General features: G+C 54.9%; 100 protein-coding genes (2 of these 100 only partly in view). 52 read left to right on the top strand and 48 right to left on the bottom strand.

Annotated elements, in window-relative coordinates:
• Nucleotides 1-438 carry the end of a tyrosine--tRNA ligase gene (gene tyrS, locus AAAH10_RS00710; RefSeq protein WP_343559503.1) on the top strand. It extends 831 nt beyond the left edge of the window, so only the last 438 of its 1269 coding nucleotides appear in the window; the start codon falls outside the window, past its left edge; its stop codon occupies nucleotides 436-438.
• A gap of 89 nt (nucleotides 439-527) precedes the next feature.
• Here tyrS and AAAH10_RS00715 read toward each other — a convergent pair whose 3' ends face one another.
• Nucleotides 528-4325 carry a YhdP family protein gene (locus AAAH10_RS00715; RefSeq protein ID WP_343559505.1) on the bottom strand — a complete coding sequence of 1266 codons (3798 nt, stop codon included), beginning with the start codon at nucleotides 4323-4325 and terminating at the stop codon, nucleotides 528-530.
• A gap of 196 nt (nucleotides 4326-4521) precedes the next feature.
• Between AAAH10_RS00715 and AAAH10_RS00720 the strand changes: the two genes are divergently transcribed.
• The 7 genes from AAAH10_RS00720 to AAAH10_RS00750 all read left to right on the top strand — a co-directional run bounded on the left by AAAH10_RS00720 (nucleotide 4522) and on the right by AAAH10_RS00750 (nucleotide 12934).
• A complete protein-coding gene (locus AAAH10_RS00720; protein ID WP_343559508.1) occupies nucleotides 4522-7503 on the top strand; it encodes a bifunctional [glutamine synthetase] adenylyltransferase/[glutamine synthetase]-adenylyl-L-tyrosine phosphorylase in 2982 nt (993 codons plus the stop codon).
• Nucleotides 7504-7591: 88 nt separating this feature from the next.
• Nucleotides 7592-8242: a PAS domain-containing protein gene (locus AAAH10_RS00725; RefSeq protein WP_343559511.1), complete on the top strand. Its 651-nt coding sequence runs from the start codon at nucleotides 7592-7594 to the stop codon at nucleotides 8240-8242.
• 108 nt (nucleotides 8243-8350) lie between these two features.
• The gene (gene bcp, locus AAAH10_RS00730) at nucleotides 8351-8824 is read left to right on the top strand and encodes a thioredoxin-dependent thiol peroxidase (protein WP_343559513.1); all 474 of its coding nucleotides are present in this window, start codon (nucleotides 8351-8353) and stop codon (nucleotides 8822-8824) included.
• A gap of 34 nt (nucleotides 8825-8858) precedes the next feature.
• Complete coding sequence (locus AAAH10_RS00735) at nucleotides 8859-9791, top strand: DMT family transporter (protein WP_343559514.1); 933 nt, start codon at nucleotides 8859-8861, stop codon at nucleotides 9789-9791.
• Nucleotides 9792-9831: 40 nt separating this feature from the next.
• Entirely contained in the window at nucleotides 9832-10758 is a 927-nt protein-coding gene (locus AAAH10_RS00740; RefSeq protein WP_343559517.1) for a ferritin-like domain-containing protein, read from the top strand.
• Nucleotides 10759-11007: 249 nt separating this feature from the next.
• Nucleotides 11008-11901 carry an MBL fold metallo-hydrolase gene (locus AAAH10_RS00745; RefSeq protein ID WP_343559519.1) on the top strand — a complete coding sequence of 298 codons (894 nt, stop codon included), beginning with the start codon at nucleotides 11008-11010 and terminating at the stop codon, nucleotides 11899-11901.
• Nucleotides 11902-12043: 142 nt separating this feature from the next.
• Nucleotides 12044-12934: an AEC family transporter gene (locus AAAH10_RS00750; RefSeq protein ID WP_343559521.1), complete on the top strand. Its 891-nt coding sequence runs from the start codon at nucleotides 12044-12046 to the stop codon at nucleotides 12932-12934.
• Between the two features lie 61 nt (nucleotides 12935-12995).
• Here AAAH10_RS00750 and AAAH10_RS00755 read toward each other — a convergent pair whose 3' ends face one another.
• The 5 genes from AAAH10_RS00755 to AAAH10_RS00775 all read right to left on the bottom strand — a co-directional run bounded on the left by AAAH10_RS00755 (nucleotide 12996) and on the right by AAAH10_RS00775 (nucleotide 20074).
• Nucleotides 12996-14219, bottom strand: coding sequence for a hypothetical protein (locus AAAH10_RS00755; RefSeq protein ID WP_343559524.1), 1224 nt, complete (start codon nucleotides 14217-14219; stop codon nucleotides 12996-12998).
• Nucleotides 14203-14610 (bottom strand): glycine-rich domain-containing protein, encoded by a 408-nt coding sequence (locus tag AAAH10_RS00760; RefSeq protein ID WP_343559527.1) that lies wholly within the window; start codon nucleotides 14608-14610, stop codon nucleotides 14203-14205. Before AAAH10_RS00760 ends, AAAH10_RS00755 begins: the two co-directional genes overlap by 17 nt.
• A 365-nt stretch (nucleotides 14611-14975) precedes the next feature.
• Nucleotides 14976-16110 (bottom strand): peptide chain release factor 2 gene (gene prfB, locus AAAH10_RS00765; RefSeq protein WP_343559530.1). Its coding sequence is split into 2 segments (ribosomal slippage): nucleotides 14976-16040 and nucleotides 16042-16110, totalling 1134 coding nucleotides; the frame shifts between segments, so codons are not numbered across the junction.
• 105 nt (nucleotides 16111-16215) lie between these two features.
• The gene (locus AAAH10_RS00770) at nucleotides 16216-18666 is read right to left on the bottom strand and encodes a penicillin-binding protein 1A (RefSeq protein ID WP_343559532.1); all 2451 of its coding nucleotides are present in this window, start codon (nucleotides 18664-18666) and stop codon (nucleotides 16216-16218) included.
• A 127-nt stretch (nucleotides 18667-18793) separates the two neighbouring features.
• Entirely contained in the window at nucleotides 18794-20074 is a 1281-nt protein-coding gene (locus AAAH10_RS00775) for an N-acetylmuramoyl-L-alanine amidase (RefSeq protein WP_343559536.1), read from the bottom strand.
• 869 nt (nucleotides 20075-20943) lie between these two features.
• Between AAAH10_RS00775 and AAAH10_RS00780 the strand changes: the two genes are divergently transcribed.
• The gene (locus AAAH10_RS00780; protein WP_343559539.1) at nucleotides 20944-23796 is read left to right on the top strand and encodes an Rne/Rng family ribonuclease; all 2853 of its coding nucleotides are present in this window, start codon (nucleotides 20944-20946) and stop codon (nucleotides 23794-23796) included.
• A 62-nt stretch (nucleotides 23797-23858) separates the two neighbouring features.
• Here the strand turns inward: AAAH10_RS00780 and AAAH10_RS00785 are convergent, their stop codons facing one another.
• Both AAAH10_RS00785 and AAAH10_RS00790 read right to left on the bottom strand, forming a co-directional pair.
• Nucleotides 23859-25028, bottom strand: coding sequence for a pyridoxal phosphate-dependent aminotransferase (locus AAAH10_RS00785; protein WP_343559541.1), 1170 nt, complete (start codon nucleotides 25026-25028; stop codon nucleotides 23859-23861).
• Between the two features lie 39 nt (nucleotides 25029-25067).
• Nucleotides 25068-25520: a MarR family winged helix-turn-helix transcriptional regulator gene (locus AAAH10_RS00790; RefSeq protein ID WP_343559544.1), complete on the bottom strand. Its 453-nt coding sequence runs from the start codon at nucleotides 25518-25520 to the stop codon at nucleotides 25068-25070.
• Nucleotides 25521-25640: 120 nt separating this feature from the next.
• Here AAAH10_RS00790 and AAAH10_RS00795 point away from each other — a divergent pair, with 120 nt between their 5' ends.
• Nucleotides 25641-26069 carry an organic hydroperoxide resistance protein gene (locus AAAH10_RS00795; RefSeq protein WP_343559546.1) on the top strand — a complete coding sequence of 143 codons (429 nt, stop codon included), beginning with the start codon at nucleotides 25641-25643 and terminating at the stop codon, nucleotides 26067-26069.
• Between the two features lie 95 nt (nucleotides 26070-26164).
• On the opposite strand, the gene AAAH10_RS00800 is transcribed toward AAAH10_RS00795, so the two are convergent.
• On the bottom strand, nucleotides 26165-27754 hold the full coding sequence (locus AAAH10_RS00800; RefSeq protein ID WP_343559549.1) for a gamma-glutamyltransferase: 1590 nt from the start codon (nucleotides 27752-27754) through the stop codon (nucleotides 26165-26167).
• Nucleotides 27738-27959: a hypothetical protein gene (locus AAAH10_RS00805; protein ID WP_343559551.1), complete on the bottom strand. Its 222-nt coding sequence runs from the start codon at nucleotides 27957-27959 to the stop codon at nucleotides 27738-27740. Before AAAH10_RS00805 ends, AAAH10_RS00800 begins: the two co-directional genes overlap by 17 nt.
• A gap of 69 nt (nucleotides 27960-28028) precedes the next feature.
• Between AAAH10_RS00805 and AAAH10_RS00810 the strand changes: the two genes are divergently transcribed.
• The 6 genes from AAAH10_RS00810 (at nucleotide 28029) to aat (ending at nucleotide 33685) form a co-directional block, all read left to right on the top strand.
• Nucleotides 28029-29348, top strand: a complete 1320-nt coding sequence (locus tag AAAH10_RS00810; protein WP_343559554.1) for a M48 family metalloprotease — start codon at nucleotides 28029-28031, stop codon at nucleotides 29346-29348.
• 120 nt (nucleotides 29349-29468) lie between these two features.
• Nucleotides 29469-30254: a DsbA family protein gene (locus tag AAAH10_RS00815; protein WP_343559556.1), complete on the top strand. Its 786-nt coding sequence runs from the start codon at nucleotides 29469-29471 to the stop codon at nucleotides 30252-30254.
• A 253-nt stretch (nucleotides 30255-30507) separates the two neighbouring features.
• Nucleotides 30508-30969 (top strand): type II 3-dehydroquinate dehydratase, encoded by a 462-nt coding sequence (gene aroQ / locus AAAH10_RS00820; protein WP_343561305.1) that lies wholly within the window; start codon nucleotides 30508-30510, stop codon nucleotides 30967-30969.
• Nucleotides 30969-31430, top strand: coding sequence for an acetyl-CoA carboxylase biotin carboxyl carrier protein (gene accB / locus AAAH10_RS00825; protein WP_343559559.1), 462 nt, complete (start codon nucleotides 30969-30971; stop codon nucleotides 31428-31430). The genes aroQ and accB overlap by 1 nt, the downstream gene beginning before the upstream one ends.
• Before the next feature lie 16 nt (nucleotides 31431-31446).
• On the top strand, nucleotides 31447-32802 hold the full coding sequence (gene accC, locus AAAH10_RS00830) for an acetyl-CoA carboxylase biotin carboxylase subunit (protein WP_343559561.1): 1356 nt from the start codon (nucleotides 31447-31449) through the stop codon (nucleotides 32800-32802).
• A 190-nt stretch (nucleotides 32803-32992) separates the two neighbouring features.
• Entirely contained in the window at nucleotides 32993-33685 is a 693-nt protein-coding gene (aat, locus tag AAAH10_RS00835; RefSeq protein WP_343559564.1) for a leucyl/phenylalanyl-tRNA--protein transferase, read from the top strand.
• A 6-nt stretch (nucleotides 33686-33691) separates the two neighbouring features.
• On the opposite strand, the gene AAAH10_RS00840 is transcribed toward aat, so the two are convergent.
• From AAAH10_RS00840 to AAAH10_RS00860, 5 genes are all read right to left on the bottom strand, one after another.
• The gene (locus AAAH10_RS00840) at nucleotides 33692-34123 is read right to left on the bottom strand and encodes a DUF2155 domain-containing protein (RefSeq protein WP_343559566.1); all 432 of its coding nucleotides are present in this window, start codon (nucleotides 34121-34123) and stop codon (nucleotides 33692-33694) included.
• 28 nt (nucleotides 34124-34151) lie between these two features.
• On the bottom strand, nucleotides 34152-34382 hold the full coding sequence (locus AAAH10_RS00845; RefSeq protein ID WP_343559569.1) for a hypothetical protein: 231 nt from the start codon (nucleotides 34380-34382) through the stop codon (nucleotides 34152-34154).
• An 11-nt stretch (nucleotides 34383-34393) separates the two neighbouring features.
• Nucleotides 34394-34843, bottom strand: coding sequence for an outer membrane lipid asymmetry maintenance protein MlaD (gene mlaD, locus AAAH10_RS00850; protein ID WP_343559572.1), 450 nt, complete (start codon nucleotides 34841-34843; stop codon nucleotides 34394-34396).
• A gap of 180 nt (nucleotides 34844-35023) precedes the next feature.
• A complete protein-coding gene (locus AAAH10_RS00855; protein WP_343559574.1) occupies nucleotides 35024-35404 on the bottom strand; it encodes an NADH:ubiquinone oxidoreductase subunit NDUFA12 in 381 nt (126 codons plus the stop codon).
• Nucleotides 35405-35519: 115 nt separating this feature from the next.
• Complete coding sequence (locus tag AAAH10_RS00860) at nucleotides 35520-36434, bottom strand: hypothetical protein (RefSeq protein WP_343559577.1); 915 nt, start codon at nucleotides 36432-36434, stop codon at nucleotides 35520-35522.
• Between the two features lie 197 nt (nucleotides 36435-36631).
• Between AAAH10_RS00860 and AAAH10_RS00865 the strand changes: the two genes are divergently transcribed.
• The 4 genes from AAAH10_RS00865 to AAAH10_RS00880 all read left to right on the top strand — a co-directional run bounded on the left by AAAH10_RS00865 (nucleotide 36632) and on the right by AAAH10_RS00880 (nucleotide 43917).
• Nucleotides 36632-37549 (top strand): DMT family transporter, encoded by a 918-nt coding sequence (locus AAAH10_RS00865; RefSeq protein ID WP_343559580.1) that lies wholly within the window; start codon nucleotides 36632-36634, stop codon nucleotides 37547-37549.
• A 531-nt stretch (nucleotides 37550-38080) separates the two neighbouring features.
• Complete coding sequence (locus AAAH10_RS00870) at nucleotides 38081-41776, top strand: vitamin B12-dependent ribonucleotide reductase (protein WP_343559583.1); 3696 nt, start codon at nucleotides 38081-38083, stop codon at nucleotides 41774-41776.
• A 291-nt stretch (nucleotides 41777-42067) separates the two neighbouring features.
• Nucleotides 42068-42541, top strand: a complete 474-nt coding sequence (locus AAAH10_RS00875) for a RidA family protein (protein WP_343559586.1) — start codon at nucleotides 42068-42070, stop codon at nucleotides 42539-42541.
• A 161-nt stretch (nucleotides 42542-42702) separates the two neighbouring features.
• Complete coding sequence (locus AAAH10_RS00880) at nucleotides 42703-43917, top strand: tetratricopeptide repeat protein (protein WP_343559588.1); 1215 nt, start codon at nucleotides 42703-42705, stop codon at nucleotides 43915-43917.
• 69 nt (nucleotides 43918-43986) lie between these two features.
• On the opposite strand, the gene pyc is transcribed toward AAAH10_RS00880, so the two are convergent.
• Nucleotides 43987-47442 (bottom strand): pyruvate carboxylase, encoded by a 3456-nt coding sequence (gene pyc / locus AAAH10_RS00885; RefSeq protein WP_343559591.1) that lies wholly within the window; start codon nucleotides 47440-47442, stop codon nucleotides 43987-43989.
• Nucleotides 47443-47942: 500 nt separating this feature from the next.
• Between pyc and betA the strand changes: the two genes are divergently transcribed.
• Entirely contained in the window at nucleotides 47943-49610 is a 1668-nt protein-coding gene (betA, locus tag AAAH10_RS00890) for a choline dehydrogenase (RefSeq protein WP_343559594.1), read from the top strand.
• Between the two features lie 81 nt (nucleotides 49611-49691).
• Here betA and AAAH10_RS00895 read toward each other — a convergent pair whose 3' ends face one another.
• Both AAAH10_RS00895 and AAAH10_RS00900 read right to left on the bottom strand, forming a co-directional pair.
• Nucleotides 49692-50669 carry an MBL fold metallo-hydrolase gene (locus AAAH10_RS00895; RefSeq protein ID WP_343559596.1) on the bottom strand — a complete coding sequence of 326 codons (978 nt, stop codon included), beginning with the start codon at nucleotides 50667-50669 and terminating at the stop codon, nucleotides 49692-49694.
• A gap of 203 nt (nucleotides 50670-50872) precedes the next feature.
• Nucleotides 50873-51541 carry a ceramidase domain-containing protein gene (locus AAAH10_RS00900; protein ID WP_343559598.1) on the bottom strand — a complete coding sequence of 223 codons (669 nt, stop codon included), beginning with the start codon at nucleotides 51539-51541 and terminating at the stop codon, nucleotides 50873-50875.
• 187 nt (nucleotides 51542-51728) lie between these two features.
• Between AAAH10_RS00900 and sodC (AAAH10_RS00905) the strand changes: the two genes are divergently transcribed.
• Both sodC (AAAH10_RS00905) and sodC (AAAH10_RS00910) read left to right on the top strand, forming a co-directional pair.
• Nucleotides 51729-52304 (top strand): superoxide dismutase [Cu-Zn] SodC, encoded by a 576-nt coding sequence (sodC, locus tag AAAH10_RS00905; protein ID WP_343559600.1) that lies wholly within the window; start codon nucleotides 51729-51731, stop codon nucleotides 52302-52304.
• A gap of 130 nt (nucleotides 52305-52434) precedes the next feature.
• On the top strand, nucleotides 52435-52986 hold the full coding sequence (gene sodC, locus AAAH10_RS00910) for a superoxide dismutase [Cu-Zn] SodC (RefSeq protein ID WP_343559602.1): 552 nt from the start codon (nucleotides 52435-52437) through the stop codon (nucleotides 52984-52986).
• A 128-nt stretch (nucleotides 52987-53114) separates the two neighbouring features.
• Here the strand turns inward: sodC (AAAH10_RS00910) and bioB are convergent, their stop codons facing one another.
• The 5 genes from bioB to AAAH10_RS00935 form a co-directional block, all read right to left on the bottom strand.
• Entirely contained in the window at nucleotides 53115-54248 is a 1134-nt protein-coding gene (gene bioB, locus AAAH10_RS00915; RefSeq protein WP_442490254.1) for a biotin synthase BioB, read from the bottom strand.
• Between the two features lie 53 nt (nucleotides 54249-54301).
• A complete protein-coding gene (gene bioA, locus AAAH10_RS00920) occupies nucleotides 54302-55633 on the bottom strand; it encodes an adenosylmethionine--8-amino-7-oxononanoate transaminase (RefSeq protein WP_343559604.1) in 1332 nt (443 codons plus the stop codon).
• Nucleotides 55626-56339, bottom strand: coding sequence for a dethiobiotin synthase (bioD, locus tag AAAH10_RS00925; protein WP_343559606.1), 714 nt, complete (start codon nucleotides 56337-56339; stop codon nucleotides 55626-55628). Before bioD ends, bioA begins: the two co-directional genes overlap by 8 nt.
• Nucleotides 56340-56500: 161 nt before the next feature.
• Nucleotides 56501-56854 carry a Rieske (2Fe-2S) protein gene (locus AAAH10_RS00930; protein ID WP_343559608.1) on the bottom strand — a complete coding sequence of 118 codons (354 nt, stop codon included), beginning with the start codon at nucleotides 56852-56854 and terminating at the stop codon, nucleotides 56501-56503.
• Nucleotides 56855-56871: 17 nt separating this feature from the next.
• Nucleotides 56872-57954 carry an amidohydrolase family protein gene (locus AAAH10_RS00935; RefSeq protein ID WP_343559610.1) on the bottom strand — a complete coding sequence of 361 codons (1083 nt, stop codon included), beginning with the start codon at nucleotides 57952-57954 and terminating at the stop codon, nucleotides 56872-56874.
• 126 nt (nucleotides 57955-58080) lie between these two features.
• Here AAAH10_RS00935 and AAAH10_RS00940 point away from each other — a divergent pair, with 126 nt between their 5' ends.
• The 3 genes from AAAH10_RS00940 (at nucleotide 58081) to AAAH10_RS00950 (ending at nucleotide 62460) form a co-directional block, all read left to right on the top strand.
• Complete coding sequence (locus tag AAAH10_RS00940) at nucleotides 58081-58941, top strand: LysR family transcriptional regulator (RefSeq protein ID WP_343559613.1); 861 nt, start codon at nucleotides 58081-58083, stop codon at nucleotides 58939-58941.
• 648 nt (nucleotides 58942-59589) lie between these two features.
• A complete protein-coding gene (locus AAAH10_RS00945) occupies nucleotides 59590-60636 on the top strand; it encodes an FAD-binding oxidoreductase (RefSeq protein ID WP_343559615.1) in 1047 nt (348 codons plus the stop codon).
• 90 nt (nucleotides 60637-60726) lie between these two features.
• A complete protein-coding gene (locus AAAH10_RS00950; protein WP_343559618.1) occupies nucleotides 60727-62460 on the top strand; it encodes a BCCT family transporter in 1734 nt (577 codons plus the stop codon).
• Between the two features lie 72 nt (nucleotides 62461-62532).
• On the opposite strand, the gene AAAH10_RS00955 is transcribed toward AAAH10_RS00950, so the two are convergent.
• The 3 genes from AAAH10_RS00955 to AAAH10_RS00965 are packed head-to-tail and all read right to left on the bottom strand — an operon-like array spanning nucleotide 62533 to nucleotide 65257.
• On the bottom strand, nucleotides 62533-63354 hold the full coding sequence (locus AAAH10_RS00955; RefSeq protein ID WP_343559621.1) for a methyltransferase: 822 nt from the start codon (nucleotides 63352-63354) through the stop codon (nucleotides 62533-62535).
• 23 nt (nucleotides 63355-63377) lie between these two features.
• Nucleotides 63378-64046 carry an alpha/beta fold hydrolase gene (locus AAAH10_RS00960; RefSeq protein WP_343559624.1) on the bottom strand — a complete coding sequence of 223 codons (669 nt, stop codon included), beginning with the start codon at nucleotides 64044-64046 and terminating at the stop codon, nucleotides 63378-63380.
• The gene (locus AAAH10_RS00965) at nucleotides 64043-65257 is read right to left on the bottom strand and encodes an aminotransferase class I/II-fold pyridoxal phosphate-dependent enzyme (RefSeq protein ID WP_343559627.1); all 1215 of its coding nucleotides are present in this window, start codon (nucleotides 65255-65257) and stop codon (nucleotides 64043-64045) included. The genes AAAH10_RS00960 and AAAH10_RS00965 overlap by 4 nt, the downstream gene beginning before the upstream one ends.
• Nucleotides 65258-65442: 185 nt before the next feature.
• Here AAAH10_RS00965 and AAAH10_RS00970 point away from each other — a divergent pair, with 185 nt between their 5' ends.
• From AAAH10_RS00970 to AAAH10_RS00990, 5 genes are all read left to right on the top strand, one after another.
• Nucleotides 65443-66369 carry an SPFH domain-containing protein gene (locus AAAH10_RS00970; protein ID WP_343559629.1) on the top strand — a complete coding sequence of 309 codons (927 nt, stop codon included), beginning with the start codon at nucleotides 65443-65445 and terminating at the stop codon, nucleotides 66367-66369.
• Nucleotides 66362-66637, top strand: a complete 276-nt coding sequence (locus AAAH10_RS00975; protein ID WP_343559631.1) for an NfeD family protein — start codon at nucleotides 66362-66364, stop codon at nucleotides 66635-66637. Before AAAH10_RS00970 ends, AAAH10_RS00975 begins: the two co-directional genes overlap by 8 nt.
• 148 nt (nucleotides 66638-66785) lie before the next feature.
• Nucleotides 66786-67655: a phosphotransferase gene (locus tag AAAH10_RS00980; RefSeq protein ID WP_343559633.1), complete on the top strand. Its 870-nt coding sequence runs from the start codon at nucleotides 66786-66788 to the stop codon at nucleotides 67653-67655.
• Nucleotides 67652-68569 carry a transcriptional regulator GcvA gene (gene gcvA, locus AAAH10_RS00985; protein ID WP_343559636.1) on the top strand — a complete coding sequence of 306 codons (918 nt, stop codon included), beginning with the start codon at nucleotides 67652-67654 and terminating at the stop codon, nucleotides 68567-68569. Before AAAH10_RS00980 ends, gcvA begins: the two co-directional genes overlap by 4 nt.
• Before the next feature lie 99 nt (nucleotides 68570-68668).
• Nucleotides 68669-69415 carry a pyridoxine 5'-phosphate synthase gene (locus AAAH10_RS00990; RefSeq protein WP_343559639.1) on the top strand — a complete coding sequence of 249 codons (747 nt, stop codon included), beginning with the start codon at nucleotides 68669-68671 and terminating at the stop codon, nucleotides 69413-69415.
• Nucleotides 69416-69467: 52 nt separating this feature from the next.
• Here the strand turns inward: AAAH10_RS00990 and AAAH10_RS00995 are convergent, their stop codons facing one another.
• Together AAAH10_RS00995 and AAAH10_RS01000 are read right to left on the bottom strand one after the other, a co-directional pair.
• Complete coding sequence (locus AAAH10_RS00995) at nucleotides 69468-69947, bottom strand: DNA polymerase III subunit chi (protein WP_343559642.1); 480 nt, start codon at nucleotides 69945-69947, stop codon at nucleotides 69468-69470.
• A gap of 64 nt (nucleotides 69948-70011) precedes the next feature.
• Nucleotides 70012-71508, bottom strand: coding sequence for a leucyl aminopeptidase (locus AAAH10_RS01000; protein WP_343559645.1), 1497 nt, complete (start codon nucleotides 71506-71508; stop codon nucleotides 70012-70014).
• Between the two features lie 376 nt (nucleotides 71509-71884).
• Here AAAH10_RS01000 and AAAH10_RS01005 point away from each other — a divergent pair, with 376 nt between their 5' ends.
• From AAAH10_RS01005 to rsmA, 6 genes are all read left to right on the top strand, one after another.
• The gene (locus AAAH10_RS01005; protein ID WP_343559648.1) at nucleotides 71885-73015 is read left to right on the top strand and encodes an LptF/LptG family permease; all 1131 of its coding nucleotides are present in this window, start codon (nucleotides 71885-71887) and stop codon (nucleotides 73013-73015) included.
• Entirely contained in the window at nucleotides 73012-74175 is a 1164-nt protein-coding gene (gene lptG, locus AAAH10_RS01010; protein ID WP_343559651.1) for an LPS export ABC transporter permease LptG, read from the top strand. Before AAAH10_RS01005 ends, lptG begins: the two co-directional genes overlap by 4 nt.
• A 94-nt stretch (nucleotides 74176-74269) precedes the next feature.
• A complete protein-coding gene (locus AAAH10_RS01015) occupies nucleotides 74270-76393 on the top strand; it encodes an LPS-assembly protein LptD (RefSeq protein WP_343559654.1) in 2124 nt (707 codons plus the stop codon).
• Nucleotides 76394-76497: 104 nt separating this feature from the next.
• Nucleotides 76498-77838 carry a peptidylprolyl isomerase gene (locus AAAH10_RS01020; protein WP_343559657.1) on the top strand — a complete coding sequence of 447 codons (1341 nt, stop codon included), beginning with the start codon at nucleotides 76498-76500 and terminating at the stop codon, nucleotides 77836-77838.
• A gap of 15 nt (nucleotides 77839-77853) precedes the next feature.
• The gene (pdxA, locus tag AAAH10_RS01025) at nucleotides 77854-78873 is read left to right on the top strand and encodes a 4-hydroxythreonine-4-phosphate dehydrogenase PdxA (protein WP_343559658.1); all 1020 of its coding nucleotides are present in this window, start codon (nucleotides 77854-77856) and stop codon (nucleotides 78871-78873) included.
• Nucleotides 78874-78879: 6 nt separating this feature from the next.
• The gene (rsmA, locus tag AAAH10_RS01030; protein WP_343559659.1) at nucleotides 78880-79761 is read left to right on the top strand and encodes a 16S rRNA (adenine(1518)-N(6)/adenine(1519)-N(6))-dimethyltransferase RsmA; all 882 of its coding nucleotides are present in this window, start codon (nucleotides 78880-78882) and stop codon (nucleotides 79759-79761) included.
• Between the two features lie 38 nt (nucleotides 79762-79799).
• Here rsmA and gmk read toward each other — a convergent pair whose 3' ends face one another.
• Together gmk and AAAH10_RS01040 are read right to left on the bottom strand one after the other, a co-directional pair.
• A complete protein-coding gene (gene gmk, locus AAAH10_RS01035) occupies nucleotides 79800-80429 on the bottom strand; it encodes a guanylate kinase (protein ID WP_343559660.1) in 630 nt (209 codons plus the stop codon).
• Between the two features lie 39 nt (nucleotides 80430-80468).
• The gene (locus tag AAAH10_RS01040; RefSeq protein WP_343559662.1) at nucleotides 80469-81359 is read right to left on the bottom strand and encodes a YicC/YloC family endoribonuclease; all 891 of its coding nucleotides are present in this window, start codon (nucleotides 81357-81359) and stop codon (nucleotides 80469-80471) included.
• Between the two features lie 104 nt (nucleotides 81360-81463).
• On the opposite strand from AAAH10_RS01040, the gene AAAH10_RS01045 reads away from it, so the two are divergent.
• Nucleotides 81464-82246 carry an SDR family NAD(P)-dependent oxidoreductase gene (locus AAAH10_RS01045; RefSeq protein WP_343559665.1) on the top strand — a complete coding sequence of 261 codons (783 nt, stop codon included), beginning with the start codon at nucleotides 81464-81466 and terminating at the stop codon, nucleotides 82244-82246.
• On the opposite strand, the gene AAAH10_RS01050 is transcribed toward AAAH10_RS01045, so the two are convergent.
• The 7 genes from AAAH10_RS01050 to fabD all read right to left on the bottom strand — a co-directional run bounded on the left by AAAH10_RS01050 (nucleotide 82247) and on the right by fabD (nucleotide 88563).
• Entirely contained in the window at nucleotides 82247-82963 is a 717-nt protein-coding gene (locus AAAH10_RS01050) for a cyclic nucleotide-binding domain-containing protein (RefSeq protein ID WP_343559668.1), read from the bottom strand.
• A gap of 248 nt (nucleotides 82964-83211) precedes the next feature.
• Nucleotides 83212-83430 (bottom strand): translation initiation factor IF-1, encoded by a 219-nt coding sequence (infA, locus tag AAAH10_RS01055; protein WP_343559669.1) that lies wholly within the window; start codon nucleotides 83428-83430, stop codon nucleotides 83212-83214.
• 333 nt (nucleotides 83431-83763) lie between these two features.
• Complete coding sequence (gene mltG, locus AAAH10_RS01060; protein ID WP_343559670.1) at nucleotides 83764-84810, bottom strand: endolytic transglycosylase MltG; 1047 nt, start codon at nucleotides 84808-84810, stop codon at nucleotides 83764-83766.
• Between the two features lie 87 nt (nucleotides 84811-84897).
• Nucleotides 84898-86154 carry a beta-ketoacyl-ACP synthase II gene (gene fabF / locus AAAH10_RS01065; protein WP_343559671.1) on the bottom strand — a complete coding sequence of 419 codons (1257 nt, stop codon included), beginning with the start codon at nucleotides 86152-86154 and terminating at the stop codon, nucleotides 84898-84900.
• Nucleotides 86155-86233: 79 nt separating this feature from the next.
• The gene (locus AAAH10_RS01070) at nucleotides 86234-86467 is read right to left on the bottom strand and encodes an acyl carrier protein (RefSeq protein ID WP_343559672.1); all 234 of its coding nucleotides are present in this window, start codon (nucleotides 86465-86467) and stop codon (nucleotides 86234-86236) included.
• A 300-nt stretch (nucleotides 86468-86767) separates the two neighbouring features.
• A complete protein-coding gene (gene fabG / locus AAAH10_RS01075; protein WP_343559673.1) occupies nucleotides 86768-87508 on the bottom strand; it encodes a 3-oxoacyl-[acyl-carrier-protein] reductase in 741 nt (246 codons plus the stop codon).
• Nucleotides 87509-87621: 113 nt separating this feature from the next.
• Nucleotides 87622-88563 (bottom strand): ACP S-malonyltransferase, encoded by a 942-nt coding sequence (fabD, locus tag AAAH10_RS01080; RefSeq protein ID WP_343559674.1) that lies wholly within the window; start codon nucleotides 88561-88563, stop codon nucleotides 87622-87624.
• Nucleotides 88564-88900: 337 nt separating this feature from the next.
• On the opposite strand from fabD, the gene rpsF reads away from it, so the two are divergent.
• The 11 genes from rpsF to AAAH10_RS01135 all read left to right on the top strand — a co-directional run bounded on the left by rpsF (nucleotide 88901) and on the right by AAAH10_RS01135 (nucleotide 99395).
• Complete coding sequence (gene rpsF, locus AAAH10_RS01085) at nucleotides 88901-89302, top strand: 30S ribosomal protein S6 (protein WP_343559676.1); 402 nt, start codon at nucleotides 88901-88903, stop codon at nucleotides 89300-89302.
• A gap of 13 nt (nucleotides 89303-89315) precedes the next feature.
• A complete protein-coding gene (rpsR, locus tag AAAH10_RS01090) occupies nucleotides 89316-89573 on the top strand; it encodes a 30S ribosomal protein S18 (RefSeq protein WP_343559678.1) in 258 nt (85 codons plus the stop codon).
• Nucleotides 89574-89587: 14 nt separating this feature from the next.
• Nucleotides 89588-90184 (top strand): 50S ribosomal protein L9, encoded by a 597-nt coding sequence (gene rplI, locus AAAH10_RS01095; RefSeq protein ID WP_442490255.1) that lies wholly within the window; start codon nucleotides 89588-89590, stop codon nucleotides 90182-90184.
• A 241-nt stretch (nucleotides 90185-90425) separates the two neighbouring features.
• Entirely contained in the window at nucleotides 90426-92033 is a 1608-nt protein-coding gene (locus AAAH10_RS01100; protein ID WP_343559680.1) for a replicative DNA helicase, read from the top strand.
• A 38-nt stretch (nucleotides 92034-92071) separates the two neighbouring features.
• Entirely contained in the window at nucleotides 92072-93220 is a 1149-nt protein-coding gene (alr, locus tag AAAH10_RS01105; protein ID WP_343559682.1) for an alanine racemase, read from the top strand.
• Between the two features lie 3 nt (nucleotides 93221-93223).
• Nucleotides 93224-93997, top strand: a complete 774-nt coding sequence (locus AAAH10_RS01110) for an MlaE family ABC transporter permease (protein WP_343559685.1) — start codon at nucleotides 93224-93226, stop codon at nucleotides 93995-93997.
• Nucleotides 93994-94812 carry an ABC transporter ATP-binding protein gene (locus tag AAAH10_RS01115; protein WP_343559690.1) on the top strand — a complete coding sequence of 273 codons (819 nt, stop codon included), beginning with the start codon at nucleotides 93994-93996 and terminating at the stop codon, nucleotides 94810-94812. Before AAAH10_RS01110 ends, AAAH10_RS01115 begins: the two co-directional genes overlap by 4 nt.
• A gap of 98 nt (nucleotides 94813-94910) precedes the next feature.
• Nucleotides 94911-96320 (top strand): DNA repair protein RadA, encoded by a 1410-nt coding sequence (radA, locus tag AAAH10_RS01120; RefSeq protein ID WP_343559693.1) that lies wholly within the window; start codon nucleotides 94911-94913, stop codon nucleotides 96318-96320.
• Between the two features lie 59 nt (nucleotides 96321-96379).
• Nucleotides 96380-97084, top strand: coding sequence for a CvpA family protein (locus AAAH10_RS01125; RefSeq protein WP_343559694.1), 705 nt, complete (start codon nucleotides 96380-96382; stop codon nucleotides 97082-97084).
• Nucleotides 97085-97221: 137 nt separating this feature from the next.
• Complete coding sequence (gene purF / locus AAAH10_RS01130) at nucleotides 97222-98691, top strand: amidophosphoribosyltransferase (RefSeq protein WP_343559695.1); 1470 nt, start codon at nucleotides 97222-97224, stop codon at nucleotides 98689-98691.
• The gene (locus AAAH10_RS01135; RefSeq protein WP_343559696.1) at nucleotides 98688-99395 is read left to right on the top strand and encodes an SDR family NAD(P)-dependent oxidoreductase; all 708 of its coding nucleotides are present in this window, start codon (nucleotides 98688-98690) and stop codon (nucleotides 99393-99395) included. The genes purF and AAAH10_RS01135 overlap by 4 nt, the downstream gene beginning before the upstream one ends.
• Before the next feature lie 85 nt (nucleotides 99396-99480).
• Here AAAH10_RS01135 and der read toward each other — a convergent pair whose 3' ends face one another.
• From der to AAAH10_RS01150, 3 genes are all read right to left on the bottom strand, one after another.
• Entirely contained in the window at nucleotides 99481-101025 is a 1545-nt protein-coding gene (der, locus tag AAAH10_RS01140; RefSeq protein ID WP_343561309.1) for a ribosome biogenesis GTPase Der, read from the bottom strand.
• Between the two features lie 192 nt (nucleotides 101026-101217).
• The gene (locus tag AAAH10_RS01145) at nucleotides 101218-102558 is read right to left on the bottom strand and encodes a PQQ-like beta-propeller repeat protein (protein WP_343559698.1); all 1341 of its coding nucleotides are present in this window, start codon (nucleotides 102556-102558) and stop codon (nucleotides 101218-101220) included.
• Nucleotides 102559-102563: 5 nt separating this feature from the next.
• Entirely contained in the window at nucleotides 102564-103205 is a 642-nt protein-coding gene (locus tag AAAH10_RS01150; RefSeq protein WP_343559700.1) for a tetratricopeptide repeat protein, read from the bottom strand.
• 384 nt (nucleotides 103206-103589) lie between these two features.
• Here AAAH10_RS01150 and AAAH10_RS01155 point away from each other — a divergent pair, with 384 nt between their 5' ends.
• The 3 genes from AAAH10_RS01155 to AAAH10_RS01165 are packed head-to-tail and all read left to right on the top strand — an operon-like array spanning nucleotide 103590 to nucleotide 105356.
• Nucleotides 103590-103919, top strand: a complete 330-nt coding sequence (locus tag AAAH10_RS01155) for a hypothetical protein (protein ID WP_343559702.1) — start codon at nucleotides 103590-103592, stop codon at nucleotides 103917-103919.
• Between the two features lie 21 nt (nucleotides 103920-103940).
• A complete protein-coding gene (locus AAAH10_RS01160; RefSeq protein ID WP_343559704.1) occupies nucleotides 103941-104279 on the top strand; it encodes a DUF2794 domain-containing protein in 339 nt (112 codons plus the stop codon).
• Nucleotides 104280-104327: 48 nt separating this feature from the next.
• Nucleotides 104328-105356: a GGDEF domain-containing protein gene (locus tag AAAH10_RS01165; RefSeq protein ID WP_343559707.1), complete on the top strand. Its 1029-nt coding sequence runs from the start codon at nucleotides 104328-104330 to the stop codon at nucleotides 105354-105356.
• Nucleotides 105357-105360: 4 nt separating this feature from the next.
• Here the strand turns inward: AAAH10_RS01165 and AAAH10_RS01170 are convergent, their stop codons facing one another.
• From AAAH10_RS01170 to AAAH10_RS01205, 8 genes are all read right to left on the bottom strand, one after another.
• Nucleotides 105361-106512 carry a Gfo/Idh/MocA family protein gene (locus AAAH10_RS01170; RefSeq protein ID WP_343559710.1) on the bottom strand — a complete coding sequence of 384 codons (1152 nt, stop codon included), beginning with the start codon at nucleotides 106510-106512 and terminating at the stop codon, nucleotides 105361-105363.
• Nucleotides 106509-107681 carry an ATP-grasp domain-containing protein gene (locus AAAH10_RS01175; RefSeq protein ID WP_343559713.1) on the bottom strand — a complete coding sequence of 391 codons (1173 nt, stop codon included), beginning with the start codon at nucleotides 107679-107681 and terminating at the stop codon, nucleotides 106509-106511. Before AAAH10_RS01175 ends, AAAH10_RS01170 begins: the two co-directional genes overlap by 4 nt.
• A gap of 163 nt (nucleotides 107682-107844) precedes the next feature.
• On the bottom strand, nucleotides 107845-108915 hold the full coding sequence (locus AAAH10_RS01180; RefSeq protein ID WP_343559715.1) for an FkbM family methyltransferase: 1071 nt from the start codon (nucleotides 108913-108915) through the stop codon (nucleotides 107845-107847).
• Nucleotides 108902-110137 carry an aminotransferase class III-fold pyridoxal phosphate-dependent enzyme gene (locus AAAH10_RS01185; RefSeq protein WP_343559718.1) on the bottom strand — a complete coding sequence of 412 codons (1236 nt, stop codon included), beginning with the start codon at nucleotides 110135-110137 and terminating at the stop codon, nucleotides 108902-108904. The genes AAAH10_RS01180 and AAAH10_RS01185 overlap by 14 nt, the downstream gene beginning before the upstream one ends.
• Nucleotides 110134-111771, bottom strand: coding sequence for a flavin-containing monooxygenase (locus AAAH10_RS01190; RefSeq protein WP_343559722.1), 1638 nt, complete (start codon nucleotides 111769-111771; stop codon nucleotides 110134-110136). Before AAAH10_RS01190 ends, AAAH10_RS01185 begins: the two co-directional genes overlap by 4 nt.
• Nucleotides 111772-112054: 283 nt before the next feature.
• Entirely contained in the window at nucleotides 112055-113602 is a 1548-nt protein-coding gene (guaA, locus tag AAAH10_RS01195) for a glutamine-hydrolyzing GMP synthase (RefSeq protein ID WP_343559724.1), read from the bottom strand.
• A gap of 95 nt (nucleotides 113603-113697) precedes the next feature.
• Complete coding sequence (locus AAAH10_RS01200) at nucleotides 113698-114963, bottom strand: RsmB/NOP family class I SAM-dependent RNA methyltransferase (protein WP_343559726.1); 1266 nt, start codon at nucleotides 114961-114963, stop codon at nucleotides 113698-113700.
• Nucleotides 114960-115343, bottom strand: the 3' end of a protein-coding gene (locus AAAH10_RS01205) for an RlmE family RNA methyltransferase (protein ID WP_343559729.1). The gene runs 414 nt beyond the window's last position; only the last 384 of its 798 coding nucleotides appear in the window; its start codon lies off the right edge, out of view; the stop codon is at nucleotides 114960-114962. The genes AAAH10_RS01200 and AAAH10_RS01205 overlap by 4 nt, the downstream gene beginning before the upstream one ends.

Consider the following 115343-nt stretch of genomic DNA (forward strand, 5'->3'; position numbering starts at 1 on the left):
CTGCGCCTCTTCACAGAGCTTCCACTGGACGAGATTGCCCGTCTGGAAAAGCTTGAGGGTGCAGAAATCAACGAAGCAAAGAAGATTCTTGCAACAGAAGTGACCAAGCTTGCCCACGGCGAGGCCAAGGCACTGGAAGCACAGGAGACAGCCCGCAAGGCTTTTGAAGAGCGCAGTCTCGGTGCCGACCTGCCCTCCATGGACTTCGACAGATCAAAGCTTGAAGAGGGACAGCCCTTCTTTGTCATGCTCAAGGAAACCGGCCTTTGCCCGAGCAGCAGCGAAGCACGCAAGCTGATCAAGGGCGGCGGTGCCCGCATCAATGACGAACAGGTCAGGGAAGACAACCGTGTTGTCACCCTTGCCGATCTGAACGCGGAAGGATCAATCAAGCTTTCTGCCGGGAAGAAGCGCCACATGCTGGTACGCCCTGCATAACAGCAGGCACAGATACCGATACAACAGAAAAGAGCGGTTCCTTTCCCGGAACCGCTCTTTTTTACATTCTTCAAGGAGAAAATTTCCTGCTATTGGAGGGCTTCCGACTGCTCTTCCTCGTCCTCGGTCACAACGCCCTGCTCGGGGACATCCTCGGCTCCCTTCGGAAGGATCCGTCTCAAAAAGCCCGGTGTCAGTCCTGACAGGGGATTGATTGACACATCAGGATCACTGGTGCTGCCGCGAACCGAATAGTTGAAAGCAACAATGCCTCCCCCGTCGCCACCGGTCAGGATCTGTCCCAGGATCGGAATTCCTCCCAGGAAACGGTTCAGGGTGTAGGCAGGCACAATTGTGCCAACCATATCAAGGTGAGAGGAATTGCTGTCAATCCATCCCTTCCCTGTCAATCCGAGACCGGAGCTGTACAGGCGCAGGTCCTCGCTGACGAACACACCGTTCTTGAGGGTAAAGTCGCCTTCAAGGTTTTCGAAGAGAACGCCTTCCCCGGAGAGGGCATTCAAAGGTCCCGTCAGGGACGCGAAGCTCAGAAGCTTTGCCAGAATGGGAGCATCCACAAAACGGAGACTTTCTCCCTCAAGGCGTCCTGTCAGCGGAATATCCCGGTGCCATGACTGGGCCTGACCATGCACGCGAAGCGTCCCGCCCTGCACGGAATCAAGGACATCAACCGACCTCAAAAAACCGCCGAGGTCCCTTGTTTCAAGAGAAAGCCTCTGAACGCCCTGCTCATCAGGCTGATACCTCAGAACAATTCCCGGAGGAGGCGCGTTTTCAAGCTCTTCAGCCTTTCGCGCAGCTTCCTCCTCTTTTTGTTTCTGTCTTTGCTCGGCAACAACATCATCCTTGTCCGGGTTCTTCACCACCGTCGTATTCTGTACGGCCCCGGTACTTCTGGAACGGAAGGTTTCAGGAATCAGGGCCTTCACCCCGAGCCTCTTCCAGCCTTCGGCAGTGTTGTCGAAATCCAGCGAGACATTTTCCAGCCAGCGTTCCTCACCCAGAATGACCCTGTCCAGCGCAGCCGCCTGCAAAACAAAGGGAGGTGTCGGTTCATCATCGACAGCTTCAGGCGGAGCGCTGTTTTCAGTCAGGGGAACCGTGGCTTCATCCCTTTCAGCAACAACCGGCGACTGAGTCGTCTGGCTGGCCCCGTCAAGTTCCTGTTCAAGTTCCTTCAACTGATCCTTTTCATCACCGATAAAAGGCCTGGCATCCAGCACACCGCCGCCAATGGTGATCACGGGACGCAGTTCCTGCCCGTTTTCAAAGGGTTCAAAAACAACCCCGACAGCCTCCAGCTCGGTTGTCCCGAGGGCAAGCCTGTCAAAGAAGGCAGAGCGTATTGCGTCATTTTCGAGTACCAGTTGCCCTTCGGCATTCAGGTCATCAGCAGAGACAACGGCCTTGTCGATACTTTTCAGCTCTCCGTCATCAAAGCGCAGAGAAGCCTGAACCGTTGCCGGCACGCCCTGTTCCTTTTGCCAGGCCAAAGGAGCAATACCGAGGTGGGCTTCCTTCAGGTTTGCTGCGACAGAGGCCTGCCCAATTCCTCCCGGAAACTGCTCATAAAGCAGGTTCGCAGACAGGGGACCTTCAACCCAGGGCGCGGTCTCCAGCTCAACCAGCGTCTTCAGATCGGCACTGTCAATCTTCGGGATACCGACCTTGAGCGTTGTCGTGGGCTGATCCGTCGGGAGATCAACAAAGCTCTCGTTCCACTGGATATCCATGGGATGGCCTTCAAGCAGGACAGGGCCTGTCACCACCATACCATCCTGTGTCACATCCAGCTTCAGCGTCCCGTCCGTTGCATTGTGCTCCCGGAAGATATTCTCGAAGGCAGCATTGGTCAGATCCGCAGAAGCCATAACCTTGATATCCTCCAGCAGCAGATCCTGCAAAAGAGGGAAGGAGAAATCGACAGCAACAAGGGCCTTACCCCCTGTCTGATCCGGTTTCAGGCCGAGCTTGGAAATCAGTCCCAGCGGTTTCTGGTCAAGAACCTTCAGGGCCGTTGGAACCGGTCCTTCCAGAGACGTCTGGATATCGATGCTTTCCTGACCGATATCCAGCCCCTTGATATCAATCGTGCTGGGATGGACCTTCATATCCAGAAGCGTTCCACCGTCGGCAAAAAGTGTCAGGCCCTTTTCATGAACAACGGCACTTCCCGCAACATTTCTGACAGGAGGCAGCGGGCGGAAATAATGAACATCCAGTCCCTCGTATTCAATGGCTCCCTCCAGAGAGGAAATCTCGAGCACCTGTGTTTCCAGCGCGTGAACAAGTCTGGCCAGTCCACCTTCCGGAACGGGCTGTTCCTTCGGTTCAGACTCGGTCTTCCCGGCATTGTCCGGGCTTTCCGGGTTTGCCTCTGTTTCCGTCTCAGATGGTGCATCAGCGTTCTGCCCGGTCCCTGTCTCCCCGGCCTTGAGAACCAGTTTGATCGAGGCTTCCTTCGCCATTCCGCTCCGGATGTTCCGGGTCACCCACTCGCGGGCATTGTCACCCAGTGCAGCAGGCCAGTAGAGTTCCAGATCATTGACCGGCATCTCCAGAACGCGAGCCCCCAGCAAGACATTCGTTTGTCCGGACCAGTCAGAGATATTTCCTGCCACAGCAAGCTTTGGTCCGGGTTTACTAAACGTACCGAAATTGATCGCAAAATTGTCCAGAACCAGACGCTCGCTTTCCGGAGCATAGCTTCCCTTCAGCAAAAGAGCGGATACCGGAAGGGGAGCGACATCAAGCTCCTGAATTCCCAGACTGCCCTCTCCGCCGGAAATCTCGAAACGCGTCCGGCCGATTTCCCCATCCAGATTAAGCGAACTGACAAGGCTCAGTGAAAGCGGAAGGTCAAACTGCTCCAGATTGACACTCGCCGGCATCAGTCGGGCCAGACGGGCCGGCCTCAATCCGCGGCTCTCCAAAGCCAAGTCAATAACATCAAGAGACCGGTCGAAGACAAAGGCTCCTTCAACCAGAACAGGCTCAAAGGCTGTCTCTTTCTTCCCGGTTTCGGCAGCAGCCCCGCCTGATGTAACCTCATCATCGGAAAGATCGACCGCGAACCTCAAATCACCAGCCAGACCAAGGGTATCCCGGCGGACAGAAATGTCTGCACGCGGCGCAAAGAACGTAATCCCCTGCTCCCGGTCATCAAACTTGATCGTCGCAGAGCGAATGGAAATCTCGTTGAGGTAGGAAAGCGGGTTGTCGGGACTGCGCTCTTCAAGCAGAGCCATCATTGCACCCAGAACCGCGCTTTCACGTTTGGCTCCACCGTCATCGGTCGACGCCTGTTCCCCATTGCCGGTTTCAGTGGTTTCCGCTTCATTCGGGGACGGATCTCCACTGGCGATCTCAAGTTCTTCCTCCGCCTCCGGCAGCTCGGCACCAACAGCCTCTGCCAGATCGGCGGCACTCACCTGTCCCTCTCCATTACCTGCACCGGACGGCAAGAGCTCCTCAATCACAAAGTTCCCGTTTTCCAGACGGACGATGCTCAACTGTGGTCCGATGATCTGAATGACAGTCGGAACGATTTGTCCGCGAAGGGCCAGGGGTACATCCAGCTCAATTCCCATGAGAGGAACAGCAGCAACGACATCACCCTGTTTGTTGAGAATACGCGCATCCTCAACCCGCAGGGCAATGGAGCGGTCTTCGGCAACCCAGGCCAGCAGGGTGTTCCCGACATCAAGGTGCAGGCCGCGCTCACGATTCACCAGCGCCTTTTCCAGATAGGGCGTTACAAAATCCAGATAGACAGGCCCGGCACTCAGGCGCCAGACGAGCACACCGATTGTAACCGCTGCCACCATCAGCAATCCGGCCAAAATTTCCAGCGAAATTCGCGTCACTTTCCGCATCACCTTGCCAGTGACCTTTCCAACATTATCACCCAATCAAAGCAGATATCCTTGACATCCACCCACTGTTATAATCCTGAATAGGAACAGAGTTCCATTCATATAACCCGACTTGCAGGGGCTTGACCATTGCAATCAGCACCGGAAGCCGGGATGCTTCCCCATCAACGAAAGGCAAACCTTTTCCATGACTTGTGGTTTTTCCGTCTCAGAACAGGATCTGCCAAAGATACCAGAAGAATGGCAAAAACTGCCTTCTGCCACTCACTGGCTTGAACATCTGGACAGGCTCCAGGAGCCGGAACTGCAATCCGCACTGAAAAGCCGGTCGGAAACCAGCCCGTCCCGGGAACTCATTGCCAGCGCCCTGTGCCACAGTCCCTACCTGAGCCAGTGCATGCTGCGCCACACAGCCTTTGTGCACGAACTCCTTCGGGACGGGCCAGACAAAAGTCTCACAAGTCTTTGTGAAAGGCTCCTTGAACAAACCGCATTCGAAACCTCCACCCCGTCTGTTCAGGAGCAACTCAGGCACGCCAAGCAACAGGCCGCGCTGACCATCGCCCTCGCAGACCTGTCAAGAGATTGGGACGATTGTAAAATCGTCAAGGCCCTTTCGGATTTTGCCAACACATCAATCCGGGCCGCCCTCAGACATCTGCTGCTGGTCCAGCACAATCGCGGCAACCTTGTTTTGCACAATCCCGGGGATCCGGAGGATGATTGCGGCTATGTGATTCTTGCCATGGGAAAACTGGGCGCTGATGAACTGAATTATTCCTCTGATATTGATCTGATTGTTCTTTTTGATCCTGCAAAATGTGATTACCGCCACGACAGGGGGCCGCAGGAAGGCTATGTCAGAATCACGCGGGATCTCGTCCGGCTTCTGAATGATCGCACCAAGGACGGGTATGTTTTCAGAACAGACCTCAGGCTCCGTCCGGATCCCGGCGCAACCCCCATTGCCCTCTCCTACAATGCCGCTCTCAGCTACTATGAATCCCTGGGATTGAACTGGGAGCGTGCGGCCATGATCAAGGCACGCCCTGTTGCCGGGGACATTGAACTCGGCAAGAGCTTTCTCTCGGAAATTCGTCCCTTCGTCTGGCGCAAGCATCTGGACTTTGCTGCCATTGATGACATTCACGCCATCAAACGCCAGATCAATGCGCACAAGGGCGGGCATTCCATCAAACTGCCGGGGCACAACATCAAGCTGGGCAGAGGCGGCATCCGGGAAGTCGAGTTTTTTGCCCAAACCCAGCAGCTGATCTGGGGAGGCCGCGATCAGGACCTGAGATCATCCCGAACTGTCGAGTCTCTCAGGGCACTGACTGACAAGGGCAAGATCACAGCCGAAGTCTGTCAGGACATGGAACGCTCCTACTGGTTCCTGCGCCGCCTTGAAAACAGGCTGCAGATGATTGATGACCAGCAAACCCAGATCATGCCAGAGACAGAGGAAAAACTGGAAGCCATTGCCGCCTTTATGGGATATGCGAGCCTGCCCCTTTTTGAAGAGGAGCTTCTGGGACATCTCCAGCGTGTCGAATACCATTATGACCGCCTCTTTGAAGAGGAACAGACAGCAGAACCGGAACAGAGAGAAGAATCCCTGCCCAAGCTCGTGTTCGCAGGCTCCGATCCCACACCGCAAATTCTCGAAGATCTCACAGGGCTTGGCTTTGAGGACCCTGAACGCGCCTTCGGGATTGTCACGAACTGGAAGGCAGGCCGACACAGGGCTGTCCGTTCCAACCGCAGCAGAAACCTGATCAACCAGCTTCTGCCAACCCTGATGATCGCCTTCAGAAACAGCGGCCACCCCGATCAGGCGCTGCTTCAGTTTGACACCTTCCTGTCCACTCTTCCGACCGGGGTTCAGCTCTTTGCCATGCTTCAGGCCAATCCGAACCTCCTCGACCTGCTTGCGGAGATCATGGGCACAGCCCCCGAACTGGCCAGAACGCTCGGGCAGAACCCGAACCTTCTGGAAGCCGTACTGACCGGAAGCTTCTTTGCCCCCCTGCCCAACAAGGATTTCCTGAGACAAAGCCTGCAAAAAGCCCTGAACGAAGCGCGGGACTATCAGGACATTCTGGACATCACCCGCAGGTGGACAAAGGATTTCAAGTTCCAGGTCGGAGTCCAGATCCTGCGGGACACCTGCGATGTTCCGGAAGGCAACCGCGCCCTGAGCGACCTTGCCGAGGTTATTCTCGAAACACTCCTTCCCCATGTGGAACAGGACTTTGCAAGACGACACGGCATCGTTCCGGGGACGTCCTTTGCCATCGTTGCAATGGGGAAACTCGGCAGCCGGGAGATGACACCGACTTCCGACCTTGACCTCATCTGCCTCTATGATCGCGGACAGACCGAAGGCTTCCAGCAATCGGACGGAGACAAGCCTCTGGATATCAATCAGTATTTCATCCGGCTGACGCAGAGGGTCATCAACGCCATCACAGCCATGACACCGGAAGGAACACTTTACGAAATCGATATGCGGCTGCGCCCGTCCGGAACGGCAGGCCCCCTGGCCATCTCCCTTGAGGCCTTTGAGGAATACCAGAGTTCACAGGCCTGGACCTGGGAGCACATGGCCCTGACGCGCGCCAGGCCCATCGCAGGGCCTGAAGCCTTTCTGGAGCAGATCAGAACTGCCGTACAGAACCGCCTCTGCTCGCCGAGGGACAACCAAAAGCTTCAGCAGGATGTTCTGGACATGCGCAAAAGGCTGCATCAGGAAAAAGCGCCCAGAGGTCCACTGGACTGCAAGGCCATTCCCGGCGGGTTGACCGATCTGGAATTTCTGGCCCAGTTCCTCCAGTTGCTTGAAGCCCCCGGGAACGGTGCAATACTGCGCAAGAACACCTTTGCCGTCTTTGAAACGGCGGCAGAACTCGGACTGCTTTCAGGCGAGCAGGGGCAACAGGTCGCGCTGCAGCTGGACCAGCTCCAGCGTTTGCAGCGTCTGCTTCGATTGACCTCAGGAGGCTTTTCCCAACCGGAAGAGCTTTCAGAGGCAACCAGGGAACGTGCCCTGAAAATCTTCGGGGCCTCGACAACGGACGAGATGCTGCAGGTCATTGCCCGGAACAGCACGCGCATCCACACCCTGTTTGCGGAAAGGATCGGGGACTACAGCACAAAAGACGCCTGAAGATTCGCTATTAACTATATGGGAACCTTGCAATAGGATACTATCAGGGAACAAAGGGTATCAAAAAACAGCAAAGATCCGGGCATCCATGTACAGTCTCTCTTCGGTAAAGGCACTTTCCATTGAGGAACACATTCATCCTCTCTGGCAAAAGCTGGTGAATGACGAACGGATTCTGGAAGAGGAGCGAGAACCGGACTGGGCCAGTCTGGTTCGGGAAATCGTTACCCTGCAAGGCGGACACACCGCCAGCACATCCGATCCGGACAACGGACTGATCAGCACACTGGATGTCCGGCTGCGCGCCATTTACTGCTACTGGAATTTCCTTCGCGGCAACGCTCTGTGTCCCGCACGGGAACGCTTCAGCCCTGCTGCCGTCACCTTTGCTCTGGGTCGGGTCAACATGCTGGATGTCCACCGGAACCAGGATGGCAAGGAGTACCGTTTTCTCTATCGTCTCTTTGGTTCGAACATGGCGGTTATCGAAGGCCGGGATCTGACGGGACACTGGGTGGACGAGACCACCAACCCGGAATACATGTCGATGCTGGAAGATCACTACAGCCATGCCGTGGAACACTGTGAGGCAACCCTCTACGAGATCAAGGGTGTCTTTGACAGAAAACGCTATGATTACCAGCGCGTGATCCTGCCCTTCTGTAGTGGACAACCTGTTGTCACACACCTCCTTGTCTGCTCTTTCCCCAATCACAATATCAATCCGGATGACACCTGATCCAAACCGGATCGGGAGCATTTGACGTAACAGGGAAACCTGTGCCAAAGCTCAGGGGATCGTTTTCAACAGGACCCTTTTTGTTCTCTCTACACGCAAGGACTTGCCATGAGCGCTGAACTGCCACACGTCGGCTCTGCCGCGCCCGATTTCACTGCCCCCGTTTCGGCGGAGGAAAACCTCACCCTGTCCGACCTTAAAGGTCAGACCGTTGTGCTCTATTTCTATCCGAAGGACAGCACGCCGGGCTGCACGACAGAAGCCTGCGATTTTCGCGACAACATCGCCCGCCTGACCAGTCTGAATGTCAAGGTCATCGGTGTTTCCAAGGACAGCCTGAAACGCCACAGCAACTTTGCCACCAAACACGAGCTGCCCTTCCCTCTGGTCTCCGACGAGAACACCACAATCTGCGAGGACTACGGTGTCTGGAAGGAAAAATCCATGTACGGCAAGACATTCATGGGGATCGAGCGCACCACCCTGCTGATCGACGATCAGGGGATTGTGCGCCAGGTCTGGCCCAAGGTGAAGGTCAAGGGGCACGTCGACGACGTCATTGCAGCTGTCGAAGCCCTTTAAAGCGGCCCGGTAACCAGACAGGATCAGCAGAACAATGTCGGCAGACCAGCAGGAAGAAAGCAACAGCGCGCACAACTCTGCAACCATGCAGGGGCTGGCCTTCCTGTTGATTTGCCCTCTGCTGATGAGCAGCAATGCCATTTCCGCCAAGGTCCTCGCGCACGAGGTTCCGCCCTCGACCCTGGCTCTCGGACGGTGGCTGCTTTCGGCCCTGATCCTTCTGCCTTTCGTCTGGCGCCCGCTCAGGGACAAGGCTTCAACAGTCCTCAGGCAGGAGTGGAAGGCCCTGCTTGTTCTGGGCGCGACCGGCATGGGCGTTTGCGGCGCCTTTGTCTACAAGGGGGCAGAGACCACAACCGCCACCAATATCGGCCTGATCTATGCCTTTTCGCCGATTGCCATCATCGGCTTTGGTGCCCTGCTCTTCGGAGAGAGACTTGGCAAGCTGCAGGTTCTGGGCATTTTCTCGTCCTTTGCCGGGGTGCTTGCCATCCTCTCCAACGGCGCACTTGCCAACCTGACAGCGCTTGACTTCACATCGGGCGATCTCTGGATCGCGGCGGCCGCCGTGGGCTGGGCCGTCTATTCCCTGACCCTGCGTCACAGCCCTTCTGTTCTTGGACTGCTGCCCCGTTTTGCGGTGATCATGTTCTCCGGCGTTCTGGTGCTCCTGCCCTTCAGCCTGTGGGAACTGGCGCAAAGCCCGCAGTTGCCTTCCGTTGATGTTGCAATTCCGGCCTTTCTCTTTCTGGCACTCATTCCCTCCCTTGCCGCCTTCCTCACCTATGGGCGCGCGCAGGAACTACTGGGTTCCGGCCCGGCCTCACTGGTGATGTATCTGCTGCCGCTCTACAATGTTCTGGTGGCCTGGCTGCTGCTGGACGAACAGCTGGAACCTCATCACGTCCTCGGGGCGGGCCTGATTTTGCCGGGTCTCTATCTTGCCAGTCGCAGGAAAAAGGCCTAGCTTGCGCCGAACTGTTTCACGCAAGAGGACGACACGAGCCATGTCAGACGCACAGCCCGCCAACAGCTTTGACAGCCAGACCGACAAGGCCAGACGCTGGGCGCGTGACAACTTCACGGCTGACGAACTCTCTGCCCTTTTCACTGAAGAAACCCCGAGACCGGAGCTTCCGGACACACTGGCAGAGGCCGCGGTTCAGGCGCTCAACACCGCCAATTCAAAAGAAAAGGCACGTCTGTCCCTGCTGATTGCCAAACACTGGCAGGAGAACGGCTTTGCGGAGGTCGGAACAGCCATGCCTGCGGATGAGCCTGCCCGCGAGGCAGAGCCTGAACTGGTACCCCCTGCAAAGGTTCCCCGCCGCAAGATCAACCGTTCCGTTGCCGGACGCACAGCCCTGCTCCACGCGCTCTGTCATATCGAGCTTCATGCCATCAACCTCTGCTGGGATATCATTGCGCGCTTCACGGCGATCCCCATGCCCAAAGGCTTCTATGACGACTGGGTCGGCATTGCCGAAGACGAAGCCCGCCACCACCTGATGCTTTGCGAGCGGCTGGAGGAACTCGGCTCCCGCTACGGAGCCATGGCGGCACACGACGGACTATGGCAGGCAGCAGATGTCACCAAGGCCGACCTCAAGGCGCGCCTTGCCATTGTGCCAATGGTGCTGGAAGCCCGGGGACTGGATGTGACGCCGGGCATGATCGAAAAGCTCCAGGCAGCCGAGGATTTCAATTCCTCTGCCCGACTGGACATCATCTATGACGAGGAAATCACCCACGTGGCCCGCGGCAAACGCTGGTTTGAACTGCTGTGCGAGCGCGAGGGCACCGAGCCGATCGAGACCTGGCAGAAGCTGGTGATGAAGTATTTCCGTGGCAGCGTGAAGTCTCCCTTCAATATCGAGGGCCGCGACCTCGCCAACTTCCCGATTGATTTCTACGGACCGATTGCCGATCTCTGAAACCGGATCGCTCCCCGCCCTGTTTGCTCTGCCCTCCTCATCCGAAGACCGGACAAGAGCAAACTGTTCTTCCTCCCGGCAAAACAGACCTCTTTTCAGGAACCTCCGGCGCAAAAGGCGGAAAAAGTGAGAGCTTCCGCACGGTTCACAAAGCCCCTGACAACAATGTGAGCCACAAACAGGCTTTCTGGAACGGCCCGAATGCCTATATGATAGGAAGAAATGAACAGCAAAAGGGTCAAGATGCTCATGAGCGAAGCGCAGCGCTATCCCGTTGATCTGTCTGTCCGGCCGGAGGTTCAGGGCTTCTTTGACGAGGCCACCAACACCATCAGCTATATCGTCAGGGACCCCCGTTCAACCTCCTGTGCGATCATCGACAGCGTCATGGACATCGACTACGCCGCCGGACGCATCACCCACGAACACGCCGATGCCATGATCGACTGGATTACAGAGCGCGATCTGACCCTGGAATGGATTATCGAAACTCACGTTCATGCAGACCACCTCAGCGCAGCCCCCTATCTGCAGGACAGACTGGGTGGCAAGATCGGCATCGGCTCCGGCATCATGGTGGTCCAGAACACCTTTGGTAAAATCTTCAACGAGGGCACGGATTTCCAGCGCGACGGCTCCCAGTTTGACGCCCTGTTCGAGGACGGGGACCGCTACACCATCGGCAGCCTGCAGGCCCTGACGCTCTACACACCGGGACACACACCGGCCTGTATGGTCCATGTGATCGGTAATGCGGCCTTTGTCGGGGATACGCTTTTCATGCCGGATGGCGGCTCGGCCCGTGCCGACTTCCCCGGTGGCGATGCCGGTCAGCTCTATGACTCCATCCAGAAAATCCTGAACCTGCCCGATGAAACCCGCCTCTTCATGTGCCACGATTACGGCCCCAACGGGCGCGGGATCGCATGGGAAACCACCGTGGGCGACGAGCGCGAACACAACATCCACGTCGGCGGCGGCAAAACCCGCGAGGAGTTCATCGCCTTTCGCACCGAACGCGACGCACAGCTCGCCATGCCCAAGCTGATCATCCCCTCCCTGCAGGTCAACATGCGCGCCGGCGAAGTCCCCACCGACGAGAAAGGCAACCCGGTGCTGAAGGTGCCGATTAACGGGTTGTGAGAGATACAGAGTATCCGTGAGAAGGAAGCGAGCAAATTCAGGACAAAGTCAATAACGCCATAGACGACACAAAGATGTTCGCATAGCTTTAGGCTGATAACACCTGCACAAGACTGACTGCTCCTCTTCTCTCGAACCTGCCATGATCTTCATCCTCATCTATCTCGCCATTGGCCTCCTGCTGGGCAACAGTCCCAGGAATCAGGACGGACAGATGGCGAAGGCTCTGGCGACCTTTGCGATCAATGTCGCTCTGCCTGCGCTGATCCTCAAACACCTCCACGCCATTCCGCTGGACAGCTCTGCGGTTCTGCCGATGGTGGCCCCCTTTCTGGTCTTTTTCTCAGCCTTCGTGCTGGTGCTGGGGCTGTGGAAAACGGGTCGGCTGGACAGGGGAACAGCGGGCTGTCTGGTGCTGGTCTGCGGGACAGGCAACACCTCGATTGTGGGCATTCCGCTGATCGAAGCCTTTTACGGTGCAGAGGCGACGGGCTACACCGTTATCTTTGATCAGGCGAACTTTATCGTCATGACTGTTCTCGGGCTGCTCGCTGCAAACTACTTTTCGGCTGACCCCAAAGACGAACAGAGCATTTTCAGGAAGATCGTCACCTACCCGCCCATGGTGGCAACCCTTGCGGCTCTGGCGCTGCGTCCCGTCGACTTTCCACTCTGGCTGGATGAAGGACTGACCACGCTGGGCTCCACGCTGACGCCCCTTGCCATTGTCTCGGTCGGAGCAAGCCTGCGGATCAGGGAAGTCGCCGGAGAGCGAAAGATGATTGCCCTCGGCCTGACAGGCAAGCTCCTGCTGGTACCGCTGCTGGTCATGGTCCTGCTGCTGCCCCTTGTGAACGACAGCAACAGCCTCGCCTATCAGGTGTCTGTTTTGCAGGCCGGTATGCCGCCCATGATTGTTGCCGGAATTATCGCCATGGAAAAGAACCTCAACCCCGTGCTGTCCTCCGCCCTGATCAGCCTCGGCATCCCCGTTTCCTTTGTCACTGTCTATCTCTTCACCCTGTTGCTGTGACCCTGAACTTGTCTGTGCTGTAAGGCACAGGGGAAAAGAAATTACAGCCCTGCCACAAGCCTCATTGCTCTTCTGCTCTTTTGAAAACAAAGGCCAGCCCAAAAACAAAGGAAAGGCATGATGCAACGGCAAAAACCAGACAGCTGCTCTGAATGGAAAGGGTGTCTACAGCGACAGAATAGACCGCGACGACAGAAGAAACCCAGATCAGCTGAATGCGCCAGTTGTCGCCCATGCCTCTGGAAAACAGGGCCGCGATGACGAAGAGCATCTCCGAAACCGCCATTACAAGCACCAGGGTTTTGACCGCAAAAAGTTCAGCCTGAAGCACCTCACTGACAATCACCATCTTCCAGAAAACCCCGTCTCCGGTTTCAAAGGACAGCCACAGGACACCAAAAGCACAGAGGCACAGAACCATGCTGTAACCCAAGAAGCGTAAGACTGTTTGTCTGCTCCTGTCCCTCGATATCCTGATAAAGCCGTTGGTGGAAACGGCATTGCCCAACAAATTGAACAGCAATGCAATTGTCAGAATCATCTGAAAAAGACTGGCAGAGCCACCGGCATCAGAAACCCGGATCAGTGCCTCGGTCTGGATATATTTCTGAACGAAAAAAAGCAGTGTGATCGGTAAACCATGCAAAAGGATTTGCCCGACAAGTTCAAAGCGAACCCTTTCACAACCGGACAGATTTGAGCCCGAATTCGCCACAATCACCAAAAGCATAACAGCCCTGGTTACGACAAAGCCGTAGCACACCGAGTAAAGAACATTCTGCAAGAGAGCTTCAAAGATCAAAAAACAGACCGGAAAAACAATTACAGACATAGCATTGGATCTGTTGTTTCCCGCAACCCTTAACCGCCCTTCGTTCAGGGAGGATACAAAGTAAAAACAGGCGACAAGAAGAATGGCGGCAACAAACAGCCACTTCAATTGCACATCCCGAACAGGAACAGGCACCCGTTCATCTGCATAAAGCAGGAACAAAGCAGATGCGACGCCCCCCAAAAGCAGGCAGAGGAACACCAGTTCGGGCAGGAGACTGTCCCGCCTGCTCCGCGCCGAAAAATACTTTACTGAAGTGGTGAAACCCAACGCCAGAGCAACAAAGGAATTGAACGCAGAATAATAAATTGAAAAAGCATCCGCAGCATCAGGCACGGCATGGTTCACAACGAGGAAAAACGACAGGAAATAAAGCAGGGAAGGTGTCACACGATCCAGCAGAAATGACAGCGACAGCAGCAGCTCTTTAAGCACACTAGAAGTCAACTTCATACATATATTCTTCAAAATGCTGGAAGTACAATTTTTGTGTACTTTCAAAACTTCGCTGCAAATTTGCGAAGTCCTCCTCTCCCCTCATACCAAAATAAGGAAAGTGATGCATATACCTCCCATAGACCTTTTCACAGTCTTCAAAGTATTTCCGCGTATCAAGAATATGATGATGCCAAATTTCATCTACTTCTATTGAAGGCACGAGCCTGTGCGTTTCGCTGTATTTATAAAGCAGGAACATAAAATTACGATACTGGCTAATGGCATCCCGCACTCCTTCAGATGTCCATTCTCTAGCAATATTCGGATCAGTTTTCGTAAGCTTCCTTTCTATCCACTCAAAATCAAGACCAGCGATGCTTTCAATTACATCAGCTTGACAGATCATCGCAAAACCTCCCTTTCAAGAGGTGCTGTCAAACAAGCCAGCACCTCTTGCTCACATTCAACTAATCAAGGTTGACAATGCGCTGGTTTCGCAGGCTTCCGAACAGCTTTTCCTGCTTCAGTTTTTTGATTTTTCTTCATTTTTTGCTCCTTATTGTAGTTTCAACCAACTCAACAAGGCTTGCCATCAGCGCTACATATTTCATTTTTCTCAATATTTAGTTGCGCTTTTATAAAGATACACAACCATAAAAAATAAGCAAATCCTATACTGTTACAACTCAGTAACCAGTTTAGATACAGCAATAAAAAAGCGGAACCCGAAGGCTCCGCTTTTTCTGACTGTTTCCGAATGGTGAAAAGAAATCAGAGCAGTTCGTCGCTCTCATCCTCATCCTTTGCGCCCTTGACCTTGGAAGCCAAAGAGGCTTCGAGGAAGGCGTCGATATCCCCATTGAGGATAGCTGTCGGGTTGCCTGACTCCACGCCTGTGCGCAGGTCCTTGACCATCTGGTAGGGCTGCAGGACATAGGAGCGGATCTGGTGACCCCAGCCGATGTCGGTCTTGGCATCCGCCTCGGCCTGCGCCGCTTCCTCGCGCTTTTGCATCTCGTGCTCGTAGAGACGGGATTTCAGCATGCCCATCGCGGTCGCACGGTTCTTGTGCTGGCTTCGGTCGTTCTGACACTGCACGACAATGTTGGTCGGGATGTGGACAATACGGACCGCAGAGTCCGTGGTGTTCACGTGCTGACCACCCGCACCGGACGCCCGGTAGGTGTCGATGCGCAGGTCTGCCGGATTGATCTCCAGATCAAAGTCCTCGTCCAGAACAGGCGTGACATAGCAGGAGGTAAAGGAGGTGTGACGGCGCGCCTGGGAGTCATAGGGTGAAATCCGCACCAGACGGTGAACACCGGACTCGGTCTTCAGCCAGCCAAAGGCATTGTGACCGGAGATTTGCAGCGTCGTGGACTTGATCCCCGCCTCTTCACCGGGGCTTTCCTCAAGATAGGAGACCTTGTAGCCGCGCTTTTCGGCCCAGCGCACATACATGCGCAACAGCATCTGGGCCCAGTCCTGTGCCTCGGTTCCGCCTGCACCCGCATTGACCTGCAGGTAACAGTCGTTCTTGTCCGCTTCACCGGACAGCAGGCTTTCCAGCTGCTTGGTGGCTGCCAGTTCCTTGAAAGAAAGGATCTGGTTTTCGCCTTCGTCAATGGAATCCTGATCGCCTTCGTCTGTGCCCATTTCAATCAGAAGGGCCGCTTCCTCGATGCCCTCCTCGATTTCGCGCACGCCATTGATGGATTGCTCCAGCTGCGTGCGTTCGCGCATCAGTTTCTGAGCCAGATCGGCATCATTCCACAGGTCGGGATCTTCCGCCCGTGCGTTCAGTTCATCCAGTCTTCTGAGGGCTGCATCCCAGTCAAAGATGCCTCCTCAGCAGGGTCAGCGATTGTTTGATCTCGCCTACCGCTGCTTCGATCTCGGCGCGCATGTACGGCCTCCTCGTCAGCTTGAGTTACTCAAAATATCGACGATCTTCTAGCTTGAGAGCTGCCCGAGGACAAGCCCTTCCTCTGCCAAAGCGGTGTGAAGCGGCCTAATAAAGGCCGCCACCCAGCCCCAGATCATCACTGTCGTTGAAAAGCGTGCCGCCCCCCCGGTTGCCGTTGGCAGAGCGTGTGCCGCCCTGCCCCGACGGCACCGTGCCCGGCTTGAAGGCCTCCAGAATGACATTTCTGTCACCCGGGCGGGCCAGCAGGCCGTTCTCGGTGTTGATCCGCACCAGACGCACATCGGAGGGCACACGGAACGGTGTCGGCGGAGCATCGGCCAGAGCATCCTTCATGAAGGCCTTGAAAACCGGAGCCGCCACGCTGGACCCCGTCTCCCGGTTGCCCAGCGGGATCGGGTTGTCAAAACCGATGTAAACGCCCACCGCCAGATCGGGCGAGAAGCCGACAAACCAGGTGTCCTTGCTGTCGTTCGTTGTTCCGGTCTTGCCGCCCAGTGGCTTGCCCAGCTCCGCGATCCGGCGCCCCGTTCCGCGCTGGACAACTCCTTCGAGAATGGAGGTCAACTGATAGGCACTGACCGGATCAACCAGCTGCTCGCGCGTATCCGGTAGTTCCGGTGGGGGCAGGCCATCCCACTGCGCCAGTTGACAGTCCGCACAGGGGCGCTGATCATGCAGGTAAATGGTCTTGCCATAACGGTCCTGAATGCGGTCGATAAAACTCGGTGTGATATCCTTGCCGCCGTTGACCACCTGCGCATAGGCCGTGGTCATGTTCAGCAGCGTTGTCTCCCCCGCACCCAGCGCCATCGACAACACCGGTTCCATGTTCGGATCGATACCAAAGCGCTGAACGTAATCGACAATCTTGTCCATGCCGACATCCTGCGCCAGACGCACGGTCATCAGGTTTCGGGATTTTTCCACACCGACACGCATACGGGTCGGCCCGAAGAATTCGTTGCTGTAGTTCTTGGGCTTCCACTTGCCGAGACCAACACCCTGATCCAGAGCGAAGGGGGCATCCAGAATGATGGAAGCCGGCGTGTAGCCGTTGTCCAGACCGGCCAGATAGATAAAGGGCTTGATCACCGAGCCCGGCTGGCGTCTGGCCTGGGTTGCGCGGTTGAACTGGCTCTGACCAAAGGCAAAGCCACCGCTCATTGCAAGAACGCGTCCCGTGTGCGGGTCCAGCGCCACAAGACCACCGTTCACGCCCGGAATCTGCCGCAGGGCAAAAAGACGCTCGTCCTGCTTTTCAGGCTCCTGCTCCATGGGCAAGGCTTCAACCAGCACCACATCCCCGGGCGTCAGCACATCGGAAGGACGCTTTGGCCCGGCTCCGACCTTCTGGCCCTTGATCCAGGGACGCGCCCATTTCAGTTCATCCATCGGGATCCTTGCCAGACCTCCGGCTTTCAGACCAATCAGGGCATAGCCCCTGTTGTCGGTATCGATCACAGCCGCCAGCTCCCAGGGCGCAACGCCTCCCGGAGTTGCAACCTTCTGCAATTCGGCTTTCCAGCCGTCCGTGCTTTGCAGATCAATCACACCCAGCGCACCGCGCCAGCCGTGACGACGGTCATAGGCTTCCAGCCCCTCCCGCAAGGTCCGCTGGGCAATCTCCTGCAGCTGGGGATCAACTGTGGTGTGAACAGACAGGCCACCTTCATAAAGGCCCTGCTCGCCATAGAGGTTTTCAAGCTCGCGGCGGACTTCCTCTGCAAAGAAGGGAGCATCGACAACTTCTGTCTCTGTGCGCTCGGCCACGACCAGTGGTTCCTGCCAGGCCTCCTCAGCTTCCTCTTGCGTGATGCGACCGTCCTCGAGCATTCGGCCAATCACCCAGTTGCGGCGTTCCAGAGCAGCTGCGTGACGGCGAACGGGGTGATAGTTGTTCGGCGCCTTTGGCAGTGCTCCGAGATAGGCGGCCTCGGCAACACTCAGTTCATCCAGCGACTTGTTGAAATAGTTCTGTGCGGCTGCTGCAACCCCGTAGGAGCGATAGCCCAGAAAGATCTCGTTCAGATAGAGATCAAGAATGTGATCCTTGGTAAAGGCCTGCTCGATCCGGAAGGACAGAATGGCTTCCTTGATCTTGCGTTCGATAGAGGTCTCGTTGGTCAGCAGGAAGTTCTTGGCCACCTGCTGCGTGATGGTCGAGGCCCCGATCAGACGACGCCCGGTTCCGATGTTCTGGATGTTGGTGACAACGGCCCGCGCCAGTGCCAGCGGGTTGATACCGAAGTGCTCGTAGAAGTTCTTGTCCTCGGCTGCCATAAAGGCATCCTTGATCCGCCTGGGGATCACATTGACAGGAACATAGACACGCTTTTCCGTGGCATATTCCTCCAGCAGGCGCCCGTCTCCAGCATGAACACGCGTCACAGTCGGCGGCATGTATTCAGCCAGCTCGCGATAGTCCGGCAGGCCGCGCCCATAGTGATAGAGGCCCCAGGCTGCTACACCTGCACCAATAACACAGAGCACGAAGCCAATAGCAAAAAGTACCCCAAAGACCTTTAAAATCTTCACGCGCTCTTCCCCGTAGCGATAATATGACGCCTCACATTCTTCCGAGGCTCTTGTCCCACATTTCAGGATTTAATGCAAAACTGTGGCTGCCTCATGACAGAACTTTGATGGGCAAGGATTTTGCCTGTCAGTTCTGAAGAGCAGCCAGCCGTCCGAAATACTGATCCACAGACCGCTTGATTGCACCCACCAGCTTTTGCTTGTGTGCTTTCTGGTTCAGCAGTTTTTCTTCCTTCGGATTGGTCAGATAGCCCAGTTCGACCAGAACGGAAGGCACAACCGGTGACTTCAGCACAGCAAAGCCTGCCGAACGGTGCGGCCGGGTCAGCAATCGGGTCTCCGCCTTGAATTCATCCACAAGAATGCCTGCAAAGTATTTGCCCTGGTTGTTGGTTTCACGCTGGGCCAGATCAATCAGAATCTTGCTGACCACATCGGACTGCGCACTGAGATCCACACCGATCAGGACATCCGCCTTGTTCTCTTTCGCCGCCAGTGCCTCGGCTTCCTTGTCCGAACCGGACTCGGAAAGCGTATAGACAGAGGCCCCGGAAATCCGGCGATTGCTGTGTGTGTTCGCATGAAGGGAAATGAAAAGGTCTGCATTGGCCTTCTGTGCCCTTGCAACACGGTCACGAAGCGCGAGGGACTTGTCCTGCGTTCTGGTCATCACAACGCGATAGTTCCCGCTCTTTTCAAGGACATCCTTCAGGGCAAAGGCGTAGCGCAGAGCCAGTTCCTTCTCCTGCGTGCCGGCAACACCGATGGCGCCCGGATCGATTCCGCCGTGCCCTGCATCCACAACAACCACTTTCTTCGCTGCCTGAACCTGCTGGGCGACACGGGCCGCCTCACTGGTTGGTCTGCGCTTTGGCACAACCGGAGCTTCAACGAGATCAGGAACCTCCAGAGGTGCTGCAGAGGACACGCGCTTGTTGAGCAGGTCCCGTTCAGCGTAGTCCTGTCGCGAAACCGGATGAATGTCGATCACCAGTCGATTCTGGTAACCTTCCTTCGGCGCCAGCACAAAGGCCGAAACAACCTCGCCCGGACCAGCCAGATCGAGGACAATGCGACTGATACCGGGCTTGTAATTGCCGTAACGCAGGGACTTGACCAGTCCCTTGCTGTCCAGGCTCTTGTGTCGTGCCCTGCTCCAGTCCAGATCCGGCAGATCGATCACAACCCGGAAAGGGTCCGCCAGTGTAAAGATGTCAAATCGGGGATTGTCAGACAGTTCCAGTACGAACCGCGTTTTGTCGGGATGCTGCCCGACACGAACATCCAGCACATCCGAGGCCTGCGCCCATGAAGACAAAAGAAGCACTGTCAGAGCAAACAGTCCCTGGAAAAGCAGTGCCCTGCCCTTCATCCCTGCTGTTGCCGAAGCCTTGCTCTGTGCCTTCATACTGCTGAAAACCTCTGTTCCCTGAAAATGGAGTTCTTCCACGCCCTAACTTAGTGAATAAATGCACCCAGTGAAAGAGCAGAATTCACAGGCACAATTTTGTAAAAAACGACACAAATTCAGAATGTTTCATGGGAGCAGACCCTGTTGCCTCTGCATGTATTCCGACTGCAAAAACGAACAAATCGCAAAAAAGCGCATTTCCCTTCTGGTCTTGCAGAAAAACTGCTGCTAGTCTTGCCGAGCAAAATTCCAGACGGTCTGCGTTTTGAGTTCACGCGAGCAGGCCGTTCGCTCACGCCCCGGAAGGCGCAGAGCGTTTTCATCCCCATTCCCCGCTCGGCAGCTGAGGCGCCAGCGGTTTCGTTCCCGGACAGGGAACATCAGTCGTGTCACAGGATGACAACAATCTGCTCGGCTTCACCTGAAGCCCAGGCTCAAGCGGTCAAAACGGAAACGTCAAAGCAGCTGCTGTTAAAAACGGGCTGCCGTTTCCCCGCCCATAGCGCACCGGATGCAAGCGAAAACTCCGTGAGGATCAGACATCTGTCTGTCCGGGCATCCCGATGTTCCCTGAAGTTTCTTCAAAACACCCGGGCCGGATGAAAGACGAGAGGAACTGATCCTTGAAAATACAGGGGACCGGGTTGGCTGTTTTTTCAAGATGCCATCCAGTCCTTCAAACCAGTTTGGCCGAGCGTTCCCTTCTGTGCGGTGGAATGCAAGCAGAGAAGGTTAAAGAACGCTCGAAATGAAACAGCTTATTCATCTCATACAACGTGCCCCCTCGCCGAATCCGGACTCACTGATCCTCAATCAGTTGGACTTGTCCGTGTGCGAGCCTTGCGGCGCGACAGGAATACACATCAATGGCAAAACGAATGCTTATCGATGCCACGCACAGCGAGGAAACTCGCGTCGTGGTTCACAGCGAGAACCGTCTCGAAGACTTTGATTTTGAAACCCTTTCAAAAAAGCAGCTGAAAGGGAACATCTATCTGGCCCGTGTTACACGGGTTGAACCCTCACTACAGGCAGCCTTCGTGGAATACGGCGGCAACCGTCACGGCTTCCTGCCTTTCAGCGAAATTCACCCGGATTACTATCGCATCCCGACAGCGGATCGCGAAGCGCTGGACGCTCTTGAGAACGGCCCTCTGGAAGAAGAGGAAAGTCAGGACAACGGAGCCCAGGCTGAAACTCCGGCCGAATCTGCGACTTCCGAACAGGACGAAAACAGCCCGGACAATCCGGAAGCAGAAGGCAGCGAAGCCTCTGCCGATGCAGAAGCAGCACCGGATGGTGAAGCCTCCGACAACAGCGTCGAAGACAACGAGGCCAGCCCGGTCAAGGATTCCGTTGCGCTGACCGCCTCACAGGATGACACCATCGAGGAACTCGCGGGTGAAAGCTCTGTCGACAGCATCAATGATGACGACGAGGAAAGCGAGGAAGACGACAGCGACAGCGATGAAGACGAGAATCGCGAGACCAAGATCCGCAAGGCCAAGCGCATGCGCTTCCTGCGCCAGTACAAAATCCAGGAAGTCATTCGTCGCAAGCAGGTTCTTCTGGTTCAGGTCACCAAGGAAGAACGGGGCAACAAGGGCGCTGCGCTGACAACCTATCTTTCCCTGGCGGGTCGCTATTCCGTCCTGATGCCAAACACCAACAAGGGCGGCGGCATCAGCCGCAAGATCAGCAGCGCCAATGACCGCAAGCGCCTCAAGGACATTCTGGGCGAGCTGAAAATCCCGGAAGGCATTGCCGTGATCGTCCGCACAGCCGGAAGCCAGCGCAGCAAGCTGGAAATCCGCCGCGATTACGAATACCTGATGCGTCTGTGGAACGAAATCCGCGAGACAACCTTCTCCTCGGAAGCGCCTGCCCTCATTTACGGAGAGGCCGATCTGATCAAACGCGCCATCCGCGACCTCTACACCAGCGACATGGAAGAAATCCTTGTCGAGGGCGAGCAGGGTTACAAGTCAGCCAAAAGCTTCATGCGCACGCTGATGCCAAGCCATGCCAAAAAGGTGAAAAACTACAAGGGCATGCAAATCCCGCTCTTCCATCGTTTCCAGGTGGAAAGCCAGATTGACGCCATGCACAACCCGACCGTCAAACTGAAGTCAGGCGGTTACATTGTCATCAACCCGACAGAGGCACTGGTTGCCATTGATGTGAACTCCGGCCGTGCAACGAAGGAGCGCCATATCGAGGAAACAGCCTTCAAGACGAACCTTGAAGCCGCTGAAGAGGTCGCGCGTCAGGTTCGCCTGCGGGATCTGGCCGGACTTGTTGTCATCGACTTTATCGACATGGACGACAACAAGCACAACCGGGAGGTCGAGCGTCGCCTGAAAGAAGCGATGTCCGTTGACCGGGCCCGCATTCAGATGGGACGCATCAGCCCCTTCGGTCTGCTGGAAATGTCACGTCAGCGTCTGCGCCCCAGCATTGTCGAAAACTCGACAGTCGTCTGCCCTCACTGTGAGGGTATCGGCAGCATCCGTACAATTGAGTCAGCGGCCCTGCACGTTCTGCGGGTTCTGGAAGAAGACGGCATCCGTCGCGGAGGCGGCTCCATTGATCTGGATGTCCCCACCTCCATCGCCCTTTTCATCCTGAACCAGAAACGCAGCCGCCTGATCGAGATCGAACAGCGCTACAGCTTTGAGGTCAGCGTCAATGCTGATGACACCCTCAAGGTTGACCAGTTCCGTCTGGAACGCGTCGTGTCCCGCAACGACGGGCCGGTCAGTGAACTGATGGTCTTTGAGGAAACGGACAGACAGGACCAGAGCCGCAACAGCGATGATGGCGAGGACGGTTCTGACCGCAAGCGTCGCAAACGCCGCCGTCGCCGCAAGGATCGCGATGAGGACGGCTACGAGGATCGCAACACGCCGTCGTCAGAAGAATCCGCGGACGATGAAGACGGTCAGGATACCCGGGATGAAGCATCGGACAGCGATGACGATGAACGCCCACGCAAGCGCCGTCGCAGGGGCAAACGCGGAGGCCGCAGACGCGGACGCAGGCGTGAGGAACTGAACGACGAAACTGCAGGCGAAGAGGACTCTCCGGAATCCGAACCATCGGATGAGACATCCGCAGATACGGAAACATCTTCTGACACCGATGAGGAAGATAAGCCTGCACGCAACCGGCGCGTCCGGTCGCGCTCTCGCCGGAGCCGCAAGGACGAAACCAGCGAAGAGGCTCCGACACAGGACGCAGAGGAAAGCTCTTCCTCCGCTCAGGAAGCGGAAGCAAATGCAGATGCAGAAGCGGAGAAACCCAAAAAGGAACCGCGCAAACGCACACGCAGCCGCAAGAAGGAAAGCCCTGAAGCAGCACCGTCTTCAGAGGAGCAGGAAACACAGCAAAGCGGGGACGAGGCTGAAACCACCCCCCGTGTGCGACGCGGACGGCCTTCTTCGCGAAGCAAGAAGGCCCAGCAGCAAGAATCCGCAGGAACAGAAGTCTCCGGGTCGACTGGGGAAACTGTTCAACAGACTGAAGACCTGGTTGTAGACATCCCCATTCAGACTGCACCGGCTGCTGTTGCAGAAACACCGGCGCCAGCCTCTGAATCTGCACCGGCAGAGCCTGTCTCCCAAACTGTTGCTGCTTCTGATCAGAGCACAGCTTCAGCACCTGCCGAACAACCGGAAAAACCGGATCGCCCGAAACGATCCGGCTGGTGGAGTCGCTAAACTAAACAAAAAAGCGCCGACTTCTGTCGGCGCTTTTTTTGTTCCGGATTCAGCAATCCGCTCTAGAGAAAGTTCTCTTGCATCCAGACCGTCAGACGCCCCAGTGCATCCCGGACTGTCTGGGGACTTCCGGCAAAGGAAAAGCGCATGAAACGGTGACCGTTGAGAGGATCGAAATCAACACCGGGCGTTGCAGCAATCCCGGTTTCCCCCAGCAAACGCTTGCAGAAGGCCTGGCTGTCATTGCTGAACGCACTGATGTCTGCATAGATATAAAATCCGCCATCTGCAGGAGCCAGACGGTCAAAACCGATTTCCGGCAGCCGCTCCAGCAGGAGCTTCCGGTTTTCCGCATAGACTTCAACATAGCCATCCAGCTCTTCCTTGCAGTCAAAGACAGCGACACCGGCAAGCTGGGACTGGGTTGGCGCAGAGATAAAGAGATTCTGTGCAAGACACTCAACAGGACGGATCATCTTTTCCGGCACCACCATCCAGCCCAGCCTCCACCCCGTCATGGAAAAGTACTTGGAAAAGGAGTTGATCACGATTGCATCCGCGTTGAAGCTCAGGGCTGTCGCCGCTTCAACTCCGAAGGTAATCCCGTGATAGATCTCATCGGAGATCAGGCGAATTCCCTGCTCCGCGCAATAGTTGTTCAAGGTCTTCAGCTCATCCGCAGAAACCATGGTACCTGCCGGATTGGACGGGCTGGCCAGTATCAGGCCATCCAGCTTTCCACCTTCAGCAACAGCCTTTTGCAGGCTTTTCACTGTCGGCTGGAAACGCTCCTTTGCACCAACAGGCAAAAGGACGGCCTCAACGCCCAGCGCTTCGAGAATGTTTCTGTAAGCCGGATAGCCCGGAGCAGCGAGAGCCACACGGTCCCCTGCATCAAAGGCTGAGAGAAAGGACAGGATAAAACCGCTCGATGAGCCTGTGGTCACCACAACACGCGCCGGGTCCAGATCGTAGGCGTAGGCCTCTTTGTAATGCTTTGCAATCGCCTCTCGCAATGCGGGGAGACCAAGGGCATTTGTATAGCCCACCGGATCCCTGTCCAGAGCCTCTTTCACAGCGTCTCTCACAGCCTGCGGCGCCGCTGTTCCCGGTTGCCCCAGCTCCATGTGGGCAATCTTCACGCCCTCTGCTTCCATCGCATTGGCTGTTCTGAGAACATCCATCACAAGGAACGGAGGGACCTGACCACGTGCTGCTGTCTTGATTGTCATTTTATTTTCCAGTCTTTTCATATGACATGTTCCGGGAACCTAGCCTTCCTGTCTGGACCGGTCCAGTGCCTGACGCAAGGTCTGAAGTTTGCTGTTCAACTCCATTATGTCCCTTTCTTCAAGACCGGTCGCCTTCATGACCTCTTCCGGCACACATCTGGCCTGCTCCTGCAGTTCCCGCCCGGCCTCTGTAAGCCAGATCAGAACCTTTCTCTCGTCTTCCTCAGAGCGTCTGCGCTCAATCAGTCCCGCGGCTTCCAGACGCTTCAGCAGGGGTGTGAGTGTATTGGATTCCAGATGCAGGCGCTGTCCGATCTCCTTAACCAGCAGGGCATCTCCCTGCCAGAGCACCGTCATGACAAGATACTGGGCATAGGTCAGATTGAGCCCTTTTAACAACGGAATGTAGATCTTGTTCATTGCATTGCTGGTTGAATAAAGCCCGAAGCAGAGGAAATCCTCGACCTGCAGTTCATATTTGTGGGAGTTCATTCGGCCTCACATTAAATCGTGCACGATTAAATCGCTATTGACTTTTTTATTGTCTCTCTCCATAAATATATCGCGCGCGATTAAAAAACAACGTTTCACTTCCATTCGGAGTTACAAACCATGGACACCCCAAACCCTATTGCCTACAGCACCAAAGCAACAGCGACAGGCGGCCGCGACGGAACGGCCCGTTCTGAAGACGGCAAACTGAATGTTGCCCTTTCAACGCCACAGGAGCTGGGTGGCGCAGGCGGTGACGGCACCAACCCCGAGCAGCTCTTCGCAGCGGGATATTCAGCCTGTTTTCTCGGAGCCATGAAATTCGTCGCAGCACAGGAAAAAATAAACCTGACAGATGATCTGTCCATCACAGGCACAGTGGGTATTGGCCCGATTGATGGCGGCTTTGCCATCGCAGTTTCCCTGGACATTTCAGTGCCGGGCATGGACCGGACCGAAGCTCTGTCCCTTATAGGAAAAGCCCACCAGGTCTGCCCCTATTCCAACGCGACCCGCGGCAATGTCGAGGTCCGTCTGAATCTCGTCTGATCCGGTTCCGGCAACCGGATAACGAAGAAGGCCCTTTCCCACTCTCCCCGGGAAAGGGCCTTCTTCACATTCACACAACCCCTGAAACAGGAGCCCTACTGGGCCCGCTGCGCCAGACCATAGCCTCTTTCATCCGAATAGGCGGTGCAGCTGTTGGGATTGCGATCCACACTCCGGACACAAAGGGCAGCGTTGACACGCCCGAACTCCGGCGCCTGTCTGGCTGTAAAACCTGCCGAGGTCAGAACCGACAGCTCCTCCTTGCCCTTTTGCTCAACAAAGGCGACATCAGGCTGACCACTGTGGTGAATTCTCGGATTGCTTCCCGCGTCCTTGAGCGGAACAGCTCCTCCTTTGGACAAGGCTGCAACCTGCGCCAGAGCAGAAGCTCCGACAGCTCCTCCGGATGCAGAACCGGCGAATCGGACTTCCCCGCGTGCTTCATGGACAATCAGCATTGCCGTCAAATTGTCTGAAACCGGAACCTTGTTCCCCGCATCAGCTTTCCCCATGATCACACCGGTTTCACCGGCAACGCGTTGCGCCCCGAACAGCCCGTTCAGACTGAAACTGCAGGCAACAGCCCCATTGAAACGATCAATGACCGAAAAGCCTGCAGAAAAGGGATTGCCAGCCACCGCACGGGCGTTGGAAGCCAGAGCGAAGTTCGAAGCCTTTTCAGCATTGAAACCGGCCGCCAGACCTTCAAGACCTTCCTCGGTCAGGGAGTTTTTCCCTGTTGCCAGTGCCTCACCGCGTGCAGACCAGGCACGCTTCAAGGCTTCGGCAATGGCAACCGCCTTTTCCTCCTGATCTGCATCTTCAAGATCAAAGTGATCCACCATCAGGGCGTAACCTGTACCGGCAACAACGCCGCTTTGACCAGCCTGGCCGGAAACGATGACACTCTCGTCATCAACCTCGACCTTGATGGGATCGACAAAAGCAGGAATGTAGGAGCGCAGATCTGCAGGCTGGATCGGCATTCCCGCTGCAGTGGCAGCACGTGCATAGCGGTTTGTCAGCTGTCCGTCATAAAGATATCCCGCCCCCTGGGCACGAATGCCGCTCAGAACGGATGCCAGCTCAAACTGGTTGATCGAGTTCCCTTCACGGGGCAGGCGCCCATCCTTGCGGGCATAGCGTGACAGCAACCTTCTGTCCACACGCAGCCTTTTCTCGGCAAGCGCCAGATCATAGGCAAAGGAGCGACTGACAGGATTACCGAAACGGGCCAGTCGTTCACCATAACTGACGAGTTCTCCCCAGCGAATGATGCCATAGCGCGCCTGCATGGCGGCAATGGCACGCAGGGATGTCGGGACCGTACCACCCTCTTTGCTCTGAATGATCGGGAAGCTCAGCATTTTCGATTCGTCACGCTCCTGGTCACGAATCAGGCAAACACCGCCTGCACCCAGTCCGACACGGGATGGCAGACTGACTGTCATGGCAAAATACATCGCTGTTGCAGCATCCGCTGCAGTTCCACCACGCCCCAGAACCTCGCGGCCGATCTGCACAGCCCTTGGCTCATCAGCGGCGATCACCCCCGCAAAACCCTCAACGGTATTGATCAGGGTTCCCTTGATCTCGGGGCCGCTCGCTTCCTCGCTACAGGCTCCCAGGAAAAGAGCCAGAGCGGTCAAACTTGCGACGGAACGGAAACTAGCCTTCAGCTTCATAATGATTTTCCCGTATGGAAATGCTTTGTCTTGGAGGCAATGAAAATATCGTTGCCATATTGATGTGAAAAGCCCTTGAGCCTATTTTCTTTGCAGCAGCCCAAGTCATAAGATGGTCAAAGTTATCGCTGAAACTCGCTCCAAGACCAAGATTTTTCTGGTTTTGCCCACACCTGCCACCCAAAAGGATAACCTGCTCGTGCATTTTTCTTTTTCCCAGGCCAGATTTCTCAGGACGTCCAAACAGATTTGCACGCAGTTTTGTGTCTTTTTCATGATCCTGGCCCTTCTCACACCGGCACTGCATATCCCGAAGGCAAGGGCACAGGGGCTTTCGCTGATCACAGATGCCGAAACGGAAAACCTGATCAGGGAATATTCAACACCACTGTTTCAGGCCGCAGGACTGTCACCCCAGTCCATTCGCATCTTTCTGGTCAATGATCCCGCCCTGAACGCCTTTGTCACGGCAGGCAATCGCATGTTCATCAATACAGGGCTGATCATGCAGGCCAAATCCCCGAGCGAGGTTATCGGGGTCATCGCCCACGAGACAGGGCATATTGCCGGCGGTCACGTTTCCCTGCGGGGAGAGAACCTCGAAAACTCCAACATCATTGCCCTGGCCAGCACTCTCCTTGGCGTCGGGGTCGCGATTGCAACCGGTGAAGGAGCTGCCGCCGGGGTTTTCTCGGCAGCAGGTCAGAGTGCCGGTCTGGCAAATATTCTCAGTTACTCCCGCAGACAGGAAGCCGCAGCAGACCAGGCGGCCATCAACTACCTGAAAGCGACCGAGCAATCACCTGCCGGTCTGAGAGACTTCATGTCAGTCCTGCTGGGCAAGGAGGTTCTGCTCACACAGAATCAGGACCCCTATCTTCGGACCCACCCGCTGACCAGGGATCGCGTCAATTTTCTGGACGACCAGACACAGCGCTCTCCCTACAAGGATCGCCCTGTCCGTGCCGACCTCGTACAAAAGCACGAACGTGTCAAAGCCAAACTCGCTGCCTTTCTGAATTCCGTCAATTCGACCTTCAGGGACTATCCCGAAAGCGATACCTCCCTGCCAGCCAGATATGCGCGCAGTATTGCCTATTACAAGGACAGCGAACTGGACAAGGCCCTGGCCGAACTGGACAAGCTGATCGCTGAAAATCCGCAGGACCCTTACTTTCTGGAATTCAAGGGCCAGATGCTGTTCGAATTCGGCAAGGGACAGGAAGCCATTGCACCGCTGGAACAGGCTGTTGCCATCCTGCCAAAGGCAAACTCCATTCGCTACCTCCTCATCCGTGCGCTGGCAGAAAGCGACACACCCGAAAACAACAAAAAGGCAATGGAGCATCTCAATGTCGCGCTTCAGATCCAGCAGAACCATCCCGGTCTCTGGAGACAGGCCGCCATCCTCTTTGGCCGTCAGGACAACAAGGGCATGACCTCCCTTGCCCTGGCCGAACGCGCCTTTGCTCTGGGAAATTTCGGAGAGGCCATCGGCTACGGTGAACGCGCCATCAAGCTCCTCGATGCAGGAACCCCCGCAAAGCTTCGTGCAAACGATTTGGTTGCGACTGCACGCCTGAGAAAACAGTAACCCGCGCTCTCCATTCCCCGCCACCAGCGATCACGCTTTTGAGAGATGCCTGTCTTTGGCCTTGCACAAGGACAGGCATCTCTTCATCTTTCCTTCAAATCACATGATGGAATTTCAACAATGCCTTTCCCGTCTTTCTCATCTTCAAAAGCTCTGAAAAAAACGCTCATCAGCTCGGTTTTCCTCTCAGGCCTCCTGCTTTCGCAAACAGCAACACAGGCAGAGGATTCCTCCAGCCCGGCACCAGGCAGTGATGCCTTCAATGAAGCAGTTCACAAATACATTCTGGAAAATCCCCGGATTATCATTGAAGCGATCGAGATCTACCAGCTGCAGCAGCGCGCCGCAGAGCGCCGCCAGCAGGAAGCGGCTTTCGAGCAATTCAGAAACGATCTGGAAAACAGTGAAGGCAGCCCGGTTCTCGGCAATCCGGACGGCGACATCGTTCTTGTCGAGTTCTTTGACTACAGATGCCCCTATTGCCGTCGCGCTGCAACCGTCGTTCAGGAACTTCTCGACGAAGACCAGAACCTGAAGGTGGTCATGAAGGAATTCCCGATCCTCAGCCCTGAATCCGTTGTTGGCGCCCGCGCGGCACTGGCAGCAGGTCAGCAGGGTGCCTATGAGGAATATCATTTTGAATTGATGCGTAATGCAAGTGACCTGTCTGTCGACAGGCTGCTGTCCCTCGCTGACAAGCTGGATCTGGACGTCGCAAAGTTCGAGGCTGACATGGAAGGTCCCGAAGTCACACAGCAGATCCTGGAAACACGCCAGCTTGCAACAGCTCTGGGAGTCAACGGAACCCCTGCCTTTGTTTTGAACGGCAAATCTATTCCTCCGGGGACACCTGCGGCTGAATTCAGAAAAATGATCGCCGAGATTCGCGCGCAAAATAAAGGCTGAGCGGAAAAACACACGGCTTGAGTCGGAAAAGGCGGACCTTTTTCCACCTCAGGGAGTTTTTTCTGACACAGAGCCAGCAAAGCTGTGTCATTTCGCTTTGCGCCTGCCGCCAAATTCGCGTAATAAGGTCGCTTGTGGTTGCTGATGCAGTTGAACAAGGTGTCGTTCGGCTTTCCGTCCCGGCGCTCTGCAAATCCGATTGCAGACTGTTCAATTGCTCCTCGGCATCGCAAGCCTGAACCAACTGGATGGAATGGATTATTCCGTGTCTTCTGTCTTGCTCCTGAATGGTCCCAACCTGAATCTTCTGGGAACCCGTCAGCCAGAAATCTACGGCTACGATACGCTTGCGGATTTGGAATCCCAATGCCAAAAGCGCGCCCGCAGTCTTGGTCTGGAGCTCGAATGTCGTCAGTCAAACTGGGAAGGCCAGCTGATTGGCTGGGTTCACGAAGCACGTGGCAAACACGAAGGCATCATCATAAATCCTGCAGCCCTCACGCACACCTCCGTCGCTCTGATGGATGCTTTGCTGGGTGTTGACCGACCCGTTGTAGAGGTTCACCTTTCGAACATTCACAGCCGTGAAGAATTCCGTCACCATTCCTATGTTTCCAGGGTCGCACAGGCTGTGATCTGTGGACTGGGCCCGCAAGGGTACCTGCTGGCGATGGACGCCATGGCTCACCTGCTGAACAGCGATAAAGAAGACTGATGTCAAAACACGAAGTAAACGAAGACTTTATCCGCGCGCTGGCTGAACTCCTGAAGGACACCGGCCTGACCGAAATCGAATACGAGACAGAAGACCAGCGTCTTCGTCTGGCTCGCAACGTGACTGTGGCTGCCCCTGCCGCCGCTCCTGTAGCTGTTGCAGCCCCCGCTGCGGCTCCGGCCCCTGCAGCAGCTCCAGCCGCCGAGGCAGCCGCGCCTGCTGCTCCTGTTGATGCCATTACCTCTCCGATGGTTGGCACAGCCTATCTGGCTTCCGAACCCGGTGCTCCGAACTTCATCAAGGTCGGCGACAAGATCAGCGAAGGCCAGACCCTGATGATCCTGGAAGCCATGAAGGTCATGAACCCTCTGCCAAGCCCGAAAGCCGGTGTGGTCAAGGAAATCCTCGTTCAGGATGGTCAGCCTGTAGAATTTGGCGAGCCTCTGGTCGTTCTCGCATAACCAATCGGGAAGCCCCATGTTTAAGAAAATTCTGATTGCCAACCGTGGTGAAATCGCGCTCCGTATCCTGCGAGCCTGCCGCGACATGGGCATCCAAACGGTGGCAGTTCACTCCACTGCAGATGCGGATGCCATGCATGTCCGCCTTGCTGACGAGTCTGTCTGCATCGGCCCCGCACCCAGCAAGGACAGCTATCTGAATGTTCAGGCTATTCTCACAGCAGCTGCCGTAACAGGTGCTGATGCGATCCACCCCGGTGTCGGTTTCCTCTCTGAAAACGCTGATTTCGCCGAAATGGTTGAAGACCATGGCATGGCTTTCATCGGCCCCTCTCCCGAGCACATTCGCGTTATGGGTGACAAGGTTGCTGCGAAGAAAACAGCGATTGAGCTGGGTATTCCGGTCGTTCCGGGATCAGACGGTGCCATTGCTTCTGCCGAGGAAGCCATCGAAGTTGCCAAGACAACCGGCTATCCCGTCCTCGTAAAGGCCGCTTCCGGCGGCGGTGGGCGCGGCATGAAGGTTGCCAACAGCGAAGATGAGCTGCGTGACGCCGTGCGTCTGGCCGGAACAGAAGCCAAGGCTGCATTCGGCGACGATACCCTCTACATGGAGAAGTACCTCGGTCAGCCCCGTCACATCGAAATCCAGCTGCTCGGCGACGGTCAGGGCACCTGCATTCATATCGGTGAACGTGACTGCTCCCTGCAGCGCCGCCACCAGAAGCTGCTTGAAGAAGCACCTTCTCCTGTCCTGACAGAAGAAGAGCGTGAGCGCATCGGCCGCATCTCTGCTGAAGCAATGCTCAAGTTCGGCTACAAGTCTGCCGGTACAATCGAGTATCTCTATGAAAACGGCGAGTTCTTCTTTATCGAGATGAACACCCGTATTCAGGTCGAGCACCCGATTTCGGAAGCCATTTCCGGCATTGATATTCTGGAAGAGCAGATTCGTGTCGCTGCCGGCGAGAAGCTGAAATACAAGCAGGAAGACGTCGTCCTGAAAGGACACGCCATTGAATGCCGTATCAACGCCGAGAACCCCTATACCTTCATGCCATCCCCCGGTCAGGTGACAAGCTATCACACACCGGGTGGTGTTGGTGTTCGGATTGATTCCCAGCTCTATCAGGGCTATCGCATTCCATCCAACTACGACAGCCTGATTGCCAAGCTGATCGTTTACGGACGCGACCGTGAAGACTGCATCATGAAAACGCGTCGTGCCCTGCAGGAATATGTGATTGACGGTGTTCAAACCTCTATTCCGCTTCATCTTGATCTCGTTCACAACGAGGACATCATGAAGGGCGACTACAACATCCACTGGCTGGAAAAGTTTGTTGACGAGTTGAATGCCCAGAAGAAGTAGGCACAAGACCGACGCAGACAGAAAGCCCCGAACCTCTCCGGTTCGGGGCTTTTTTTAAAGGAGCTTTTTGCTTCTCTGTACTTTTCACCAGCTTTTGTCCTTCCAAGACAGGCTCTTGCTGGTTTTCCTTTCACAACCCATCTATATTGGACAGACACATCACAACCGGATCCGGGATCTGTTCAACACCATGGAAATTACAGCGGACATACTGCTGAAAGCTTACGCCATCGGCGTGTTCCCCATGGCAGAGAGCCACGATGCTGCCGAGTTGCACTGGATCGACCCACGCCAGCGCGGAGTGCTCCCGCTCAATTCACTTCACATACCAAGATCCCTCAGGAAAACACTCCGGAAGGAGCCGTTCCGGATCCGTTGTGATACCGCTTTCATGCAGGTTATGGAAGCCTGTGCCGAGCCACGGCCGGACCGCTCCGAAACCTGGATCAACCCCCAGATCAAGCGCCTTTACCAGCAGCTTTTCCAAACCGGTTTTGCCCATTCCGTCGAATGCTGGAAAGACGGACGCCTTGTCGGAGGTCTCTACGGCGTTTCACTCGGCTCGGCCTTTTTCGGGGAAAGCATGTTTTCCCGCGAAACCAATGCCAGCAAGGTGGCTCTGGTTCATCTGGTCGCACGCTTGAAAAAATCGGGTTATTCGCTTCTGGACACCCAGTTCCTGACCCGCCATCTGGCACGGTTTGGCGTTATCGAAATTCCAAGGGATACCTACCATCAGCGACTGGACATGGCACTCCAGATTGGCGCAACCCTTGATCCCGAGCTATCCCGCGAAGAACTGGAGGAGTTTATCCGCTCGTGTCAGGGCAACCCTCCTGCCCCGTCCCCGGACAATCTGGAAACAGATCCGGACAACGACTGAAAAAGTCTACTGTTCCGCCGGGGTTTCCAGAAGATTGATACCTGCTTCATCCTGCTGGCTGAGGGTGTCCTTGCAGTCCAGCGTCCAGACAGCATAAACCGGATGTTCCATTGTCGACAGCCCGGGTGAGGAAGCATACATCCACCCGCTGAACTGGCGCTGTTCGTCAGGCTCAAGCTTTGTGTCACGAATAATGGTAAAGGCCGCCGCTTCGGGCTTGTCTTCCGGAGACGCCTTGTAGCAGGCCTGAACCTCGATCGAAAGGGACCCGAATTCAACAGCCTGCCCGACGGGAACTTCCATCTCTGTCACACGGGCTGTCACCTTGTCCAGCGCCTGCAGGACAGCAACGCCATGCGGGTTCATCGCAGCAAACGCTCCAGTACCAGCACAAAGAACCGGCAGACTGACCACAGTCATCAGGAAAGTCTTCTTCATGGCGTTCATCTGCTTCGGGTCCGCTTTCTCAGTTCCGGTTGTCATAGGGGTTTTCAAGACGGTCAATCATGGCATGAAGCACAGCCCTGACCTGCTTTTCGTCCCCGCCCATCAGGATGGCATCCTCCAGCGCATCCTGGGCCATCTCCATGATTTCCTCGAGATTCTCATTCAGAACCTTGATCTTTTCATGGCAGGACAAAGGCTCACCATCGGGTTGTGTCCATACCGGGAAGAGATCCTTGACCGCAGAAGCCATTTTCAAAAACCCTAGAGTGAGTCCGCAGAAGAAAAAACAAAGCGTCCGAGCAGATCCATCAGATTGACAGCGCCCTGGGTGTCAAAGATTTCATCCCCATCCTGGAGATTGTCATCCTCGCCCCCCGGTGTCAGACCGATAAAGGAGCCACCCAGCAGGCTTTCGCTCAGAATCCGGGCCGAGGTTCCCTTGGGCAGGATAACGGCCCTGTCAATTTCCATGGTCACAACAGCATAGAAGGACTCACCATCCAGATGCTGATCCACAACACGTCCGATTTTAACCCCTGCCATGCGCACGTCAGTTCCAACAACAAGACCGCTGGCATCGTCAAACTCGGCAGTCAGACGATAACCACCGGAAGAACCGGACGAAGAAGAGTTGAAAGCGTAGACGACAAAGACAATTGCCACTGCCAACACCAGTGCGCCGACGACAGTTTCGACCAGATTGCGATTCATTCAGGAACTCCCGACACCAAGTCATCTCTTTATTCAGAGAACTAGATAGCATTAAGTGCTGGAACAGAAAACCTGAAACCCGTTCACCACAATACAACACACTGTGTTCAGATCTGTTCAGAAGACAAAAGCCGACCCCGCAGGAGATCGGCTTTGTGTTTATTTCAAATCACAGGGGCCTTATTCAGGCTGCCATGCATCATAATCGGAAGAGACCCGCTCACGCTGTCCGCCCGCATAAGGGCTTCCGCCTGGACGATAGGCCTGATCCGTCCCTGTCATGTTCTGCTGATGATCCTTCATCCAGTCATAACGGGGCAGGCCTTCCTTCGGCGGCAGTTCGTTGACCGTATGGTGCAACCACGCATGCCAGTCCGCAGGAACGCGGCTTGCCTCGACATCACCATTGTAGATGACCCAGCGGCGTTCCTTGCGCAGGCTGTCCTTGTGCATTTCGCTACCACCTTTGGTGCGGTAGTACTTGTTGCCCTGCTTGTCTTCACCAACCAGTTCACCCTTGGCCCAGGTGTAAAGACGTGTGCCGATTGTCGCTTTTGACATATCTGACCGCAGCTCCTGTACTTCAGAATCTTGATAATTCAGTTTGTCCGGATAATACACTGCTGAAGCAATCCGTCCAGACCTCACGTGCAAAAAGCCGTTTTTCCTGCCGGATTCAGAGCTTTTCCTCTTCCGTCTCGGGAATATCCACATTCCCTGCCGGGATCTCCAGCCGCGAAGAGGCCACCAGCATCCAGGACAGTTCTTCCAGCTCGAACCCCTTTTCCGCCACGTCCGCATTCCGCTTGCTCTTTTCCCAGTCATGGAACAGCCGGGCCGGTGCCTCGCGCGCAGCAACCTCCATCGCTTTGGCCATGTTTTCAAAGGCATCCGGCAAATCGGCACAAAGAATGGCCACCCCCGGAACACTTACATCCGTCGGCAGGAGCGACTGCGCAATCAGATCGCCAAGCTTCTGGGGCACCACACCTCTCATCTGCCGCATGTGTGCCTGAACAAGCCCCATACATTCCATATGGAGGATCGTGTCATCCTCGCGCGGAATAAAGGCAAGGGAGCGCGCAGAGCTCGACACCCCGTCCAGCACAACAGCTTCCCTCGTTGCCGGTTCCACAGTCCAGCTGCCAAAGGCCGCCATCCCGCTTTGGGCGACCCTTTCCAGTATGGGGGCAAGGGCGATCACATCCCTGACATCCTTGATGATGCAAAGTCCCAGACCGTGTTCCCGGGCCTTCTTCACAGCGCCTGCCACAGCCTGGCTGGCAGCACAAACCAGCGGCAGACCGGCCGCCTCCAGAAAGAGAACCTGATCGCGTTCCATCGAAACCGTCACCTCGGGTTCGATTTCCTCTCCGGTTTCACTTTTGCGGGCAGGAACCTGAAAGGCCTGGTCGTTCCGCAGGACGTAGTCCAGTGCATTGCGATGATGGCTTTCCAGCCAGACCAGGGAATCCATCGCAAGTCCATGTGCTTCATCATCAAGTCGGGGCCCCACATGGCGATCCTTCAGCCAGGCCCCCAGCCTTGTCCGGAATTCATCCAGCGGAACAGTTACAGTTGAAGCAGACATCACATATTTCTCCAGTCAGGCGGGACAGTCCGTCCCCTCACCTCTTATCAAATGCATCATGCGCAAAAAAGCCTGATCACCTCAAGACAGGTTATCCATTTCCATTCAGAAAAAGCTTTATATGTTGCTCCGTCCTGTCATGCGGTATAGCTTCCCGGCTTTGTGACATCCGGATCAATTCAGGAACCCGACTTTCCATGAGCGTAACCTCTTCCCGTCTCTCCCTTGGTATTGCTCTTGCCCTGTTAAGTGCGCTGTTCTTCGCACTTGTCGGGCCGAGCTCATCCTATGCACTCGGAGATGGCGCCTCCCCGCTTTCCATGACAGTTGGCCGCTTTCTGATCGGAGCTGCCCTCACAGGCGGATACATGATCCTGACCGGGCAGGATTTCCGTATTCAAAAGACACAGTTTCCCAGACTTCTGTTCGCAACAGCCATGCTGTTTCTGCTGACCCTGGCCTTTCTGAGCGCCTTTGAGTTCATCCCTGTTTCCCTCGGGGTTGTGATCTTCTACCTCTATCCCCTGCTGGTTGCTGTGATGGAAAGCCTGTTTGCCAGAAAGCTTCCTCCCCTTTCCCAGGCCCTGCTTCTGCTGCTGGCCTTTGCCGGTGTCGGTATCGCAGTGGGAAGCAATCTCGATTTGGGGAACCTTTCCGTGGACGGCACCGTCGTCAAGGGTGCGCTCTGGTCCGCGGCCGCCGCAGTGGGGCTGGCATCCTACTTTCTTGTGGTCAAACCCCTTGGTGATGTCATTCCGCTTGCAAAGCTGATTTTCTATGTCAATGCGCTTTGCCTTGTTCTCGTCATCCCCTACCAGCTGCTGACCGGTTCCCCTGTGGAACTGCCCTCAACAGGCTTTGGCATCAGTGCCCTGAGCGCAATCGGTATCTTTTACCTCTTTGCCGGCCTGATCCAGGTGCACGTCCTCAAGTTCATGCCGGCTTCAAACGCAGCCATGATCTACAATGCCGAGCCTGTCTTTGCCGTTGGACTGTCCATTGTGGTTCTCGGCGAAACACCCGGAGAAATCCAGCTGCTCGGCTCTGCCCTGGTTTTGATTGCACTCGTCGCCTTCTGCCTGCTCAATCTCAGACAGAACTCCGCAACATCATGAAAGTGCCCGCTCATCCCGGACACAAGATGTAGTAGTATCGAAACAGAGCTAAATCCTTAAAAAATAGTTAAAATTCCATTCAAGCTTTAACGATCCGATTCTTGAATCGGAGACAAAAATGCCTGTTTTCAGACTTTTGAACACAATCCACAGGCCCGGTTGAAAAGCACAAGGCCAGCATTTGTGCGGATTCAGGAAAACAGCTTTCAGATACAAACATAAAATGCACACAGTTATCCACAGGCAACCTGTTCACAACACAACACCCTATTTTGGTGTCAAGCCCCTAAAAGACCATGACGAACACTAAATCTTGTGGTTAAATACAAAACATAACCACCAGATATGCAGTTTCTCTTGCTTTCCCCGGATCACAGACCCGTGAGAAAGTGAGAGTTTTCCTGTGAAAGAGGATAGAAGACGTCGGTTATCAACAGACCTCAAATCCCTGTCTGGAATCTGTTTGAACCTGCTTCTTGATACACGGGGTTCGCCCCTGCATTTGAAACTACAGCTTTTAGGGACAAAAGCATGAAAATCGCGCGCCATTTTACCACCGCATCCAAAGGCAACTACGATGCCGGTGCCGTATATAGTTCCATTGCTTTTCGCACTACATCTAGTGAAATCCGCAATCCGGACGGATCTGTTGTCTTTCAGGCCAACAACATCGAGGTTCCTGAAAGCTGGAGCCAGGTCGCCAGTGATATTCTGGCGCAGAAGTATTTCCGCAAGCGCGGTGTACCGGCGAAGCTCAAGCGCGTTGAAGAAAATGATGTTCCATCATGGCTGTGGCGTTCTGTCCCTGATACCAAAGCCATGGCCAATATGGACGAGAACGATAAAATCCTCGGCGAAACCTCTGCCAAACAGGTTTTTGACCGCCTGGCGGGCGCGTGGACCTATTGGGGCTGGAAGGGCGGCTACTTCAACACCGAGGAAGACGCACAGACCTATTATGACGAAATGCGCTACATGCTGACAAAACAGATGTCTGCGCCCAACTCTCCGCAGTGGTTCAACACAGGCCTGCACTGGGCTTACGGCATCGACGGTCCCGGCCAGGGCCACTATTACGTCGATTACAAAACCGGAAAGCTCACACGTTCCAAATCCGCTTACGAACACCCGCAACCACATGCCTGCTTCATCCAGTCCGTTGACGATGATCTCGTTTCCGAGAACGGCATCATGGATCTCTGGGTGCGCGAAGCCCGTCTGTTCAAATACGGCTCCGGTACCGGTTCCAACTTCTCTGCTGTGCGCGGTGCAAACGAACCTCTTTCCGGTGGTGGCCGCTCTTCCGGCCTGATGAGCTTTCTGAAAATCGGCGACCGTGCAGCAGGTGCGATCAAATCCGGTGGCACGACCCGTCGCGCCGCAAAGATGGTCACAGTCAATCTGGACCACCCGGACATTGAAGAGTACATCAACTGGAAGGTTGTCGAGGAACAAAAGGTTGCCGCTATCGTTGCCGGCTCCAAGGCCTGCAAGAAACATCTGAAACTCATCATGGAAGCCATCCAGTCCGCGACAGAACTGGAAGCCGTTGCAGACAAGGCCAATCCGAAAAAGAATGCAGCCCTGAAAGCCGCCATCCGCGATGCGCGCAAAGTCGACATTCCCATGTCCTACGTGCAGCGTGTTCTCCAGTTTGCAGAGCAGGGCTTCACAGAAATCGAGTTCCCGACCTACGACACAGACTGGGACAGCGAAGCCTATCTGACCGTTTCCGGCCAGAACTCCAACAACTCCGTGCGCGTGCCCAACAGCTTCTTCAATGCCCTTGAAAAAGATGATGACTGGCACATGACCAACCGCATCGACGGCAAGGTTGCCAAGTCCATCAAGGCGCGCGATCTCTGGGACCAGATTTCCTATGCAGCCTGGGCCTGTGCTGATCCGGGCATGCAATACGACACCACGATCAACGAGTGGCACACCTGCCCGCAGTCCGGTCGTATCAATGGCTCCAACCCCTGTTCCGAGTACATGTTCCTGGATGACACGGCCTGTAACCTTGCATCCCTGAACCTGATGACCTTCATGCGTCCGGACGGAAGCTTTGATGTTGAAGCCTACATCCACGCCAACCGCCTGTGGCTGCTGACACTGGAAATCTCCGTCACCATGGCGCAGTTCCCGTCCAAAGCCATTGCAGAGCTGTCCTACCGCTATCGGACAACGGGTCTGGGCTATGCCAACATCGGCGGTCTGCTGATGGCCATGGGGATCGCCTATGACTCTGACGAAGGCCGTGCGCTCTGTGCAGCCCTCTCCGGGGTGATGACCGGTGTCTCCTATGCCACATCTGCCGAAATTGCCGGGGAGCTGGGTGCCTTTGAAGGCTATGAGCCAAACAAGGCCGACATGCTCCGCGTCATGCGCAACCACCGCCGTGCAGCCTATGGCGAAACGGAAGGCTACGAGCAGCTTGAAGTCACACCGGTTCCTTTCAATGCCGATGACTGTCCTTTGAAAGATCTGGCCGAAGCCGTTCGTACATCATGGGACAAGGCTCTGGAACTGGGTGAGAAGCACGGCTATCGCAACGCCCAGACCACAGTTGTTGCACCAACCGGCACCATTGGGCTGGTCATGGACTGTGACACAACCGGTATCGAGCCGGACTTTGCGACTGTGAAGTTCAAGAAGCTTGCCGGTGGTGGCTACTTCAAGATCATCAACCGCACCATTCCTGTTGCCCTGGAAAAGCTGGGCTACAACAAGGAGCAAATCGACGAGATCGTTGGCTACGCTGTTGGTCACGGCAGCATCCGCCAGTCTCCGGCCATCAATCACCAGACCCTGAAAGCCAAGGGCTTCACAGACGAGGTTCTGGAAAAGATCGAGGCTGCTGTCGGTTCCGCATTCGACATCAAGTTTGTCTTCAACAAGTTCACACTGGGCGAAGAGTTCTGCAAGGACGTCCTCGGCTTCAGCGGCGAACAGCTGGACGACTTCGAGTTCGACATGCTGGCGGCTCTGGGCTTCAGCAAGGAAGAGCGTGAAGAAGCCAACCTCTTCGTCACAGGCACCATGACTGTCGAAGGCGCACCACACCTGAAAGACGAGCACCTGCCTGTCTTTGACTGTGCAAACGCCTGCGGCAAGATCGGCAAACGCTATCTGTCCTATGAAAGCCACATCCGCATGATGGCTGCGGCTCAGCCGTTCATCTCCGGTGCGATTTCCAAGACCATCAACATGCCGGCTTCTGCAGTGATCGACGACTGCAAGGACGCTTACATGCTGTCCTGGAAACTGGGTCTGAAAGCCAATGCACTCTATCGCGATGGCTCCAAGCTGTCCCAGCCACTCTCCTCCTCCGTTCTGCAGGATCTGGACGAGGAAGAGGTCGAGGCTCTCGCAGAGGCACCTGCCGCTGTGAAGGCAGAGGTTGTTGCCGAGCGCATCATCGAGCGCGTTGTCGAGAAGGTCATGCCGACAGAGCGTCGCAAACTGCCGACACGCCGCAAGGGCTACACCCAGAAAGCTGTTGTCGGTGGTCACAAGGTTTACCTGCGGACAGGTGAGTATGAAGACGGCGATCTCGGCGAGCTTTTTGTCGACATGCACAAGGAAGGCGCTGCCTTCCGAAGCCTGATGAACAACTTCGCCATCGCCGTGTCCATTGGCCTGCAATACGGTGTTCCGCTGGAAGAGTTTGTTGAAGCTTACACCTTCACGCGTTTCGAGCCTTCCGGCATGGTTGAGGGCAACGATGCGATCAAGATGGCAACCTCCATTCTGGATTACATCTTCCGTGAACTGGCGGTTTCCTATCTCGGCCGTAACGATCTGGCACACGTTGAACCGTCCGATGTCCTGCCTGACTCCATTGGTACAGGCACCAACCAGAGTGATCTGGAGGAAGACGACGCAAGCTCTGCCCGTGAAGCCGCTGTTGCCGCAACAGTTCGCCGTGTGACCTCCACAGGCTTTGTTCGCAACAAACTGCGTGTCTTCGACGGAGGCAGTGAAGTTGTACAGGAACCAACAGCCGAACTGCCGCTCCAGCAGGTTGTCAACGAGACACCTGTCCAGACCGGAAGCATCAGTACCTCCAGCAGCAAGCCTGCTGATCGCAGAACCGAACAGGTCCGCGAGGCCCGCATGAAAGGGTACGAAGGCGACAGCTGTCCGGAATGCGGTAACTTCACACTGGTTCGCAACGGCACCTGCCTGAAATGTGACACCTGCGGTGGCACAACAGGCTGCAGCTAACACTCTCCAGAGAGGTCGGCTGTTTCTGTGAACAGACCGGCATCAAATGACAGGAGGCGAAGCTCTGACGGGCTTCGCCTCCTGTTGGTTTCCAGTGCCGTTCTCCCTCTTGCAGAACCGCGCTTGACCACCCCAGAAAGAGCAGGTCGCGAAATGCTGTGCGCATGACGCAAGAATGCTTTGCTTTTCAGGTTACTCAGGCTAAACTCCGCGCGAAATCGGGGCGATGATCGAAAGATTCTTGCCAAACCGTTTTGACCACCCCTCTATCTGTCAAAAAGGATGATCGCCATGACTGGTGTTATTGAAGCGCGCCTGAAAGAACTGGGCCTGGAAGTTAAGGAACCTGCAAAAGCTGTTGCCAACTACGTTGGTTACGTGACCTCCGGCAACATGGTTTTTGTTTCCGGTCAAATCACAGCCAAAGACGGCGAGATCCTCTTCAAGGGCAAGCTCGGTGAAAACATGTCTGTCGAAGAAGGTCAGGATGCTGCCCGTCTTTGTGGCATGAACATCCTCGCCCAGCTGAAAGCGGCAACCGGTGGCAACCTCGACAAGGTCAAGCGTATCGTCAAGCTCGGCGGTTTTGTGAACTCCACTCCTGACTTTGTTGATCAGCCAAAGGTTATCAACGGTGTCTCCGACCTGATGGTTGAAGTCTTTGGTGACAAGGGTGTTCACGCACGCGCCGCTGTTTCTGCACCAAGCCTGCCACTGGGCATTGCTGTCGAAGTCGACTGCGTTGCGGAAATCGAAATCGACTGATTTCAGCTCGAGCGAACAGAACAACGGGTTGAGGGCCATGCCTTCAGCCCGTTTTTTGTGACCTGCCGGGCAATTAACCCCGGAAATTAACCTTTGAACTTTTGACAGGACTGTCATCGGAGGACACAATTGGCTGTCATCTATCCTGTTTTTAGAGTTCCATGGCTACTGATCCCTCCATCTCCAGCAACACACAATCACTCCTCGTGCAGTGCCTCGCCCTCTGGGATCAGGGAAAGAAAAAAAGCGCCGTGGATACGCTTATTGATGCCCTCAACAATGCGCCCGAACCTCAGGAGGAGGTCCGTCTGCTGGAGCTTCTGGGCTACCTTGTCAGCGAACTTGGGGACTACCCTTCCGCCCTGCGGCTCTATCAACGCGCTCTGACCCTGAAAGCCGGCAAGGAGCACAGCCTTCGCGAAGGCTGCCTGCTTTTGCTCGTGCGCATGGAACGCTTTGAAGAAGCCGAAAAGATGCTTCGGGAACTGGAAAACACCAGCACCCTGAACAGCAACATGTTCGATATAGCAACACGTCTTTTCTTCAAACAAAAACGCTTTGAGGAGGCAAAGACATACGGCATCAAATCCCTGACCCTGAAAGATCGGGAAGCCTGTGAACCTCCGGCTTTTGTATCCTGCAGCCCGGAAAAGGCCAGCACCCTGCTGGGCAGGAGCGACAGGGATCTCAGGAACTACGTTGCCTTTTCCCTTTTCGGGGACAATCCACGCTATCTGCGCGGCATTCTGGACAACCTGCTGTCCATTGAAGAGTTCTATCCCGACTGGCAGATGCTGGTCTACGCCGACAGTTCGGTTCCTGACGATCTGCTCGGGGAGCTTGAGCGCAACAATGCAAAAATAGAGATGCGTCCCTCAAACTGCCCGGGTCACGAGAAACTGTTGTGGCGCTTTGAGGTTTCAACGCGTGAGGACTGCGGACGCTTTCTGGTCAGGGATGCAGATTCTGTCATCACCAAAAGAGAAATGAAACTGGTCAGAAGATGGATTGCCAGTGATAAACTCTTTCATGTTATCCGCGACTGGTGGAGCCATTCGGAACTCATTCTCGCCGGTCTGTGGGGCGGCGTTGCAGGCAATCTGCCGGAACTGGAAAAGCTGGTTTCGACCTACAAGTCCAACGATCACCCCAACATGCATTTTGACCAGCACCTGCTAAGAGCCACAGTCTGGCCCATCATCAGGGAAAACTGCATGACCCACGATCTCTGTTTTGAATACAGGTCTCTGGGCTCCCTGCGCCCCAAACAGTGGGATTCACACCACCATATCGGCAGCAACCTCTTTGCTGCGCGACAGAGCGAGCAGAACGAACGCCTGCAAAAATTCAGACATGTGAAATCCCTGAAGCTCTGAAGACAGCGCCTCGACAAAAAAGGGGAGCCCGTGCTCCCCTCTCTGTTAACAGTCTGCGGTTGCAGTCTCTTATGCGATCACAGCCAGAAGATCCTTGGTTTCGACCTTGGAGCCCGGCTCGACCAGAAGCGTTTTCACAACACCATCCTTCTCTGCCAGAACCGCGGTCTGCATTTTCATCGCTTCAATGGTCATCAGGGTATCCCCACGCCTGACCTCATCCCCCTGCTTGACAGCAACAGTTGCAATCAGTCCCGGCATCGGTGCGCCAAGGTGATCGGCGTTGCCGTCTTCAACCTTCGGATGGGCCGCCACAGAGGCCTGACGGCTGTTGTCGCGAATCTTGACCGTCCGGGGCTGACCGTTGAGTTCGAAGAAGACAGTTGCAATGCCCTCTTCATCAGCCTCCGAAACAGCACGGAACCGGATGATCAGGGTCTTGCCCCTGTCAATGTCGATTGCCAGCTCGTCACCCGCTTCCATACCATAGAAGAAAACAGGCGTCGGCAGCACGGAAACGTCACCGTATTCCTTCCTGTGCTTCATGAAGTCAACAAAGACCTGCGGATACATCAGATAGGACGCAAACTCGAAATCGGTGATCTCACGTCCCGCCTTTTCCCCGGCCAGCTTACGCTCGGCCTCCAGATCTGCAGGCGGCAAAAGGGCACCGGGGCGCTCTGTCATGGCTTTTTCACCCTTGAGCACCTTCTTCTGCAAGGCCTGAGGGAAGCCGCCGACCGGCTGTCCCAGATCTCCCTTGAAGAAGGAGACAACCGACTCAGGGAAGGCCACATCAACATCCGGGTTTTCAACATCTTCCCTGCTGATGTCCGATGTCACCATCATCAATGCCATGTCACCGACGACCTTGGAGGACGGTGTGACCTTCACGATGTCACCAAACATCTGGTTCACATCGGCATAGGCGTTGGAGACATCCGGCCAGTTTTCCTCAATGCCGAGGGAACGGGCCTGCTGACGCAGGTTGGTGTATTGACCACCAGGCATTTCATGGTGATAGACATCCGATGTTCCACAGCGGATGTCGGATTCAAAGCCGACATAGTTGCTGCGCACCTGTTCCCAGTAATCCTCATACTCAAGCAGGGCTTCACGATCGAGACCTGTGTCCCGTGCCGTGTTGCGCAGGGCAGCGGCAATGGATCCCATATTCGGCTGTGATGTCAGACCCGACATGGAATCGATACAGGCATCGACAGCATCCACCCCGGCATCTGCAGCAGCCAGAACCGTTGCAGCAGAAATACCGCTGGTGTCATGCGTGTGGAAATGGATGGGCAGCCCCACCTCTTCCTTCAGGGCCTTGATCAGAATACGCGCGGCTTCCGGTTTCAGAAGCCCGGCCATGTCCTTGATTCCCAGAACATGCGCTCCGGCTGCTTCCAGTTCCCGGGCCATGTTCACGTAGTATTTCAGGTCATACTTCGGGCGGTTCGGATCGAGAATGTCCCCTGTGTAGCACACAACAGCCTCACAGATCTTTCCGCTTTCACAAACCGCATCCATGGCAACACGCATGTTTTCAACCCAGTTCAGGGAATCAAACACGCGGAAAACATCAACACCGCCACGTGCAGCGTGGTCAACAAAGTGCCGGACAACATTGTCCGGATAGTTGGTATAGCCCACACCGTTCGAAGCCCGCAGAAGCATCTGCAACAGGTGGTTCGGCATGGCTTCGCGCATTTTGAACAGTCGATCCCAGGGGCATTCTTTCAAAAAGCGCATGGCCACATCAAAGGTTGCACCACCCCAGCACTCGACAGAGAACAGCTCCGGCAGGCGTTTGGAAACAAAGGGCGCAACGCGGACAAGATCGTCAGTCCGCACACGGGTTGCCAGCAGGGACTGGTGGGCGTCACGGAATGTCGTGTCCGTCATCAAGAGGCGCTGCTGCTCCTTCATCCAGCGTGCAACACCTTCGGCCCCGTCACGTTCCAGAATTTGTTTTGGCCCTTCTGGCGCAGCTTCCTTTGGAATGTTCGGCAAGCGCGCAACATGGGGATGAGCCGGATGAACACGACCGTTCACCTCCTCGTTGCCATTGACCAGCACCTCTCCCATGAAACACAACAGACGTGTCGCACGATCACGGCGCTTTGGCAGCTGGAAGAGTTCGGGTGTCTCGTCAATGAAACGGGTTGTGTACTGATTGCTGCGGAACTTCGGATGGCGCAGCAGACCCTCGACAAACTGGAGGTTTGTTGCAACGCCGCGGATACGGAATTCCTTCAGGGCGCGATCCATGCGGGACAGGGCTTCATCCGGTGTGTTGCCCCAGGCTGTCACCTTCTCCAGCAGGGAGTCGTAATAACGTGTGATCAGGGCACCGGAATAGGCCGTGCCGCCATCCAGACGGATACCGAATCCCGTCGCTCCGCGGTAGGCCGTGATTTTGCCGTAGTCAGGAATGAAGTTGTTCTCCGGGTCCTCGGTCGTCACGCGACACTGCAGGGCGTGGGAGTTGAGTCTGATCTCGTCCTGGACAGGAACACCACAGATGCCATCGCCAATCGTTGCCCCTTCGGCAATGCGGATCTGTGCCTTGACGATATCAATGCCGGTCACAATCTCCGTGACGGTATGCTCCACCTGAATACGCGGATTGACCTCGATGAAGTAAATCTCGTCACTGTCCATATCCATCAGGAACTCGACCGTGCCTGCATTGGAATAGCCGGCTTCACGTGTCAGAGCGAGCGCTGCATCGCAGAATTCCTGTCGCTTTGCTTCACTCAGATAGGGCGCCGGAGCACGCTCGACAACCTTCTGGTTGCGGCGCTGAACAGAACAGTCGCGTTCAAAAAGGTGAACGATGTTGCCGTGCGTATCACCAAGGATCTGAACCTCTACGTGACGGGCACGACGCACCAGTTTCTCCAGATAGACCTCGTCATTGCCAAAGGCATTGAGGGCTTCACGACGCGCTGTTGCAACGTTGTCCAGCAGGCTGCTTTCATCCTCGATGACCCGCATCCCGCGACCTCCGCCGCCCCAGGACGCCTTCAGCATGACCGGGAAGCCGACTTCATTTGCCAGCTTTCGGATCTCTTCATCTTCATAGGGAAGCGGACCGGTCGCAGGCATGACAGGCGCTTTGGCCTTTACAGCCAGATTGCGCGCGGCAACCTTGTTCCCGAGGGAGCGCATCACATCCGGATCAGGACCGATAAAGATAATACCGGCTTCCGCACAGGCCTCTGCAAACTCCGGATTTTCAGAGAGGAAACCATAGCCCGGGTGGATTGCATCCACATTCGCTTCCTTTGCAACCTGGATGATCTCTTCAATATCCAGATAGGCCTGAAGCGGCCCCTTGCCTTCACCGACAAGATAACTCTCATCCGCCTTGAAACGGTGCAGGGCAAAGCGATCTTCGTTGGAATAGATGGCCACCGTTTCAATACCAAGCTCCGTAGCAGCACGGAACACACGGATTGCAATCTCACTGCGGTTGGCGACCAATAGACGACGGATCGAACGGGTACGACGATCTTCCATAACGAACTCCCTTTGCTTTCTCTGTTCTGCCTCGGCCCAGACTTCTCCAGCTGTTTTCATCCGCAATCTACTTCTATCCAGCCCCTGCATGCCAGTCTTTTCAGCGAAGCGGATCACATTCGATATTGTACCGACACAATCCTGCAACCTTGCTGAAACCCTGATTCACACGCCAACTAGGTCAACAAACCTTACCTTTTCTAATTTTGAAGAGCATTTGGCATTTCCTGCGAAATAATATTTCAAGGATTGCGCAGCGGCAAAGATCTGCAGAAATTGTATCCGTACAATTTTTCACACTGTGAAGCCCGATATCAGGGAGTTTTGCACGGAATATTCCTCTTTCCTTCCAGATTCGCACAGGAAAGAACTTCCCGTCAGGTTTTTTATTGAATGAACGTTCAATAAAAAATAGACTGCGATCAAATCAGACAAGACCGGTTTTCCGACTGACCTCATCCTGAACAGGAACAACCGGCCCCTCGTTAAAGGAGCGCAACGTGTCCGAAGAAAGATTTGACTATATTGTTGTCGGAACAGGATCTGCCGGATCAATTCTCGCCGAGCACCTGAGCCGCGATGGAAAGAATTCTGTTCTCGTGCTCGAGTTTGGCGGAAGCGACAAAAGCATCTTCATTCAGATGCCGACCGCACTGTCCATCCCGATGAACACGACAAAATACAACTGGGACTTTGAATCCCAGCCGGAACCCCACATGAAAAACCGCCGGTTCCACACTCCACGCGGCAAGGTTCTGGGCGGATCATCCTCCATCAATGGCATGGTCTTCGTGCGCGGTCACGCCTGTGATTTTGACGAATGGGAAGAACAGGGTGCCAAGGACTGGTCCTACAAGCACTGCCTGCCCTACTTCAAGCGCAACGAAACATGGATGAACGGCGAAGACCAGTACCGTGGCGGTAGCGGTCCCGTTCACACCAACAATGGCAACAACCGCCAGAACCCTCTGTACAATGCCTTCATCAAGGCCGGTGTCGAGGCAGGGTATGGCGAGACGGAAGATTACAACGGCTACCGTCAGGAAGGCTTTGGCCCCATGCACATGAACGTCAAGAACGGCGTTCGCTGGTCCACGGCCAATGCCTATCTGAAACCGTCCCTCAACCGTCCGAACCTGAAGCTGGTTACCGGCGCCCTGGCCAAGCGCATTCTGCTGGAAGGCAAGAAGGCTGTCGGTCTGGAATATCTGGCAAACGGCTCCACACCGAAAAAGGTTTATGCCAACAAGGAAGTGATTCTTTCTGCCGGTTCCATCGGTTCTCCGCAGTTGCTGCAACTGTCCGGTATCGGTCCTGCCGAAGTCCTCAAAAAGGCTGGTGTTGAAGTTGTGCACGATCTGCCGGGTGTTGGACGCAACCTGCAGGATCACCTTGAGGTTTACTTCCAGTTCCACTGCAAGCAGCCGATTACCCTGAACGGCAAACTCGGCCTGTTCAGCAAGTTCATGATCGGCGCCGAATGGATCCTGAACAAGTCCGGTCTGGGTGCAACAAACCACTTCGAGTCCTGTGCCTTCATCCGTTCGCGAGCAGGACGCAAGTCCCCGGACATCCAGTATCACTTCCTGCCTGCAGCCATTCGCTACGACGGCAAGGCTGCCTTTGAAGGTCACGGCCTTCAGGTTCACGTTGGCCCGAACAAGCCAACCAGTCGCGGGCATATCGACATCACCTCTCCAAATCCGCAGGACAAGCCTTTCATCCTCTTCAACTACAACGAGACAGAAGAAGACCGCGAAGCCTTCCGCCAGTGTATCCGCCTGACGCGGGAGATCATGGCACAACCGGCCATGGCCGATTACGTCGGAGGTGAAATCCAGCCCGGAGAGGCCATGCAGTCCGATGCCGAGCTGGACAGCTGGATCCAGGACAACGCCGAAAGTGCCTACCACCCGTCCTGTACCTGTAAAATGGGTGCAGACGATGATCCGATGGCTGTTCTGGACAACGAATGCCGCGTTCGCGGGATCGAGGCCCTGCGTGTGGTGGATTCCTCCATCTTCCCGACCATTCCGAACGGCAACCTCAACTCTCCGACCATGATGGTTGGCGAGAAGGCTGCGGACATCATCCTCGGAAAGGATCCGTTGCCGCCATCAAATGCGCCGGTCTGGATCAACCCGAACTGGGAAACAAGTCAGCGCTGATAGCCCGGACATACCAAAGGAAAAGGCCCGCAGAAACTTCCTCTGCGGGCCTTTTCTGTATCAAACTGCCGGACCAATCCGTCAGGAGAACTGATAGCTTGCCGGAACATACCGGAAGCCCTGATCCTTTGTATCCACAAAGCCCACAGCCGGAAACGGCATGTGATAGCCTGTAAAACCGATACGGTCAGCAGCCACCATTCCAAAGAGTTTCTTGCGCGTTGCTGCAGCCGCTGCCTTGTCCATATCGAACTTCACATGCCAGTCCGGGCGCTGCAAGGAAAAGACAGGGTGGTTCGCCGCATCTCCACAGAGCATCAGACGCTGTCCGTTGCTCTCGATATGGAAAGCCATATGCCCCGGTGTATGCCCGAACGCCTCAACGGCTTCAATTCCTGAGGCCACAGCACCACCACCGTTGAGGAACGTCATCCGGTCTGCAAAGCGGGCCACGTTGTCCTTGACAAGTTGCGCCCGGCTTTCGGTTTCACCAGCGAAGCGGTCAGGATGTGTCCAGAAATCGTATTCGACCTGGCCGGTGACATAGCGGGCATTCGGGAAAGCCGCCTTGCCATCCTTGAGCATCCCGCCAATGTGATCGCCATGCATGTGCGTGATCACCACAACATCGACATCGCCTGCACTGATGCCGGACGCTTCCAGAGCATGGACCAGATGCCCTGCACCCGGACGGCGCCCCGGAGCATTGCCTGTGTCGAAGAGAACCAGTTCACTGCCCGTGTTCACAAGCACAGGTGCGAAACCAATGGTCATGCGATTTTTCGGCAAATGATTTTCATGGGCCAGCGTTTCAACAGCCGAGAGCTGCTGATCCTGGCCAAAAATACCCTGTACTGTATCAACCGAGAAGGAACCGTCACGCAGGGTTGTCACCTCAAACCCGCCCAGATTGAAACGGTGAAACTGTCCGCCAGCAGGTCCTTTTTTGGGGGCAGCAGCATGCGCTGCTGTCGTGATCTGGCTTGAACCTGCAAGGGCCAGTCCGGCCAGTCCGGCCTTGAAAAAACCTCTGCGATTAAGGGAATTGCTCTGCGACATTTCTAGCTCCTTGAGAAAACTCTCGTCCTGTTTATGGAAGTTACTCAGTCGGAATCACACTGAACCTTACGCCCGAACGCACCTTCCGGTTCTTTTTTGCCGGCCGTTTGACGAACCGGAGACCGCTTCAGCAGATGCGAAAGACTTCTTTCCTCACAACGAAAGCAAGCCTAAGCCTTATGGGTGTCGGGCATGAAATCACATTATCTTGAATGCACATTCAAAATATAGGTTCGAAGAGTAAGATAGAGAACAATCCCGTTAAAGATATGCCAGAAGTAATGTGTCCCGATCGGCAAATCCCCGCACACGTGGAGATCCAGACTGCGCAACGTCATCGACAGAATGAAAACAGCGGAGGCCAGCAAGAGACCATGCGCAAAAACAAACTGCCGAGACCGGTGATACAGACCAAATCCGATTGTATAAAACAGTGCGGGTACATAGGAGAGCGTTCCTCCCATAATCTGCCCGACCAGAGTATCCGAAAGGGCCTCCTGTACAGGCCCCATGGCAAGGCTGCAGATCAGATAGCTTCCTGAAACGAGAGCGGCCACCCACCCTTTCCATTTCAGAATCCGGGCACAGTAGAACCAGAGATAAACAAGAATATAAATCGCAATTGCCAGCACATCCATCAGCGCTGTCAGACGGTTCGCAAAAGAATGGAAGGCTGAGGAACCAGCGCCGATTGCACAGAGCAGGACAATCAGGATCAGGACCGATCTGTCAGTTTCCGCACCTTTACGTCTGGCCAGAAGAAAGGCAAGAAACGCTGCAATAAAAAACGCCAGATTGCTGATCAGATTGAGGGGTTCCCCCCACAGCCCCGGCGCAAGCCGTTCACAATAGATATCAATATATTCCAGCATACAACCTGCCCCCCTGCCTGATTGATCAGACTAGTACATCCCTGTTTCCTTTGTATGACAAGGTCCGCAATCTCTCAAAGAAGTCTCTGGTGGATCATTCAAAAAACATCACACTGAAGTGAAGGAATAAAAGCCCGCTCCGGTCTGTTCCCCTGTCATGAACTCACCAGCGACAGGAGACAGGAACATGCAAAAAGCCCTGACATTCCTTTTGGTCAAAGCCGTTCTGGGAACTTTTTTTCTATCCCCCCATTCAGCGGCACATCCACCCGGGCAGGACAGCACAGCTTCATCAGAGAACCAGACCATCAAGGTCAGAATGCTGATGCTGAGCACACTGGGAAATATAGAAACCGGCACCATAACCATTGAAGAAACACCTTACGGCATTCTCTTCAAGCCGGTCCTCAATTCGATTACCCCCGGCTTCCACGGTTTCCATCTTCACGAACACGGAAGCTGTGATCCCGTTGTCAGGGACGGCAAAACAATTCTCGCCGGCGCTGCGGGAGGTCACTATGACCCGCACAATACCGGAAAACACGGTTTCCCATGGGATCAGAACAGCCATCTGGGAGATCTTCCGGCCCTCTTCGCTGATGCTGTCGGAACGGTTACAGACCCGGTTCTGGCCCCGCGCCTGAGCCTTGCCGATCTCAGAGGACGCGCCCTGATCATTCATGTCGGAGGAGACAACCATTCGGACCATCCGGCCCCGCTTGGCGGAGGCGGAGCCCGTCTGGCCTGCGGTGTTATCAATTAAACAACCTCTTGTTTTCAAACAAAAACGATCCTCACATTTTTGTGAAAGAATAAAAAATCAGCAAACAGCGTTTCTGTCATGTCGCCCATGCGGCGTCCACATTCCTGCTTCTACCTATGAGGACACACCGATGAAGAAATCCGTCTTTTCTTTTGCCCTGATTGCGTCTTTGGGTCATCTGGCTGTTGCAGCCATGCCTGCGGCCGCTGGCGACACTGACACAAAAGCTGTAACTGTACAAATGGACGTTCTGAGCGCCGATGGAAAAATCCCGGCCGGTACGATCAAGATCAGCGAAAGCAAGCACGGTCTGGTTTTCACACCGGATCTGCATTCCATCACTCCCGGCACACACGGGTTTCACATGCACACCAACCCGAGCTGTGAAACAGCAGAAAAGAATGGAAAGACTGTTCTTGGCGGTGCTGCGGGTGGACACTACGACCCGGAAAACACTGGCAAACACGGACACCCATGGGGTGAAGACAACCATTTGGGCGATCTTCCCGCACTCTACGCCGGTGAAGACGGTATTGTTGTCACCCCTGTTCTGGCTCCACGCCTCAAAATGTCCGATCTGGAAGGCCGCTCCCTGATGATCCATGCCGGAGGAGACAATTACTCGGACCACCCTGCAAAGCTGGGGGGCGGAGGCGCCCGTCTGGCCTGTGGCGTCATCTGACCAGGAATAAAGTTTGGAATTCGAACTCCTCTGACTTGCAGAGAGTTCAAAAAAGAACGGTCTGCCTCCAGGTCACAGGGCAGACCGTTCTTCTGTTTTCAGGAAATGAATTCCGCTGTTGCCGACACTCAGTCCTTCGATCCACAGCCACAGGGCTTGTCCGGGTGGACATCTTCATATTCGGAACGCACGCCCTTGTGCTCCGGCACCAAATCAAGCTTGGCAAAGAGCTTCATGTCATCGTTCTCTTCCGGGTTTGGTGTTGTCAGCAGCTTGTCCCCGTAAAAGATCGAATTGGCTCCAGCCATGAAGCAAAGAGCCTGCCCTTCTTCACCCAGAGCACGGCGACCGGCAGACAGGCGCACATAGGCCTTTGGCATGACCAGACGGGTCACAGCGATGGTGCGCACCATCTCGAAACTGTCGATCCGTTCCATGTCACCAAACGGCGTGCCCTTGACCGGCACCAGCATGTTGATGGGAACAGATCCCGGATGCTTCGGCATGTTGGCAAGCGCCTGAAGCATGGCCGCACGATCCCGACGCTGCTCACCCATCCCGATGATCCCGCCGGAACAAACGTTCAACCCTGCCTCACGGACGTTTGCAAGCGTCTCCATACGATCCTCGAAAGTCCGCGTGGTGATCACTTCCTTGTAGTATTCGGGTGAAGTATCAATGTTGTGATTGTAGTAGTCCAGCCCGGCATCCTTGAGCTGTCTGGCCTGATCAAAGCTCAGCATTCCCAGCGTCATGCAGGTTTCCATGCCCATGTCCTTGACGGCCGTCACGATGTCCGCAATCTTGCTGATATCGCGGTCCTTCACATCCCGCCATGCAGCCCCCATGCAGAAACGGCCGGAACCGTTTTCCTTGGCCTGACGGGCGTATTCCAGAACCGTATCGGTATCCATCAGCTTGCTGGCCTTGAGCCCCGTGGAATAGCGCGATGACTGGGAACAGTACTTGCAGTCTTCAGCACAGCCACCCTGCTTGATATTCAGCAGTGTCGACAGCTGGACCTTGTTCGGGTCGAAATGCTTGCGATGCATGGTCTGCGCCTTGAAGAGCAGATCATAGAATGGCAGGTCATAAAGAGCCAGAATCTCCGGGATCATCCAATCGTGACGCACGTCTGCCTTGGGAGCTTTCGGGTCATACACGAATTTTTCAATTCTCAACTCGTCCGCAGATGTTTCTGTTGTATCGAGCACTGTCTCTGACGCAGAGGCGAGGTCCATAACACTGTCCATTCGCTGCATTACAATTTCATGTCTCTTCTATCCTGACTGATCAGGTTGGGCAAGACAACTCATTAGGCCTTTGGCGGATTAAGTTTGATCATGGCCTCGGCCGCAGCTTTCCATCCCAGGTCAATCTGCTCGTCTGTGATCACATAGGGCGGCAACTGATAGACAACATTGCCCAGGGGTCTCAACAGCATGTTGCGATCCCAGAACCAGCGTTTGAGATCATTGCCCAGCGACGAGGTATAACCTCCGTCGTCCACAACGGCATCAAAGGCTCCGATTGTGCCGCAGATACGATGCGCCGTCGTCTGTTTGAGGTCTCTCAGATAATCCAGCCCGCGATCATGCGCCTTCTCGATCCGTTTGAAGGACTGCCGGACCTCCTCGCTCTGAAGCAACTCCATCGAGGCCAGCGCAGCAGCACAGCCCAGCGGGTTTGCCGTAAAGGAATGCCCGTGACAGAACGCCCGGTCAAAACTCTCGCCAAGAAATTCCCTGTAAATCTCTTCTCGTGCAACGGTCACTGACAAGGGGAGGAAGCCTGCCGTCAGGCCTTTGGACAAACAGATGATATCAGGAACAACCCCGATCTTTTCACAGGCAAAGTTCGATCCGGTTCGACCAAATCCTGTCATGACCTCATCAAAGATCACCAGAATGCCATGTTCACGCAGACGCTCGACAACCGCCTTCACAAATTCCGGACGAACCATCCGGATACCGCTGGCGCCCTGAACCAGTGGCTCCATAATCAGTGCACAGGTCTCCTGCGCATGCCGGTCCAGAAAATCATCCAGCAGCTTAAGGGCCCGGGCTTCCTTTTCTTCACAGCGGGCATCATTCTCCCAGGTGTTCGGATAATCCAGAACATCAACCGTAAAGAACAGCTCTTTCCAGGCATCAAACATCCGGGAGGAAACCCCGGCAGACATGGCTCCAACCGTGTCTCCGTGATAGGCCCCGTCAAAGGTCAGGAAGCGTTTGCGCTGGCTCTGTCCCTTGTTGGCCCAGTACTGGTAGGCCATTTTCAGTCCGACCTCGACTGCCGTCGATCCATTGTCCGAATAGAAAACACGCGACAGGTCACCCGGCAAAAGCTCTGCAAGCTTCTCTGCCAGCCTGATGGCCGGCCGATGGGTAAAACCGGCAAAGATGACCTGCTCAAGCTGTGAGGCCTGCTCTGCAATGGCAGCACTGACCCTTGGATGAGCATGCCCGTAGAGGTTCACCCACCAGGACGAGATGTAGTCAATGATCTGGCGTCCGTCTGCCGTATGGAGGACAACGCCCTCCCCCCGTTCGATCGGAACCGGGTCGGGAGCGGTCTGCGCCTGGGTAAAGGGATGCCAGACATGCTTCTTGTCCAGTTCAACCAGTCTTTCGAGTTCTTCATTCATTGCCCCTGCTCCTTTTCACAAGAATATCGGCAGCGTGATCAAGGTGGGGCATCAGGCTTTCCATTGTCTTTGATGTTACAGTATCCAGTCTTGGCAGTTCTGCAAGTACCTCGACCTTACCATAGTTTTCTATTGCTTCCCTGTTTGCCGGATTTTCAGGGCCGTTCATAATCACACCGGCAACTTCAATTGCGCGGCTCCTCAACGCTTCCAGTGTCAGAAGGGTGTGGTTGATTGTTCCCAGCCCGGATCGGGAAACGATCACAACAGGCAGTCCCAGAACCTTCATCAAATCCGTCATGAGATGGGTGTCATCAAGCGGAACCAGCGCCCCGCCTGCTCCTTCGACAAGCCAGAAGGGATCGCCCTCCACAGCCGGGAAATCCACTGATGCAAAATCAAGGGTTTTCCCCACCCTTTTCGCAGCCTCATGCGGAGAGAGAGGGTCCGGGAAAATGGAATGGCAGGCGGAAAAATGACTGTCCGGCAAGCCGCTCAGGCGCTGCACCGTCGGCTGATCGTGGTCCTCGACGGGGCCGGTCTGCACCGGTTTCCAGTAGTGAGCCTGAAGTTTGCGGGTAAGTGCAGCAGAAACAAAGGTCTTGCCGACCTCTGTATCCGTCCCGGTGACGAAGATTCCACGACGGAGATGTTGCGAAAGATCAGGAGACAAGGCATCTGTCCGTAAAAATGACAATTCAGTCATAAATACGCTTTCAGGCCAGTTTTTCAAGCCTTGCGACCTTCTGCCCGGCGTTCGCATAAAAAAAGGTTGATCCACTTTGAAAATGGATCAACCCAGTGAGCTTGTGAGAGCAGGGGCAGAGGTTTCACAAATCCCCGATCACAAGCTGGAGTATGTAACGGTCAGATGTGGACAAAAAGATCATCGTCCTCAACCGTTACAGGGAAAGAGCGCGCTCTGATCTTTGGATCAACCAGAAATTCCCCTGTCCGGATATCAAATTCCCATCCATGCCAGGCACAGCGCACAAGCTCACCGGCCTTGTCATAGACAAACTCTTCCTTGTCGGTTTCCCTTGTTGTGCCACACTGGGGCCCCTCGCAAAGAGCAGCACCCTTGTGGGGGCAGACATTCAGGAGGGCATGAAAACCGTCATCCAGTTTGAACACGCCCACGCTCAGGTTGTTCACACTTACGATTGTCGCTTTTTCTGCAGAAACCTGTTCTGCTTTGCAGGCAAAGTGTTTTTCCGCCATTTTTCTCTTCCCAACCTTTATTCAGCAGCCATTGTCACAGGGCGTGGAATGCGCGTGTAGACATCAAGCGCATTGAGCCCCAGAACCTTTTCTCTCCACTGGGGAGGAATGTGCAGCTTGGTGATGTCATCGTAGTCCCAGTGCGGATAGTCGGATGCGAACATCAGCGTGTTCTCACCATCCATCGCTTCCAGAGTTGCCCAGAGATGCTGGATGTTTTCCGGCTGCTCAAGCGGCTGGGTCGACATGCGGATGTTGGACTTGAAGTACTCTGACGGCAGGCGTTTCAGCCATGGTGTTTCCTTGCGAAGTGCCTTGAAGTTTGCATCCAGACGCCACAGAACCGACGGCACCCAGGCCACACCGCACTCGATGATGACAACCTTGAGGTCCGGCCATTTTTCAAAGACGCCGTTCGCAATCAGGCTCGCCATGTGTGTCATGGCCGTTTGCGGCAGAATCGCGTGGGTTTCCCAGAAGAAAGTGGACGGTCCCGCACCAATCGGTGTGGAGTTGATACCACCCTGTCCGCCCAGGTGCATGGCAAAGGGCAAGCCCATTTCCGCACAGGCTTCATAGATCGGGTGATAGAACGGATCCCCGTAAGGGCGCGCCGCACCATGGCTAACGAGAACCTGAACAACGCGAGGGTGGCTTCCCAGACGGCGAATCTCGGCAGCAGCCAGCTGCGGGTTTTGCGGGGCGACCACAATGGAACCCCAGAAGCGCTCGTCTTTCGGCAGCCAGTAATCAATCATATAGTCATTGTAGGCACGGCACAGGGCATCCGCGTAGTAGGGGTTTGCCAGTGTCGAGGCTTCAATGGGCTCATCACCTGTCAGAATCGCAACATCAATGTTGTATTTGTCCAGGTGCTTTGCCTTCATGATGGCATAGTTGTCGTCTTCCTCTACAGGCTGCACGTCGTGACGTGCGAAACCTTCAGGGTGAAACCACGGACGGTGACCATGCGGAAAAGCCCCGCGCGGACCGGTGCGTTCACCACGGACAAACATGTCCTTGAACAACCCTTCCATGTATGGTTCCAGCACGGTGGCGCTGCACCAGTAGTTATGGCAATCACAATCAACCGTGAACATGAATGTCTCCTCTCTCTAATTCATTCCCCCGCAGGGGCGGCTTTTTGTTTTTTGCTAGACTAGTGGAGAGACTTTCAGCGATAAATATTGTCACACACTTCATATCAATCGGTTTTGGCGATTAAAATGAACAAGCTCCTTCTCCTGACTTTTCTGGATATTCTGGAAACCAGAAACTTCAACCGGACCGCAGACCGCCTGAACATCACGCAATCGACTGTCAGCGCGCGTGTCCGCATGCTGGAAGATGATCTGGGCGCCCGTCTTTTTGAAAGAGGCCGCGGCGGAGCCGAACCGACACCGGCAGGTCGCCGTTTTGAAGCCCACTGCCGATCACTGTTGAACACCTGGGGACAGGCCGTAAAGGATGCCTCTGTCGGAAACAGTTTCACAGAGTCCCTGAAAATTTCAGCACAGCCCAGTCTGATTCGTTCCGTAATTCTGGAGTGGTCCAAAAAGCTGAGAACAGCCATGCCTTCTGTCTCGATGCACTTCGAGCTGGACTATTCCATGCAGGTGATGCGGGACATCAGTTCAGGCACTGCAGATATCGGCATTATCTTTTCTCCGCAATACCTGTCAGACATGACCATTGAATCCATCGGCAAGGAGCACTTTGTGATGGTGTCAAACACCATCAGCAAGCTGTCTGACGTCAGGATGGAACACTACTTCAAAATAGGTTACACACCGAGCTTCGAGAAAAAGCACGACGAGCTTCTTCCCCACCTGACGCGAACGCAGCTCAGCGCCGGCAATGATGATCTGGCCATGGAATTTCTCAATCTTTATGGTGGCACGACCTATGTACCCCTGCACGTCGGGAACCGTTTGACCCGGGACGACACGACCTACAGGCTGGTCGAGGGTGCACCGATCATTTCCCAGGATGTCTTTGCCGTCGTCCATTTCAGGAAAAGGCACTCCCCGACTGTCAAAAAAGCCATTTCCACCCTGAAAGAGGAATTCAGGCAGCACCAGCCATAATCCGCACGCGGACATCATTCCATAACTCCTCGGTGCTCGGTGCTCGGTGCTCGGTGCTCGGTGCTCGGTGCTCGGTGCTCGGTGCTCGGTGCTCGGTGCTCGGTGCTCGGTGCTCGGTGCTCGGTGCTCGGTGCTCGGTGCTCACCACAGGATGATCGCACGGACAATTTCTGCAAGGCAACAATTCAGTCTCTCCCCCCGGAGGAATTGATCTCCCATACAGGTGGAGACAGAACTCCTCCCCGTTTTTCCCATGCGAAGCAAGAGCCGTCACAACATCAACGCCTGACAATGGTGCAGCCCGGCAATCCTTTGCCAACTCATCCTATAAGTGTTCTTTATGGCAACAATAACAACAATGGGTGTTCACAGACTGTACCTCCCTGCATTATCCTCAGTCAGGGACAAAACGAAACAACAGGCACGGGAGGACAGAAGCAGGCGTTCAGACTCAGAGATCAAAAAGCAGGGAAAAGAATGTTTTGCCGACGGCTTGACTGACAAAGCGGACCCGCATCGAAATTCAATCGATAAAAATGATCGATAATGCACTTTCACTTAATGGGAATAATTAAAGCTCCCCCTTAAAATGCAGGGCTATTGAATCAGAATTCGCAAAAGTCAGGACAACCCGAAATGCAAGCGCACATGTCATCCCCCTCAGTCAATCAGAACGCGGGACAGATTTTTACCAGTCCCGGAACGCTGGTTTGCGCTGCTGTCATCGAAGAAACCGCGCTCAGCAAAACCTTTATCCTCAAGGACAGAAACGGCAGGAGCTTTGACTTCAAAGCCGGACAGTTTGCCACGATAAAACTGTCTATCAACGGGAAGACCTGCCTGCGCTCCTATTCCATTTCCTCCCCCGCCAGCAGACCTGACACGCTTCATCTGACCGTCAAAAGGGTTCCGGACGGGCTCGTCTCCAACTGGCTGAATGACACTGTCGTCGCCGGTTCCGAAATCGAAATCATGAACATCGGTGGCGATTTCAATTTTCCTGACCTGCCAGGCGACAAACCCTTCTTCCTGTCAGGAGGATCCGGCATTACCCCCGTGATGTCCATGATGCGCACCCTGCTGGATCAGGCGAGCGATCTGGACATGACCTTCGTTCACTTCGCCCGCAACCCGTCAGACCTGATCTTCGCTGACGAACTGGCCTTTATCCGCAAGCGCTATCCGCAGGCGACCATTCACCTTGTTGTTGATGATCTCGAGGGCTCAACAGACTTTGACGGCAGGGAGGGACGCCTTTCTCCCGAACTGCTGGAAGAGCTCGTGCCGGATCATGCCGAACGCACAATCTACATGTGCGGCCCCGAAGGCTTCATGAAAATTGCCCGCGAGATCACATCACAGGTTCCTGTCAAAGCGCTTCATCAGGAAAGCTTCGGCGAGGCGGTTGTAATCCCCATGCCCGGCAGCGACGAAGGCGGATCCGTGGAGTTCCTCCAAAGCGGAAAAAGTATTGAATGCAACAACAATGAAACGGTTCTGGAAGCCGCTCTCGATGCCGGTCTCTGGGTTGAATCCTCCTGCCAGCAGGGTATCTGCGGCAGCTGCAAGGTCAAACTCGCCAGTGGCGAGGTCGACATGCCGGATCTCGGCGGTCTTCAGGAATTCGAACGTGCAGAAGGTTACATTCTGGCCTGCTGCAGCCGCCCGAAAGGGGCCATCAGAATTGATCTCTGAACCTGTTTGACAGAGGTCTTTACAACCTGTTCACCCACCAAACAAGAACAGGGCGATACATAAAAATGAAAACTGAATAGGGATGAATAGATGTACACTGACGACGAACTTGATGACCTGATTGCCAAACGCGGCATTCTCAAGGGTCTGAATTCAACACTGGGAATTACCGCCATCTCGATGGTGGCCGTTTTTATCCTCTACACCATTCTTCTGGGGGACACGGCAAGCGCCCAGTTCCTAGGCCTGAAATCCTGGATTGAGCAAACTCTGGGCTGGTACTACATCGCTGTTATGATGGGGGCCTTTCTGGTTTGTATGTATCTGATGCTGTCCAAGGCCGGCACAATCCGCCTTGGTCAGGATACGGATCGTCCGGAATTCTCGAACTTTGCATGGTTTTCCATGCTCTTTGGCTGCGGCACCGGTGCAGGCATGCTGTTCTTCAGCATGTCCGAACCCCTGATCCACTTTGCCAGTGGCTGGAGCGGGGGCAACCCATTCCTGACAGCCGAGGTCAAGGCGGCTGTTGCCAGCTTCTTCCAGGCCAAGGAAACAGCTCTGGCAGCAGGTCTGCTGCCCGGAGATGAAGGCTTCCCGGTCCCGAATGATCTGGTCGCAGAAGCGGCTGCAGGCGGCCTGAAGCTCACAATCTTCCACTGGGGCACTGTTGCCTGGGGCATGTACGGGATCGTTGGCCTCTCTCTGGCTTACTTCGCTTTCCGCAGAGGCCTTCCCCTGTCCATCCGCTCAGCACTCTATCCGCTTTTCGGCAACAGGATTTACGGTCCGCTGGGTCACACCGTCGATATTCTGGCTGTTCTCGGCACGATCTTCGGTATTGCCACAACACTGGGACTGGGTGTTGAACAGATCGGTTCCGGTCTGGTGTCTCTGGGCATTCTTGCCGAAAAGAGCCAGACCGTTACGGTTGTTTCCATTCTCGTTGTGACAGGCATTGCAACCTTCTCTGCAACAACCGGTGTTGCAAAGGGGATCAAGATCCTGTCCGAACTGAACACCTGGATCTGTATTGTAATCCTCGGCTACTTCCTGATGGCTTCCAACGCCAACTACCTGATCGCCAGCACAATCACTGCGCTGGGCGAGTATGTGTCAGAAGCCGTTCAGATGTCCCTGTGGACAGCCCGCAGCCCGGATGAGCGGACATGGCAGGGTGGCTGGACCATCTTCTACTGGGGCTGGTGGATCGCGTGGGCACCTTTTGTCGGTATGTTCATTGCCCGCATTTCACGTGGTCGCACAATCCGCGAGTTCGTTCTCGGTGTCATGCTTGTGCCTTCCATGGTTGCCCTGATCTGGTTCGGCATTATCGGTTCTGCCGGTATCTACGAAGGTATCTATCGCGCCGATATGGAAATCTACAACACAGCTGTGAACAACTGGGATTACGCCGGTACGCTTTACAAGGCCTTCGAGGTCCTGACTCCGGGTGCCGCAGCGACAATTGCAAAGATTGCCGCACTGATTGTCGTCGTGGTCTTCTTTGTCACCTCGGCTGACTCCGGTACTCTGGTACTGGGCCGCCTGCTGGCCTTTGGCCGCCGCCCCCCAACCCAGCAACGTATCATCTGGGGTATACTGCTGGGCGTGATCACCATCATCATTCTGCTGATCGGTGGCAAGGAAGCGCTCAAGGCCCTTCAGGCTGCCTCCATTGCCGGCGCCCTTCCTTTCACCTTTGTTCTGATTGTCATGGTTCTCGGTTTGCTGAAGTCCATCTCCAGCGAAAACAGTGAACGCATTCAGGACGAGGAAAAGGTTCGGGAAATCGTTGCAGAAGAAATCCGGGATCTTTCCTGACGAACAATTGTTCCCGAAAAGAAAAGGCGGAGCGCAATGCTCCGCCTTTTTCATATCCGCCTGCATCCCTTGTTATCTGGCAGAACAGACAACAAAGAAAATCTCGTAATCCACAGCGATCCCGGACGGGTCTTCCTCAAGGCTTCGCAAGGCCCTGCGCAGTTTTGCGGTACTGACCGGAGCCACATCGGCCTTCTGACGATCTGCTCCCAGACCGGAGAGCATGTTCAGAAAATCCCGGGCACTGCTGTAGGGCTCGCGGATTTCTTCCTCCCGGATGGAAACAGCTCCGGAGCGTCCGGCCTGTTCCAGCAGCTGCCTGAAATCCGGATAGTTCAATCCCTGCACATCCAGACCGGCCTGTTCCAGAGCCGCTTTCCATTGCCCGAAGGATTGCGAACCCAGCGTCGTGAAGACAAGATGTCCCTTCGGCGCAAGAAGCTGACGCAGTCTGGCGACAGTTCCCGGCAGGTCTGCAAACCACTGAAAGGCCAGCGAAGAACAGATCAGATCAAATCCGTTCCAGCCTCTTTGCTCACAATAGTCGCGGGCAGCAACAGGATCCTCGCCATCCATCACGTGGTAGGTTACAGACCCCCTGATTTTTCCTGCAGTCTCTTTCTGCTTTTCCTCACAGGCAGCGACCATGGCCGGTGCAACATCCGTGATCAGCCAGTGCGCCCGGTCAAAAACCGGCAGCAATGCCGAGGAAAGCGCACCGGTCCCGCACCCGATCTCCAGAACAGACCGCGTTTTCACGCCCTCCTGCAACGACTGGATATCACCGGAAAGCTCACCCGCCACCCAGCGTTGAACCGCCGCCTGCCCGTCATAGCTTTCAACGGCCGCATCAAAGGCCTGCGCGACGGCATTTTTCCACAGTTCGGTTGTCATAAAATCGTCCTGCCCGGATAGCGTTACAAAAGGCTGAGCAACGCTTCTGCGCAACCTTGCGGGTTCGACAGAGGCAACAGATGCCCTCCGCCCTTTATCCATTGCAGCGTTTCACCTTCAAAACAGGCTTCTGTCAAGGCTTTTGGCACAATGAGATCATTGTCAGAGGCCAGAACAGCAACAGCCTGCCGGTCCTTTTGCAGGGACCAGTGTTTGCGCAGGTCATCCTCCAGCATGGCATTCAGCCCCTGAACAAGCCGGTCCCGTTCCACAGGGTCTGCCATGAGAGCCCTGTCAACGGTCTCAAGGCCCGCCTGTTTCTGAAAATCCCCCAGAAGCTTTTGCGGATCAGCATCCAGACCGCGAATCATGCGCCGGATCACTCTGGGCTCCACTCCCTCTGCCAGATCCGCTTTTCTGGCAAAGCAGGTAAAGCTGTTGCAAAGCAAAAGAGGAGGCCCCTCTTCAAGCTGAAGACCACTGTAAAGCTTCAGGGCAAGCGCCCCGCCCCAGGAATGCGCCACCACAGCATCAAATCCTCCCATCAGAAGCAGGACCCCCAGATCATCGACAGGGTCATCCTGTTCCGAAGGCGCAAAGCAGCTTACCTCCCATTCCGGGTTCAACTGTCTGATAAAAGGCTCCCAGAGAGCTTCTCCCAAACTCCATCCGCTGATACAGAGAATTTTCACAACGGTCCCCCGTTTTCCAGAATGTCCTTTAACCCGCTCAACAGCCCCTCGACCTGTTCGCAGGAATGAGCCGCTGAAAGGGTAATGCGCAGGCGTCCGGTCCCTTCCGGAACTGTTGGCGGGCGGATTGCCCCCACCAGATATCCTCTCTCCTTCAGGGCCTTTGCCACCGACATAACGCGCTGGTCACTGCCCAGAACCACCGGCACAATCTGTGTCGAACTGTCGAGGCTGTCCAGCCCCAGCATCCCGAGCCTTTCCCTCAACCGATCAGAGAGGCCCTGAAGATGCGCACGTTCGGCCTCCATCTTCGGCACCCTGTCCAGTGCAGCCGACATCGCGCCAAGAACAGCCGGAGGCAAGCCTGTGGAATAGATCAGACCGCTACAGCGATTGACCAGATACTGCTTCATAACGTCCGAACAGGCTGCATAGGCACCAAAGCTGCCCAGCGCCTTGCCGAAAGTTCCCATGACCAGTTCCGCACTGTCGTAATTTTCCGAACGATCATGGGCACAAAGCCCCATCCCGTTCAGGCCAAGCACCCCGCTGGCATGCGCTTCATCGATCATCAGAAAGACATCATACTGCTGCGCAAGCCTTCTGATCCGCCCGACATCAAGGCGATCACCATCCATCGAAAAGACAGACTCGGTCACAACAATTGCGGGCCCTTCTTCGGGGTTGCTCTGCTCCAGAAGTTCTTCAAGATGATCAAGATCATTGTGCCGAAAACGCTTCTGGACGGCCCCGGATGCAGCAATGCCAAAATGCAGGCTCGCGTGGTTCAGGCGATCGGTAAAAAGCCGGACCTTCGGGGCCCTGCCTCTCAATCCGTGCAGTCTTCCGTCCAGCAGAGCTGCCAGCAATCCGGCATTGGCCTGAAAGCCGGAGTTGAAAAGCAGCGCTGTTTCCGTTCCCTTGAGAGCAGCCAGTTTTTCCTCAACCTCGACAAACAGGGGATGGTTGCCCGTAACAAGCCTTGAAGCACCAACCCCCGCACCGCAGTCCTGCGCAGCCCTTGCAGCCGCCTCACGGATCTGCGGATCACTGGCCAGTCCCAGATAATCGTTGGAGGCCATGTTCACAAGACGGCGTCCACCCTGTTCGATCAATCCGTCACCGGAGAGAACAGAGGCCTGCAAGCTTCGCTGGCGGTCAGCTTCGATCCCGGACATGAATGTCTGCACAGAGCTGAAAAATGTCGTCATTGGCCCTCCGGGTGACAAAAGAAATTCTGCTAGAAAATAGCAAGTCTCACAGCTTTAACAAGCAGGTCCACGACAACCCGTGATCATGAATCGGACCAGAGATTGAATTATTTAATTTGACACTCAACTTCCAGAATGAAGAATAGCTTCCCAGAAAGAGAATTTACAAAAAGAGGGGGTTTAAAATGGACGTAATCTCAGGCGGCACGATCGTCATCCTGATTCTGGCCGTGTTTTTTATTGTGGTCGCCTTCCAGGCAATCAAGGTCGTCCCGCAATCAGAGGAATATGTGATCGAGCGTTTCGGCAAGTACTCGATGACCCTGTCCGCAGGGATCAACTTCATCGTTCCCTTTCTGGATGTCGCACGCCACAAGATCTCCATTCTGGAACGCCAGCTTGATGCCTTTGAGATCAGCGTGATCACCAAGGACAACGTCGAAGTCATCCTTGAGGCAACCAACTTCTTCAGGATTGTGGACTCTGCAAAGTCGGTCTATCGCATTCAGAACGTCAACCGCGCCATCCAGACGACAGCCGAGTCAATTGTCCGCAGTGCCGCTGGCAAGCTCGATCTGGACGAACTGCAATCCAGCCGGGCCAAGATGAACGCCGAGATCCTGACCAATCTCCAGTCTGCAGCTGAAATCTGGGGTGTCGAGATCACCCGCACAGAGATCACAGACGTCAAGGTCGACTCAGAAACCAAGGATGCCCAAAGGCAACAGCTCAATGCCGAGCGGGAAAGACGTGCTGCGGTTGCCAGAGCCGAGGGCGAAAAGCGAAGTGTCGAGCTGAACGCAGAAGCAAAGTTTTTCGAGGCCCAGAAGGAAGCCGAGGCCATCAAGGTCGCCGCAGATGCCGAGGCCTATTCTATCCGTATCAAGGCCGAAGCAACCGCAGAGCAAACACGCGTTATTGCCCAGGCCATCAACGAAGGTGGCCAGGGCGCTATCAACTTTGATATCATGAAAAGACAGGTCGAGGCGATGAGCGAAGTCGCGTCTTCCAGCAATTCCAAAACCGTCATCATGCCAACGGACATTACAAAGGCAGTGGGGTCACTTGAATTGCTGACAGAACTGATAGGATCGAAAAACAGCAATGCATGAGTTCTTTCTTAACGGCAACGGATGGATCAGTCTGGGGGCAATCCTCGTCATTCTGGAAATGCTTCTGGGTGCAGGCTACATCCTGATCTCATTCGGTCTCGGTGCCCTGTTTGTCGGGCTGCTGGTCAAGTCCGACACCATCGCCGGTTTCTTTCAGCATGATCTGGCGTATCATCTCCTTGCCGTTTCGGTTCTGGCTGTCGTGTTCCTGGTTGTCATGAGGCTTGCCTTTAAGGCCAAGTCTTCTGAAGACATCAATCAGTACTGACAACGCGAACCGGAGCGCGATCAGACAGAAACAGAAAGACATGATCCCGTCCGCGAGGGAACGCCTGAACAGAAACAGGAGGATTCCGGTGCCGTTTCCTGCGGCTCCGGGATCAAGGTTCCTGTCAGGCAAGACATAAGGAAAGGCTGTGGACACTGCACTCTGGAACTTGCTGCAGGCAAAGATCCGGCTCACCGGCATTGAAGACCTCAGGAACCTGAAGGCGAGCGAGGTGACCCTGACCCGGCTTGCCAGCAGAAGCAATCAGGTTTATCGCGTGTCCGCGGCTCAGGCGAGCTGGATCGTTCGTATTCCCGGTGACACCCAGGGCACAACAGTAGAACGCAACAGCGAATTCGAAAATTACAGGGTCCTGCAAAACGTCCCCATCGCAGAGCAACCTCTCCATGTCTCACGCGATGGACTGCTTGTTTTCAGGGAAAGTGCAGGCAGTCGCCTCCTGCAGAAAAGCGATCTGGACACGGATCATATCTTCAACCGCCTTGTTGAATGCTTTTGCAGACTCAATGCTGCTGCGATCCCTTTCCACAACCGCTTCGATCCGCGGGGTTGTCTGAAGCTCTATTGCAGGGATCTGGAAAATGATGGCCGGGACATACCGGCGCCGATCCGGGAGCTTCTTTCCTTTCAGGCAAGGGCTGAAGCTCTCTATCAGCCCCTGGGACAGGCTCCCTGCCATGGCGATCCCCATTGCGGAAATGCCCTCCTTCATCCAGATGGCTCCATTAGTCTTCTGGACTGGGAATACGCTTCAACAGCCCCTGCCTTGTGGGACCTCAGCCTCCTGAGTTTAATGGAAGACTTCTCCATCGGGCAGGATAAGGCTATGCTGGATACAGCAAAACAGCCAGCCGATCGCCTGCCGGCTTTCCATGCGACACGCTTTATGGCCGCGCTGGTGCTGCTTCTCTGGGAAAGGCTCCACAGCGGCTGTCACACTCAAATGGCAAAGCTCACGGAAAGAGCACTCTTTGATCATAAGGAAATCTTTGGATGATTCCGTCCCTGTCAGCATTGAAAACCTTTGAAGCTGCAGCGCGTCACCTGTCCTTTACACAGGCTGCTCAGGAACTGAATGTCACACAAAGCGCCGTCAGCCGCCAGATCAGGCAGCTTGAGGATGAAGTCGGCCTCGTTCTGTTCGAGCGTCATCACCAGCGTCTGGTTCTGACGCAGGCCGGGCGCAGCTATGCCGAGGAAGTCCGCGAAGGTCTCGAAAAGCTTCACGGGGCAACTCTCAGACTGATGGCCTATCGCGGCGTCGGCGGAGAGCTGACACTGGCCTGCCTGCCAACTTTCGGAAGCCGCTGGCTCATTCCCCGTCTTCCGGATTTCACAAGCCATCATCCGGAGATCCATCTGAATCTGATCACCAGACTGGGACCGTTTGATTTTGGCAACGATCCGGTTGATGCAGCCATTCACTTCGGGACAGGGCAGTGGCCCGGTGCAAAAAGCGACTTTCTGATGGGCGAGGAGCTGCTGCCTGTCTGCTCTCCCGATTTTCACAATCGCCTCATCAACTCCGGAGATGTCATCTGCAAGAACAACAAGATATCAGCAGAGGATATCGCCAACGGGCTGCCCCTGATTCACCTGACCTCACGCCCGATGGCCTGGAGCGAATGGTTCGAAACCCAGGACATCACTGCACCAAAAGCAACAATCGGACCCCGGTTTGAGCATTTCCACATGGTGATCCATGCTGCAATCAGCGGAATGGGGATTGCGCTTCTTCCCAAGTTTCTGATCGAGGAAGAACTGAACAACAGCAGCCTCTGCCAGCTGCTGCCCGGAGCCAACAATGAAAAGCTGGCCTATCATCTCGTTTATCCCCAGGAAAAGGCCACTCTTCCCCGGTTACAGGCCTTCAGAAAATGGCTGATGAAAATGGCACGCGCCGCCAGCTGAAACTGGCCCCAACAAAATTTAAAATTCTGGACCTTTTAAAGGTCCACTCTTCCCAATAGACCTGTAGCCAATTGCTTACATAAATTCGGGATAGAGATCATGACGGTCCTTAGCGTTAACCTGAACAAAGTCGCTCTTTTGAGAAACCAGCGCGACATCGATTATCCGAGCGTCATCCAGATGGCCGAGATTGCACTGAAAGCCGGTGCGCAGGGCATCACCGTTCACCCTCGCCCGGATGAACGCCATACCCGCAAAACAGACGTCTCTGAACTCGCCACACTTCTGCGCAACAACTATCCGGCTCCCGTCGAGTTCAACATCGAAGGCTATCCAACTGCGGATTTCCTCGATCTGGTCGAAGCTGCACAGCCTCAACAGGTCACACTGGTTCCGGATGATCCCGATCAGAAAACCTCCGACCACGGCTGGAACATCAACAAAGATCGCGAACTGCTGACCGGGGTTATCGCGCGCATCAGGGACAAAACCTCTGCACGTGTCTCGGTCTTTGTGGATCACGTCCCTGCCATCGCTGCCGAAGCGGCCTCTGTCGGAGCTGACCGGATCGAACTTTATACCGGCCCGTACTTCGAGGCCTTTGGCACAGACTCCCGGCAGGCCTGTCTTGACGGTTTCCGCAAGACAGCCGAAGCCGCCAGAGATGCCGGGCTTGAAGTCAACGCGGGCCATGATCTCAATCTGGAAAACCTTGGTCTGTTTCTTGAGACCATTCCCTGGGTCGAGGAAGTTTCCATCGGGCACGCCCTGACAGCAGACGCCCTTCTGATGGGGATGGACGGCGCGGTCCGCGCCTACGTTGACCTGATCAGCAAAAGCAAATAACCGCAAAAAAGCCCTGCACCTCTGCAGGGCTTTTCAAATGGTGGGGCTCCATTCAGGCTTTCTTTTCCCAGCCTCCCCGGTCAGTCTGCTGCCAGTAGGTCAGCTCCAGCCGATCAAGCGCTTTCAAAGCCTTCCACTGCACACGGGCTTCCTGAACCGCGATTGCATTGTGCCCGTCAAACAGCAGAGCCATCACCGATGGCTTCCCGCCCTCTTCCAGACCACCTGCCCACTGTGCATCCGGCGACGCACCATGCAGGAAGAACAGAACATCACGTTCCCGGGCCTGAGCAGGATCGGTTGTAAGGACAATCGGATCATCACTCCCGACAGTTTTGCCCCCCAGCAAACTGTGGGGCAAAAAACTCTCGGGCCTGAAACTCCAGAGGCTGTCGTCAAGATTGCCCAGCTCGGCCTGTGCTGTCGAAACCACTCCGGCAGTCTGCTCGCGTTCCAGCACCTTTTCCAGCATGACAGGCAAGGCCTTTTCGAGCGCCGTTCTTGTCAGATGATAAAAGCGAACTTCCGTCATGACCGGTTTTCCTGGGTTGGAAAAAGGCCGATTTTACACCGGCCCTTTCACGGTTTCAGATTGATCAAGACTCGTAACGGTCCGCAACCAGTTGGTCAAGAAGGCGAACACCATATCCGGTGGCTCCCTTCGCAGCCGTGGCGCTTTCCTTGCCGGCCCAGGCCGTGCCCGCAATATCGATGTGTACCCAGGGCGTATCGTTTTCAATGAAGCGCTGCAGGAACTGGGCAGCGGTAATCGAACCGGCCGGACGTCCGCCAATATTCTTCATATCGGCTGCTTCACTGTTCAGCAGGCTGTCATAACAGTCATCAAGCGGCAGGCGCCAGACCTTCTCGTCCACTGTTTTACCAGCCTGCGTCAGGCCTTCAGACAGCTCGTCACTGTTCGAGAAAATACCGGCATAGTCATGTCCGAGTGCAATAATCATCGCACCGGTCAGAGTTGCCAGATCGACAATGGCCCGGGGTTTGTGCTTTTCCTGAACATAGGACAGGATGTCGGCCAGAACCAGACGGCCTTCGGCATCCGTGTTCAGAACCTCAACCGTCTTCCCGCTGTAGGATGTCACAATATCACTCGGACGCTGTGCATTGCCTGCCGGCATATTTTCCACCAGACCACAGATCCCGACGACATTCGCTTTGGCCTTGCGACCGGCAAGAGCCTTCATGGCGCCGAAGACGACACCGGCCCCGCCCATGTCAAACTTCATGTCTTCCATGCCTGCCGCAGGCTTGAGGGAAATACCGCCGGTATCAAAGGTGACCCCCTTTCCGACGAGAGCAACCGGAGCCTCTTTCCTGTCCTTTGCCCCCTGCCATTCCATAATGGCAACCTTTGATTCCCGCTCGGATCCCATGCCGACAGCCAGAAGAGCCCCCATTCCGAGTTCCTTGAGCTTTTTCTCGCCCAGAACCGTGACCTTCACACCCAGTTCTTCCAGTTTTCTGGCTTCATCTGCAAAGGTTTCAGGGTACAGCTTGTTTGGCGGTTCGGAGACCAGCTGGCGGGTGAGGAATACACCCTCGGCCACAGCCTGCAGACGCAGGAAGGCCGCTTCGGCTTCCTTGATATCGGAAACGTGCAGCGCAACAGAACCAATCGACGGTTTCCTGTCGTCATCCTTTTTTGTCTTGTAGGTATCAAAACGATAGCTGCGCAGGATCATTCCGGCCGCCAGATGTGCTGTTGCTACATCGGCACTCTGACCGGCAACGGCCAAACCGTCGAGTGTCACCGCAACGGCTTCCGGATGCTTGGGCGAAAGCCTCTTGTAGAGTGCTCCTCCCATATTTTCAATGTCGGTCAGCAGCAGCTCTTCCACCTTGCCAACGCCGACGAGAACCAGACGATGGGCATCCATTCCAGCCGGTGCCAAAATCTCGAGAACCTCACCTTTCTTCCCTGTAAAGCCTTCTGCTTCAACAGCTTTGGCAACCGCACCGTTTGTCAGCTTGTCAAACACCTGGGCAGACTTTGACAGCACTGCATCAGCTTTTGCTGTTGCAACAAGAGTTCCACTGGTTGGCAAAGCGGAACTGGAAAATGTGAAATCCATAATTCAGGCCTCTTGATTCGTTTCGTTTTATGATCGGGCAGACTTCTGTCACCTTGCACCATAGCCTCAGGCAAGACAAGGAGGCTCTTGGAACAATCAGATAACTGTGATTTCCCGTCTTCCGTTACAAGGGAACATCTCCCTTTAGGCCTCAAAAAAGCCTTATTCAAAATCATGATAGGCACTTCCCGCTCACCGGAAGCCCCCGAAACCACCAAAACACTGGACAGCTCAGCGGTCTATTCGTTATCACTGTCTGGTTGTTCAGGGCAGCAATGCCTTTCGTTGTTGCCCACAGGTTCATGCGTTTGTTGAGCGGGTTCCGTCGAGCCCACAGATCACAGAGTATTTTCAGGACAAAGAGTTAAGAGCCCTCATGAAGCTGATCACGCGTTATGTTTTCAATCAACTGATCGGGTTTTTCCTGGCTGTCGCCGTTTCTCTGTCTCTGGCTGTCTGGCTCGCCCAGTCGCTGCGTTTTATTGATCTGATTGTCAATGATGGTGTCCCGGCCTCCAACTTTTTCTACTTTGTCATTCTGCTGATGCCCTACTTTCTGGTCATTGTCCTTCCATTGGCCACCTTCTGTACGGTTCTGTTTATCTACAACAAGCTCAACAATGACCAGGAGCTGATTGTCCTCAGGGCTTCCGGATTTTCGCAGTTTCAGCTGGCCAAACCCGGCCTCGTCATTGCCCTGACCGCGACAACAATGGTCTATGCCCTCAATCTGTACTTTCTTCCTGTTTCCTACCGCGAGTTCAGGGAACTGAAAGCACACTTTGCCCAGAACCTGACGCCTTTCCTGCTCAAGGAAGGGCAGTTCAACACGATCAGTGATACCTACACCATCTACTTCAAGGACAAGTCCCAAACGGGGCAGATGGAAAACATCATTGTTCACGACGGTTCCGACCCTGATCAGGAAGTCACCTTCCTGGCCTCCTCCGGCGCCCTGCTGAAAGAAGGCGACGACATGCGGGTTGTTCTCTGGGATGCCAACAGGCAATCCGTTGACAGGGAAAGCGGGCGTCTGTCCATTGCCTATTCGGACCAGTATGTGCTGGAGTTCGGAAGCATCGGCAAAAACGAATACAACAGACGTCAGAAGCCAAGGGAGCTTTTTGTCACCCAGCTTCTCAATCCTGATTCAAGCATCACGTCGCCGGAACAAATCCGGGAAATGAGAGCCAACGCACACTATCGCCTCGGCAGCCCCCTTTTCACCTTTGCCATGGCGATGGTTGCAATGGCAACAATGCTGTCAGGTGAATTCAGTCGGCGGGGGAACACAAAACGGTTGCTTACCGGTATCGGCTTTATGGCCTTTGTCATGTTCAGCCAGTTCATCCTCAAGGACTGGACCGAGAACCTCTCTGATCTGATTCCGCTGATTTACATCTGGCCCCTGGTGGTGATCGCTGTATCTGTCTTCCTGATGAAAAGCAGGAACCGACCGGTAAAAAGCACACCCGGAGAAGCCCTTGCGAAAGGAACAGCATCGTGAGCGTCGAGGCCTTTCCTGACAAACTGTCCAATCCTTTCGAGAAAAAGCGCTCCAAACAGACGTCTTTCTCATCCATCCTGTTTTTCTATATCCTGAAACGCTTTTCCTTTGCCTTTATCGGGTTCTTTATCGGCCTGCTGGGTCTGATCTACCTCATCACCCTTGTGGAAGTTGCCGATGATCTGGAAGGAACGGGAGCAAGCTTCTGGGTTATTTCCCAGATTGTGCTCTATCGCTTGCCCGAACTGGCTGAGGAAATCATGCCTTTCATGGTTCTTTTCGCTGCCATGGCAACCTTCTGGCGGCTCAACAAATCAAGCGAGCTGATCATTATCAAGGCTTCAGGCACTTCTGTCTGGGGTATCCTCCTGCCCTTTGCAGTTGGGGCCACACTGATCGGTGTCTTTGCCTTTTCGGTTCTCAACCCCCTGTCAGCCGCGCTCCACACAAAAAACCGGGAGATCATGCAGGAGTACAAGGGGGGCGAATACAACAACAGCCTGAACCTGTCTGAAAGCGGTCTCTGGCTCAGACAGCTGAACAATCAGGACGACAGTCTGCTGACCATCCATGCCAAGACCCTGAACCAGCAGACGTTCGAGCTCAGCGATGTCATGGTTCTTGCCCTGGACAAAAATGAAAAGTTTACGGGCCGTTACGACAGCCAGACAGCCTCTCTGGACGACGGTTTCTGGGTTTTGAAAAACGGCTGGTATTCCCGTCCGGGCAAGCAGCCGGAACCCTTTGAAACCCACAAGATTCCAACAGAGCTGACCCTCCAGAAGGTGCAGGACAGCTTTGCAAACCCGAAGGCCATTTCCTTCTGGCAGCTCCGGTACTACATTGATCTTCTCCAAACGGCCGGTTTCACAGCGGACAAACACCGCCTGCAATTCCACAGACAGATTTCAAAACCGGCCCTTTTTCTGTCCATGGTTCTGCTTGCAGCAATTTTTTCCATGCGTCACCACAGAAAAGGTGGTGTCGGAAAGATGATCCTTTACGGTGTTTTAACAGGTTTCCTGTTGTTCTTTTTGTCGAATTTTGTCATAGCCTTGGGACAGTCAGGCAAAATTCCGGCTTACATCGCGGCCTGGACACCCGCGGCAGTATCCATGATGCTTGGCCTAACGATGCTCTTGCATCTTGAAGACGGTTAAAAAAAAGAGGACGAAGATGAAAGCAGGGGGGAATTTCAAACGACTTTTAACTGCAACGACTGCGGTTTGCGCAGTTCTTGCGGGGGCAAGTCTTTTGAGCATCCCGTCAAAACAGCTCCACGCCCAGGAAGCTCCCGGCAATCTTCCTGCCCTGATCAACGCACAGGACGTTCAGTACGATCAGGAACTGGGACTCGTTGTTGCCCGCGGCAATGTCGAGATTTCCCAGGGTGACAGGGTCGTCATCGCCGATCAGGTGTCCTACAACGTCAACAGCAACCTTGTGACAGCCAACGGAAACGTCAGCCTGCTGGAACCAAGCGGGGAAGTTATCTTTGCAGATCACGTCGAACTGACAGATGACCTGAAGGAAGGCTTCATCAAGGACATCCGAATCCTGCTCACCGACAAAAGCCGTCTGGCTGGTGTCACCGGTCAGTTGACAAATGGCAACAGATCCGTTTTGAGCAACGGTGTCTTCAGCCCCTGCAACCTCTGTGAAAACGATCCGACCCGCCCTCCCATCTGGCAGATCAAGGCCGGTGAGGTGATTCACGACAAAGCCGACCAGAGCATCACCTACTACGATGCCAAACTTGAGCTCTTCGGTATCCCTGTTGCCTACACGCCCTGGCTGGAAACACCCGACCCGACGGTCAAACGCAGAAGCGGTTTTCTGGCGCCATCCTTCAGCAGTTCCGGCGATCTGGGACAAACCCTGCAGACCCCCTACTACTTTGCAATTGATGACAGCAGCAGCTTCACCTTTGCTCCCATCATTACGACAAAGCAGGGTGTCGTCGCAGCAGGCAACTACGAGCGGGCGTTCAGCAACGGTGATCTGGATGTGGATTTCAGTGCAACCTATGCAGATCGTACAGACAATTCCGGGACAGATCAGGCCTTCCGCGGTCACATCGACCTTGAAGGGCGCTTTGACATCAATGACACCTGGCGATGGGGTGTTGATCTTGAGCGGGCAAGCGATGAAGACTATCTGGCCCGCTATGGCTTCAGCAACCCGGACACCTACGAAAGCTCACTCTTTGTCGAAGGCTTCAGAGGCAGGAACTTTGCCCGTGTGGACAGCTATGCCTTTCAGAGTCTGCGCGACAATGTCAACGATAGCGAAATCCCCGTCGTTGCTCCGCGCTTTCAGTATTCCTTCCAGAGTGAACCCACTTCAACAGGTCTGACCACCCGCTTCGACAGCAATGCTGTCCTGCTGACCAGAAGCGAAGGTCGGGACACAGCACGTCTTTCAGCCGTTACAGGGATTGACCTCCCCTATACAGGCCCTGCCGGTGATGTCTACAAACTGACAGCACAGGTTCAAACCGACGCTTACTACACCCGGGACTTTGTCCCCGGCTCCCTGGATGTCAATCCGACAGGGCCGACTGAAAACGAGTTTTCAGGACGCATTTTCCCGCAACTGGCTCTGGAATGGCGTTACCCCTTCGTCAGCAATCAGGGCGACTTCGCCCAGACCATCGAGCCGATTGTTCAGGGTATTGCTGCTCCGGCAGGTTCAAATCCGAACGAAATCCCCAATGACGACAGCGCCGACTTTGAGTTTGACGACACCTCCCTCTTCTCCCTGAACAGATTCAGTGGCCGGGATCTGGTCGATTCCGGAAGCCGTGTGAACTACGGTGTAAAATGGGCCGCAACAACAGAGCGCGGAGACACAGCGGATATTCTGGTCGGACAAAGCTACCGCTTCACGGACGACTCCCTCTTTGACCAGATTGACGGACTTGATGACAGTCTCTCCGATTATGTTGGTCACATTGGCATTGAAACAGTCGAAAACTTCTCTGCCCTGTACCGCTTCCGTGTCGACAAGGACGACTTCAGGGTTCGCCGTAACGAATTCAATGTTGGCGCAGGTCCCGAAGCACTTCGTGTTACTCTGAATTATCTGGATCTGCAGGACACCAATTTCCAGGACGACGAAGATGACAGCCGCGAAGAACTTCGCTTCAGTGTATCCAGTCAGTTGACGGAATTCTGGTCCACATCGGCAAGTCTGACACGCGATCTTGAAACAGAAGATACCCGCAATGCCGATTTCAACCTGACCTACCATGACGAATGCTTTATTATCAGTTCAGGCCTGAGCAGAAGCTTCTCGACCAGAACAGACGTTGAAAACGATACGATCTTTACCGTTCAGCTTGTTTTCAAGCATCTCGGTTCCATTCAGCCATTCTGATCAGGCAGGACAAGAAGAGCTTTATCAGAATGGCTCCATTAACTATCATGAGACCTGAATTATTTTCTGTTCAATCTATGCTTATAAATGACGAAGAGATACGCATGGCAAAAAGAAAACTCTCCCCGCTTGTTTCAGGTTTTGCCATTGCAGCCATGACACTGGTGGCCGCCCCGCTTGAACAAACAATCGGGCAGGCTCATGAACAGCAGGCACAGATCCTGCGTTCGGATGTTTTTTCCCTCTTCTCGTCAAAGGCTCATGCCCAGAGCACACTGAGACCCGTTGCCATCGTCAATGATGACATTATTTCGCTGATTGACGTGATTCAGCGCAGTCGCCTTGCAATGATCGGCAACAACAAAAAACTCAATCAGAAGCAACAACAGCAACTCCTCAACAGAACGCTGCGGACAATGATCGATGACCGTATCAAGCTGCAGGAAGCAGAGCGCCTGAACATCTCGATCTCACAGGGCGAACTGAACGCAGCCCTTCAGGGGATTGCCTCACAAAACAACCAGACACCAGAGCAGGTCCTCTCAACGCTTCGCACGGCTGGAATCCATCAGGAAACCCTGTTTGACCAGTTCCGTGCAGAACTGGCGTGGCGTCAGGTTGTTCGCAGAAGCCTCAACAGCGACGTCGTTGTCAGCGAGGCTGAAATCGATTCCGTTGTCGACCGTATCCAGCAACTCGGAACGGATACCGAGAAACGTATCTTCGAGATTTTCCTGCCTTCCGAACGGGACACAACTGAAAGCGAACTGAAAGACCAGGCTACATCCATTCTTCAGGAGCTGAAAAACGGTGCCAACTTCGGGGCTGTCGCCCGTGTTGCCTCCCGCTCCTCCAGCGCAAGCTTTGGCGGTGATCTGGGATGGGTTCAGGCCGGACAGCTGCCAAGGGAACTGCAACAGATTGCAGCCCAGGCAACGCCCGGAAACCTGATCGGACCAATCCAGACAAGAACAGGTTTCTATATCCTGATGATTCAGGATGAGCGCAAGGTGTCCAGTGACGCAAAGCTCGACCTCGCGCTCATGCGCATCGCACTGGCACAGAACGCCGATTTTGACGCCCAGCAAGCCGCACGTTCCCGCATTGCAGATATCGAACGCAATGTGCAAACCTGTGCAAATGTCAGAGACAGGGCAACAGAACTTGGCGACGAAGGCTCGGGAGAACTCGGCGTCAAGGACATCAAGGAACTGGACAGTGCGGTTCAACAGGCCGTTCAGGGACTTCAAAGAGATCAGAAAAGCGCCATTATCCGGAAAACGGACGGCTTCGAGATCTATTACATCTGCGGCAGGCAGGAAAGCGGATCAGGTGTGAACCGCCTGGAAATCGAACAGAAGCTCAGGGATGACCGCATCAACATTCTGGCAGAGAAGCACCTTCAGGATCTGCGCAGAAGTGCAAACATCGACATCCGTCTCTAGGATCAGGACCACGCCATGAAAAGAACATCCCCCGCCCCCCTTGCTTTGACAATGGGCGATCCGGCCGGTATCGGGGGAGAACTGAGTCTGAAAGCCTGGCTTGAGCGCAAGGATCATCACAGCTTCTTCGTTCTGGACGATCCGGACCACCTGAGGTCTCTCGCGAAGAAACTCGGCCTGAATATCCCTGTTGAGGAAATTGCGACAGCAGAGGAAGCCCGAAGCTGTTGCCCCCGGGCCCTGCCCGTGCTTCCGGTCAGACTCTCGGCCCCCGTGAACAAAGGTCAGGGGGACAGCCGCAATGCAGAAGCCACCCTGCTTTCCATTCAAAAAGCCGTGTCTCTCGTTCAGAGTGGAGAGGCTTCGGCTGTTGTCACCAACCCGATCAACAAGGCCGTGCTCTACTCCGCCGGCTTTTCCCATCCCGGACATACCGAGTATCTTGCCGAACTGGCCCGAAGTCCTTCTCCCTCGGTGATGATGCTGGCCAGTCCCGATTTGCGTGTTGTTCCCATAACCATCCACGTCTCCCTTCAGGATGCCGTCAAACAGCTTGATGAACAGCTGATCCGCCACACGCTTCAGGTCACACACGAAGCGCTGCAAAAGGACTTCGGCATCAAGGCCCCGCGCATTGCGGTTGCCGGACTGAACCCTCATGCAGGCGAGAATGGCTCCATGGGCACGGAAGAGCAGGAAATGATCGCTCCCCTTCTGGATCGCCTCAGGGCAGAAGGCCTGAATCTTTCAGGGCCTCTGCCGGCAGACACCATGTTCCATCACCGGGCCCGCCAGAACTATGATGCTGCCGTGTGCATGTATCACGATCAGGCTCTGATTCCGATCAAGACACTTGCCTTTGACGAAGGTGTTAATGTAACACTCGGCCTGCCCTTCATCCGGACATCTCCGGACCATGGAACGGCTTACGATATTGCAGACAGGGGCATTGCCAATCCGTCCAGCTTCATTGCATCCATGGACATGGCCTGGCAAATGGCCACAGCCCAGCTCAACAGCGGAAACAGTCAGTAGATTTTTATGGATGATTCAACAGAGACCCCACGTCTTGCACAGGATGGCCTGCCTCTCCTGAAGGATGTGATCAATCAATACGGGCTGATGGCCAAGAAATCTCTGGGGCAGAATTTCCTGCTGGATCTCAATCTGACGGCCCGGATTGCCAGGGGCGGCGGCCCGCTAGATGAAGGGACCATTATCGAGATCGGTCCGGGTCCCGGAGGATTGACACGCGGTCTGCTGATGGAAGGAGCAAAGTCAGTTCTCTCCATCGAAAAGGATCGCCGTTGCCTTGAAGCGCTTGCCGAAGTCGAAGCCGCCTACCCCGGACGCTTTCGTGTGATGGAAGCGGATGCGCTGGAACTTGACCTGACGAAAGAGGCTCCTGCCCCCAGACGCATCGTGGCAAACCTGCCCTACAATGTTTCAACAGTCCTGCTGGTTGGCTGGCTGACCCAGATTGCAGAAGACCCTGAAACCTATGCCAGTCTGACCCTGATGTTCCAGAAAGAGGTGGCAGAGCGCCTGACGGCACAGCCACGCACCCGCGATTACGGACGACTGTCTGTCCTGACCCAGTGGCTTTGTGATGCCCATCATCTCTTTGACATCTCGCCCAAGGCCTTCACACCACCACCGAAGATCACCTCCACAGTTGTCCGCATCACCCCCAGAAGCAAACCACTTGCGCCTGCCAGGCTGACAACACTGGAAAAGATTACAGAAGCAGCCTTTGGCAAACGCCGCAAAATGCTGCGCCAGAGTCTGAAATCCCTGGACGTTGACAGCATGGCTCTGATCGAAGAGGCAGGCGTCAGGGAAACGGCCCGGGCCGAAGAACTGAGCGTCGAGGAATTCTGCACTCTCGCCCGCTGCTACGATGCAATGCTTGGCAACGGATAAGCAGGGAACCCCAGTTTCCTTGCATTTCCTGTTCGGTCTCAGCTGGAGCGCAAGCTGTTCACAAAGTCATGCAGCCCGTCACGACGATCACGCTTCAGACGCTCGGCACGCAAAATGGCCTGCACATCGGCCACGGACTTGCCGATATCATCATTGATGATGATGTAATCGTATTCGGCCCAGTGGCTCATCTCGTCAGCCGCCTTGGCCATCCGCTTGCGCACCACATCCTCGCTGTCCTGTGCACGCGCAAACAGGCGCCGCTCCAGCTCTTCCAGTGAAGGTGGCAGGATAAAGACCCGAACAATGTCATTGGGCGCCTTTGCCGTAACCTGCTGCGTGCCCTGCCAGTCGATATCAAACAGCACGTCCTCACCCCTTTGAAGACTGTCTTCAACAGGTTTGCGGGGCGTACCATAGGAGTTTTCGAAAACAGTCGCGTGTTCCAGCATGTCCCCCTGTTTCACCATGTCACTGAACTGGTCAGGCGTTACAAAGAAATAGTCCTTCCCCTCAACTTCCCCCGGGCGCATCTGACGGGTTGTGGCAGAAACGGAAAGGGACAGACGCTCCTCGCGTTCCAGCAGAGCGCGGGAAATTGTACTTTTCCCGGCTCCGGACGGAGAGGAAAGAACCAGCATCAGGCCACGGTTTTGAGGAAAGGTCATCACGGAACTCTATCGTTGAACGGTTGTTTTCTTCGGATCTTATTCGATGTTCTGGATCTGCTCGCGCAGCTGTTCTATGCGGGCTTTCAGATCGATACCCAGTCGCGTCAGTTGGACATCTGCAGACTTGGAGCAAAGTGTATTCGCTTCACGGTTAAATTCCTGGCACAGGAAATCGAGGCGACGGCCACAGGCCCCGCCTCCGGCAATCAACTCGCGTGCTGTTTCGACGTGAGCCGCGAGACGATCAAGCTCTTCACGGATGTCAGCCTTGGTCGTCAGGACCGCGACCTCCTGGGCCAGACGCTCTTCTGAAAAGGCATTGTCCTTGCCCAGCAGCTCTTTGATCTGGCTCTGAAGTCTGTCCCGGATCGCTCCGGGTGTGACAGCATCCAGACTTGCAGCCTCTGCACGAAGGTCATCAATCTGCTGAACAAAATCTTCCGCCAGGGCTCTGAGCTGCTGCCCCTCCTGATAACGCGATTGCTCCAGCTGAGCCAGTGCCTTGTCCAGACTTGCTGTCAGGGCCTCAACAAGGGCATCACGACTTTCTACGCTTTCCTCCTGCTCGACCTGATCCAGAACGCCCCGAATCGAAAGCAGGCCATCCGTCGAGAGCGGAGCCAGCCCGCGATCCTTTTGCAAACGGTCAGAAAGCTCCAGCACCTGGGCGAGGATCTCCTCGTTTACCTCCGTTCGGCTTTCACGCTTCTGCAAGGTCAGTTGCAGCGAAATCTGGAAAGACCCCCGCTTGAAGCGATTGGAAACAGCCTTGCGAATCACCGGGTCCAGACTGTCAAAGCCATGAGGAAGGCGAATGCGCAGATCCAGTCCCTTGTTGTTCACCGAGCGCAGCTCCCAGACCCAGCTGTCGCCCTCCAGCGCACCATCAAAACGCGCAAAGCCTGTCATGCTGTGAATTGAAGCCATCAGAGGTCTCCCGTTGTTCCTTTTGCAGCATTTTATAAGCAGGGGCTTGCAAAGGTGCAAGCAAACAGGCCACAAAAGAACAGCATGCCCTGATGGAAGAAGTCATGACAGAGAAAAAACCGAAAATCATCCTGATCACAGGGGGCTCCAGCGGTATCGGAGAAGCCCTGGCACTCCACTATGCGGCGCCGGGCCAGACTCTCTTCCTCACCGGGCGGGATCAGGAGCGTCTCAACAGCGTATGCAGGGCCTGCGAGAACAAGGGTGCCACAGCCTGCGGTTTCACAGTCTCTGCGGGCGACAGGGAAGCCATGGAACAGCTGATCAATGAACTGGACCGGCAAACCCCCCTTGATCTGGTTGTTGCAAACGCCGGCATCTCCGGTGGCACAGGATCACATAGCCGGACACCCGGCGTTGAAAACCCGGAGCAAACCAGAGAAATCCTTGATATCAACGTATCAGGTGTCATGAACACAATCCTGCCAGCCATTCCCCTGATGGTTTCAAGACAGCAGGGACAGCTTGCGATTGTGTCATCGCTTGCAGGCTTCAAGGGCCTCCCCACCGCACCGGCCTACTGTGCTTCAAAGGCTGCTGTAAGGGTCTGGGGCGAAGGTCTGCGCCTGTCTCTGGCCAGACACAACATCAGGGTTTCGGTGATTACACCCGGCTTTGTCGTCAGCCGCATAACAGCTGTCAACCGCTTCAAAATGCCATTTCTTATGGAAGCCGATGAAGCTGCCGGACGCATTGCCTCGGGGCTGGAGCGCAACAAATCCAGAATTGCTTTCCCCTGGCCCATGTATTCTGCTTCGCTTCTGATGAGCTGGCTGCCGCTTGGTCTCTCCGAATGGATCGGCAAAAAGCTGCCCGCCAAGGACTAGTCAGCCCCGCGCGGGCAGTTGCTTGCGCACAAACCGCATGTTCTGGCTCATGATCTTGCGGGCCATATCCCCGCCAAGCGCAGCCACAACCGCCGCATTCAGATCCTTTGATCTGTCCATCTGCTGGCGCAGGAGCTCACGATCCCATTCAAAGCAAAGGCATCGCTCGCTGGTAACAACAGTGGCACCGGCGGTGTCATTGGTCAGAAAGGACATCTCCCCGACAAACTGGCCCGGACCAAGCTCTCCGACCTTTCTGTAACGGGCAGCAGCAAAGGCCTTTCCTTCCAGCAGGGCGTAGAGCCTGTCCGGTTTTTGTCCCTGAGTGATCAGCGTCGTTCCCTCGTCGATCCAGACCCATTGTCCCAGCAGGAAAAGACGTTTTGCAGTAACAGCATCCATGGACCCCAGTGCCTGTTCTCTCAACGCCTGCTCTCTGGGTTTGAGCACCGCGCGTCGCCGCTCCATAATCAGATAGAAACTGTGTCCGATGTTGATCGCAACAATCAGCAGATGTCCGAAGAAATTGATCACCGGCAGCGGATCGTGCGTGACATCGGAAATCGCCATGAAAAGATTGCCCAGAATGGCAAGCGACCTCAACCAGAGGATATCCCGGATCAAAAAGGCCAGAACAGTAAAGGAGATGCTCGCCGCCACCAGAATGTCACTGGTGGTTGCGAGATATTCGCCAATGAAGCTGCTGTCTGAAACCATTGATATCTCTGTCCGGGTATAAAAATCCTGTACAGAGATGACATGCGCAACACGGCAGGGGAACTCAACTCTCTACAAGAGCGCGTGACCGGACAGGGACAGAACGCCCAAAAGCCTGCAACCAACCGGTTACAGGCTTGGGGTATAGGCCAACAATAAAGCTGTAGGCGGGACAATACCGGAGCAGGCTCAACAGTTCTATCCCGTCCCGAGATCCGGCTGAAACCGGACGACCTGCCAGGACCTGCTTACTTGTGACGGAAAGTAATGCGCCCTTTGGTCAGATCGTAAGGTGTCATTTCAACATCCACACGGTCACCCACCATGGTACGGATGCGGAACTTGCGCATTTTACCGCCGGTGTGAGCAATAATCTCGTGACCGTTTTCCAGTTCTACACGGAAAGTCGCATTTGGAAGTTTCTCGGTTACAACACCGCTGAATTCCAGAAGTTCTTCTTTAGCCATTCAAATATGCCTTTCTGTTGGCCTCGTAATTCGAGCCTGACACTACTGATCTTCGCTGAAAGGTCAAGTCGTCTTGTCATTTGCGATGCCAGAAACAGCGTCAGGATCACTCTGATCCCATGCAAGCCAGCCACTGACTGATACGCCGGAAAAAGCCCGGAGGATGAAAATCCTGCTCGAATTCCAACTTTTTGAAAGCCAGAATTGCACCGGCATTTGCACTTTTCAGAGTGACATATTAACAAATTTTTCTTTGAAAAACAATTCACTGCCTTCAAAAAGGCCTACACAGTGCATCACAAGCCTGCGACGTCATGACTGTTCGGGGGCGAGCTAGCCCCCCTTGCGCTGCCGTTCAATCCTGCGCCATTTCGCAACGTTTCTGTTGTGCTCGTTCAGGGTTCTGGCAAAGGCATGCCCCCCTGTTCCATCAGCAACAAAATAGAGATAGTTGCTGGAGGCGGGGTTCAAAACAGCCTCAATTGCAGCGCGCCCGACATTTGCAATCGGCGTCGGAGGCAAGCGGTCAATCGTATAGGTGTTGTAAGGGGTCGGTGTCTTCAGGTCTTTCTTGCTGATCGGGCGCCCCATGGGTTCTTGCCCCAGTGTCACTCCATAGATGACCGTCGGATCGGACTGAAGCCTCATCCCCCTGCGCAGACGGTTGACAAAAACGCTGGCAACCAGCGGCCTTTCCTCTGCCAGACCGGTTTCCTTCTCGACAATGGAGGCCAGGATCAGCGCCTCTTCCGGGCTGTTCAAAGGCAGATCAGCCTGTCTGCCGGCCCAGAGTTCCTGAAGGGTCTGCTCAAGATCCGCCGTCATGCGATCCAGAAGGCCCTGACGGGTATCCCCGCGCACGAAGTGATAGGTTTCAGGCAGAATATAGCCTTCGGCAGGAACCGAGGTGATCTCCCCTTCCAGCACTTTGTTGGCGTTGATCAGTGCGAGGCTTTCCACAATTGTCCGGCCCTCGGGGATCGTGATGCTGTAATCAACAGCCCGACCTTCGATAAGCGCAAACATGACCTCCTGCATGGAGGCTGCAGCAGGAATGGCAAACTCGCCGGCCTTCAAACGCTGGGCCTGCCCCTGCAGACGGACCGCAATGCGAAAGAGCAGGGCTTCTTCAATTACACCTTCGCTTTCAAGGGTTCGTGCAATGGATGCCAGCCCTGCGCCCCTGGGAATGGCAACAACAGTCTCCTCTGCCAGAGGTCCCGCAACCAGAAACCTCTGCTGTAGCCAGAAATAGCCACCAGCTGTTGCACCTCCAGCGATTACGGCAAGCAAAAGCAGGAAAAGCGCGATCTTCCCCAGGAAGGATCGCGCCTTTTTTTGGTCCGTTTGACTGTCCGGAGAAGAGTTGTCCTGACTCATTCAATTCGCCTGTCTGAAACACCCGATTTGAACGGGCTCCCGCTTTCCCCGCAGGAGCCAGCCCATCAAAACACTCTGAAAAGCAGCCTAGACTGCCTTGAGGATCAAGCTTGCGTTTGTACCACCAAAACCGAAGGAGTTGGACAGCGCAACGTTAACCTTGCGCTCCTGGGCTTCCTTCGCGACCAGATCAATTCCCGTACATTCGTCAGACGGATTGTCGAGGTTCAGGGTCGGAGGCAGAACGCCGGTCTCGATTGCCTTGGCACAGAAGATCGCTTCCACAGCACCGGCCGCACCCAGCAGGTGACCAATGGCTGACTTCGTGGAAGACATCCGCAGATTGGCGTTGCTGCCGAGCAGACGCTTCACAGCACCGAACTCAATCTCGTCACCCAGCGGTGTGGATGTTCCGTGTGCATTGACATAATCGACGTCTTCCGCGTTCAGCCCGGCACGTTTCAGAGCCGCCTGCATCGCGCGGAAACCGCCATTGCCGTCTTCCGGAGGAGCTGTGATGTGGTGTGCATCACCAGACAGGCCATAACCGGTCACTTCACCGTAGATTTTCGCACCACGGGCCTTGGCGTGTTCATATTCCTCAAGAACAACAACACCGGCACCTTCACCCATCACGAAGCCGTCGCGTCCCTTGTCCCATGGACGGGAGCCCGCTTCCGGCGTGTCATTGTATCCTGTTGAAAGGGCGCGGGATGCACAGAAACCGGCAAAGCCAAGACGGCACACCGCAGCTTCGGCACCACCGGCAACCATCACATCGGCATCATCGAGCATGATCAGACGGGCAGCATCACCAATGGCGTGCGCACCAGTTGAACAGGCTGTGACCACAGCATGGTTCGGACCCTTGAAACCATATTTGATAGAAACCTGGCCGGAAACCAGATTGATCAGCGCAGAAGGAATAAAGAAAGGAGACAGGCGACGTGGGCCACGCTCACCGACAGTCACCATGCCATCCGCAATAGTCTGCAGACCACCGATACCGGAACCGATCATCACACCGGTACGGAACAGGTCCTCTTCCCCTGTCGGCTGCCAGCCCGCATCCTCAACAGCCTGTTGAGCAGCAGCGCAGCCATAGACAATGAAAGGATCCATCTTGCGACGCTCTTTCGCAGGAAGATAGGCATCCGGGTTGAACTGACCCGCTTCTTCGCCAACCGGGATTTCACCACCGATTTTACAGGGCAGGTCTTCGGCTTCAAAACCTTCAATCCTGCCAATACCTGTTTCACCATTGATCAAACGTGACCAAACGTGGTCCACCCCACTTCCGAGCGGGGAAACCATCCCGACACCAGTAATTACAACTCGTCTCATGATCCGGATAAACTCTTGCTATTACGGGGAAACGATAAACGCCGGAGTCATGGCTCCGGCGTTTGTATCATTCTGAAAATCAGGAGTTTTCAGAGATGAAGGAGATTGCATCCTGAACGGTCTGGATTTTTTCAGCCGCATCGTCAGGAATTTCACAACCGAATTCTTCTTCGAAAGCCATTACCAGCTCAACAGTGTCCAGGCTGTCAGCACCGAGGTCATCGATGAAGCTAGCACCTTCGGTTACTTTTGCTTCTTCTACGCCCAGGTGTTCAACGACGATTTTCTTTACGCGTTCAGCAATATCGCTCATTAATCTTTGTCCTTAATTTCTCTCACCCACGCGGCACTAAGACCGACCCGGTAAAATCATATTGAGCCAGAAGCTGCAAACCTGCGGTCTTCCGCCCTTCTGCTTTGTTCAACAGTACCTTTACCAACAATCGTTGTGCACTGTCACGACCCGACCTCTGTTAACAGCATGTCAGGTAGACACCCTGTGTGTAACCACTTTTTGGCCCGAGTTGCGGCCTGATAACACACTTGAGGGTGAGTTGCCAACGCCCTAATACATCAAAACTTCAGAAGTTCGGATATTTCAGGACGACAGGCTCTATATCATGGCCATTCCGCCGTTAACATGCAAGGTCTGACCTGTCATATAGGACGCTTCATCGCTTGCAAGGTAAACAACAGAGTTCGCAATGTCTTCCACAGCACCGAGGCGACCGGCCGGAATGGAGGACATCAGGGCCTCTTTCTGGGCATCAGGCAGCACGTCTGTCATGGCAGTCTGGATGAAACCGGGGGCCACACAGTTCACGGTGATACCACGGGATGCAACTTCCTGCGCCAGGGACTTGCTCATCCCGATCATGCCGGCCTTGGAAGCGGCATAGTTTGTCTGACCGGCATTGCCTGTCACACCGACAACAGAAGTGATACCGATAATGCGGCCTGTACGGCGCTTCATCATGCCTTTCAGGCAGGCTTTCGCAAGCTTGAAGCTGGATGACAGGTTCACAGACAGAACCAGATCCCAGTCTTCATCCTTCATGCGCATGGCCAGGGTGTCACGTGTCAGACCGGCGTTGTTGACCAGAATGTCAACCTTGCCCATTGCCTCTTCAGCGCGCTTGATCAGGTCTTCAGCAGCACCGGCTTCCGACAGGTTTGCAGGCAGAACGTGAACGCGCTCGCCACCCAGTTCTGCGGCAACGGCTTCCAGTGCATCAACACGTGTACCGGAAAGTCCAACAACCGCGCCCTGCGCATGCAGAGCCTTTGCAATGGCGTTTCCGATTCCACCGGATGCCCCGGTAACCAGAGCCGCCTTGCCGTCCAGATTAAACATGAATGTTCTCCATTGGAGCTTTTAGAATAACAAATTGAGATCAGATGATCCTCAAAACGCGGGACAGATTACCCCATCCCGCGAAGTGAACCAAGCCTTGAGGCCTGAATCGATCAAAGAGACTTCAGGAAAACCTCGATTTCCTCGGGCGTGCCGACGGCCTCACCTTTCATATCCCTGTTGATGCGGCGCACCAGACCGGAAAGGACCTTGCCAGCCCCCAGTTCGACCAGTTGCTCGATCTCCTGTCCTGCCATGAACTCGACAGACTCGCGCCAGCGTACGGAACCTGTCACCTGCTCAACCAGCAGATCACGCAGACTGTTGGGATCACTTTCAGCAGCGGCACGAACATTCGCCACGACAGGAAGGGATGGAACACCGAAGGTCACCTTTGACAGGGCTTCAGCCATCGCATCGGCAGCCGGCGCCATCAGGGAACAGTGGAAGGGCGCTGATACCGGCAGCAGAACGGCACGCTTTGCGCCCTGTTCCCTGGCCAGTTCGATCGCACGTTCGACCGCAGCCTTGTGACCGGAAACGACAACCTGCCCCGGCGCGTTGTCATTCGCAGCAGAGCAGACCTCTCCCTCGGCAGCCTTCTCGGCAATAGCAACGACAGCATCATAGTCCAGTCCCAGCAGAGCCGCCATTGCGCCGACACCGACCGGAACCGCAGCCTGCATGGCCTGACCGCGCGTTTTCAGCAGGCGGGCAGTATCGGAAAGCCCCAGAACACCGGAAGCAGCCAGCGCAGAGTATTCACCCAGGGAGTGCCCGGCAACAAAGGCCGCGTGATCGGAAAGCTTCAGTTTTCCTTCGCTCTCAAGGACGCGAACCACCGCCATGGATACAGCCATCAGGGCTGGCTGGGCGTTTTCTGTCAGGGTCAGATCTTCAGCAGGCCCCTCGAACATCAGGTTTGACAGCTTTTGTTCCAGCGCGTCATCGACTTCCTCAAAGACTTCCCGCGCAACCGGAAAGGCATCAGACAGGGCCTTGCCCATTCCAACAGCCTGTGAACCCTGTCCGGGGAAAACAAAAGCACGCTTCATTATAATGACTCCTCGCCACATCATTTTCGTGTCAGATACAAGAGCTGCCTTTTCTGTATGCATCAGGACGGCCCGTAAGGATGACAGAGATACCCCCTTGATGCCTGCTGTCAACAATTACGACATCAACTGCGCAGCTTTTACACGAATCTTGCCCCCGAAAGAGCCGCAGGATCCACAAAAGCCTTGCGTTCCGTGACGTCCTGAATATAGTGCAGCGGTCTAATCCGCAAATTGACAACTCCTTGCTGATCCCTCTTCGCGGGTTGAGGATCAGCTAATGGATTGATTGCCATTGCTTTTTTGGCGTCATCCGCAAAAGCCGTGAGGAGTAATTATGGCTCTTTATGAATGCGTGTACATCGCACGCCAGGACATTTCGGCCACCCAGGTCGAAGGTCTGACCGAACAGTTCACCTCCATCATCTCTGAAAATGGTGGTTCTGTTGCCAAAACCGAATACTGGGGTCTGCGTAACCTTGCCTACAAGGTTAAAAAGAACCGCAAAGGCCACTACGTTCTGCTGAACCTTGACGCGCCACACGCTGCGATCAAGGAAGTTGAGCGTATCATGAGCCTGAACGAAGACGTTCTGCGCACTCTGACAGTTCGCGTTGACGAACTGGAAGAAGGTCCTTCCGTTGTCATGCTGAACCGCAACAGCCGCGATGAGCGCGGTGGTCGTGGTGGCCGTGGCGGTGATCGTGGCGATCGTCGTTCCCGTGAAGACTCCAAGTAAGAGGTAGAGAAACATGGCTGTTCAAATCGTAAGTCAGGGCGTCGGCTCCCGCCGTCCTTTCAACCGTCGCCGCAAGTCCTGCCCTTTCGCAGGTCCTAACGCGCCAAAAATCGACTACAAGGACACACGTCTGCTGCAACGCTTCATTTCCGAGCGTGGCAAGATCGTTCCTTCCCGTATCACTGCAGTGTCTGCCAAGAAACAACGTGAACTCGCCCGTGCGATCAAGCGTGCCCGCTTCCTGGCTCTGCTGCCTTACGTTATTCAGTAAGAGGAGTAGACACGATGCAGATTATCCTTCTGGAACGCGTTGAGAAACTTGGCCAAATCGGTGACGTTGTTACTGTCAAGCCCGGTTACGCTCGTAACTTCCTGCTGCCGAAGAACAAAGCTCTTCGCGCAACCAAAGCAAACCTGGAAGTTTTTGAAACCCAGCGCGCACAGCTCGAAGCTGACAACCTGAAGCGTAAAGACGAAGCAACTGCTGTTGCCGGCAAGCTGGAAGGCCTGAAAGTTATCGTGATTCGCCAGGCTGGTGAATCCGGGCAGCTTTACGGTTCCGTCAGCGCCCGTGACATTGCCGAAGCTGTGACTGCCGAAGGCTTCACAGTCAACCGCGCACAGGTTCGTCTGAACACTGTTATCAAAACCCTGGGTCTGCACGATGTTCAAATCGCCCTGCACCCTGAAGTTCTGGTTTCCGTGACTGTGAACGCTGCACGCTCTGCCGAAGAAGCTGAAATTCAGGCTGAAAGCGGTGAAGCTCTGGTTGCTCGCGATGACGAGCCAACATTCGAACGCGAAGTTGGCCCGATCGGCGAAGACGACGAAAACGACCTTTCTGCTGAAACTTCAGAAGCTCCTGCTTCCGAAGAAGAATAAGTCGTTTCTGTCCGATATAGAAAACGGGAAAGGCGCTCCATCCGGAGCGCCTTTCTTTTTTCCCGACAAAACTGGTTGTGAACAAAGCTTTTACAAAACAGAAGCTTAACACACTGAAAAAATCACCTTTTCCTGACATGCCCTCTTCTTTGACAAGCCGCTTTGCTTGCGCTTGTGCCTGCAAAACGGTAAAGCTAGATGATCTTCAACAGGCCTCGTTTCAGGAAAGTAGTGCGCCTCCATGAGCGACAACGAACTCGACAACATTCCCCTTCCGGACGAAGGACCCGATTATGGTGACATGCCACCACCTGATGCCGCACCGGATTTCGGTCACGGCGCTCCCGATTTTGGTCCGGGACAGGACGAGTTTCTGCCGGAGCTGCGCACACCTCCTCACAACTACGAAGTTGAACAGGCCCTTCTGGGTGCGATTCTTGCCAACAACAAGGCCTATGAGCGGGTTTCCGACTTCCTGTTGCCGCAGCACTTTGCCGACCCGGCCCACAACGAGATCTATTCCGCCTGTAAAAGCCTGATCGAGCGCGGGCAACTGGCCAATGCCACGACTCTGAAAGCCTTCTTTGAAAGCAGCGGCACCCTGGAGGAACTGGGCGGCACAGCCTATCTTGCCCAGTTGCAGGACCACGTTGTCACCATCATCAACGCCTCCGACTACGGGAAGATCATTCACGATCTTTATCTGAGACGGGAACTGATCGACGTTGGTGAAAATATCGTCAACTCGGCGCATGAACACGAAATCGACCTTTCGGCCTCCCAGCAGATTGAAAAGGCCGAACAGGTTCTCTACCGCCTTGCCGAGGAAGGTCAGACGGAAGGCGGCTTTGTCTCCTTTGGCGATGCCCTGTCCGTTTCCGTCGAGCACATTGATGCAGCGGTCCGCCAGGGTGGCGGTATCTCCGGTGTTCCTTCGGGTTTCCGGGATGTGGACAAGCTCCTTGGTGGCTTTCACTCTTCGGATCTGATCATTCTCGCCGCCCGACCTTCCATGGGCAAGACGGCCTTTGTGACCAACATTGCCTTTCAGATTGTCCAGTCGAAAAAGCCCGGTTACGGACCGGATGGCGAGCCGACAGAGATTCCGCGTTCCATCGCCTTCTTCTCGCTCGAGATGTCCGCCGATCAGCTGGCTTCACGTATCCTCTCCTCAGCCGCCCGTGTGCCTTCGCACAACATGCGCCGTGGTGAACTGACAGACGACGAATACGAACACATCTTCCAGGTCAGCCGCGCGCTGTCGCAGTACAAGCTTTTCATCGACGACACTCCGAACCTGACGGTTCCGGGCCTGCGCACACGCTGCCGCCGCCTGAAACGACAGCACGGTCTGGACATGATTGTCATTGACTACCTGCAGCTGATGAGCGGTGCGCCCGGTGGCAAATCCGACAGCCGTGTGCAGGAGGTCTCCGAAATTTCACGTGGCCTGAAGGGGATTGCCAAGGAGCTGGATGTTCCCGTGATCGCCCTGTCCCAGCTGTCCCGTCAGACAGAGCAGCGTGATGACAAGCGTCCGCAACTTGCCGACCTTCGTGAATCCGGTTCGATCGAGCAGGATGCCGACGTTGTGATCTTTCTCTACCGTGATGAATACTACATTGCGCGGGAAAAACCGGGACAGGCCGCAAACGAGACAGCGGAACAGTTCCAGGAACGCGCCGCCAACCACGAAGCCCGTCTGGCATCGGCAGCAGGCAAGGCCGAAATGATCGTTGCCAAGCAGCGTCACGGCCCGATTGATACGGTTACCCTCTCCTTTGAAGGCAACTTCACCCAGTTCGGTGACTACGATGATCCGGAAAGCTTCCCGGAACAAATCGGCTAAACCACTCTCAAGCCCCCGAACAGATTGGTCCTCCCCGAATGACACACAGCCCTTCCGGATCTCCCCAAACCGCCCAGAGCATTCTTGATATTGATCTGAACGCCCTTGCGGAGAACTGGAAAAAGCTCGACAGCCTGTGCAGAAACAAAGCCCCGCAAACGCAATGCGGTGCCGTCGTCAAGGCCGATGCCTATGGTCTGGGCATCGCACCTGTTGCCAAGAGCCTCTACAATGCCGGAGCCAGACAGTTCTTTGTTGCCACGCTTGAAGAAGGCCTCGAACTGCGGGAGCTCTTTGACGACAGCGGCATCTCACGGGAAACAGCAGAGATTCACATCTTCTCGGGCCTGCTCGCGAACCTCGCTCCGCTCTATGCAGAAAACCAGCTGGTTCCGATCCTCAATTCACTTGATCAGCTCGGGCAGTGGCAGTCCCACAACCGGAGTTCACAAACGCAACATCCGGCCATGCTGCATATTGATACCGGCATGGCACGGCTCGGACTGGATGATACGGAGCTCGAAAGACTTCAGCAGGACACCGCCCTGCTGAAAGATACAGGCATTACCCATTACCTGCATCACTATGCCTGTGCCGACGAACAGAACAGCCCCCTGACCAAGCAACAGCTCACAGCGTTCAACCAGGCGATCAAACCCTTGCCAAAGGCCCAAAGCAGCCTGGCCAACTCTGCTGCCTGCTTTCTGGATCCGTCCTTCAGGGGCGCACTCACCCGCCCCGGCTATGCTCTCTATGGCGGCAATGCCTGCGGAAGGGAGGAGAGCGCAATGAAACCTGTCGTTCACGCACGATCACGCATCCTTCAAATCAGAAAAATTGACGTTGGTCAGGTGGTTGGATATGGTTCGAGCTATAAGGCAACGGGTCCGGAGCGTCTTGCAACTGTCAGTTTGGGTTATGCTGATGGCCTGCTGCGTTCCCTGTCCAACACTGCAAATCTGTGGCACAAGGGGACAGCTCTTCCGATCAGGGGGCGTGTTTCCATGGACTCTGTCATGGTGGATATCACCGCTCTGCCTGAAAACGCCGTAAAGGAAGGCGACTGGCTGGATTTGCTGGGCCCTGATCAGGCAATTGATCAGCTCGCCAAAGATGCCGGAACAATCGGTTATGAACTATTGACGCTGCTGGGACAGCGCTATCACAGGAATTACAGGACCATATAAACCATGCCTATTGTTCAACCTGTGGGACGTTTGACACTCGCATTTTTCGAACTTGTCGGACGCATCGCTGTCTTTGCCTTCACCACACTGTCCCATTTCTTCCGGCCCCCCTTCTACCCCCGACTGCTTTTGAAGCAAATGATCGAGGTTGGGTACTATTCCCTTCCCGTGGTCGGACTGACAGCCATCTTTACCGGGATGGTTCTGGCACTGCAAAGCTACACCGGTTTTGCGCGTTTTTCGGCAGAAAGCGCCATCCCGAATGTTGTCGTGGTATCCATCACGCGTGAGCTTGGCCCTGTCCTTGCCGGTCTGATGGTCGCCGGACGTGTGGGCGCAGCCATGGCCGCCGAAATCGGCACCATGCGTGTGACAGAACAGATTGATGCCCTCAAGACCCTCGCCACCAATCCTTTCAAGTACCTCATTGTCCCGCGCGTTCTTGCCGGGCTGCTGACACTGCCGCTTCTTGTGCTCGTCGCTGACATTATCGGGGTTCTGGGCGGTTATCTTGTCGCGGTTTACAAACTGGGGTTCAACCCGGCAACCTACATGAAGAACACACTGGATTTCCTCCAGCCTCTTGATGTGATCTCCGGTCTGGTCAAGGCTGCAGCCTTTGGCTTTATCATCACCCTGATGGGATGCTATCACGGCTATCACTCCCGCGGCGGGGCACAGGGTGTGGGCTCTGCGACAACAAACGCTGTTGTTTCAGCCTCGATCCTGATCCTGACCTTCAACTACATCATCACCGAGTTGTTCTTTTCCCAATGAGTCAGCCAACTGCAGAGACCAACACAACAGACAGGCCTGCGCCGGTTCTCTCCATCCGCGGGCTGAAGAAATCCTTTGGCCCCAAGATTGTCCTGAACGGTGTTGATCTGGACGTCTACAGCGGTGAATCCCTTGTGGTTATCGGCGGCTCGGGAACCGGAAAATCGGTCCTGCTCAAATGCATCATGGGACTGATGGAACCGGACGAAGGCCAGATCCTGATCAACGGAAAAAACATCACCCGTATGTCAGAGAGCGAACGCGAGGTTGTGCGCCGTGACTTCGGGATGCTCTTCCAGTACGCCGCTCTCTTCGACTCGCTTCCGCTCTGGGAAAACGTTGCCTTCGGTCTGACCGAGGTCCAGAAGGTCCCGCGCCGCAAGGCCCGTTCCATTGCCCTTGAAAAACTGCATGCCGTCGGGATGAGCGAGAAACTGGCCAACCGCTTTCCGGCCGATCTCTCTGCCGGTATGCGCAAGCGTGTCGGACTGGCGCGCGCCGTAGCCACCGGTCCGGAGTTCCTGTTCTTTGACGAGCCTACAACCGGGCTTGATCCTGTCATGGGCGATATGATTGATCGCCTGATCGTTGAATCCATCCAGTCTCTCAATGCCTGCGCCATGACCATCACACATGACATGGACAGCGCCAAACGCATCTCGAACCGCATCGCAATGCTCTATCAGGGCAGAATTGTCTTTGACGGACCTTCCGACAGTGTGGACGAAACCGACAATCCCTACATCAGGCAATTCATCAATGGCCTGCTTGAAGGTCCGATCCGGCTCCAGAACACGACAGACCGGCACGCCTGAGCACCAGCAGATCATTGTGATGTTTTCGTTCTTCACAAGAACCGCGGAATAAACTAGAACATAAAGAGAACAAAAACTTTCAGGGACGGAGAGATCCATTGGCCAAGAAACCCAGCAGCTCTTTTGTTTGCCAGTCCTGTGGTTCCGTCTATGCGAAATGGGCCGGTCGCTGCGATGGATGCGGGGAATGGAACAGCCTGGTCGAGGAAACTCTTCCTGATTCCGTTCCGGGGGGCCTTTCCAAACGCGCAAGCAAACGCGGACGCCAGATCGAATTCGTGTCTCTGGATGGCGCTTCCGAGAACATTCCCCGCCACATTTCCTGCAACAAAGAGTTTGACCGTGTCTGTGGGGGTGGCCTTGTTCCCGGTTCAGCCGTCCTGATCGGTGGAGATCCGGGAATCGGAAAGTCCACACTGCTGACCCAGATTCTTGCAGCCCTGTCCCGGCAGTCAGGCGTCCGCTGTGCCTATATCTCCGGCGAGGAAGCGGTTGACCAGGTTCGCCTCAGGGCAAAGCGTCTCGGTTTGAAAGGCGACGATTTTGAACTGGCCTCGGCAACATCGGTCCGCGATATCTCTTCCACACTTGATCAGGTTGATGGCCCGCGGGTTGTCGTGATTGATTCCATCCAGACCATGTTTGTGGACAGTCTTGATTCTGCTCCGGGCACGGTCTCCCAGGTTCGCGCGTCATCCCACGAACTGATCAATCTTGCCAAGGCGCGCGGCTTCTGCCTTTTGTTGGTTGGACACGTCACCAAGGAAGGTGTCATCGCCGGCCCCAAGGTTCTGGAACACATGGTCGACACTGTCCTGACCTTCGAGGGTGAACGGGGGCACCACTTCCGCATTCTCCGTGCCGTCAAGAACCGCTTTGGCCCAACAGACGAAATCGGCGTTTTTGAAATGTCCGAACAGGGGCTTGAGGAAGTCGCCAACCCTTCGGCCCTGTTTCTTGCAGAAAGACGTGGCAACGTCTCGGGTGCTGCCGTCTTCGCCGGACTGGAAGGCTCCCGGCCTGTCCTTGTCGAGATACAGGCTCTTGTGTCCCCTTCACAGCAGGCCAACCCGCGGCGGGCAGTGGTGGGATGGGACTCGGGGCGACTGGCCATGATCCTGGCGGTTCTGGAAGCCCGTTGCGGGCTGGTGCTGGCTGGCAACGAGGTCTATCTGAACGTTGCAGGCGGCCTGAGGATTTCCGAACCCGCCGCAGACATGGCCGTCGCTGCCGCGCTGATATCCGCCGCCATGGATGTCCCGGTGCCGGAGGAAACCGTTGTCTTTGGCGAAATCGGCCTTTCCGGTGAGGTCCGCGCAGTCTCCCAGGCAGAAAGCAGGATGAAGGAAGCCGCCAAACTCGGTTTCCTTCGCGCGATTATCCCGCCTTCACGCTCAAAGAAGAATTGCAAGAGCAGTACACAGGGGTTAGAAACAAAAACGATTGAACACCTTCAGGATCTGGTTGCCCTCTTTGCCGCGCGCTCTGTCGACAAGGCCCGGGGCTGACAGACCTTCAGGAGCCAAGAGACCCTGCGGAAATTCGTAACAAGGACTAGACTGTAAGAATGGAAAACCTGCCGCTTTCCTTGCTGGATATTGCTGTTCTGGTTGTCATCCTTGTTTCCGGCGGTTTTTCCTTCATGCGCGGTTTGCTGCATGAGGTCCTTTCCATAGGAGCCTGGGTTGGCGCCGGTTTTGCCACACTCTACGGCTTTCACCCGCTGCTGCCACACGTCTCGCAATTCATCAACATTCCGATTGTTGCCGAGATTGCCACCGGAACGGTCATTTTTGTCGTTGTCCTCGGCCTGCTGAGCGCGCTGATCCGTTTCTTCTGCAAACATGTGCGGGAAAGCACCTTTGGCCCACTGGACAAAACCCTTGGCTTTTTGTTTGGACTTGTCCGCGGCGCCATTATTGTCTGCATAGCCTGGGTCTTTATCTTCGTCTTCCTCATTCCCGAGAGCAGTGGCTGGCCCAACGACGTCCAGAAATCAAAAACCCGGCCTCTTCTTGTCCAGGGTTCGGCCATGCTGATCGAACTGATCCCCGAAGAGTTCCGCAATGCCGTTATGATAGAAGCGCTGAACAACGCCCGAAAGGCGCGCGCGGCCTACGACGCAACCCGGGCCTATGAACAGCTTCTTGCGCCAAGTCCGGAGAGCCCGTCGGAAACCCAGCCGGCCAACTCTTCCGGAGAAACGGGATACGATCAACAAAGTCGTGATGACCTTCAAAAGGCCATTGAGAACCTGAACACAACAGAGTAACTCTATCCAAACCCGCACATCAAAATGTGCGGGTTTTTACAGTCCTTGCGCAAAAGCGCAGCTTTTAATCCAGGACCTCCTGCAAAAAGGGAGGTGAAAACCATATGACAAAAGTCATGTGACAGAGGAGAGAGAGAATGATTCCCGACCATTATCTGGACGACGGCGATGACAAGCTCCACGAGGAATGTGGTGTTTACGCAGTCTATGGACACGAAGGGGCATCTGCCCTTTGCACACTCGGGCTCCACGCCCTTCAGCACAGAGGCCAGGAAGCCGCAGGAATTGTTTCCTCTGACGGCAAGGACTTCTTCAACCACCGTGCCCTGGGGCTGGTGGGAGACAACTTCTCGGACCAGAAAACCATCGAGGCCCTCAAAGGCCACATGGCCATTGGTCACACGCGCTACTCCACAACAGGGGAAACAGCGCTTCGCAACGTTCAGCCGCTCTTTGCCGATCTCTACATGGGCGGCTTTGCCATGTGCCACAACGGCAACCTGACAAATGCCCAGAAAATCCGCGAGCAGCTGGTCATGCGCGGCTCCATCTTCCAGTCCACCATGGACTCCGAGGTCATCCTGCACCTTGTCGCGACTTCCATTCGCGAAACCATTACCGAAAAGGTGATTGACGCCGTTCAACGGATCCAGGGAGCCTATGCCCTGCTCTGCCTGACCAAGGAAGGCCTGATCGCGGTTCGCGATCCGAACGGGATTCGCCCGATGGTTCTCGGCAAATTCGAAAACTCCCATGTTGTCGCGTCCGAAACCTGCGCACTGGACATCATCGGTGCCGAGTTTGTGCGTGATGTCGAACCGGGCGAAATGCTCCTGATCAACGAAGACGGCATCCAGTCCCTGCGTCCCTTCCCGCCAACACCCAAGCAGAGCTGTATTTTCGAGTACATCTACTTTGCCCGCCCGGATTCCGTAATCGACGGGATTTCCGTCTATGAAGCACGCAAAAACATTGGCCGGGAACTGGCCCGTGAAAACGGCGTTGAAGCCGATGTGATCGTCCCCGTACCGGACTCAGGCGTTCCCTCGGCTCTGGGTTACAGTCAGGAAGCCAACATTCCCTTCGAGCTTGGCATTATCCGCAACCACTATGTGGGACGGACCTTCATCGAGCCGGGACAGGCCATCCGCAACCTGGGTGTGAAGCTGAAACACAATGCCAACCGCGCTGTCATTGAGGGCAAGCGCGTTGTTCTGGTTGATGACTCTCTGGTTCGCGGCACGACCTCTATCAAGATCGTCGAAATGGTTCGCGCCGCAGGTGCGAAAGAAGTCCACATGCGCATCGCATCGCCCCCCATTGGCTACCCCTATTTCTACGGTATCGACATCAGCCACTCCAAGCAGCTGCTGGCCGCCCAGATGAGTGTTGAGGAAATGGCGGAGCATATCGGCGTTGATTCCCTCTCCTTCATCTCCATCGACGGGATGTATCGCGCCATGGGACAGGAAACCCGTGACGACACCACGCCGCAGTTTACCGACTCGCCCTTTACCGGTTATTACCCGACCCGTATTGATGATTACGAGGACTACGTCAAAGACGTTCCAAAGACTGTTTTCAAGAAGAGCGACGACAAAAAATGAGCGAACCCAGACTGAAAGGCCGTCTGGCACTGATTACAGGGGCATCACGCGGCATTGGGCGCGCTGTTGCCAGACGCTATGCAGCAGAGGGGGCCAAGCTCCTGCTGATGGCGCGGACTGTTGGTGCCCTGGAAGAACTGGATGATGAAATCCGTGCCGCTGGCGGGGAAAGCTCTGTTCTGATCCCTCACGACATGCACAAGCATGACGAACTGGATCATCTGGGTCACTCCCTTTACGAAAAATACGGCAAGCTCGACATTCTTGTCGGAAACGCTGCCTCGCTGGGTCCACTGTCACCGCTTGGACACATCAGCCCGAAAGTCTGGGATGACACCTTTAGCCTCAATGTCACGGCCAACTATCGTCTGATCAGAAGCCTTGATCCTCTGCTGAAGCAATCTGACGCGGGGCGTGCCATTTTCGTCACCACAGGACCGACACCACGCGCCTACTGGGGGCTTTACAAGGCCACCAAGTCAGCGCTGGAAACAATGGTGCAGGTCTACGCGGCAGAAAATCGCAACACAACAGTTTGCGCCAATCTGGTCAATCCCGGTGCCGTTCGCACGCACATGCGCGAAAAGGCTTTCCCCGGCGAGGACCCGATGACCCTGCCGGCACCGGAGGACATCACAGAGGTTTTCGTTCAGCTGGCTGAAAGCTCCTGTGAGATGAACGGAGAGATCCTGCAGGCCCAGTAAACTTCTCTGACCAGCAGGTTTCCCGGATCAGGCAACAAAAGAAAAGGCCACTCGCTTCGGAGTGGCCTTTTTCTGTTCGTCTTCCCTAGCGCTTTTTCCTGTTGGCGTAAGGGTTGTGAGACTTCTTCATGTGGATCCGGATCGGAACACCCGGCATATCGAAGGTCTCTCTCAGGGAGTTTTCGATAAAGCGATTGTAGCTTCCCGGCAAATCCTCCGGCAGGGAGCAGGAAATCGCGAAGGTCGGCGGTCTGGTTCGCGCCTGGGTGATATACTTCAGCTTGATCCGGCGCCCTCCCGGTGCGGGTGGCGGATGGATTTCAAGAATTTCCTGCAGCCAGTCGTTCAGCTTGGCCGTCGAAATGCGGGTGTTCCAGATTTCGTAGATGTCAAAAACCGCTTCCAGCAAACCGTCAAGGTTGTGCCCTTTCAGCGCCGACATGGTGACAACAGGAATTCCCTTGCCCTGCGACAAAGAAGTCTGCAAGCGGTCGGAAACACGCTGAAGAACAGCTTTCTTGTCCGCGCAGGCATCCCACTTGTTGACAGCAATCACCAGCGCACGGCCTTCATTCATCACTGTTCTGGCAATGGTCAGGTCCTGTTTGTCCAGAACCCCGTCTGCATCCAGCGTCAGCACCACAACCTGTGCATATTTCAAGGCACGCAGGGAGTCTGCCACGGACATCTTTTCAACACGGTCCATCACCTTGGAACGCTTGCGCATCCCTGCTGTATCGACAATGCGAAGCGGGCGCCCCTGCCATTCGTAATCAACCGTGATGGCATCGCGGGTAATACCGGCCTCAGGCCCCGTCAAAAGACGATCCTCACCCAGAAGCCTGTTGATGAGAGTGGACTTGCCCACATTGGGGCGTCCCACGATCGCCAGCTGCAAAGGCCCCAGCGGCGTATCGTCGATCAGCTCGCCCTCTTCATCAAGAGCCAGGGAAAGATCAGCCAGCTGCGGCTCATCGCTTTCCTCGTCAAAGTCCACATCACCTTCGGCGAGATAGTCTTCGTCCTCCGAAAGGAAGGTCTCTTCTTCCCCGAAAGATTCCTCTTCAGGCTCTTCGGTCTCAACAATACGCGCTGCCCGCTGTATTTCGGTCCTCTTTGCGGCACGCTCTTCTTCCCAGCGGATAAAGTGCTCCCGGATCACATCGTAGAGATCACTGGCCCCAAGGCCATGTTCGGCAGAATAGGGAACAGGCTCGCCAAGTCCCAGCGAATAGGCTTCCAGCAGGTTCATGTCTGCCTCACGCCCCTCGCACTTGTTTGCCATCAGGACAATCGGCGTCCTACCCTTGCGAAGCCACTGCGCGAAGTGTTCATCCATGGGCGTAACACCTGTGCGGGCATCAACGACCATAATGGCCAGATCGGCATCAACCACAGCCTTCTCGGTCTGGCGGCGCATTCTGGCTTCCAGGGAATTGTCGAAGGCTTCCTCCAGCCCTGCGGTATCAATGATTCGAAAGCTCAAATCAAAGAGCTGGGCATGGCCTTCGCGGCGATCACGCGTCACGCCGGGCTGGTCATCAACCAGCGCAAGACGCTTGCCTGTCAGCCTGTTAAAGAGTGTGGACTTGCCAACATTCGGGCGTCCAACGATTGCTACGGAATACATGGTTTTCATCCCATTTGCCTGACCCGTGATCACATGCCGGCAAAGAGCTTGCTGGCACCGCGGGAGCTTTTGATAGGCTTATGCGGCATGGATGCAAAAATGGCAAGCCTTCACAGAACCTTCCAGCACCGATCAGCTATCCGGTCACTGCATGGCTTGCCATCCAGAAATCAGTTCTTCGCCCTTGCAGAGTTACTGATAGGCAATCAGATCAGCATCATTGTTCAGCAGATACAGGCTGTTTCCGGCAACAACAGGCGGAAGGGCTGCACCATTGGACAGTTCGATATAGCTGAGAATGTCACCGGTATAGGGTGAAAGGGAAACAGCAAAATCGTAGGATCCTGCAACGATCAGGCGATCACTCGCCAGAACCGGCCCATACCAGGTGATCGGTTCATCGCGGTCCTCATCTGTAAACTGTGGCAGGGGCTGAACCCAGCGAATGCGGCCATCGCGTCTGCGAACAGCAACAACCTGTGCATCATTGGACAGGACGTAGATGTATTCACCCGCCACCCAGGGAGTCTGAATACCACCAACATCAATATCCCAGATACGCGAGCCATTGTTCAGGTCCAGAGCAACCATCCGCCCGGAGTGACTGATGGCAATCACCCGATCCCGGTCAATCACCGGCAGTCCGCGGATATGCGCCAGATCGGTCAGAGGATCCGTTCTGCGCAGGGCCGAAAGGTCAAAGGACCAGCGCTCGTCACCATCAACGGCATCAAGGGCAACCAGTTCGCCGGAAGAATAGGGAACAACCAGCATTCTGCCAGCCACAGCCGGGCTCGCACCACCAAGGATGCTCGCATCCTGCTGAGCACCCAGATGAGTCCAGAGGCGGCGTCCGTCATTGGCAGCCAGCGCGACAGTCTGGTTATCCAGTGTCACAGCGAAAACCCGCCCGCCGTTCACAGTAGGCGCAGCCCGCATCGGGCCGGGCGCACGCTGGCTCCACTGGACAGCTCCGGAACGGGCATCCAGCGCAAAGATCCAGGCAAAGCCCGTTGTCACATAAAGCCGCCCCTGGGAATAGGCAAGACCGCCACCGAAACCGCCTTCATCTTCAACCAGATCGGTCAGATCACGGCTCCAGTATTCACGCCCGGTGTTCTTGTCAAAGGCGTGCACGGTCCCTTCGGCATCCATGGAGAAGATCACAGGATCAACAACAATCGGCTGGGCCAGAAGGGCCTTGTTGTAATCACTGGCTTCCCCGATGTCCTGGCTCCAGCGCTCAGACGGCGCCTCGCTCAGCTGCAGGTGGAACATCGCATGAATGGCGTTTCCGCCAGAGTGGGACCAGACCTTGTTTTCAAAGGGAGCGGGCAGAACAATGCGCTGATCGGCAATGGAACTGTCTGCAGAAATCCCGCGATCCTCTGTCTGAATCGCGATCCGCGCACCAGGCAAAGGAGGACCATCTCCTTCACCGATCAAATCGTTAATGGTGTCACAGGCCGAGAGTGACAACAGCAGCAACCCCGCAACAGAGGCTCTGGGAAACAATCTCAGGGACAAGGCCATCCGCTCTACTCCCCGATCACAGACAGAATGCGTTCAGCACGCGATTTCAGGGAACCGGAAACCTCTGCATCCTGTGCCAGTTGCTCAAAGGTCTGACGGGCCGAGGCCTTGTCACCTTCTTCCAGGGCAATCAGTCCCTGCAGCTCAAGGGCGTGTCCATAGAGGGCAGAGCCGGCCCTGGTCAACAGTGCAACACGCTCCCTGGATCCGGTGAAATCCTTCTGCTCCAGCAAATGCAGGGCCGCCAGATAGGCCGCGATATCAGACATCTGCTCAACCGGAAGCTTTTCCGCGGACAGCTGATCCCAAAGAGCCACAGCCTCTTCAACACGCCCTTCATCTGCAGCGATTTGCGCAGTGGTGAAACGGGCCAGAACGCCATAACCGTCTGCTGCATCCCCAACCTGCTCCAGAAGCTGGCCCGCGGCCTGCAAATCTCCGGCAGCAAAGATCTCTGCAGCCTGATAGAAAACAGCTGACTGCTCTTCACGAACAGAAAGATCATAGGCCTTCCAGCCCTGCCAGCCTGCAGTTGCAGCAATCACAACAACTGAAACGGCACCAAAGAGAGCACCATACTTCTTCCAGATCTTTTTCAGATTTTCCTGTTTGAGATCGTCTTCAACTTCCTGAAAGATATCGGCCACGGAGGCTTCCCTTCTGTCTTCATTCCAAAGCTATAGAGCGTAACGAGTCTGTCTGTGACTTCGCAGCGAAACTGCTGCAATTTATATAGAAAATCACACCGAAGCAACCAAAGTGAACCCGGAGTTTGACCAATTTCGGGCAAAGACCGAAAAAACAGGCAATATCTTCCCTCTTCCCCGCCGGGTCCGGGCTCTAAAATCCCTAAAAAATATGAGGAATTTTTCATGGAGAAAAAATTCTAAAAGCTTGTTTTTTAAGGAGATGATAAGGATTTTTTTACTGGATAGATATAAATTACAAGATAGAACACTGATCTGAAAAAATGTAAGCTCCTGTTTTGTCATGACGAATCATTCTTTTGAGAAAACCGCTGGTAAACGGAAATGAAAAAGTTCTTTATCCCGCTCATCCTGCTTTCCGGCCTTGGGGCCTGTGCAGATCCGTATGTGACATCAGCGGCAAGTGTCGGAACGCTGATCACAACAGACAAGACAATAACGGACCATGTCGTTTCCTGGGCAATGGCGGAAGACTGCTCCGCAATTGAATGGTCAAAAGGCGAGGAATACTGTGTGGAAGAAGGCAGTCGCAATTCATCCGGCCCGCAACCAACACTTTATTGTTACAGAACTCTGGGTGGAACGACATGCTATGATAAACCTTACGAGGATGCATCTTCGAACATAAAGGTGTATACTCCCCCAAGTGAGTAATTGCGGTTAAGCAGGTAATGAATGGCCTCTGTTCATCATTTGAATTCATCATCTTTCAGAACTTCCTCTCCTCACATAACCTCCAGATTTGAAAAGGACGAACTGGGACAGATTCTGGCTCTCTACAGCCAGAATGTTGCGAAAGGAGAATGGAGGGACTACGCCATTGACATACTTGAACAATCCTCAATTTTTTCCATATTTCGACACAGCCATGAACGCCCACTTTTTACCGTTACAAAAAGTCTGGGGCACAAGAGCAGATACGCGGAGTTTTCTGTACACAGCGGAAACAAACCTTTGAAAAAAAGCCGAAATCTGATCGAGGCCCTTTCGGTTCTTCATGAACCTTCTGATTGATCCAAGCGACACCCAAACAAGAAATATCAAGCGGGAACAAAAAAAATAATGCCAGCTTCTAACTCCGTTTCAAAATCACTGGATATTGCCGAAAAAGCACTGTCGGAAATGGCAAAGCGCGGTATTCCCGCGACCCCCCAGAACTATACGCTCTGGTACGACCATACCCTCGACAGAAATCCGGGGCTTCGCGCCCAGATCGAACTGATGGAAGAAGAAGGCCGCCCCTTTACAGAAGAAGCCTGCTCCAAGCTCTATCACGACTTCTATTCCTTTGATGAAGAAGCCGAGGAGCTTCGCAATGCCAGTGCGAAGCTGCAGATGCTTCTCCAACTGATGATTTCCCAGCTTGCAGAAGCCGGGGAAAACACGGAAGGCTACAGCAACTCCCTGCAAAACCTGAGCGGCGAACTGAACAACGTCACCGCTGCCGACAAGATCGAACGGGTGGTCACGCAGTTGCTGAGTGAAACAGCCTCCATCACTGAAAAGAACAAACTTCTTCAGCAGGAACTCAATGCCTCCTCAGATGCGATCTCCACCCTGCAGAGCAATCTGGAAGAAGCCAGAACAGAATCTGTAACCGATGCCCTGACCAAGATCGGCAACCGCCGCCTGTTTGACGAAAAGCTTCTCGAGTGCTCGAACGAAGCGGCCCGCGAGGAGACAGAACTTTGCCTTCTGCTCATTGATATTGACCACTTCAAGGCTTTCAATGACACCCACGGACACAGGGTCGGGGACGAGGTCCTGAAGTTTGTCGGAGCAAGGCTCAAGCAAATGGTCAAGGGACAGGACATTCCGGCGCGCTATGGCGGGGAGGAATTCGCCTGTATCCTGCCGGAAACAGGCATTGATGACGCCTCGACACTGGCAAACTCGATCCGCGAGGCTGTCTCCAAGCAGGTTCTTCGCAACAAGAAGACCGAGGAGAACTTCGGGCGCATCACAATTTCAATCGGCGTGTCGAAATATGCGCCCGGAGAAGCGCTGGAAGCCTTTATCAACCGTGCTGACGAAGCGCTGTACCGCGCCAAGGATCAGGGACGCAACCGCGTCATGAAGGAAATCAGCTGACCTTTCACCGAACGTCAGACACCGTTTCCCAACGCTCCGACTGTGCGGAACGCTCTGCAGCATCCAGAAGGAACAGCCCTTCCATTGCCTCGTCAATGCCAAAGACATAGGGGCTGGAAGGCTGTTCATTGTTCCTGCGTGCCCGCAGACACTTTGCGACATCCGAATAATAGTTTGCCAGTGCCTCGATAAAACCGGCAGGATGACCAACCTTGAAACGACTGTACTCGATGCCGTTTGCCGCCAGTACGCCATAGCTGGCCCTGTCATAGATCATGCGTCCGCCATGACGGTTGCTGCAGACAAGTGTTTCCGGTTCGGCCTGAAACCATTCCGCAGACCCGTTCTGACCAAAAACACGGATTTTCAAACCGTTCCGACAGCCCAGAGCTGTTTTGCTGTACCAGTAATTGACATGAAGTCCGCCACTGTAACGGACCATACAGGACACAGTGTCTGTAATATCCTTGAAGTTCCCGAAGGTATCTGAACTGCCAATAACGGACCGGGGCTTTTCCCCCGTCAGGAAGGCAACCAGCATGTGCATATGGGACCCCAAATCGAGTGAAATGGTTGGTATTTCCCCGTCTACCAGACGCCAGTCCTGAGGCACCATGGGTTGCCCCTCATCGGTCAGTCGCAAAAAGCCTTCTTGTGGCATTTCAATCTGAATCTGCTGGATCGAACCAAGCTCCCCCTTGTCAATCCGTGCTTTCAGCTCCCGGAACATCGGATAGCCGGTGTAGTTCGATATCACGGCCAGAAAACCGTTTTCTGCCTCCAGAAGTGCTTTGACCTTTCTTGCCTCCCGGACAGTTGCGGTCAGGGCCTTCTCGCAGATCACAGGCACCCCGGCTTCAAGACAGAGTTCCAGATGCCGGTAATGCTGATCCTGGGGCGTCAGGATAACAACGGCGTCCACTTTATCCCTTTCCGCATCAAGCAGACCTTGAAGATCATCATAGGTCCGGGACGCGTCAACGCCGTATTCAGCCGCAGTTTCCAGACATTTGGTTCTGTCCCGGCTGAAACAGCCGGCGACCAGCTCAAAATTCTGATCCAGCCCCAACGCAGAGCGGTGCGCCCGTCCGACAGCAGAATCACGACCCCCACCAACAAATGCCACCTGAAGCTTCTTGTCGTTTGATAAGGTCATTTCATTTCCTCGACAGCTTTCAATTTCACTCTTTTGGCCAATACGGGAGTCAACAGCAACAACTGTTCCAAATCGGGAAACTTCATGAAAAGCAACGCCGTTTTCCCGTAGGGAGCCGCAGACAGGGCATAGCCGTTGCTTTGCAGGGCAACAATTTCCTGCGCGGACACAGGCAAATCATGAGTGAAAGAGAAATTCAACTGGGACATGTCTGCACTCAATGTATGTCTGGCCCAGAACTCACATTCACCTTTTTCCGCCAGCTCGGGATACTCCTCCCCCAAAAAGGGTCGAACGAACCAATCTGCATAATCAATACCCGTCGATCGCTCGACCAGAGAACCGAAGAGATCACCGGGACAGCGTCTCATGGCCTCCACTATTCTGAAATCACCCCCGGCATCAACAAGAAATTGCGTATGCAACAGCCCATCACCAAGCTCCAGAGAGGCAGCCAGCCTTTCAATCTGCTCGCGAATGCTGTTCCTGATTTGCCCGGACAACCCGGAAGGATGATTGGAGCAATTCACCTGATAGGGATAAACGGTGCAGAATTCATCCACAAAAAAATCAAGGAAGATCTTGCGATCCCTGATAAAGGCCGAATGACTGTGAAGGGAGCCGTCAAAAAATTCCTCAACAATAGCTTCTTCAGTTCCCGGCTGGTCGAACACTTTTTTCAGAGCGCCCTCCAGTTCCTTCCGGTTTTCCACCTTTGAAACACCCTGCCCGCTGTAACTGTTCACAGGCTTGACAATAAGAGGAAACGGCAAGTCCGGAGCAGGGCCTGCCCCTTCCACCACATCAAAACCGGGGATGCGAAGCCCTGCCGTCAAACAGGCCTGCCGAAAAGCACCCTTTGTGTGAATGATTTCCGTAATCCTGTCATTGTCAAAACCGGCAAAACCGAACTGCCCGGCAACCCGGGCAGAAACCCGGTAGGAACAGTCATTTCCCGTAGGGACCAGGAAATCAAACCTTTCCTCACGAACCAGTTTTGCAAGCTGTCCGGCATCGGAATAATCCACAAAAAAGGAACGATCTGCAGCCTTGTGACACACCTCATCGGGCCTGTTTCCGCAGACAGAAACCTCTATGCCTCTTTTTTTGAGTGCATTCAAAAGGGGAAGGGCACTGAAGTTACTCCCCACCAACAGAGCGCGTCGCATGATTTCACCCCTCATTCTGTCTTCTGAGCATCAGACAACAAACACACCTGCTGCGGTTGTTTGTGCAACCCTGCTTCGAAGCAACAGCATCCGCCCGGAACAGTCCGGAAAAATCTTTCCAGCCTCCGGTAATGACACAGTACCTCCCTGCAGCTGACAGAAACTACTTTGGTATCGCGTACAGGACGTTTTCAATAAAGGGAATACACGAGTGCTGCCGCACAGCCATCCTTGCATCACCAGTCAGGCTTTTCAGCTGCGCCGGCAACTTCGCAAAATCGTCCAGATTGTGATAGAGGCACACAGCGACACGCGGACCATACTTTTCTATGGTTTTCGCAGCCCCGGCGACGGCATGCTGCTCGGATCCCTCGACATCCAGCGCAATGTCACTCACCCCCTTGCCCTCGAGAAGGTCATCAATTGTCACCGTCTTGACAGCTCTGGCGTCCCCGAATTCCTCCGGAATGAAAACAGATGCAGCAAGCCCCTGATGGCTGCTGTCATCAACAAAACGGATATCCTTTCCACTCTCGGACCACAGCAGGTAGTTCTGCAGTTCAAGATTAGGGTTCCCGCCAAAGTTTTCCTGCAGAAACTGATACATCCTCGCACTGGGTTCAACAGCAACCATTCCCTGATCCGGCCGGAAGGACATGGCCCGCTCCAGGTGCTTGCCGTTGTAAGCACCCGCGTAAAGCCACCTGTCCCCGAGTTGATCCACCAGATCATTGTTGTAATAGGGGCCTCCAACCGATTTAAATGCCTCGTGGAACATCACACTTGAAAGCATCAGATCCAGCCGCTTCAGGTAAATTTCTTTTGAGAAATCATCATCGAGAAGATCCACCGCTCCCTGAATATCATCCATGAGCCCCGGCAGCTCGAAACATGCTTCCAGCGCGCGGCGGTGGACAATACGGAAATAGAACAGATGCTCCGGGACGATCCCGCCATAAAGTTCATTCAATCCGGCACAGGCAATAACCACATGGGTGTCATGAGACTTGCTTCGCACTTCCTGACGCGAGAGAACCCGCACGCCCTGCCATTCGTCCTGGCCAATCTCGCGTGTCGTGTCAAAAACGCCAACGATGCGATCCTCACAGCCCCAGTGCTTCAGCTTGTCCACAATTGCACCGACATGGGGGCCGGCTCCCCACAGGAGGATACTTTTGCTCTCAAGCTCTCCCAGAATTCTGGAACGATGCGCTGCTATCTCATTCAAATTCATTAAACAAGGCCTCCAGCCTTTGAATAAAATCCCTGAACTCTTCCCGGGTTGTGTTGTAGTTGGGAAGGATTCTGATGGTTCTGCCGTAATTACAATGCTGCATCAGCAACCCCTGTTTCAGGGCTTCCTCAACGAAACGGTTACCCAGGGCAATCGTCTCCCCTCCCGGCTCATCGTCTGTCAGATCAAATGCCAGCATAAAGCCCTTGCCCCGTGGCGCATTCACCATCGGGTGGTTCAGGGCCTGCAGCATTCGCAGGAAATCCTGACCGGCATCCCGGATGTAGGTCAGTCTGTCATCCTGTCTGATCCAGTTCACACACTCGCTGACGATCAAGCCGGAAAAGCCTTCGTTCTGATGTGAACTGAAATGCCCCAGCGTTATTTTTTCCAGATCCACCGTGTCACGATTGGCGGTCACCGAAGAAACAGGAATCCCCAGTCCGAGGCTCTTGCCGGCAACAACAAAATCCGGTTCGGGCAGTTCGCCGCCCGTGTAGGAAAACCAGTCTCCAAGACGGCCCACACCAGTCTGGCATTCATCATAGATGACGAAGATATCATTTTCCCTGCAAAGCTTGACGGCCTCGTAAAGATACCCGGGCGGCAATGCAAACATTCCCCCACCCGAAATCACGGGTTCAAGAATGAAAGCAGCGATGTGCCGGGAATTCTGCTCGACAATTTCCCTGAGACTTTCCAGTTCGGAACTGTAATCATAACTGTCGGGATTTGAAAAATCCCTGTTCAGCGGTGCGGGCGCTGCAAAGGACAGGGGCAGAGGAGGTCGAACCCTTGCCCGGGACATGGAATATCCTGCCACTCCGTGCGTGATCCCGTGATAACCGACATCCAGCGCAAGAACACCGTCTTTTTCCTTCAGGTGTTTTGCATAACGCAAGGCAAATTCCGTTGCCTCTGAACCTGTCGTCAGCAGAATGGAATGCGGGTTGGCAAATCCGCTAATCTCTCCAAGATCCTTCAATCCTTGCAGAGCAGCAGCAGACAGCATGCCGGTGTGCGTATCCTGAATCGTTTCCAGCGATCTCATCAGGGCTTTCCTGAGCACAGGAGAGGAATGTCCGGCAACAGCACAAAACTGCCCGGAATTCAGATCCAGATAGTGGCGTCCCTGCGTGTCGGTAACCCAGGACCCCTGCCCTGTTTCGATTACAACGTCGGGATAGTTGCAAACCGGAAAGACATTGTCTGACAGCATCATGGCGAGGTGTTCAACCCTTTCAGCATTTCTATATACCTCCCCATCGTCATGGGAAGATTGGTTGGATTTTCGCGGGAGATACCCCAGTACCATCCCTGTTTTTCCGGCGCTTCAGACCATATCAGACTGTCATGCATGGCCTTGAAATCAAGCCGGTAGTCATCAACTGCTCCCGAGGAAATCTCAAACACGCTGCCTGAACCGTTTGTATGGCAGGCTTCAAGCATTCGGGCAGCACTGAAGGCTGTTTGTATCTCCATCAGAATTGTTGCTGCACCATGTAAAACAAGATTTGTGCCATAACCGTTGATCTGAAAAAAGTTCGGCAGGGCTTCAAAGCAGACAGATCCAAATCCCGTGACAGGTTTTTCGATGCGTTCAAGCCCCGTACGATCCACTACACGATAGGGGAAATGGCTGGAAAGCACGTCAAAACCTGTCGAGAGAATCAGCACATCCACATCCGGAACAAGCTCTCCGGATTTCAGATAAAGTGTTCTGTTATCACAACTTTCCAGCCTTGTAGCATGATAGAAAACATTCTGCTGCTTCAGGCAATCGGCATAATCCCCATTGTCCAGCAGTATCCGTCGCAATCCGGGCCGATAATCCGGACGAACGAGATCAGCCTTGTCTTCGGGCAACTGTTCCAGCCAGTTTTCACAGGCATTGAGAAGCTCTGCCTGTGCTGTGCTGTTCTCCTTGACCAGCGCCTGAAATCCCCCGATGGCAGCCTGTGCACGCGCTTTGAGGTCAAACGCATATTGCCCATGGGAAAATTTGTCCATGCCATCACCAAGCTTCAGATGAGGGATCATTCTGATCCAGTTTGGCGTACCGGAAACAATATGCAGTTCGGAAACGTCCCCGGATATGGCACTGGCAATCTGGATCCCGGATGCTGCCAGTCCGACCAGCGCAACCTTTTTACCCCTGAGGTCCATACCGGCAGGCCAGGATGGAGCAGAACAGATCTCGCCGGAAAAACCGTCCGCCTGCGGCAGCTTGCGCGGGCTCGACAGTTGCCCTGTACAATCCATGACGAAGTTGAAAAAAGCCTGTTCCTTCTGCCCGTCTTTCAGGAAATCAACCAGCCAACCCGAACGCTGCCCGGACCACTCGATTTTCTCGACCCGTTTATTCAGGAAGATTTTCTGGTCACCCACCCGGGAAGCAAGCTCTTCACAGTATTTTTTCATTTCACTGTGTCGGGGGTAGTAGTTCCTCCAGTCACAGTAATCAACATCACTGAAAGGATAGACTGCGCGGGAAATATCAACCCGCGAGCCCGGATAGTCATTCCGGTACCAGGTGCCTCCGACATGTTCATCATCGGTCACAACCTGCACTTCAAAACCCAGCGAAGCAATTTTCAGGGCACTGTAAAGTCCTGCAAGGCCAGCTCCGATAATCAGAACAGAGCCAGTTACTTCAAGCGGAACATCATTGCCGGTACTGCTAAAAAGACCGGCCCGTTCCCTGAAATCCGACAGCAAAAAAGCGTTAAATTCCGTCTCAATATTCGACAGACTGTTCAGTTCGTCCAGTATCCCTTTGCGGGCTTCAAAGTTGCCACGCAGACCGGAAGGGCAGATCACATCAAAGGCCTCAAGAATGGAAGTTAGCTTATCCAAGAGCTTGTTCTCCTATCTGGCCCGTCCCGAACTCAAATACCTTATCCTTATAGAACCTGAATGTTAAGAAAAAACAAAGAATTAGCCTGACTGCTATCTCAAAAATCAAATGAACCAGGCAGGACTTCGGTTTTCACACACAAAACCTGCAAGTCCCCCTTGTCTTCAAAGCCGCTTGTTTCCTAAAAAAGGAGCCCGGCAACCAGATCGTTTGCCAGGCTCCAACCAAAGGGTTGTTCTGTTCAAGTGAACAGAGGTCTCTGCCCCGAAAACCGGACGTGACCTATTCCCACTCAATGGTTCCGGGAGGCTTCGAGGTGTAGTCATAGACAACACGGTTTACGCCGCGAACCTCGTTGATGATGCGGGTTGCAACCCGGGACAGGAAATCGTGCTCGAAGGCGTAGCTGTCTGCTGTCATGCCGTCCACAGAGGTCACAGCCCGAAGGGCGCAGACATATTCATAAGTCCGGCCATCGCCCATCACACCAACCGTTTTCACAGGAAGCAGCACTGCAAAGGCCTGCCAGATCTCGTCGTAGAGGCCTTCCTTGCGGATGGCGTCCAGATAAACCGCATCCGCCTTGCGCAGGATATCCGCCTGCTCGCGTGTTACAGCACCCGGAATACGAATGGCCAGCCCCGGCCCGGGGAAGGGGTGACGACCGATCAGTGTATCGGGCAGCCCCAGTTCACGGCCCAGTTCACGCACTTCATCCTTGAAAAGCTCGCGCAGGGGTTCGACGAGTTCCATATCCATGCGCTCTGGCAGGCCGCCGACATTGTGGTGCGACTTGATCGTCACACTCGGGCCACCTGTGAAGGAAACGGACTCAATCACATCCGGGTAGAGGGTTCCCTGTGCAAGGAAATCGGCACCACCGATCTTGTTGGCTTCTTCCTCGAACACGTCAATGAACATTGCACCAATAATCTTGCGCTTGCGCTCCGGATCATCAACACCGTCCAGCTTGCCCAGAAACAGCTCGCTCGCATCGCGATGAACCAGGGGAATATTGTAATGCTCGCGGAAAAGGTTCACGACCTCTTCCCCCTCGTTCATGCGCATCAGGCCATGATCAACAAAGATACAGGTCAGCTGGTCACCAATGGCTTCGTGGATCAGAACAGCAGCAACAGAGGAGTCAACGCCACCGGAAAGACCGCAGATCACACGCTTGTCGCCCACCTGCTCGCGAATGGCCCTGATGGCCTGTTCCTTGTAGGCCGCCATGGTCCAGTCTCCGGAACAGCCGACAACGTTGTAGAGGAAGTTGCGCAGCAGCTTTGCTCCGTCCGGGGTATGATGCACTTCAGGGTGGAACTGGACAGCGTAGATCTTGCGCTCGTCGTTGGCGATCATTGCATTGGGTGCGCCTTCGGAAACACCGACAACCTTGAAACCATCCGGAAGGGCTGTCACACGGTCACCATGGCTCATCCAGACCTGCGGGCTGTCCCCTTCGCTCCAGAGGCCTTCAAAAAGCTGGCAGGCGCTTGTGACATCGACAGCAGCCCGGCCAAATTCCTGATGATCAGATCCTTCAACCTTGCCACCAAGCTGTTCACAGATTGTCTGCATACCGTAGCAGATACCAAAGATCGGCACATTCAGATCAAAGACAATCTGCGGCGCGCGGGGCGAGTCCTGCCCTGTTACGGAAGCAGGACCACCTGAAAGAATAATTCCTTTGGGATCAAAGGCCCGGATGCGCTCCTCGCCACAGTTGAAAGGGAAAACCTCGCAGTAAACACCGGCTTCGCGCACACGGCGTGCGATAAGTTTTGTTACCTGCGAACCAAAGTCCAGAATCAGTACATGGTCGGTCATGAGCGCTGCGTTTCCTCCGAAGTGAAAATCATGGCCCTAAGTGCCGCAAAGCCGGGCAAAAGTCAAAAGGAGTCTGAGCGGGGAAACAGGAAAAATCAGTCTTTGCGAACCAGCATGGCACCGAAGAAACCATCTGTTCCCTGACGGGCTGGTGAGAGCTTCAGAAACGGTTCCCTCGCCGGGGCAAAATCCGGCCGACGCGCCAGAAAAGCGGCAACCTGATCCTCGTTCTCCGCTTTCAGAACAGAGCAGGTTGCATAACAGAGCCACCCCCCCGGCTTTACAAGATCGGCAGCCTGATCAAGACAGCCGGACTGGGCACTCCTGTATTCGGCAAGAGCACCCGCCGTCAAACGCCATCGTGAATCAGGCTGGCGTCGCCAGGTTCCCGTCCCCGAACAGGGAGCATCCACAACAACGCGGTCAAAGGCTCCCCTGAATTCCGGCCCGGAGACAATCGCCGGGAAATTTCCCGTTTTTGCAATGGACGCCTCTGCCCGCTCAAGACGGGGTTTCGATTTTTGCAGACGCGCAGGTGCAATGTCCGTTGCCAGCAATCGTCCTTCATTGTTCATGGCTGCAGCCAGTGCCAGGGTTTTGCCACCCGCTCCGGCACAGAGATCCAGAACAGTCATCCCCGGCTCCACTGCCGTTTCTGCAACAAACAGCTGGGAGCTTTCATCCTGCAGCTCGACCAGCCCGTTGCGATAGGCCGCCGTCTGGTTCAGAGCTCCCCGTCTGGAAAGGATCAGCCCCCACGCAGACAGGCCGGTTTCTTCTGTCTCGAAACCTTCTTTCCGCAGCAGCGCCCGGGCTTCATCCCGTGAGAGCTTCAGGCTGTTGACCCTCAACACAACAGGTGCAGCTTCCAGCAGAGCCAGAGCCTCCTGTTCAACGGTTTCAGCGGGAAAACTGCGCTCGAATTCAGACCAGAGCCACTCCGGGACCTCGGTTCTGACCGCAGTGGGCATCTCATCATGATCAGGCCCGGCCCCAGGCTCCAGCGCCTCCAGGACGAACCGTTCCGAAGGTGAAAGCAGAGCCGGTGCATAGCCCTCCCCGGAACACAGGGAGGAAAGCTCTTCGAGATCAAGATCGCCCTTCAGAATCAGGCCGGAGAAAAGCCACAGCCGCGCAGAAAGGGACAAATGGGGAGCAACCCGTGCAACATGCCAGCCCAGACGTGCTCGGGAGCGCATCAGATCGAACAGAAGCTCCGCAATAAAGCGCCTGTCCTTCGAGCCGATAAAGCGTCTCGAACGGGTATAGCCCTGCAAAATCTGCTCGACCGGTTTTCCGGGTTCATTCAGACCAAGCTCAAGAACTTCGAGTACCGCTGCATAGCGACCTTCAGGCGTCATGCGTCCTGACCATCCTCTTGATCGGAAGCCGCAGACTTGCGGTACCCGTTGTAGCCAAGGGCAACAACATACATTTCTGAGGAGTCCTTGCGGCTCGCATCCGGTTTGAAATGACGCACCGAATCAAAATTCCTGCGCAGTTCCTCCAGCAACGCTTCATCCGCTCCGCCCTGCAGGACCTTGGCAACAAAATTGCCCTTTGGTTCCAGCACCTCCTTCGCAAATTCCAGGGCAGCTTCAACCAGCCCCATAATGCGCAGGTGGTCTGTGGGCGGATGCCCCGAAGAGGCCGCTGCCATGTCAGAGATCACCAGATCGGCAGGACCACCCAAAGCAGTCTTCAGATTGTCCGGTGCCTCTCCATCCATAAAATCACCCTG

The organism is Carbonatibacter coralli (assembly GCF_039592655.1).
In the GTDB taxonomy this organism is placed as follows: domain Bacteria; phylum Pseudomonadota; class Alphaproteobacteria; order Kiloniellales; family Kiloniellaceae; genus Carbonatibacter; species Carbonatibacter coralli.

Coding starts and splice junctions, on each gene's coding strand:
- AAAH10_RS00720 (WP_343559508.1), top strand. CDS start 4,522: ATGACTTGTGGTTTTTCCGTCTCAGAACAGGATCTGCCAAAGATACCA.
- AAAH10_RS00725 (WP_343559511.1), top strand. CDS start 7,592: ATGTACAGTCTCTCTTCGGTAAAGGCACTTTCCATTGAGGAACACATT.
- bcp (WP_343559513.1), top strand. CDS start 8,351: ATGAGCGCTGAACTGCCACACGTCGGCTCTGCCGCGCCCGATTTCACT.
- AAAH10_RS00735 (WP_343559514.1), top strand. CDS start 8,859: ATGTCGGCAGACCAGCAGGAAGAAAGCAACAGCGCGCACAACTCTGCA.
- AAAH10_RS00740 (WP_343559517.1), top strand. CDS start 9,832: ATGTCAGACGCACAGCCCGCCAACAGCTTTGACAGCCAGACCGACAAG.
- AAAH10_RS00745 (WP_343559519.1), top strand. CDS start 11,008: ATGAGCGAAGCGCAGCGCTATCCCGTTGATCTGTCTGTCCGGCCGGAG.
- AAAH10_RS00750 (WP_343559521.1), top strand. CDS start 12,044: ATGATCTTCATCCTCATCTATCTCGCCATTGGCCTCCTGCTGGGCAAC.
- AAAH10_RS00755 (WP_343559524.1), bottom strand. CDS start 14,219: ATGAAGTTGACTTCTAGTGTGCTTAAAGAGCTGCTGCTGTCGCTGTCA.
- AAAH10_RS00760 (WP_343559527.1), bottom strand. CDS start 14,610: ATGATCTGTCAAGCTGATGTAATTGAAAGCATCGCTGGTCTTGATTTT.
- AAAH10_RS00775 (WP_343559536.1), bottom strand. CDS start 20,074: ATGAAGGCACAGAGCAAGGCTTCGGCAACAGCAGGGATGAAGGGCAGG.
- AAAH10_RS00780 (WP_343559539.1), top strand. CDS start 20,944: ATGGCAAAACGAATGCTTATCGATGCCACGCACAGCGAGGAAACTCGC.
- AAAH10_RS00785 (WP_343559541.1), bottom strand. CDS start 25,028: ATGACAATCAAGACAGCAGCACGTGGTCAGGTCCCTCCGTTCCTTGTG.
- AAAH10_RS00790 (WP_343559544.1), bottom strand. CDS start 25,520: ATGAACTCCCACAAATATGAACTGCAGGTCGAGGATTTCCTCTGCTTC.
- AAAH10_RS00795 (WP_343559546.1), top strand. CDS start 25,641: ATGGACACCCCAAACCCTATTGCCTACAGCACCAAAGCAACAGCGACA.
- AAAH10_RS00800 (WP_343559549.1), bottom strand. CDS start 27,754: ATGAAGCTGAAGGCTAGTTTCCGTTCCGTCGCAAGTTTGACCGCTCTG.
- AAAH10_RS00805 (WP_343559551.1), bottom strand. CDS start 27,959: ATGCACGAGCAGGTTATCCTTTTGGGTGGCAGGTGTGGGCAAAACCAG.
- AAAH10_RS00810 (WP_343559554.1), top strand. CDS start 28,029: ATGATCCTGGCCCTTCTCACACCGGCACTGCATATCCCGAAGGCAAGG.
- AAAH10_RS00815 (WP_343559556.1), top strand. CDS start 29,469: ATGCCTTTCCCGTCTTTCTCATCTTCAAAAGCTCTGAAAAAAACGCTC.
- aroQ (WP_343561305.1), top strand. CDS start 30,508: ATGGATTATTCCGTGTCTTCTGTCTTGCTCCTGAATGGTCCCAACCTG.
- accB (WP_343559559.1), top strand. CDS start 30,969: ATGTCAAAACACGAAGTAAACGAAGACTTTATCCGCGCGCTGGCTGAA.
- accC (WP_343559561.1), top strand. CDS start 31,447: ATGTTTAAGAAAATTCTGATTGCCAACCGTGGTGAAATCGCGCTCCGT.
- aat (WP_343559564.1), top strand. CDS start 32,993: ATGGAAATTACAGCGGACATACTGCTGAAAGCTTACGCCATCGGCGTG.
- AAAH10_RS00840 (WP_343559566.1), bottom strand. CDS start 34,123: ATGAAGAAGACTTTCCTGATGACTGTGGTCAGTCTGCCGGTTCTTTGT.
- AAAH10_RS00845 (WP_343559569.1), bottom strand. CDS start 34,382: ATGGCTTCTGCGGTCAAGGATCTCTTCCCGGTATGGACACAACCCGAT.
- mlaD (WP_343559572.1), bottom strand. CDS start 34,843: ATGAATCGCAATCTGGTCGAAACTGTCGTCGGCGCACTGGTGTTGGCA.
- AAAH10_RS00855 (WP_343559574.1), bottom strand. CDS start 35,404: ATGTCAAAAGCGACAATCGGCACACGTCTTTACACCTGGGCCAAGGGT.
- AAAH10_RS00860 (WP_343559577.1), bottom strand. CDS start 36,434: ATGTCTGCTTCAACTGTAACTGTTCCGCTGGATGAATTCCGGACAAGG.
- AAAH10_RS00865 (WP_343559580.1), top strand. CDS start 36,632: ATGAGCGTAACCTCTTCCCGTCTCTCCCTTGGTATTGCTCTTGCCCTG.
- AAAH10_RS00870 (WP_343559583.1), top strand. CDS start 38,081: ATGAAAATCGCGCGCCATTTTACCACCGCATCCAAAGGCAACTACGAT.
- AAAH10_RS00875 (WP_343559586.1), top strand. CDS start 42,068: ATGACTGGTGTTATTGAAGCGCGCCTGAAAGAACTGGGCCTGGAAGTT.
- AAAH10_RS00880 (WP_343559588.1), top strand. CDS start 42,703: ATGGCTACTGATCCCTCCATCTCCAGCAACACACAATCACTCCTCGTG.
- pyc (WP_343559591.1), bottom strand. CDS start 47,442: ATGGAAGATCGTCGTACCCGTTCGATCCGTCGTCTATTGGTCGCCAAC.
- AAAH10_RS00895 (WP_343559596.1), bottom strand. CDS start 50,669: ATGTCGCAGAGCAATTCCCTTAATCGCAGAGGTTTTTTCAAGGCCGGA.
- AAAH10_RS00900 (WP_343559598.1), bottom strand. CDS start 51,541: ATGCTGGAATATATTGATATCTATTGTGAACGGCTTGCGCCGGGGCTG.
- sodC (WP_343559600.1), top strand. CDS start 51,729: ATGCAAAAAGCCCTGACATTCCTTTTGGTCAAAGCCGTTCTGGGAACT.
- sodC (WP_343559602.1), top strand. CDS start 52,435: ATGAAGAAATCCGTCTTTTCTTTTGCCCTGATTGCGTCTTTGGGTCAT.
- bioB (WP_442490254.1), bottom strand. CDS start 54,248: ATGCAGCGAATGGACAGTGTTATGGACCTCGCCTCTGCGTCAGAGACA.
- bioA (WP_343559604.1), bottom strand. CDS start 55,633: ATGAATGAAGAACTCGAAAGACTGGTTGAACTGGACAAGAAGCATGTC.
- bioD (WP_343559606.1), bottom strand. CDS start 56,339: ATGACTGAATTGTCATTTTTACGGACAGATGCCTTGTCTCCTGATCTT.
- AAAH10_RS00930 (WP_343559608.1), bottom strand. CDS start 56,854: ATGGCGGAAAAACACTTTGCCTGCAAAGCAGAACAGGTTTCTGCAGAA.
- AAAH10_RS00935 (WP_343559610.1), bottom strand. CDS start 57,954: ATGTTCACGGTTGATTGTGATTGCCATAACTACTGGTGCAGCGCCACC.
- AAAH10_RS00940 (WP_343559613.1), top strand. CDS start 58,081: ATGAACAAGCTCCTTCTCCTGACTTTTCTGGATATTCTGGAAACCAGA.
- AAAH10_RS00945 (WP_343559615.1), top strand. CDS start 59,590: ATGTCATCCCCCTCAGTCAATCAGAACGCGGGACAGATTTTTACCAGT.
- AAAH10_RS00950 (WP_343559618.1), top strand. CDS start 60,727: ATGTACACTGACGACGAACTTGATGACCTGATTGCCAAACGCGGCATT.
- AAAH10_RS00955 (WP_343559621.1), bottom strand. CDS start 63,354: ATGACAACCGAACTGTGGAAAAATGCCGTCGCGCAGGCCTTTGATGCG.
- AAAH10_RS00965 (WP_343559627.1), bottom strand. CDS start 65,257: ATGACGACATTTTTCAGCTCTGTGCAGACATTCATGTCCGGGATCGAA.
- AAAH10_RS00970 (WP_343559629.1), top strand. CDS start 65,443: ATGGACGTAATCTCAGGCGGCACGATCGTCATCCTGATTCTGGCCGTG.
- AAAH10_RS00975 (WP_343559631.1), top strand. CDS start 66,362: ATGCATGAGTTCTTTCTTAACGGCAACGGATGGATCAGTCTGGGGGCA.
- gcvA (WP_343559636.1), top strand. CDS start 67,652: ATGATTCCGTCCCTGTCAGCATTGAAAACCTTTGAAGCTGCAGCGCGT.
- AAAH10_RS00990 (WP_343559639.1), top strand. CDS start 68,669: ATGACGGTCCTTAGCGTTAACCTGAACAAAGTCGCTCTTTTGAGAAAC.
- AAAH10_RS00995 (WP_343559642.1), bottom strand. CDS start 69,947: ATGACGGAAGTTCGCTTTTATCATCTGACAAGAACGGCGCTCGAAAAG.
- AAAH10_RS01000 (WP_343559645.1), bottom strand. CDS start 71,508: ATGGATTTCACATTTTCCAGTTCCGCTTTGCCAACCAGTGGAACTCTT.
- AAAH10_RS01005 (WP_343559648.1), top strand. CDS start 71,885: ATGAAGCTGATCACGCGTTATGTTTTCAATCAACTGATCGGGTTTTTC.
- AAAH10_RS01020 (WP_343559657.1), top strand. CDS start 76,498: ATGGCAAAAAGAAAACTCTCCCCGCTTGTTTCAGGTTTTGCCATTGCA.
- pdxA (WP_343559658.1), top strand. CDS start 77,854: ATGAAAAGAACATCCCCCGCCCCCCTTGCTTTGACAATGGGCGATCCG.
- rsmA (WP_343559659.1), top strand. CDS start 78,880: ATGGATGATTCAACAGAGACCCCACGTCTTGCACAGGATGGCCTGCCT.
- gmk (WP_343559660.1), bottom strand. CDS start 80,429: ATGACCTTTCCTCAAAACCGTGGCCTGATGCTGGTTCTTTCCTCTCCG.
- AAAH10_RS01040 (WP_343559662.1), bottom strand. CDS start 81,359: ATGGCTTCAATTCACAGCATGACAGGCTTTGCGCGTTTTGATGGTGCG.
- AAAH10_RS01045 (WP_343559665.1), top strand. CDS start 81,464: ATGACAGAGAAAAAACCGAAAATCATCCTGATCACAGGGGGCTCCAGC.
- AAAH10_RS01050 (WP_343559668.1), bottom strand. CDS start 82,963: ATGGTTTCAGACAGCAGCTTCATTGGCGAATATCTCGCAACCACCAGT.
- infA (WP_343559669.1), bottom strand. CDS start 83,430: ATGGCTAAAGAAGAACTTCTGGAATTCAGCGGTGTTGTAACCGAGAAA.
- mltG (WP_343559670.1), bottom strand. CDS start 84,810: ATGAGTCAGGACAACTCTTCTCCGGACAGTCAAACGGACCAAAAAAAG.
- fabF (WP_343559671.1), bottom strand. CDS start 86,154: ATGAGACGAGTTGTAATTACTGGTGTCGGGATGGTTTCCCCGCTCGGA.
- AAAH10_RS01070 (WP_343559672.1), bottom strand. CDS start 86,467: ATGAGCGATATTGCTGAACGCGTAAAGAAAATCGTCGTTGAACACCTG.
- fabG (WP_343559673.1), bottom strand. CDS start 87,508: ATGTTTAATCTGGACGGCAAGGCGGCTCTGGTTACCGGGGCATCCGGT.
- fabD (WP_343559674.1), bottom strand. CDS start 88,563: ATGAAGCGTGCTTTTGTTTTCCCCGGACAGGGTTCACAGGCTGTTGGA.
- rpsF (WP_343559676.1), top strand. CDS start 88,901: ATGGCTCTTTATGAATGCGTGTACATCGCACGCCAGGACATTTCGGCC.
- rpsR (WP_343559678.1), top strand. CDS start 89,316: ATGGCTGTTCAAATCGTAAGTCAGGGCGTCGGCTCCCGCCGTCCTTTC.
- rplI (WP_442490255.1), top strand. CDS start 89,588: ATGCAGATTATCCTTCTGGAACGCGTTGAGAAACTTGGCCAAATCGGT.
- AAAH10_RS01100 (WP_343559680.1), top strand. CDS start 90,426: ATGAGCGACAACGAACTCGACAACATTCCCCTTCCGGACGAAGGACCC.
- alr (WP_343559682.1), top strand. CDS start 92,072: ATGACACACAGCCCTTCCGGATCTCCCCAAACCGCCCAGAGCATTCTT.
- AAAH10_RS01110 (WP_343559685.1), top strand. CDS start 93,224: ATGCCTATTGTTCAACCTGTGGGACGTTTGACACTCGCATTTTTCGAA.
- AAAH10_RS01115 (WP_343559690.1), top strand. CDS start 93,994: ATGAGTCAGCCAACTGCAGAGACCAACACAACAGACAGGCCTGCGCCG.
- AAAH10_RS01125 (WP_343559694.1), top strand. CDS start 96,380: ATGGAAAACCTGCCGCTTTCCTTGCTGGATATTGCTGTTCTGGTTGTC.
- purF (WP_343559695.1), top strand. CDS start 97,222: ATGATTCCCGACCATTATCTGGACGACGGCGATGACAAGCTCCACGAG.
- AAAH10_RS01135 (WP_343559696.1), top strand. CDS start 98,688: ATGAGCGAACCCAGACTGAAAGGCCGTCTGGCACTGATTACAGGGGCA.
- der (WP_343561309.1), bottom strand. CDS start 101,025: ATGTATTCCGTAGCAATCGTTGGACGCCCGAATGTTGGCAAGTCCACA.
- AAAH10_RS01145 (WP_343559698.1), bottom strand. CDS start 102,558: ATGGCCTTGTCCCTGAGATTGTTTCCCAGAGCCTCTGTTGCGGGGTTG.
- AAAH10_RS01155 (WP_343559702.1), top strand. CDS start 103,590: ATGAAAAAGTTCTTTATCCCGCTCATCCTGCTTTCCGGCCTTGGGGCC.
- AAAH10_RS01160 (WP_343559704.1), top strand. CDS start 103,941: ATGGCCTCTGTTCATCATTTGAATTCATCATCTTTCAGAACTTCCTCT.
- AAAH10_RS01165 (WP_343559707.1), top strand. CDS start 104,328: ATGCCAGCTTCTAACTCCGTTTCAAAATCACTGGATATTGCCGAAAAA.
- AAAH10_RS01170 (WP_343559710.1), bottom strand. CDS start 106,512: ATGACCTTATCAAACGACAAGAAGCTTCAGGTGGCATTTGTTGGTGGG.
- AAAH10_RS01175 (WP_343559713.1), bottom strand. CDS start 107,681: ATGCGACGCGCTCTGTTGGTGGGGAGTAACTTCAGTGCCCTTCCCCTT.
- AAAH10_RS01180 (WP_343559715.1), bottom strand. CDS start 108,915: ATGAATTTGAATGAGATAGCAGCGCATCGTTCCAGAATTCTGGGAGAG.
- AAAH10_RS01185 (WP_343559718.1), bottom strand. CDS start 110,137: ATGATGCTGTCAGACAATGTCTTTCCGGTTTGCAACTATCCCGACGTT.
- guaA (WP_343559724.1), bottom strand. CDS start 113,602: ATGACCGACCATGTACTGATTCTGGACTTTGGTTCGCAGGTAACAAAA.
- AAAH10_RS01200 (WP_343559726.1), bottom strand. CDS start 114,963: ATGACGCCTGAAGGTCGCTATGCAGCGGTACTCGAAGTTCTTGAGCTT.